The sequence below is a fragment of the Streptomyces sp. PSU-S4-23 genome (genome assembly GCF_055632315.1).
Window position 1 is genome coordinate 7,923,563 of sequence record NZ_JBVMUU010000002.1, and the last position, 113,784, is coordinate 8,037,346.

The following is a 113,784-nucleotide window of genomic DNA, read 5'->3' on the forward strand; positions in this document are numbered from 1 at the left end:
ACCTGGTCGGCGTAGGCGGTCCACAGGCCGCGGAACGGCATCCGGTCCGGCTGGTCGAAGTACGGTGCCATCAGGTTCTGCGGGGAGATGACCCGCAGCACCTTCCCGTCGACGCGGACCACGAGCTGGTCCCAGGGCTGTCCGTCCTCGGCGGCCTGCGCGGTCAGGTCCGAGGCGATCCTGTCCACGGCGCCGCCGGGAAGCGGCGCGACCGTGTGGGTGGCATCACCCTCCAGGGTCAGTCCGATCGGGAGGGCGGTCACCAGGTCGACGTAGCTGATGTTCGCGTACAGCTGGGCGGAGTTGAAGGTGAACTCGCAGAACGACCACGTCTTCGCGTAGTTGGGGTCCGCGGGCGTCGCGAACGCCGGCTCGACGAGGGCCGGGCCCGGGTTCAGGAAGAAGTCGAGGGTGTCGTCGCGCACGAAGTAGATCCGTGCGCCGAACATCTGGGGGAGCGTCAGCACGGTGGGCGCGGAACCCGCGGGCCCGAGCGGGATGGCACAGTCCACGGGCAGCGGGGTCCCCGGCGCCGAGGGCGAGGCCGGCCGGTAGACGCTGCCGTCCGCCCGCAGCAGCATCCAGTCGCCCGTCGACTGCTCGTGCCCGGTGACGTAGGCGCGGACCGTGCCCGGTAATGAGGCGTTGCGCAGTGCGAGTTCGCAGGTGGCGGGTGCCGCGTGGGCGGCATCCGGGCCGAGGGCGCCGGCCCAGGCGGGGGAGGTGGCGGCGACGGCCGCTCCGGTCAGAAACACTCGGCGTGATATCACGAGTCGTCTCCTGGGGGGTGTGGGGGGAGCGCAGGATGCCCCGTGCCCAGGGGCTCCTGCGGTGTTCCACACTGTCTCCAGGGGAGGTTGAGGCGTCAAGGGTTATGACTGAGAGCGCTCTCACCAATTCTCCGCCTTCAAGAAATGACGGCTCCCTCGCGCCTCAGTCCCGCCGCGGGGCGCTCTTGAGCACCGCGAACCGCGCTCCGTAGGGGTCGGCGAGACCGGCGATGCGGCCCACACCGTCGAGGTCCGTCGCGGGCATCCGGACGCTGCCGCCGAGCTCCTGTGCCCGGCTCACCGTGGCGTCGGCGTCCGTGACGTCGAAGTACGGCAGCCAGTGGGCGCCGGACCGCACCCTTGCGGGATCGCCGGTCAGGGGCACCAGGCCGCCGAACATGGAGTCCGCGCCGGCACCCCCGGGGTTGACGCAGGTGTAGGTGCCGCCGGGGAACGGCACGCCCTCGGTCTCCCAGCCGAGCACCCGGTGGTAGAACGCGGCGGCCCGGGCGATGTCCAGGGTGTACAGCTCGACCCAGCACAGCGAGCCGGGGGCGCCGGCCACCTCGATGCCCTTGGTCCGGCCCGGCTGCCAGATGCCGAACGGCACGCCGGCCGGGTCGGCGAGGACGGCCATGTGGCCCTGCCCCATCACGTCCATCGGCTGGACGAGCACGCTGCCGCCGGCCTGCTCGGCCGCCTTCGCGGTGGCCTCCGCGTCGGGGCTCTGGAAGTAGACGGTCCAGGACGGCGGGCCCTGCTCCGGGGTGGTCCGCATGGCGCCGGCGGCGGTCTTCCCGGAGAGCTGGAAGAAGCCGTAGCCGCCCGCCTCGGGGCCCGCCGAGCGGAACTGCCAGCCGAAGAGACCGCCGTAGAAGGAGATGGCGCCGTCGAGGTCGGAGGTGCCGACATCCAGCCAGTTGGGGGCACCGTCGACGAAACGGGTGGTGAGCATGAGTGCACTCCTCGGAGGTTCCCGTTACCTGCACTGCCGAGTCTCGCACCGCCCACCGGCAGGTGCCGCCGGAGCGACACGACCGGCTCGCGTGGCGTTCGGAGCGAGCGGATCCGGCCTTCTTGCGGGCCGCCGCGCGCCGCCGTGCACCGCCCGCTCGGCAGGGGCATCATCAAGAGCCGTCGCTGTCCGACCGCCGTGGGAGCCCGCCGGGCGAGCCGTTGATCCCGCGTTGATCGAACGTTTTTCGCCGCTCGGCACGATCTCGGCCATGCACACAGAAGCAATCACTGCGTCCGACATCGCCTGGCAGGAGCAGGCGCTGTGCGCGCAGACGGGGGCCGATTTCTTCTTTCCCGAGCCGGGCAGCTCGGTGCGCGAGGCCAAGCGCATCTGCGGACTCTGCGAGATCCGTTCCGCGTGTCTCGCCTACGCCCTGGAGAACGACGAACGGTTCGGCGTCTGGGGCGGCCTGTCCGAGAAGGAGCGGATGCACCTGCGGCGCACGGAGGGGGACCGATGAAGGGACACCGTACGAAGGCGGATCGTGGCCGGTCCGTCCGGATGCGCGCCGGGGCCCGCGGGACGATGCTGGAGACATGACCGGACGGGCCCCTGTCATCGTTCATCCGCCGTCGGGTACCGGCGGCCGCCGGGTCACCGCGCGCGGGGAGAGCCTGGGAGTGGCGTTCTCCGACGAGGACGTGATCGAGTTCCTCGGCCGGGCGGGACTGCCCGACGCCGAGGACCTGCTCGACGATCCGGCGTGGGTGAAGTGGCGTGGCGCGGACGCGCACCACTACGAGGCCGCGTAGCGGCTTCCCGGAGTGCCGGAGTGCCGGAGTGCCGGCACCAGCGGCGGACGCGGCGTCCCGCTGCCGTCGGGCGGCGTCCGGGAGCGCCACCCGGCCCGGCGCGCCCGCGCCCGCGGTGCCGGCCAGCAGCGGTACCGGCCCCGGGGGCCGGTACTGACACCGGGGGACCGCCGACGGTGCGACGACGGCGCCCGCGGACTCCCTACGCGCCGGTCCGTGCCGCCATCCGGGCCTTGCGCGCCGCCAGCTTCTCGTCGAACTTCGCGGCCTCCGCGTCCAGCCCGCCCAGGAACAGGCCCAGTTCCTCCTGAGCCCGGCGGCCGTCGGGGCCGAGGCCGTCGATGTCCATGATCTTCAGGAAGCGGAGCACCGGCTGGAGCACCTCGTCGTGGTGGATCCGCAGGTTGTAGACCTCCCCGATCGCCATCTGCGCGGCGGCGCGCTCGAAGCCGGGAATCCCGTGGCCGGGCATGCGGAAGTTCACCACGACGTCCCGGACGGCCTGCATGGTCACGTCGGGTGCGATCTCGAACGCCGCCTTCAGCAGGTTCCGGTAGAACACCATGTGCAGGTTCTCGTCGGTCGCGATGCGGGCCAGCATCCGGTCGCAGACCGGGTCGCCGGACTGGTGCCCGGTGTTGCGGTGCGAGATGCGGGTGGCCAGTTCCTGGAACGAGACGTACGCCATGGAGTGCAGCATCGAGTGCCGGTTGTCCGACTCGAAGCCCGCGCCCATATGGGCCATGCGGAACTGCTCCAGCTTGTCGGGGTCGACCGCGCGCGAGGCGAGCAGATAGTCGCGCATCACGATGCCGTGCCGGCCCTCCTCGGCGGTCCAGCGGTGCACCCATGTGCCCCAGGCGCCGTCACGGCCGAAGAGCGTGGCGATCTCGTGGTGGTAGCTGGGGAGGTTGTCCTCCGTCAGCAGGTTCACCACGAGCGCCGTCCGGCCGATCTCGGTGACCTTGGACTGGCCCTTCTCCCAGACCTCCCCGTCCTCGAAGAAGCCGGGGAAGTTGCGGCCGTCGCTCCAGGGGACGTACTCGTGCGGCATCCAGTCCTTGGCGACCTTCAGATGCCGGTTCAGCTCCTTCTCGACCACTTCTTCCAGCGCGCACAGCAGCCGCGTGTCGGTCCAGACGGAGGGGCTGCCGAGAGGGGGAGAGGTGATCGTCACGGGGTACTCCAGGGAGACGGCGAGGCAAGAGCGGGTGACCGGCGAGCGGTGCCGGAAACCTACGGGATCGTAGGCTACGAATCCGTAGGTTACGAAGCCGTAGGTTAAGTGCGCTGTAAAGGACGCTGATCAGGGGGGTGCCTTCCAGGCACGGGGGCACCGGTTCAGCGGGTCAGGCGTACAACTCCCGCAGACGCACCGAGAGGCACGTTACACAGCCCTCCAGCTTCTCGAACTCGCTGATGTCCACCAGGACCGGCTCATGCCCGAGGTCGGCGAGCAGGTCCGCCGTCTTCGGCGCGCTGGCCGACATGAGCAGCTTGCCGCCGCCCAGCAGCACCACGTGCGAGCCGGACTCCTCCGGCACCGTCAGGAAACGCGGGAACAGCGCGGGCTTGTCCACCAGCGGCACATGGCCGATGACCGTGCCGTCGGGCAGGGCGGTGACCGCCGACTTCAGGTGCAGCACCTTGGTGACGGGCACGGAGACCACCCGGGCGCCCAGCGGTTCGAAGACCGCGCGCAGCTGCTGGACGGCGGCCGGGTTGGTGCGCCCGCTGCGGCCCACGTAGATCGTGTCGTCGATCTTCAGCACGTCGCCGCCGTCGAGCGTGCCCGGCTCCCAGATCCAGTTGACCGAGCAGCCGAGCCGGGCCACGGCCTCCTCGACGCCCGCGGTCTCCTCGCGCCGCGACTCCGCGCCGGGCCGCGCGATCAGGGCGACGTTCTTGTACATCACCACGGTGTCCTCGACGAACACCGAGTCGGGGCAGTCGTCGGCCGGATCCACCTCGATCGTCTCCCAGCCGTGCGTACGCAGGGCCTCCGCGTACGCCCCCCACTGTTCGAGCGCGAGATCGACGTCGACCTTCTCGCGCTCGATGTGCGTCACCAGCCCCTCGGCGAGGCGTGGACTCGGTCGGCGGATGAGAGCCTTCTTGCTGGGCACGTGGGACTCCGTCTCGGCTGATGCTGTCGCCCGCCATCATGCAGGGCCGATGCGCGGGGACAAAGCCCCGGGTTCGGGCTCCTTCCCGGGCGGTCCCGGGCGCGGCTCGCCCCCGGCGCCCCGCGCACCGGGACCGCCCGCCCGGGTGACCCCGGCACGCGACCCGCCGGCCGAAGCGGGCCGTGATACGCCGGTCACCGCGGCCGGTCACCGCGGCCGGTCACCGCGGCCGGTCACCGCGGCCGGTCACCGCGGCCGGTCACCGCGGCCGGTCACCGCGGCCGGTCACCGCGGCCGGTCACCGCCGCCGGTCACCGCCGCCCGGGACCGCCGCGCCGCCCCGCGCCGGTGTGACGAGTGCCGGGCGCCGTGGGCACGGAGCCGGACCGGCGGACCCGGCACCCGGCACCGCCACGGCGAGGGTCTGCGTCACCTGCCCCACTCCCGCGCGGGAAGGCCGTGAAGGTCTCGGTGCGGGGCCGCCCGGCCGCCTGCTGGGCGGGCCCGGCGAAGTCCGGTGCGGTTCGGCAGCGTCCCGAAGGGGCGCGGGGAACTGCGCGATCAGCCACGACGAACCCGCGGCTGGTGTACCGGACTTCCAGCGAAGCGCTCAGGCGGGGCCGCCGAGGACCCCGGGGGTCGTCTCCCTGAGCCCGCCCTCCAGCAGCAGCCAGCGGGTGACTCCGATCGACTCGAGGAAGGGCAGGTCGTGGCCGGCCACGATCAGCGCGCCCTCGTACGACTCCAGGGCCGTGACGAGCTGCCGCACGCTCGCCATGTCGAGGTTGTTCGTCGGCTCGTCGAGCATCAGCAGCTGCGGTGCCGGCTCGGCGAGCATCAGCGCGGCCAGGGTGGCGCGGAAGCGTTCGCCGCCCGACAGGGTTCCGGCCGGCTGGTCGGCGCGCGCGCCACGGAACAGGAAGCGGGCCAGACGCGCCCGGATCCGGTTGTCGGTGGCGCCGGGGGCGAACCGGGCCACGTTCTCCGCGACCGACAGACCGTCGTCGAGAACGTCCAGCCGCTGCGGCAGGAAACGCAGCGGCACGTGCGCCGTGACCTCGCCCGCCACGGGCTCCAGCTCGCCCGCGATCGTGCGCAGCAGCGTGGTCTTCCCCGCGCCGTTGCGTCCGACGAGCGCGATCCGCTCCGGACCGTGCACATCGAGGCCGCCCGCCACCCGGGCACCGTACGCCGGCCGCAGATCCCGCAGCGTCAGCACGGACCGCCCCTGCGGAACCGCCGTGTGGGGCAGGTCGACACGGATCTCGTCGTCGTCCCGCACCGCCTCGACCGCCTCGTCGAGGCGCTCCCTGGCCTCGGCGAGCCTCTCCTCGTGCAGGATGCGGTGCTTGCCGGCGGACTCCTGGGCCGCCCGTTTGCGCGCCCCCATGACGATCTTCGGTTCGCGCTTGCTGTCCCACATCTTCTGGCCGTACCGCTTTCGGCGGGCCAGCTTCATCTGGGCCTCGGCCAGTTCGCGCTTCTGCCTGCGCAGGTCGGACTCGGCGACGCGCACCATGCGCTCGGCCGCCTCCTGCCCGACGGCCAGGGCCTCCTCGTACGCGGAGAAGGTGCCGCCGAACCAGGTGACCTCCCCGGCACGCAGATCCGCGATCTGGTCGACGAGATCGAGGAGTTCACGGTCGTGGCTGACCACGACCATCACTCCCGGCCATGCCTCGACCGCCGAGTACAGCCGCCGGCGGGCGTACAGGTCGAGGTTGTTGGTCGGCTCGTCCAGCAGCAGGACGTCCGGGCGCCGCAGCAGCAGCGCGGCCAGCCGCAGCAGGACGGACTCGCCGCCGGAGACCTCGCCGATCGTGCGGTCCAGACCGATGTGGCCGAGGCCGAGTTCGCCGAGCATCGCCTCGGCGCGCTCCTCCACGTCCCAGTCGTCGCCGACGGTCGCGAAGTGCTCCTCGGCCGCGTCGCCCGCCTCGATGGCGTGCAGTGCGGCGCGTCGCGCCGCGATGCCGAGCGCCTCGTCCACCCGCAGGGCGGTGTCGAGGGTGACGTTCTGCGGCAGGTAGCCGATCTCGCCGTGGACGTGCACGGTGCCGCCGGACGGGGTGAGTTCACCCGCGATCAGTTTCAACAGGGTGGACTTTCCGGCCCCGTTGACGCCGACGAGGCCGGTCCTGCCGGGGCCGAACACGATCTGGAGGCCGTCGAAGACACGGGTGCCGTCGGGCCAGGAGAAGGACAGGGACGTACAGGTCAGGGAAGGGGAGAGTGACATGCGGGCCTCGCGACTGCTCGGGATGGGCGGGGGCGACGCGTGTGAGACACCGCACGGGGGCGACGGCCGTGAACAGAGGAAGAGCCCTGCACCGGGGGACGGCTCGAATGCCGAGGTCGCACGCTACGCACACGGACGCTGACAGCGCCGTGTGACGCGGTGTCTCAAGACCTCAGACGAGCAACGTCCTTCTCCCCTCGACGGCGACAGATCCGCTGTACACCGTAGGAACGGGCCTGAGGGGTGTCAACGCATTAACGTGGTCGGCGGCCGGGCGTGTCCACGGCCGCCCGAGGCGAGCCCGGACCGGCCGTGCCGCCCGACCCCGCAAGGAGACCTCGTGCCCGACGGCTCCCCCTCGCCGGCCGCGCTGCTGTACCTGCTGGCCTGGGACACCACCAGGCTCAGGCTCACGGGCGCGACCCGGCTCGCCTACCTGGTGCGTGCCGGCGCCCTCACCGAACTGGCCCAGCGCGGGCTGCTCGTCGACGTGGACGGCATCGCCACCCCGGCGGACCCCGACGCCCGCACCGGTGACCCCGTCCTCGACGGTCTCCTGGAACTCGTCGAGGAGTCCCGGCCCCGCCGCTGGAAGACCTGGGTCACGCTGCGTGCCGGCGTCACCCTCGACGCCGTCCGCGCCCAGCTCACCGCCGGCGGCTGGCTGCGCGCCGGGAAGAAGCGGATGCTCGGGGTCTTCCCTTCCGTGGAGTACGAGCTGGAGCGGGTGCCGAGGGTGGAGGCGCTGCAGCAGGAGGTGCGGCAGGTGATCGAGGGGCCGGTGCCCGTCGCGGAGGTCTCCGACCGTGACGCCGCCCTCGCGGCCCTGGCCGCGGCGGCCGAACTGGGCACCGTCGTGACCGCCGCGGACCGCAAGCGCCACAAGGAGCGCATCGAGGCGCTGACGGAGCGGAGCGGCGCCGCGGCTCCCGCGCTGCGGAAGGTCGTCCACGAGGTCCGCACGGCCATGGTCGTCGCGGCCACGGCCGGCGGGGCCGGGGCGACGGCCGGCTGAGGCCGGCGGGGCGGACGCAGCGCCGGATGTGCGCCGGCCGGCGCCCGGCGCCCGCCGGCCGGCTCGACCCCATGACCCACGACACCCTGCTGCGCGAGCGGGCCCTGGCCTTACGCGCCCTGCGCCCCGGGCCGTGCCCTCGTCCTCCCCAACGTCTGGGGCGCCCCCGGTGCGCGGCTCGTCGAGGAGGCGGGCGCGGCCTCCGTCACCACCCCCAGCGCCGGGCTCGCCTGGGAACCGGGGGCCGCCGACGGCGAGCGGCTCTCCCGTGACGATGCCCTGGCAGCGCTCGCGCGGATCACGGGACCGTGGCGGTCCCGGCGGGCACGGACATCTGGCCGCCGCCGGCGGGCCTTCAGCAGGCGTCCCGTATCAACTCGGCGAGATCCCGGTCCAGATCCACCTGCAGATGCTCCAGACCGACCGGCACCAGATCCGTGGTCCGCCGCAGGAAGCGGCGGACCTCGTCCGAGTGGACGTGCACCACGGCGGTGCCCTCCGGCGCGTGGAACTCCAGCACGGTGCGGTCGTAGCCGTACGGCCGCACCTGGACGTCGCCGTGGCCCTCAGGGCCCTCCAGGCCCGCCGTGAGCAACTCGCGGGCGAAGGTCCAGCAGACCTCCACACCTTCCAGGGTGGCCGGGGCCGGGAAGGTCATGCGGACCGCGAACGGATCGCGCCGGTCGTAGTGGAGCATGGCCGGAATGCTCGGCATCCGCGGCGCGGCGGCGACGAGACGGGCCTCCACGGGCTGCTCGATGACGGTGGACAACGCCTTGCTCCCTTGTGACGGCTGGACGGGCTGCGTGCGGGTGAGGCCGGGCACTTGACGAGACGATGAATGGAGCCGATCCGTGCACATGAAACGCGAGTGACCTCTGTCACCGAGACCATGCCGACGGGCGATCCGGGGTGACGGGCCGCTCCGTCCCGAGACCACCGGAACACCGGAGAGGACACCGGGGAACGGGCGTACGGTTCCCGGGCGAGGACGTCTGGACGTTCCCCGCTGAGGCCGTCTGGACGGCGCCGGGGGACTGGGCTAGCTTCGCGCGCCATGACGGGCATGGGGAACACGAGACGTACGGTTCGGACGGTGGCCGCGGGCCTGTGCGCGGCGGCGCTCCTCGCGCTGCCGGCGCCCGCGCAGGCCCACGGGCCGCAGCGGCCGGCGCCGCACTGGCAGCTCAAGGCCAGCGGCACGGACGTACGCTTCCGCGGTCTCTCGGCCGTGGGCCGGGACACCGCCTGGCTGGCCGGATCCAAGGGCACCGTGCTGCGCACCACCGACGGCGGCACCCACTGGCGGAACGTCTCCCCGCCGGGCGCCGCGGACCTGGAGCTGCGTGACGTCGAGGCGTTCGACGCACGGCACGCGGTGGTCCTGGCCATCGGCGAGGGTGAGGCCTCCCGGGTACTGCGCACCGACGACGGGGGCGCGACCTGGACCGAGGCGTTCCGCAACACCGACGCCAGGGCCTTCTACGACTGCCTCGCCTTCTTCGACCGGCGCCACGGCCTGGCGGTGAGCGACCCGGTCGACGGCAGGTTCCGCATCCTGTCCACCGGCGACGGCGGCCGCTCCTGGACGGTCCTGCCCGGCGACGGGATGCCCGACGCCCAGGACGGCGAGGCCGGGTTCGCGGCCGGCGGCCAGTGTCTGGTCGCCTCGGGGCCGCACGACGTGTGGCTCGCCACGGGCGGCGGCGCACGCGCGCGTGTGCTGCACTCCGCCGACCGCGGACTGACCTGGACCGCCTCCGACACACCGGTCCCGGCGGGCGATTCCGCGCGGGGCGTGTTCGCCGTCGCCTTCCGCGACCGCACGCACGGCATCGCGGTCGGCGGCGACTACCGCGCGGGCCGGCCGTCGCCCCGGGCCGCGGCGGTCAGCGGGAACGGCGGCCGCACCTGGGCGCCCGCCGTGTCGCCCCCGCCCGCCTACCGCTCGGGGGTCACGTGGCTGCCGCACAGCCGCACCGCCGCGCTCGCCGTGGGCCCCACCGGCACCGATCTGACCACGGACGGCGGCCGCACCTGGAGGACCGTCGACACGGGCTCGTACGACACGGTGGACTGCGCCCCCGACCTCGGGTGCTGGGCCGCCGGGGAGCAGGGACGGGTGGCGCGCCTGGAGCCCTGACGGTGGTCCCGGTGAAAATCGGGTACTCGGTGGTCCCGCACCTGAGAGGAAGTGACCTGTCATGCCACGCGGCTCCAGCCCGAAGCGGGAACGCCAGTACGAGCACATCAAGGAGAGCGCCCGCGACCGCGGGGAGAGCGAGCGGCGCGCCAAGGAGATCGCGGCGCGGACCGTGAACAAGGAGCGCGCCCGTTCCGGCGAGTCCAAGACCGCGAGCCGCACGTCCACGCAGGACATCTCGTCCGGCAGGCGGGGCGGTCTGCGCTCGGGGAAGGGCTCGCAGGGGCCCACCTACGACCAGCTGTACGAGGAGGCGAAGCGGCGCAACATCCGCGGCCGTTCGGACATGAACAAGAGCGAACTGTGGCGCGCGCTGGGCGGTAAGTGACGGCGGCCCGCGGGGACGTACGCTCGGCATCACCATGACGACCGTACGCATCCCCGCGGGCTGGCCCGCGACCGAAGACGAAGCCCGCGCCGTGCAGGACGAGTTGCGCGGCCGGGTCATCCTCGACGAGCCGGGGCCGCCGCCCGGGACCGGCACCGTGACGGGGGTCGACGTCGCCTACGACGACGAGCGCGGGGTGGTCGCGGCGGCGGCCGTCGCCCTGGACGCGGCCACGCTCGACCAGGTCGCCGAGGCCACCGCCGTCGGCGAGGTCTCCTTCCCGTACGTGCCCGGCCTGCTGGCCTTCCGCGAGATACCCACCGTTCTGGCAGCCCTGGCGGCCCTGGACCGCGACCCCGGCCTGGTCGTCTGCGACGGCTACGGTCTCGCCCACCCGCGCCGGTTCGGCCTCGCCTGCCACCTGGGCGTCCTCACCGGGCTGCCCACGATCGGGGTCGCCAAGAACCCCTTCACCTCCACCTACGAGGAGCCCGCTGCTCCGCGCGGCAGCAGCAGCCCCCTGCTCTCGGGCGGCGAGGAGGTCGGCCGGGCTTTGCGCACCCGGGCAGGCGTCAAACCGGTCTTCGTCTCCGTGGGCCACCGGGCCGGCATCGACAACGCGTGCGCGCACACCCTCGCACTCACCCCGAGGTACCGCATCCCCGAAACCACACGGCGCGCCGACGCCCTGTGCAGGCTGGCCCTCCGGAACGCCGTCGGCCGGACGGGTGCGCCGGGCTGACCCCTTACCGGGCACCCGTGGTGGATACCTGTTCTGAGTACCTGTTCTGAGTACCCGTTCTGAGTACCGGCTCTGAGTACCGGCTCTGAGTACCTGTACTGAGTACCTGTACTGAGTATCTGTACGGATGTGGCCGTGCCGTCGTCATCGGCAGGCTGTGCCCATGACGACGCAGCGTCCCTCCAAGGCCATGAGCAACCCCGCCAAGCCCGTCGAGCGTGCCGTGACGACCGTGCTCCTGCTGGGCGTGATCGCCGGGCTCGCCTGGATCGGCGGGATGATCTACACAGTCCTGGGGTGACGGTTCCGGTACCCCTACCGCCGGGCCGCCACCCGGAAGGTGATGCCGGCGGCGCGGAGGCGCTCGATGAGCGCGTTGCCCATCGCTTCCGCCGGGGTGACCTGGCCGGACGTGCGGGGCAGATCGTCGAGGGCGAGGGACAGGGCCGACTCGGCGAACATCTTCGCCGTCTCGTCGTATCCCGGATCGCCGCCCGCGACCTCCGTGAACACCCGCCGCCCGCCGCCCTCGCCCACGAACCGCACCGAGAACCAGCTCTTCGCCCGCTTCTCGGGCCCCGGCCCGTCCCCGGGCCTGAGCCGGTCCGACAGCCACCGCCGGGCGGGCGGCACCTGCGCCGCCGTGAACAGCGTGCCGACGGCCGCGACCCCTGCCACCGCGTACGGCAGGGTCTCGACCGCCGCGTAGTGCCGGTAGCGGAAGTCGGGGCCGTAGCGCTCCAGCACCCGCGCCGAGCGGCGCACCACCTGAGGGTCGATGGTGGGCAGCGGCAGCGCCCAGGCACCGACCTCCGCCGCGTACCGCGGAGCGCCGAACGGCGCCTGCGCCCGCCGCCCCAGCAGCCGGGGTTCGTGGCGGGCGCGGTCGCGGGCCGCGGCCAGCATCTGCGGGCCGCGCGCGAACTGGCCGAGCGCGGAGGCGAGCGTTCCGCCCGAGAACATCGCCTGCGAACGGACGTATCCGTCCACCCTGAGCGGCACCCCTTCGGGAAGCTGCTGCACGGTGAAGTACGCCCCCAGGTCGTGCGGTACCGAGTCGAAGCCGCAGGAGTGCACGAGCCGTGCACCCGTCTCCCGCGCGCGGGCGTCGTGCCGCACGTACATGAGGTCGACGAATTCGGGCTCGCCGGTCAGGTCCAGGTAGTCGGTGCCCGCGTCGGCGCAGGCGGCCACCAGCTCCTCGCCGTACCGCAGATAGGGTCCGACGGTGGTGGCCAGCACACGCGTGCCGCGGGCGAGTTCGGCCAGTGATTCGGGGTCCCGGGCGTCCGCCTGGAGCAGCCCGGGCCGGGCGCCGCCCGCGAGACGTTCCCGCAACCGCTCCAGCTTGCTGCCGCTGCGTCCCGCGATCGCCCAGCGCAGTCCCTCGGGCGCATGCGCGGCGAGGTAGTGCGCGGTCAGCGCGCCCACGAAACCCGTGGCCCCGAAGAGCACGATGTCGTACGCGCGATCCGTTTTCCGCCTGTTCATGACACCTCTCCGCCCCAGCGCCGTTGCCGGGCCCGAGGCTAGCGCGAGGCGGCCGTGGCCGGGCGGCGAGGTCGGCGTGGCGCCACCGGCAACCCCCGCTCACCCCGTTTGCCTGTGGTATGAGACGGTTTGACGGCGGGAATTCGACTAAGCGCTTGCTCGTTGAGGTATTGCCCGCGGGGCGGCCTGTTCATAACATCACCGATGTCACATCAGTTGTGTCACAGAGAGCCTGGAGGCTGGATGACAGGGCCAGGGACGCCGGGACACGGCCCGCTCGCCGGCGTGCGCGTCATCGAGCTGGCGGGCATCGGGCCCGGCCCGTTCGCCGGGATGCTCCTCGCCGACCTGGGCGCCGACGTCGTCCGCGTGGACCGGCCCGAGGGCCCGGGGCTCGCGATCGATCCCGAGTGCGACGTCACCAACCGCAACAAGCGCTCGGTGGTCGTCGACCTGAAGGCACACGACGGCCCGGCCCGCGTCCTGGACCTGGCCGAGCGCGCCGACATCCTCATCGAGGGCTACCGCCCCGGCGTCGCCGAGCGCCTCGGCGTCGGCCCCGAGACCTGCCACGCCCGCAACCCGAGGCTCGTCTACGGCCGTATGACCGGCTGGGGCCAGGAGGGCCCGCTCGCCCCGCGCGCCGGACACGACATCGCCTACATCGCGCCCACCGGCACCCTCGGTCTGATCGGAGACCCGGACGGGCCGCCCGCGATCCCCGCCAACCTGGTCGGCGACTACGCGGGCGGCTCGCTCTACCTGGTCGTCGGCGTCCTCGCGGCCCTCCACCACGCGCGTGAGACGGGCACCGGACAGGTCGTGGACGCGGCCATCGTCGACGGCGCGGCGCACCTGGCCTCGATGATCCACGGCATGCTCGCCGCCGGCGGCTGGCAGGACCGGCGGGGCGCCAACCTCCTCGACGGCGGCTGCCCCTTCTACGGCACCTACGAGACCGCCGACGGCCGGTACATGGCGGTCGGCGCCCTGGAGCGGCAGTTCTTCGAGGAGTTCGTGGACCTGCTGGGCATCGGGCACCTGGCCCCGGCCCACAAGGACGTCGCCCGCTGGGCGGAGCTGCGCGAGGCGGTCGCGGCCCGCTTCAGGACCCGCACGCGGGACGAGTGGACGGCCGTCTTCGAGGGCTCCGACGCGTGCGTCGCGCCCGTCCTCTCGCTCCGCGAGGCCCCGGCACACCCCCACCTCGCCGCCCGCGGCACGTTCGTGGACCACGGCGGCATCATCCAGCCGGCGCCGGCACCGCGTTTCTCGGACACCCGCACGTCGGTACGCGGCGGACCCGCGCAGCCCGGCGCCGACACCGCCGGCGTCGCGCGCGACTGGGATGTGCCCCGGCTCCTCGGGGACGGCGCCTGATGCAGCCGCCGACGACACTCGTCCCCACGGCCGCCGGAGCGGGCGCTTCCAGGGCTCCCGCGGCCCCGGGCCCGGCGGTAGCCCGCACCGAGCGCCCGAAGACCGCCGACGGCCGGACGCACCTCCCGGTCCTGCCCGGGAAGACCCACGAGACGTGGGGCGCGGACCGCGTCAGGGGCACCGCGCACCCGGGCACGGCCCCGGCCACGCCCCGGCGCGCCGTCGGCCCCCCGCCCGCCCCCGGCGTCGGCACCGCCCCCAACGACGGCACCACGCCCGGTGGTGACACCGCCGCCGTCCGCCGCCGTCCCGTTCGCCCGGAGGCCGCCCGGGGCCGCGCCGTGCCGGGCCGGGAGGCCCGCCCGAGAGCGCCCCGTGGCGTGCCGTGCCGTGCGCGCCCCCATGCACCCCGTCAGGCCGGCCGGCCCGGAGCCGGCCCGACTGGTCGAAAGCGTCGAGAACCGGCTCCCAGGAGGGCGAGCGCGACATGAAGCGGCAGATCTTCACCGCCGACCACGAGGCGTTCCGCGAGACCGTGCGCACCTTCCTCGCCAAGGAGGTGCTGCCGCACTACGAGCAGTGGGAGAAGGACGGCATCGTCTCCCGTGACGCCTGGCGGGCGGCAGGAAAGCAGGGCCTGCTCGGACTCGCCGTGCCCGAGGAGTACGGAGGCGGCGGCACCCCCGACTTCCGCTACAGCGCCGTCCTCGTGGAGGAGTTCACCCGCGCGGGAGCCTCCGGGCTCGCGCTCGGGCTGCACAACGACATCATCGGACCGTATCTGACGGGCCTCGCCACCGAGGAGCAGAAGCGGCGCTGGCTGCCCGGCTTCTGCGACGGCTCGATCGTCACCGCCATCGCCATGACGGAGCCCGGCGCGGGCTCCGACCTCCAGGGCATCAGGACCCGCGCCGAGGACAGGGGCGACCACTGGCTGCTCAACGGCTCCAAGACCTTCATCTCCAACGGGATCCTCGCCGACCTGGTGATCGTCGTGGCCCGGACGACCCCCGAGGGCGGGGCGCACGGGCTGTCGCTGCTCGTCGTGGAGCGGGGCACGGAGGGCTTCGAACGCGGCCGCAACCTCGACAAGATCGGCCAGAAGGCACAGGACACGGCCGAGTTGTTCTTCCACGACGTGCGCGTGCCCAAGGAGAACCTGCTGGGCGAGCTCAACGGCGCCTTCGTGCACCTGATGACGAACCTCGCCCAGGAACGGCTGAACATCGCCGTCGCCGGGATCGCCGCCGCCGAGCACCTGCTGGAGATCACCACCGAGTACGTCAAGGAACGCGAGGCGTTCGGACGGCCCCTCGCCAGACTCCAGCACATCCGCTTCGAGATAGCCGAGATGGCGACCGAGTGCGCCGTCACCCGCGCCTTCCTCGACCGCTGCATCACCGACCACACGAACGGCGAACTCGACGCGGTGCACGCCTCCATGGCCAAGTGGTGGGCGACCGAACTGCAGAAGCGGGTCGCGGACCGCTGCCTGCAACTGCACGGCGGTTACGGCTACATGACGGAGCACCGCGTCGCCAGGGCCTTCACCGACGGCCGCATCCAGACCATCTACGGCGGGACCACCGAGATCATGAAGGAGATCATCGGTCGTTCCCTGCTCGGCTGACCCTCCCCGAAAGGCTTACCCGTGAGCACCGAAGCGTACGTGTACGACGCGATCCGCACCCCGCGCGGGCGCGGCAAGGCCAATGGCGCCCTGCACGGCACCAAGCCCATCGACCTCGTGGTCGGACTCATCCACGAGATGCGGCGGCGTTTCCCGGACCTCGACCCGGCCGCGATCGACGACATCGTCCTCGGTGTCGTCGGGCCGGTCGGTGACCAGGGCTCCGACATCGCCCGCATCGCCGCGATCGCCGCCGGCCTGCCCGACACGGTGGCCGGCGTCCAGGAGAACCGCTTCTGCGCGTCCGGTCTGGAGGCGGTCAACCTGGCCGCCGCCAAGGTCCGCTCGGGCTGGGAGGACCTGGTGCTCGCGGGTGGCGTCGAGTCGATGTCGCGGGTCCCCATGGCCTCGGACGGCGGCGCCTGGTTCGCCGACCCGATGACCAACATGGCCACCAACTTCGTGCCGCAGGGCATCGGCGCGGACCTGATCGCCACGATCGAGGGCTTCTCCCGCAGGGATGTCGACGAGTACGCGGCGCTGTCCCAGGAGCGGGCCGCGACCGCCTGGAAGGAAGGCCGCTTCGAGAAGTCCGTGGTTCCCGTGAAGGACCGCAGCGGGCTCGTCGTCCTGGACCACGACGAGCACATGCGGCCCGGCACGACCGCCGACTCGCTCGGCAAGCTCAAGCCGTCCTTCGCGGACATCGGCGACCTGGGCGGCTTCGACGCCGTGGCGCTGCAGAAGTACCACTGGATCGAGCAGATCGACCATGTGCACCACGCGGGCAACTCCTCCGGCATCGTCGACGGCGCGTCGCTCGTCGCCATCGGCTCCAAGGAGGTCGGCGAGCGCTACGGGCTGCGGCCGCGGGCCCGGATCGTGGCGGGCGCGGTGTCCGGCTCCGAGCCGACCATCATGCTGACCGGACCGGCTCCCGCGACGCGCAAGGCGCTCGCCAAGGCCGGGCTGACGATCGACGACATCGACCTGGTCGAGATCAACGAGGCGTTCGCCGCGGTCGTCCTGCGCTTCGCGAAGGACATGGGGCTGTCGCTGGACAAGATCAACGTCAACGGCGGCGCCATCGCCCTGGGACACCCGCTGGGCGCGACCGGCGCGATGATCCTCGGCACCCTGGTGGACGAACTGGAGCGGCAGGACAAGCGGTACGGGCTGGCCACGCTGTGCGTGGGCGGCGGCATGGGCATCGCCACCGTCGTCGAGCGCCTCTGACCTTCCCCAACGGATTCCTACGGAGCACCCCTGATGAGCACTGAGTCCACCACCATCCGCTGGGAGCAGGACGACACCGGCATCGTCACCCTGGTCCTCGACGACCCCAACCAGTCCGCGAACACCATGAACCAGGCGTTCAAGGAGTCCATCGCGGCGATCGCCGAGCGCGCCGAGGCCGAGAAGGACTCCATCCGCGGCGTCATCTACACCTCCGCCAAGAAGACGTTCTTCGCGGGCGGAGACCTGAAGGACATGATGAAGGCGGGCCCCGAGGACGCCCAGCAGGCGTTCGAGACGGGTGTGGCGATCAAGAACTCCCTGCGCCGCATCGAGACGCTCGGCAAGCCGGTCGTCGCCGCCATCAACGGCGCGGCCCTGGGCGGCGGCTACGAGATCGCGCTCGCCTCCCACCACCGCGTCGCCCTCGACGCCCCCGGCTCCAAGATCGGCCTCCCGGAGGTCACGCTCGGCCTGCTCCCGGCGGGCGGCGGCGTCACCCGCACCGTACGCCTGATGGGCATCGCGGACGCCCTGCTGAAGGTGCTGCTCCAGGGCACCCAGTACTCGCCGCGACGCGCCCTGGAGAACGGTCTCGTGCACGAGGTGGCCGCCACCCGCGAGGAGATGCTGGACAAGGCCCGCGCCTTCATCGACGCCAACCCCGTCTCGCAGCAGCCCTGGGACAAGCCGGGCTACAAGATCCCGGGCGGTACGCCGTCCAACCCGAAGTTCGCCGCCAACCTGCCCGCCTTCCCGGCCAACCTGAGGAAGCAGCTGGGCGGCGCCCCCTACCCGGCCCCGCGCAACATCCTCGCGGCGGCCGTGGAGGGCTCCCAGGTCGACTTCGAGACCGCCCTGACCATCGAGGCCCGCTACTTCACCGAGCTGGTCACCGGCCAGACGGCGAAGAACATGATCCAGGCGTTCTTCTTCGACCTCCAGGCCGTCAACTCCGGTGCCAACCGTCCGGGGGCCATCGAGCCGCGCCGGGTCCGCAGGGTCGCCGTCCTCGGCGCCGGGATGATGGGTGCGGGCATCGCCTACTCCTGCGCCCGCGCGGGCATCGACGTCGTCCTCAAGGACGTCTCTCCCGAGGCGGCCGCCAAGGGCAAGGGCTACTCCGAGAAGCTGTGCGCGAAGGCGGTCGCCAGGGGGCGTACGACCCAGGAGAAGGCGGACACGCTGCTCGCCCGCATCACCCCCACCGCCGAGGCCGCCGACCTCGCGGGCTGCGACGCCGTGATCGAGGCCGTCTTCGAGGACCCGGCGCTCAAGCACAAGGTGTTCCAGGAGATCGAGCACATCGTCGAGCCCGACGCGCTGCTGTGCTCCAACACCTCCACCCTGCCGATCAGCGCGCTCGCCGAGGGCGTGGAGCGGCAGGCCGACTTCGTCGGCCTGCACTTCTTCTCGCCCGTCGACAAGATGCCGCTCGTCGAGATCATCAAGGGGGAGCGGACCGGAGACGAGGCCCTGGCGCGCGCCTTCGACCTGGTCCGGCAGATCAACAAGACGCCGATCGTCGTCAACGACTCGCGCGGCTTCTTCACCTCGCGGGTCATCGGCCACTTCATCAACGAGGGTGTCGCGATGGTGGGCGAGGGCATCGAGCCCGCGTCCGTGGAGCAGGCGGCCGCCCAGGCGGGCTACCCCGCCAAGGTGCTCTCCCTCATGGACGAGCTGACCCTCACCCTCCCCCGCAAGATCCGCAACGAGACCAGGCGGGCCGTCGAGGAGGCGGGCGGCACCTGGACCCCGCATCCGGCCGAGGCCGTCATTGACCGCATGGTCGACGAGTTCGGCCGCACCGGACGCAGCGGCGGCGCGGGCTTCTACGAGTACGGCGAGGACGGCAGGCGCGGGCGGCTGTGGCCGGGCCTGCGCGAGCACTTCACCGAGCCGGGCCACGAGATCCCCTTCGAGGACATGCAGGAGCGCATGCTGTTCTCCGAGGCGCTGGACACCGTCCGGCTGCTGGAGGAGGGCGTGCTGACGTCCGTCGCCGACGCCAACATCGGCTCCATCTTCGGGATCGGCTTCCCGGGCTGGACCGGCGGCGTCCTGCAGTACATCAACGGCTACGACGGCGGCCTTCCCGGGTTCACGGCCCGCGCGCGGGAACTGGCCGAGCGGTACGGCGAGCGGTTCACCCCGCCCGCGCTGCTGGTGGAGAAGGCGGAGAAGGGCGAACGGTTCACCGACGCGCGCTGAGGCGTTCCGCGGGTACCCGCAGCGGGCTCTCCCCCGAGCCCCTGCGGGTACCCCCGGGGTCAGGACTACGGTGCTGCGGGCCGCGCGTCCGTCAGCCACTCCCGCAGCTCCTGCTTCAAGGAGCGCTGGAAGGCCGTGAGCAGGGCCTGGACCACCAGCGGATGCATGTGCGCGGACAGGGACTTCACGGCCGTGGCGTCACGTTCCGCCACCGCGTCCCGGAACAGCTGCGACAACTCGCGGGCCGCCGCACGCGAGTGTTCGATGAGGACGCGGCGGGCGGCGAGGATGGACCCCAGGTCGAGGGGCACGTCGAGGAGCTGGACGCCGAGCCGCAGCAGGCCCGGATCCACCCGGAACGCCCCCTCGTGCGGCGCCACCACGTCCATCGCCCCGAGCCGCTCCAGGTCCTCCTCGCGAAGCGGCCGCCCCGCGCGCCGCTCCAGCTCCTCGCGCGTCATGGTCTCCACCGCGTCCGGAGCCCAGGACGCCACGACGGCGCGGTGCAGGGCGAGGTCCCGGGCGCTCAGGTCCGCCGGCAACTGCTGCAGATAGCGCTCGATCGCGGCCAGCGTCATGCCCTGGTGCTGCAGTTCCTCGATGAGCGCCAGCCGGGCCAGGTGCTCGGGCCCGTAGTGGCCCACGCGCCGGGGGCCGATCACGGGCGGCGGGAGCAGACCCCTGCTGCTGTAGAAGCGGACGGTGCGGACCGTGACGCCGGCCCGCGCGGCCAGCTCGTCGACGGTGAGCGTCGGCTCCTCGGTCTCGGTCGTCATGTGCAGCAGTATCGCTGTCTCACCAGTACTGTGAAACCTCAACGGCACGGCTGTCCTCGGCGGCGCGCGCGGCCCGGAGCAGACCATGCGCGGCATCGCCGGGCGGGGCGGGGCGGCCCGGACGGTGGTCGCCGCGGCCGGCGCCGGGCGCGTACCTCCCGGCCGGCGGCGAGCCGACCCGTGTGCCGACCGTGACGCCGCCCGCCCCGGTGGTGGACTCCCACGGGGCGGGCGACGCCTTCGCCGCCGGTTTCCTCTCCGGCCGCCTGCGCGGTGAGCCACCGCTGCGCCGCGCCCTTTACGGCGCCGTGGCCGGGGCGTACGCCTGCACGGTGCCGTCCGCGGAGGCGGACGCGGCCGGCCGCGAGGACCTGCTCGCCCGGGCGGCAGCGACCGGGAGCGTCGCGCGCTGCGGCGCGCGGGCCCGCCCCGGGCCGCACCGTCCCGGAAGGGTCAGCCCCCGTGCACGCCGTTCGTCGCCGCGATCTCCTTCCAGGACTTCGGCTGCGGCACGGCGGCCGACGTCCTTGCGAGGGACACGGTACGGGCCGCGGACACGGCGGGCTTGGACGGCTGGAACAGCCAGGTGCCGAAGAGCGCGTCCAGCGGTTTCCCGGACACCTTCTCGGCGTACGCCCGGAAGTCCGCGACCGAGGCGTTGCCGTACGCGTGCTCCTTCGGCCATCCCTTCAGGATGGCGAAGAACGCATCGTCGCCGACCTCGTTGCGCAGCGCCTGGACGGCGAGCGCACCCCGGTCGTAGACCGCGATGTCGAACTGGTTGTCGGGCCCCGGGTCACCCGGCGCGACCGTCCAGAACGGATCGTCCGCCGGGTGCGAGGCGTACACGTAGTCGGCCAGTTCCTGCGTCGTGCCCTCGCCCTCGTGCTCGGACCACAGCCATTGCGCGTAGCGGGCGAAGCCCTCGTTGATCCAGATGTCCTTCCAGCCCTTGAGCGACACGTCGTCGCCGTACCACTGGTGTGCCAGCTCGTGCACCACGACGGACGTGTTGGAGCCGTTCGCGAACTGCCTGGGGCTGTAGTAGACGCGGGTCTGGGTCTCCAGGGCGTACCCGGTGGTGGTGTCGGGCACGTACCCGCCGGCCGAGCTGAAGGGGTACGGCCCGAAGTAGCCGGTCAGCCAGTCGACGAGTTCCCCGGTCCGCTCCACGCTCGCCCGCGCGGCCCCGTCGTTGTCGCCGAGGTTCCTGCTGTAGGCGTTGACGACCGGCACGCCGCCCTCCGACGTACCGGTCGTGATGTCGAACCTCCCGATCGCGAGCGTGGCGAGATATGTCGCCTGCGGTGCGCGGGACCGCCAGCTGTAGCGGGTCCAGCCGAGCCTGGAAGTCGTGGACTGCAGCGTGCCGTTGGAGATCGCCTGGGTGCCGTCCGGCACGGCCACCGACACGTCGTAGGTGGCCTTGTCGCTCGGGTGGTCGTTGCTCGGGAACCACCACCAGGCCGCCTCGGGCTCGTCCGCCGCGACCGCGCCGTCCGGGGTGCGGTGCCAGGTGGTGAAGCCGTACGCGCTCTTGGTGGAGGGAACCCCCCGGTAGCGGACCACGACGGTGACCGGCGTGCCCTTCCGCAGCGGGGCGGCGGGGGTGATCTCCAGTTCGTGCTGGCCGGACGCGGTGAAGGCCGCCTTCGCGCCGTTCACCCGCACCTCGCTGACGTCCAGCAGGAAGTCCAGGTCGAAGCGGGACAGATCCTGCGTGGTGGTGGCCAGGAGGGTCGCCGTGCCTTCCAGTTCGTCCGTCCGCGGCTGGTACTTCAGCCGCAGGTCGTAGTGCGAGACGTCGTATCCGCCATTGCCGTAGTACGGGTAGTAGGGATCGCCGATACCCGGAGCGCCGGGCTGGTAGGCGGCGGCCGATGCCGGGATCGCCAGCAACAGGGAAGCCGCCGCGAGCGCGCCCGGGGCGATGAGTCTGCGATGCACGAGAACTCCAAGTCGTAGGGGCACGAGGTCCGTTCGGAGCCTATTCAGACCCGGTGACCCCCGGCGTGTCCATGGCCACCGCCGTCCCACGATCGCCATCCGGCCGCCTCGGGAGCGGCCGTCCGGCGGCGCCCGGCGCAGCCGGGGCCACCCGGACCGACGTCGGCATCTCCGCCGAGCACCCGAGCACCCGGCATCTCCGCCGAGCACCCCACCCCGACCGTCGGCCCCGGTGCCGTTCGCCGGAGTGGGACCCCGCGCACCCGTCCGCCGGGATCCCCGATGCGGGCGCCGCTCAGGCGCCCGGGCGTGCCAGCCCGGCCGCCTCGCGCGCGCAGCCCCAGGCCACCGTGACGCCCGCGCCGCCGTGCCCGTAGTTGTGCACCAGCACTCCGCCGCCTGCCAGCGGTTCCCGCTCCAGCCGGACGGCGTCCCGGACCGGCCGCAGCCCCACCCGGTGATCCAGCACCCGGGCGCCGGCTATCTCCGGCCGCACAGCGGCGCACCGCGCCACGATCTCCGCTGCCGTCCGCGGATCGGGTGTCAGGGACCAGGCGTCCTCCTCGGCGGTGCCGCCCAGGATGAGCCCGCCGGGCTGCGGGAAGAAGTACGTGCTCACGTCGGCCGTGTGGTCCACCGACGTCAGCCAGGTGGTGATCCCGGGGTTCTCCACCACGACGAGCTGGCCGCGCACCGGGCGCAGCCGCGGGTCCGGTACCAGTTCGCGGGCGCCCAGGCCCGTGCAGTTGACCACAACGGGCGCCTCCGCGGCCGGTTCCGCCAGGTCCGCGACGGCCCGCTCCTCGACCCGCCCGCCGGCCCGCAGCAGCCGCCCGCGCAGCCACGGCAGATGCCTGCCCATGTCGATGAGGGGCAGCCGGGCCCACAGACCGGTTCCGGCGTACTCGGCGTCCGTCGACGGCCTGAGGCCCCCGACGCCCGAGGCCCACGGTCCGAGGCCGTCCAGTCGCGTCTCCCCGTGTACGCCCTCGACCATGCGTACGCCCGTCTCCTCGGGCCGCAGCGCCAGTTCCTCGTACACGACGAGGGAGTCCAGGGCCCATGCGCCCACCAGGGACTTCGGTTCGATCCGGTAGGGCCACCACACCGCTCCCGCGACCGCCGAGGTCGTCCGCTCGGCGGGCTCACGCGTCCACACCCGCACGCGCCGGCCGCTCTCCGCCAGGACGATCGCCGTCGTCAGCCCGATGACGCCGCCGCCCACCACGATCACATCACCGCTCTGATCTCTGTCCACGCGGGGACGGTAGCGGAATGCGGGCTGCCGTGCTCATATCACTGTCGGTGTGGGGATACTCACAGCATGTCTGCCGCGTACGCGACCTTCGGCCTGGCACCGGCGACGCGTGCCGGTGGCCTCCTCGCCAACGGTGACGTCCAGCTGCACCGGGACTTCGTGGACTTCGTCATCGACGGGCGCCCGCTGCTGTTCCGGCTCTCCGAGCTGGACGCGGTGTCCCCGCTCGCCTCCGACATACCCCCCGCGATCTTCACCGCGCAGGTGCGCGGACTCCTGCTGGAGGCCGACGCCCCGCTGGCGGGCGGCCGCCACATCATCTACGGCTGCCCGGAGTGCCAGGACCTGGCCTGCGGGGCCGTCACCGCGGTCATCGAGCGGGACGGCGACGACGTCGTGTGGCGGGACTTCGCCTGGCAGACCGACGAGCGGGTGGACCTGGAGCTCAACGGCTACCACGGGACGGGGCCGTTCCGCTTCCGCGGCGAGGAGTACCGCCGCGCCCTCGACGCACTGCTCGACGGCGGCCGGGCCGGACGGCGCCGGGTCCTGCTGATCGGCGCGCGCGTCGCCGTCCTCGCCCGGCTCGCCGCCGCACTGCGCACCATCGGCATCGGGGCGGAGATCGCGCAGGAGGCCACGGACGTGCCCGCCGACGAACTGCGCGGCTACGGCGCGGTGGTCTTCGGCCGGGCGGTCGGCGAGCGGGAACGTGCCGCCGTACGGCGGGCCTTCGCGGACGCCGGCGTCGACGCGGCGTATGTCGACGGGCTCGCGCCGATCGTTCCGCTCCTCGTCGCCCAGATCGAGCACGCCCTGGACCGCAGCCCCGGGCAGCAGCGTCGCCTCACCCGCCTGACCGCCGCCGACGGCGCGGCGGACATCGAGGTCGCCGCCGCATGCCGGGTCCGCGTCACCACCTACCGCCGAGGCCGCCTGCACCGCGTCCACGCCCACGAGGTCCTCGACGCGGTGCTGGAGCCTGGCACCCATCGAGTCGCCCTCGGTCCCGGGGCGGCGAAAGGTACCGCCTTCGTGGTGGCCAGGACCTCGGGGAGCGTGCTGGTGGCCGCGGCGGCGGACTGAGCGCCCGGCGGGCCCGTCCCGTCCGCCGGCCCCGCCGACGCGCTCGTTAGGATCGGCGTCTGATGACTGCCACCCTCGTCGCCAAGAACCTCGCCGCCGGGCACGGCGACCGCTCGCTCTTCTCCGGGCTCGACCTCGTCGTCGCGCCCGGTGACGTGATCGGGCTCGTCGGTGCCAATGGAGCCGGCAAGTCCACCCTGCTGCGGATCCTCGCCGGGCTGCTCGCCCCGGAGCAGGGGGAGCTGCTGCTGTCACCGCCCACCGCGACGGTCGGGCACCTGCCGCAGGAGCCGGAACGGCGGCCGGGCGAGACGGTGCGGGAGTTCCTGGCGCGCCGCACGGGCGTGGCGCAGGCCCAGCGCGTGATGGACGAGGCCACGCAGGGGCTCGTCGACGGGAGACCGGGGGCCGACGACGCGTACGCGCTGAGCCTGGAGCGCTGGCTCGGCCTCGGCGGCGCCGACCTCGACGAGCGCGCCGAGGACGTCGCCGGCTCGCTCGGTCTGACCGTCGGTCTGGACCAGCCGATGACATCCCTGTCCGGCGGTCAGGCGGCCCGCGCGGGACTGGCCTCGCTGCTGCTGTCCCGCTACGACGTCTTCCTGCTCGACGAGCCGACCAACGACCTGGACCTGGACGGGCTGGAACGGCTGGAGCGCTTCGTCGGCGGACTGCGGGCCGGGACGGTCGTCGTCAGCCATGACCGCGAGTTCCTCACCCGCACGGTCACCAAGGTCCTCGAACTCGACCTGGCGCAGCGGCAGATCAACCTCTACGGCGGCGGATACGCGGCCTACCTGGAGGAGCGCGAGAGGTCCCGCCGGCACGCCCGCGAGGACTACGAGGAGTACGCCGACAAGAAGGCCGCCCTCCAGGAGCGGGCCCGGACGCAGCGGGCCTGGATGGACAAGGGCGTGCGGAACGCGCGGCGCAAGGCGGGCAGCGACAACGACAAGATCGGCCGCAAGTTCCGCAGCGAGGCCAGCGAGAAGCAGGCCGCGAAGGCCCGGCAGACCCAGCGCATGATCGAGCGCCTGGAGGTCGTCGAGGAACCCCGCAAGGAGTGGGAACTGCGCATGGAGATCGCGGCCGCCCCCCGCTCGGGTGCGGTCGTCGCGAGTCTGCGGGACGCCGAGGTGCGGCGCGGCGGCTTCACCTTCGGGCCGGCGACGCTGCAGATCGACTGGGCGGACCGGGTCGCGGTGACGGGCGCGAACGGAGCCGGCAAGTCGACCCTGCTCGGCGCGCTGCTGGGCCGTGTCCCGCTGGACGCGGGCCACGCCGCCCTCGGCTCGGGCGTCCTGGTCGGCGAGGTGGACCAGGCGCGTGGGCTGTTCCACGGCCCGGAGCCCCTGATGGACGCGTTCCGCGCGGCGGTCCCCGACACGGAACCGGTCGACGTGCGCACGCTGCTCGCGAAGTTCGGCCTGAAGACGGACCACGTCCTGCGCCCGGCGGCGACCCTCTCTCCCGGCGAACGGACGAGGGCCGCCCTGGCACTGCTGCAGGGCAGGGGCGTGAACCTGCTGGTCCTGGACGAGCCGACCAACCACCTCGACCTTCCGGCCATCGAACAGCTGGAGTCGGCCCTGGACTCCTACGAGGGCACGCTGCTCCTGGTCACCCACGACCGCCGGATGCTGGACGCGGTGCGGGTCAGCCGCCGGCTGGAGGTGGCCGACGGCAAGGTGAGCGAAGCCGGGTGACCGGGCGCGGGGGAGCGGGCACGGGCGAGCGGGTGCTCGGCCCGGCTTCCCCGGCGGCACGCTGCGGCCGGACCCGGGCCCGGCCGCAGCGTGCCGCCGGACCCGGACCCCGGTTGCCTCAGCGGCGGCCGGGCTTCTGGCCGAGCAGACCCGCGCGGCGCAGCGCGTCGGCCATCGCGCTGTTGGCCGGCGGGGGCGCCTGACGCGAGCCGCGGTCACCGCCGCGCCCCTGCCGCTGTCCCTGTCCCTGCCGCTGCTGGGGCGGCCGTCCACCGCGCTGGCCCTGTGCGGCGGCCTCGTCGTCCAGCCGCAGCGTCAGCGAGATCCGCTTGCGCGGAATGTCGACGTCCAGCACCTTCACCTTGACGATGTCACCCGGCTTCACCACGTCCCGCGGGTCCTTGACGAACGTCTTCGACATCGCGGACACATGCACCAGGCCGTCCTGGTGGACACCGACGTCCACGAACGCCCCGAAGGCGGCGACATTCGTGACGACGCCCTCCAGGATCATCCCGGACGACAGGTCGGAGATCTTCTCGACACCCTCCTTGAAGGTCGCCGTCCTGAACGCGGGGCGGGGGTCGCGCCCCGGCTTCTCCAGCTCCTTCAGGATGTCGGTCACCGTCGGCAGACCGAACGTCTCGTCCACGAAGTCGGTCGGCCTCAGCGAGCGCAGCACCGACGTGTTGCCGATGAGGGAGGCCACCTCCTGGCCCGTGGTCTTCACCATGCGCCGGACCACCGGGTATGCCTCCGGGTGCACGCTGGAGGCGTCCAGCGGATCGTCGCCGCCCCGGATCCGCAGGAAGCCCGCACACTGCTCGTACGCCTTCGGCCCGAGCCGCGCCACGTTCCTCAGCTCCGCGCGGGACGTGAACGGGCCGTTGGCGTCGCGGTGCGCCACGATGTTCTCCGCGAGCCCCGAGGAGATGCCGGAGACCCGGGCGAGGAGCGGGGCCGACGCCGTGTTGACGTCCACACCCACGCCGTTCACACAGTCCTCGACCACCGCGTCCAGCGAGCGCGACAGCTTCACCTCGGACAGGTCGTGCTGGTACTGGCCGACGCCGATGGACTTCGGGTCGATCTTCACCAGCTCGGCGAGCGGGTCCTGGAGGCGGCGGGCGATGGACACCGCGCCGCGCAGCGACACGTCCATGTCGGGCAGCTCCTGCGAGGCGAACGCCGAGGCCGAGTACACCGACGCGCCCGCCTCCGAGACCATCACCTTGGTGAGCTTCAGCTCCGGGTGCCTCGCGATGAGTTCACCGGCGAGCTTGTCGGTCTCGCGGGACGCCGTGCCGTTGCCGATCGCGACCAGCTCGACCGCGTGCTCCCGGGCGAGGCGCGCCAGCTTGGCGATCGCCTCGTCCCACTTGTTGGCCGGCACGTGCGGGTAGATGACGTCCGTGGCCACCACCTTGCCGGTCGCGTCCACCACGGCCACCTTCACGCCCGTGCGGAAACCGGGGTCCAGGCCCAGCGTCGCGCGGGTGCCGGCCGGGGCGGCGAGCAGCAGGTCCCGCAGGTTCGCCGCGAACACCGCCACCGCCTCGTCCTCGGCGGCCGTCCGCAGACGCAGCCGCAGATCGATGCCGAGGTGCACGAGGATGCGGGTGCGCCAGGCCCAGCGGACGGTGTCCGCCAGCCACTTGTCGGCGGGGCGGCCGCGGTCGGCGATCCCGAAGCGGTGCGCCACGGTCCCCTCGTACGACGACGGGCCGTCCGTGGGCTCCTCCGGCTCCAGGACCAGGTCGAGCACCTCCTCCTTCTCGCCGCGCAGCATGGCGAGGATCCGGTGCGAGGGCAGCTCGGTGAAGGGCTCGGCGAAGTCGAAGTAGTCGGCGAACTTCGCGCCCGCCTCCTCCTTGCCCTCGCGCACCTTGGCGGCGAGACGCCCGCGCACCCACATCCGCTCGCGCAGCTCGCCGATGAGGTCGGCGTCCTCGGAGAACCGCTCCGTCAGGATCGCCCGGGCGCCGTCGAGCGCGGCCTGCGGATCGGCCACCCCCTTGTCCGGGTCGACGAAGGCGGCTGCCGCGGCGAGCGGTTCCACCGTGGGGTCGCCGAGCAGGCCCTCGGCCAGCGGCTGAAGACCGGCCTCGCGCGCGATCTGGGCCTTCGTGCGCCGCTTCGGCTTGAACGGCAGGTAGATGTCCTCCAGGCGCGCCTTGGTCTCGGCGCCCCGGATCTGCGCCTGAAGCTCCTCGGTCAGCTTGCCCTGCTCGCGCACCGACTCCAGGATCGCCGTGCGCCGCTCCTCCAGCTCCCGCAGATAGCGCAGCCGCTCCTCGATCGTGCGCAGCTGCGCGTCGTCGAGCATCTCGGTCGCTTCCTTGCGGTAGCGGGCGATGAAGGGCACCGTCGAACCGCCGTCGAGCAGTTCGACCGCGGACCTCACCTGCCGCTCCCGTACGCCGAGCTCCTCGGCGATCCTGCCTTCGATGGACCCTACGAGGGGTGTCGTCACGATCCCGTACCGCCTTCTCCACTGAGGTTGCGCGGCAATTGTGGCAGGTGGCACCGACAACCGGGGGGCAGGGCGGGCGTCGGGTCGACACGGGGCGGTCGCCGAACCCCGTGGCCGTGCGGGACGGGCCCCTCAGGCCCGGCGGGCGCCACGCCGTGTCGAGGCCGAAGCCCCGCCCAGCAGCCGGGCGACGGCCCGGAAGGGCAGGGTCACGACCGTGGCGACGGCGCCGCCGATCTGGCGCAGCACGTCTGCGATCGCACGGAACACGGGTCTCTCCCTTCGTCCTCCCGGCGCACCGCCGGGACGGCGTCCGGGTACCTCAGCTCTTCCCGATCATGCCGTCGGGGAACGCGCCGGCCGCGAGCGCCCTGGTCAGCAGCTCGCCCGCCAGTTCCGTGAGCCGCTCGACGCCCGCGGCGCCGAGATGCTCGTACGGGGCCCGGTCGAGGAGGTCCGTCTCCTCCTCGATCCGCGCGCGCAGCGCGGCACCCTTCTCGGTCAGCTCGCCCTCCGCGTCGAGCAGGCCCCGCTCGCGCAGCCGTGCGGTCGCCGCGTCCCAGTCCTCACTGCTCCAGCCGCGGGTGGCCAGGGCCCACTTCGGGGCCATGCCCTTGCCGGTCGCGGTGTGGCTCGCCAGCGCCTCCAGCGGGTCGAGCTCCGCGTGCAGCAGCACCGCGAGATGGCCGTCGCCGCGGTGCTCGCGCAGCAGGGTGGCCGCGTGCCAGAACGCCAGGTGCGGCTCGTCGGGCACGGGCAGATCGGCGTGGGCGGCGTACAGGGGGCGCGCGTGCGGAGTGCACGCCTCGGCCGCGCGCAGCGCGAGTTCGGCCGCCTCGGCCATCTCCTTGGAGGCGATGGACTCCTCGCCGAGCAGCCGCCTCAGCGTCGCGTCGACGGCGCGCAGGCGTGCCGCCAGCACCACCTCGGGGGAGGCCGTCTCCCACACGGCGGGCACGTGCCGCGCCACCAGTTCGGGGCGGAAGTTGGAGAACGTCGCCGTCACGACGCCCGCGCCCACCGGGCCCAGGGCGGCCGCCCGCACCGCGAAGTAGGCGGCCCGCTGGTCGGTGACGCCCACGGCGGTCAGTTCCCGTTTCAGGTCCGGGGAGAAGTAGTGCGTCGAGTGCAGCGGATTGATCACGTTGTGGCAGCGCCGGCCGGCGCGCTCGGGCAGAGGAGAGGTCATGCCCGGCAGAGTACCGACTGGTTGGTACGTTGGGAACGGAAGGACGAGGACACCCGATGGCACGGCGCCCGCGTACCTCGTCGGGGAGCCCCGCGCCGGGCGCCCCCTCATCCAGGCGCGGACCAGGTGAACCGCGGGGACCTGCGCTCTAGGAACGCGGCGACGCCCTCCGCGGTGTCGCCGCTGCCGCGCGCCTGCTCGCCCCAGTACGCGTCCCGGTCCGTCCGGCCGTTCGCGAACTCCTTGGCGGCGGCCTGTGTCAGTTGCGAGCGGGTGACCAGTACGCGAGTGAAGTCCGCCACACGCTTGCCCAGTTCCCCCTCCGGCAGCACCTCGTCGACCAGACCCGTCCGCAGCGCCCGCTCCGCGTCGATCAACTCTCCCGAGAACAGCAGGTACTTGGCCGTGCCGGGACCCGCCAGGGCCACCAGCCGGCGGGTGGCGGAGGCGGGGTAGACGATCCCCAGCTTGGCCGGCGTCACCCCGAACAGCGCGCCCTCCTCCGCGAACCGGAGGTCACAGGCCGCGGCGAGCTGCGACCCGCCGCCCACGCAGTGACCGCGGATCGCCGCCAGCGTCGGCTTCGGGAAGGCGGCCAGCGCCTCCTCGGCCTCCACGGCCAGGGCCTGGGCCGTCTCCGGCGACTTCCGCAGTGTGGAGATGTCGGCGCCCGCGCAGAACGTTCCGCCCTCCCCGGTGAGCACCAGCGCCCGGACCGCGGGGTCGGCGGCCAGGCCCGCGAGCAGTGGTGGCAGCGCCCGCCACATGCCGGCCGTCATGGCGTTGCGCCTGGCCGGGTGGTGGATGACGACGGTCGCGACCCCGTCGGTGACGCTGTGCAGCAGCTGCGGATCCATGGGCCGGATGGTATCCGCACCCCCCGCACTCCCGATCAAGAAGGGGCAGGGGAACGGGCGGGGAGAGCCAGGGGCAAACCCGTACAACCCGAAGAGTTCCGAAGTCGGCCGGGCGGCGGTACGGAGTGATCACACAACTGACGGCGTCATACGCCAACGGTCAGATGTCGTCGATACCGGCTGACTTGTGTTCAGTCTTCCGGTACGGACCAGCACATTCCCAACACTCGACATGTGGTGACGATCGAGCGCAAGGGCGGCGAGCGGACGATGGAGAACCGAGGGCGAGGGTACGGCCCGCGCCCTGAGGGCGGCGGGAACGGGGCGGACGGCGGCAGGCCGACGGGACCGCTGCCGTACGAGGGCGTGTGGAGGTTCACCGCCGCCGCCGTGGACGCCTCGGTGCCGCAGGCCCGGCACGCCGTGCGGGACCTGCTCGCCCGCCAGGGCGTGCCCGTCTCGGACGACACCGTGCAGGCCCTGCTGCTGATCGTCTCGGAACTGGTCACCAACGCCGTCCGGCACGCGGCGCTGCTGTCGCCGATGCTGGCGGTGGAGATCGCGGTCGGACCCGAGTGGGTGCGGGTGGCCGTGGAGGACGACCACCCCTACCGTCCGAGCGCCCTGGAGGCCGATCACGGCCGCACCGGCGGCCGCGGTCTGCTCCTGGTCCGCGAGATCACCAGGGAGGCGGGCGGAGTGTGCGACGTGGAGCACACGGCGAGTGGCGGCAAGGTGATCTGGGCGGCCCTGCCGCTCAAGCCCGTGGGGATCGGCTGAGTCCGTCCGGCCGCGCGGACCGGACGGACCCCGGGGTCACCAGCCCGCGGACGGGCCCGTCAGCTCCCTGACCGCCGGCCGCGCCGCGTCCAGGACCGTCGTGAACCACGACGAGAACGTGTCCCTCGCGTGCCGCTCCGCCAGCTCCCCGGCGGTCACGAAGGCCGTCGCCCCGACCTCCTCCGGGTCCGGGCGTACGGCGGACTGCACCAGACCCACGAAGAGATGGTTGTACTCCTGCTCCACCAGACCCGAGTCCGGGTCCGGGTGGTTGTAGCGCACCGTGCCCGCCTCGGCGAGCAGCGACGGGGAGACCCCCAGCTCCTCGTACGTCCGCCGGGCCGCCGCGGCGAACGGCGCCTCGCCCGGGTAGGGGTGGCCGCAGCAGGTGTTCGACCAGACGCCGGGGGAGTGGTACTTGCCCAGGGCCCGCTGCTGGAGCAGCAGCCGGCCGCGGTCGTCGAACAGGAATACCGAGAACGCCCGGTGCAGCTGCCCCGGCGGCTGATGGGCGGCGAGCTTCTCCGCCGTGCCGATCGTGGTGCCGTCCTCGTCGACCAGCTCCAGCAAGATCGCGTCAGCGGTGCCGTTCGACGAACGGTGCGTCGCGGTGGCAGGTGTGATCGGCATACCCATCCTTCGCATCGGTTGTCCAGCCCAAGTCTGCCGTACGAATCCGGCACTCCCGGCACTTCGCGACTCCCCGCATGTCCCCGTCCCGCCGGTCGGGACGGGCCGTACGGCCCTCACGGAACAGTCGCCGGAAGCGGCCGGATACCTGATCGTTTCCCGGCGTCACCGAAGGGGAACCGTCCGCCCGGCAGGGAATGATCAGCGCCGGCGTGTCCGGCCCGGGTCCGGGTCTCGCTTCGGGTCCGGGTCTCGCTTCGGGTCCCGGTCCCGGTCCGGGCCCGGCCCTGGTCCCCGCCCGGCCACCGCGACCGGTCGCCCCGGTCAGCCGGGGTTCGCCCCCGGGTGGTGCAGCCGCCAGCCGCGCCAGGCCGACTCCACCATCTCGCGCACCCCGTGCCGGGCGTGCCAGCCCAGCTCCCGCTCTGCCAGCGCGGACGACGCCACCGCGCGCGGGGCGTCGCCGGGGCGGCGCGGCTCCACGACCGCGGGCGTACGGTCACCGGTCACCTCGCCGATGATCGTGACCAGTTCGCGCACCGAAACGCCTTCACCGCGGCCGATGTTGACGGTCAGATCACCCCTCGCGCCCCCCGCCAGCCGCCGGGCCGCCGCGAGGTGTGCGTCGGCGAGGTCGGCGACATGGATGTAGTCGCGGACGCAGGTCCCGTCCGGTGTCGGATAGTCGTCGCCGAAGATCCGCGGGGCCTCGCCGCGGGTCAGCCGGTCGAAGACCATGGGGACGACGTTGAAGACGCCCGTGTCCGCGAGTTCCGGCCGGGCCGCGCCCGCCACGTTGAAGTAACGCAGGCACACGGTCGCGATGCCGTGCGCCCGGCCCGCGGCGCGCACCAGCCACTCGCCCGCGAGCTTCGTCTCGCCGTACGGGCTCATCGGGACGCAGGGCGTGTCCTCCGTGATGAGGTCCGCGTCGGGGTTGCCGTAGACGGCTGCGGACGAGGAGAACACGAACCGCTCGATCCCGGCACCCGCGACCGCGTCCAGCAGCGTCGCCAAGCCGCCCACGTTGTCCAGGTAGTAGCGCGTCGGCTGGGCCACGGACTCGCCGACCTGCTTGTGCGCGGCGAGGTGCACCACGCCCGTCACCGCGTGCTCGGCGAAGACCCGCTTCAGCAGTTCCCCGTCCAGTGCGGAGCCCTGGACCAGCGGAACACTCTCGGGGAGCCGTCCGGGCACCCCGGCCGAGAGGTCGTCGAGGACCAGGACGCGCTCACCCTCGGCGGCCATCGCCCGTGCCACGTGCGCCCCGATGTACCCGGCCCCGCCGGTGATCAGCCATGTCATGGCACCTCACCCTATGCCCGTCCGGTGACCGCCGGTCGGCGCCGGTCCGTCCTCGCCGCGGCAGGGACGGGGACACGGGCCCCGCCCGGAGCACGGCGGTGGCCTCGATGTCGCGAATGTCCTGGTCTGTGGCCGGTGGTTTGTGGCGTGCCCCTCCGATCCCCGATGATGATCGCGGCAGCGGCCGCCCAGACCGGGTTGATCGTCCCGTGAACGGGTGGTGAACACCGGCTTCCAGGTATCCGATAGCCTCTGCCGACATGCCGTCCGGCCCCTGTCCCGGGCGCCCCAGACCACACACATGACCGGCGCCCGCGCGCGTCGGGACTCAGGGAGTGAGTTCGTCTGTCGACCGCCATCCTCACCGGCCAGCCGGTCCCCGGATCGTCGCTCGAGGGCGATCTGCGGTCCCTCGGCTTCGACGTGCGGGTCGCCACCGACGCCGGTGACGCAGAGACACTCCTCGCCGCGGTGCCGGCGAACCAGCGGGTCGCGATCGTCGACGCCCGGTTCGTGGGCCATCCGCACGCGCTGCGGCTCGGCCTCACCGACCCCCGCTTCCCGGCCGCGGCGCTGCCGGGCGCCCTCACCGCCCAGCCCGCGGCCCGGCAGGCGCTGACGCGGGCCCTCGCCCGCGAGAACTCCGCGGCGACCGGCCACGCGACCGTCGTCACCGGCGACCTCGCCGAGCGCATCGCCGAGGCCCTCGACGCCGACGGCGTCCCCGTGCACCGCCCCGAACTCGGCACGCTGGTCGCCGTCGTCCCCGCCGACCCCCAGGCCCGCAACGAGGCCCGCCAGGCGGTCTCGGCCGTCGACGACGAGGCCGTGCGGCTGCGCAGCGCCGTCAAGGCCCGCGACGGCTTCTTCACCACGTACTTCATCAGCCCGTACTCGCGCTACATCGCCCGCTGGTGCGCCCGCCGCGGACTGACCCCCAACCAGGTCACCACCGCCTCGCTGCTCACCGCCCTGATCGCGGCGGGCTGCGCGGCCACCGGCACCCGCGGCGGCTTCGTCGCCGCGGGCATCCTCCTCATCCTCTCCTTCGTCCTCGACTGCACCGACGGCCAGCTCGCCCGCTACTCCCTGCAGTACTCGACGCTCGGCGCCTGGCTCGACGCCACCTTCGACCGCGCCAAGGAGTACGCCTACTACGCCGGCCTCGCCCTCGGCGCGGCACGCGGCGGAGACGACGTCTGGGCGCTCGCGCTCGGCGCCATGGTGCTGCAGACCTGCCGGCACGTGGTCGACTTCTCCTTCAACGAGGCGAACCACGACGCGACCGCCAACACCAGCCCCACCGCGGCCCTTTCGGACCGCCTCGACTCCGTCGGCTGGACGGTCTGGGTGCGCCGGATGATCGTCCTGCCGATCGGTGAGCGCTGGGCGATGATCGCCGTCCTGACCGCGGCCACCACTCCCCGTATCACCTTCTACGCGCTGCTGATCGGCTGCGCCTTCGCGGCGGCCTACACGACCGCGGGCCGCGTGCTGCGCTCGCTCACCCGCAAGGCGCGGCGGACGGACCGGGCGGCCGCGGCGCTGGCCGACCTCGCGGACAGCGGGCCGCTCACCGAGCTGCTGCTGCGCGCGGTCCGCGGGACCTCGCGTCACGCGGCGCCTTACCTCGCCCTGGTGGGCGGCGCGCTCGTGGTCAGCTCGGCCCTGCTGTGGGGCGCCGGCTGGCAGTCCGTCCTGTGCGCCGTCGGCTACGCCCTGGTCTCCTCCGCCGCCGTCGCGCGCCCGCTCAAGGGCGCCCTCGACTGGCTGGTTCCCCCCTTCTTCCGCGCCGCCGAATACGGCACCGTCCTGGTACTGGCGGCCGAAGCGGACGTGAACAAGGCGCTTCCCGCGGCTTTCGGGCTGGTGGCCGCGGTCGCCTACCATCACTACGACACGGTGTACCGCATCCGCGGCGACGCCGGGGCGCCACCGCGCTGGCTGGTGCGCGCGACCGGGGGACACGAAGGCCGGACACTGCTGGTCACGGTGCTGGCCGCGCTGCTCACCGCAGCACAGTTCACGGTCGCGCTCACGGCCCTCGCCGGGTACGTGGCCCTGACGGTGCTCGCCGAGAGCATCCGCTTCTGGGTGGCCGCTCACCGGGCCGGCGCGCCCGCCGTACACGACGAAGGAGAACCCGCATGATCGGCCTCGTGCTGGCGGCCGGCGCCGGACGGCGTCTGCGCCCCTACACCGACACCCTGCCCAAGGCTCTGGTGCCGGTGGGGCCCGCGGGCATAGAGGACGGCCCGACGGTCCTGGACCTCACGCTCGGCAACTTCGCCGAGATCGGTCTGACCGAGGCCGCGATCATCGTCGGCTACCGCAAGGAGGCCGTGTACGAGCGCAAGGCGGCCCTCGAACAGAAGTACGGTCTCAAGCTCACCCTCATCGACAACGACAAGGCCGAGGAGTGGAACAACGCCTACTCCCTGTGGTGCGGCCGTGACGTCCTCAAGGAGGGCGTGATCCTCGCCAACGGCGACACCGTGCACCCGGTCTCCGTCGAGAAGACGCTGCTCGCCGCCCGCGGCGACGGCAAGAAGATCATCCTCGCCCTCGACACGGTGAAGAACCTCGCCGACGAGGAGATGAAGGTCGTCGTGGACCCCGGCAAGGGCGTCCAGAAGATCACCAAGCTGATGGAGCCGTCCGAGGCGACCGGCGAGTACATCGGCGTCACCCTCATCGAAGGCGACGCCGCCGCCGACCTCGCCGACGCGCTGCGGACGGTCTGGGAGACCGACCCGCAGCAGTTCTACGAGCACGGCTACCAGGAGCTGGTCAACCGCGGCTTCACGATCGACGTGGCGCCCATCGGCGACGTCCCGTGGGTCGAGATCGACAACCACGACGACCTGGCCCGGGGACGGGAGATCGCGTGCCGGTACTGACGAGGCTCATTCCCTCGCCGGTCGTCGTGGACATCCGCCCAGGTGCCCTGGACGACCTGGCCTCCGTGCTCGAGGACGAGCGCATCTCGCACTCGGGCAAGCTCGCGGTCGCGGTCAGCGGCGGCTCCGGGGCCCGGCTGCGCGACCGGCTCGCCCCGGCCCTGCCCGGCGCCAGCTGGTACGAGGTCGGGGGCGGCACCCTCGACGACGCGATCCGGCTGGCCGGCGAGATGAAGGCCGGCCACTACGACGCGGTCGTGGGCCTCGGCGGCGGCAAGATCATCGACTGTGCCAAGTTCGCCGCGGCACGCGTCGGCCTGCCGCTGGTGGCCGTGCCCACGAACCTCGCGCACGACGGTCTGTGCTCGCCGGTCGCGACCCTCGACAACGACGCCGGCCGCGGCTCCTACGGCGTGCCGAACCCCATCGCGGTCGTCATCGACCTGGACGTCGTCCGCGAGGCCCCGGTGCGGTTCGTGCGCGCGGGCATCGGCGACGCCGTGTCCAACATCTCGGCGATCGCGGACTGGGAGCTGGCCAACCGGGTCAAGGGCGAGAAGATCGACGGCCTTGCCGCGGCGATGGCGCGCCAGGCCGGCGAGGCCGTGCTGCGCCACCCCGGCGGCGTCGGCGACAACGGTTTCCTCCAGGTACTGGCCGAGGCGCTGGTCCTCAGCGGCATCGCCATGTCGGTGTCCGGCGACTCCCGCCCGTCCTCCGGCGCGTGCCATGAGATCAACCACGCCTTCGACCTCCTCTTCCCCCGGCGTGCGGCCGCCCACGGCGAGCAGTGCGGCCTGGGCGCCGCCTTCGCGATGTACCTGCGCGGGGCCCACGAGGAGTCCGCGTACATGGCGCAGGTGCTGCGCCGCCACGGGCTGCCCGTGCTGCCGGAGGAGATCGGCTTCACGACGGACGAGTTCGTCCGGGTCGTGGAGTTCGCCCCGCAGACCCGGCCAGGCCGCTACACGATCCTCGAACACCTCGACCTGAAGACCGACCAGATCAAGGACACATACGCCGACTATGTCAAGGCCATCGGTAGCTGAACTGCGTCCCGTCGTCCACCCCGCGGGAGTGAAGGACCGGCGCAGCGGCGAGCACTGGGCGGGACGCCTCTACATGCGGGAGATCTCGCTGCGGGTGGACCGCTACCTGGTCAACACCAGGGTCACGCCCAACCAGCTGACCTACCTGATGACCGTCTTCGGGGTCCTCGCCGCCCCGGCACTGCTGGTGCCGGGCGTGGCGGGCGCCGTGCTCGGTGTGGTGATGGTCCAGCTCTACCTGCTGCTCGACTGCGTCGACGGCGAGATAGCCCGCTGGAAGAAGCAGTTCTCCCTCGGCGGGGTGTACCTCGACCGGGTCGGCGCCTACCTGTGCGACGCCGCGGTGCTCGTCGGCTTCGGCCTGCGCGCCGCCGATGTCTGGGGCCCGGGGCGGATCGACTGGCTGTGGGCCTTCCTCGGTACCCTCGCCGCGGTCGGCGCCGTCCTGATCAAGGCCGAGACCGACCTGGTGGGCGTCGCCCGCCACCAGGGCGGACTGCCGCCGGTCAAGGAGGCGGCGTCCGAGCCGCGCTCGTCCGGCCTGGCGCTGGCCCGCCGGGCGGCCGCGGCGCTGAAGTTCCACCGGCTCGTGCTCGGGATCGAGGCGTCCCTGCTGATCCTGCTGCTGGCGATCCTGGACGCCGTCCGGGGAGACCTGTTCTTCTCCCGGCTCGGTGTCGCGGTGCTCGCCGGCATCGCCCTGCTGCAGACGCTGCTGCACCTCGTGTCCATCCTCGCGTCCAGCAGGCTGAAGTGAGCGGGGCCACCACAGTCGGGGCCGTCATCATCACGATGGGCAACCGGCCCGCCGAGCTGCGCGCCCTCCTCGACTCGGTGGCCAAGCAGGACGGCGACCCCGTCGAGGTCGTCGTGGTCGGCAACGGCTCGCCCGTCCCGGACGTCACGGAGTTCTCACCGGCCGTCCGGACGGTGGAGCTGCCCGAGAACCTCGGCATCCCCGGCGGCCGCAACGCCGGCATCGAAGCCTTCCGCTCCAAGGGCACCGACGGCTACGACGGCTACGACGGCTACGACGTCGATGTTCTGCTGTTCCTGGACGACGACGGCCTCCTCGCCCGCACCGACACCGCCGAGCTGTGCCGCCGGGCCTTCGCCGCCGACCCGGACCTCGGGATCATCAGCTTCCGCATCGCCGACCCCGACACCGGCCGGACCCAGCGCCGGCATGTGCCGCGGCTGCGCGCCTCCGACCCGATGCGCTCGTCCCGGGTCACCACCTTCCTCGGCGGCGCCAACGCCGTCCGTACGGCGGTCTTCGCCGAGGTCGGGGGGCTGCCGGACGAGTTCTTCTACGCCCATGAGGAAACCGACCTGGCCTGGCGGGCGCTGGACGCGGGCTGGATGATCGACTACCGGGCCGACATGGTGCTGTACCACCCGACGACCGCCCCCTCCCGGCACGCGGTCTACCACCGTATGGTCGCCCGCAACCGGGTGTGGCTGGCCCGCCGCAACCTTCCCGCCCTCCTCGTCCCCGTCTACCTGGGCGTCTGGATGCTCCTCACGCTGCTGCGCCGCCCCTCGCGGGCTGCCCTGAAGGCGTGGTTCGGCGGGTTCAAGGAGGGCTGGACGGCCCCGTGCGGCGCCCGGCGTCCCATGAAATGGCGTACGGTGTGGCGGCTGACCCGACTGGGCCGGCCTCCGGTCATCTGACAAGCTCGGTACTCGGAACCACGCGGGCGGGACCCACAACCCGGCTCCCACCCGTGCGCGGGCGGACCGCGCATCCCGAACACGGAGAGTTTGCCAACCTGTGAGTGATACAACGCACGGCGGTGTCGCGGTGAGCGCCCCGTCGCCCGATGACGGACTGACCGCCGCCGAACTGGCCGCGAAGTACGGGCTCTCGGTCAGCGGAGCCCGGCCCGGACTCGTCGAGTACGTCCGCCAGCTGTGGGGACGGCGCCACTTCATCCTCGCCTTCTCCCAGGCGAAGCTCACGGCCCAGTACAGCCAGGCCAGGCTCGGCCAGCTGTGGCAGGTGGCCACGCCGCTGCTGAACGCGTTCGTGTACTACATGATCTTCGGGCTGATCCTGAAGGCCGGACGGGGCATGACGACGGGCACGTACATCCCGTTCCTGGTGACCGGCGTCTTCGTCTTCACCTTCACCCAGAACTCGGTCATGGCCGGTGTGCGGGCGATCTCCGGCAATCTGGGCCTGGTGCGCGCGCTGCACTTCCCACGCGCCTCGCTGCCCGTCTCGTTCGCGCTCCAGCAGCTCCAGCAGCTGCTCTTCTCGATGGTCGTGCTGTTCGTCGTGGCGGTGGGATTCGGCAGCTATCCGAGCCTGTCCTGGCTGCTGATCGTCCCGATCCTGGCGCTGCAGTTCTGCTTCAACACCGGCCTCGCCCTGATCCTGGCGCGCATGGGTGCCAGGACCCCGGACCTCGCCCAGCTGATGCCGTTCATCCTGCGGACCTGGATGTACGCCTCCGGTGTGATGTTCTCCATCCACACCATGCTGGCGGGCCGCCCGGCATGGGTCGTCCACGCCTTGCAGGTGAACCCCGCCGCCGTCTACATGGACCTGATGCGCTTCGCGCTCATCGAGGACTACGTCGCAGAGAACCTCCCGCCGCACGTCTGGGCCGTCGCGCTGTCCTGGGCCGTCGTCGTCCTCGCCGGCGGATTCGTGTACTTCTGGCGGGCCGAGGAGCGGTACGGCCGTGGCTGAGCGGTACACCGGAACCGGGGTGCCCACCGTCATCGCCGACGACCTGCACATCGTCTACCGGGTCAACGGCGCCAAGACCGGCAAGGGAAGCGCGACCGCCGCCCTCAGCCGCATCCTCAGGCGCGGCGAAGAGCGGGGTGTGCGCACGGTGCACGCGGTCCGGGGCGTCTCGTTCGTCGCCTACCGCGGTGAGGCCGTCGGCCTCATCGGCTCGAACGGCTCCGGCAAGTCCACGCTGCTGCGGGCCGTCGCCGGTCTGCTGCCCGCGGAGCGGGGCAGGGTCTACACCGACGGCCAGCCGTCCCTGCTCGGGGTGAACGCGGCGCTGATGAACGACCTGACGGGCGAGCGGAACGTCATTCTGGGCGGCCTCGCGATGGGCATGTCCCGCGAGGAGATCGACGCCCGCTACCAGGAGATCGTCGACTTCTCCGGCATCAACGAGAAGGGCGACTTCATCACCCTGCCCATGCGCACCTACTCCTCCGGCATGTCGGCGCGGCTGCGGTTCTCCATCGCGGCCGCCAAGAACCACGACGTGCTGCTCATCGACGAGGCTCTCGCCACCGGCGACCGCAAGTTCCAGACACGGTCCGAGGAGCGCATCCGGGAGCTGCGCAAGGAGGCCGGCACGGTGTTTCTGGTCAGTCACAGCAACAAGTCGATCAGGGACACCTGCGACCGCGTCCTGTGGCTGGAGCGCGGCGAGCTGCGGATGGACGGCCCGACCGACGAGGTCATCAGGGAGTATGAGAAGTTCACGGGCAAATAGGACGCCGTCACCCGGGCCCCGCCGGAACGCTCCGGCGGGGCCCGGCGTCTGCAAAGGAAACGCCAACTCCCTTTTGACTTAGGAATCTTGAGGCCAATCGGTGTGTTGTTGTGATGCGCCGGACACCCCGACGAAGCGTGCCGCGTTGTACAACGTAAGCTGTACCGGTGCTGATTCGCGGCAAGTGGGGCGATAATGCCCCACACCCTCATACCTGCCGCGCTGTGCGGGCAGCCGGGCGGCGTGTCCGAAATAGGATCTAATGGGCCAGCGGTGTAGAACGGGAGATGTGACGGCAATGGCTACGGAAAGTCTCCAGACCCGCGAGGCATGTGCCGTCTCCGCGCCGGGCGGCGAGCGGTGACCCAAGCCGCGACGGCGAGCGCCGGTGACCCGGAGCGTGTCACCCTCGACAAGGCCGCGGACGAGAACTTCCCCGTGGCACCCTTCTTCCTGCCCAGGAACTGGCGCGCCGACCTGATGGCCGTCTACGGCTTCGCGCGTCTCGTCGACGACATCGGTGACGGCGACCTCGCCCCCGGAGGTGCCGACGCCCGCCTCCTCGGCGTGTCGCCCGACGAGGCCGAGGACCGCCTTGTCCTCCTCGACGCCTTCGAGGCCGACCTGCGCAGGGTCTTCGACGCGACGCCCCGTCACCCCCTGCTGAGGCGCCTCCAGCCCACGGTCCGGCGCGTCGGCCTCACCCCCGAGCCGTTCCTCGGCCTGATCGCGGCCAACCGCCAGGACCAGCTCGTCACGCGCTACGAGACCTACGACGACCTCCTCGCGTACTGCGAACTGTCCGCCAACCCGGTCGGCCGGCTCGTCCTGGCCGTCACCGGTACCGCCACCCCGGAGCGCGTACGGCGCTCCGACGCGATCTGCACGGCGCTGCAGATCGTCGAACACCTTCAGGACGTCGCGGAGGACCTGCGCCGCGACCGTATCTACCTGCCTGCGGAGGACATGAAGCGTTTTCATGTCCAGGAGACGGATCTCGCCACGAAAACAGCAGGCGCATCGGTGCGCGCGCTGGTTGCATACGAAGCGGAACGCGCCCTCGGTCTCCTGAATGAAGGCGCCCCCCTTGTGGGTAGCGTCCACGGCAGGCTGAGGCTGCTGCTCGCGGGGTTCGTGGCGGGGGGACGAGCGGCGATCCACGCGATCGCCGCCGCCGAATACGACGTACTTCCCGGCCCGCCCAGGCCCGGCAAGCTCCGGTTGCTGCGCGAGGCGGGCGTGACTCTGCGAGGAGAGGGGTGATCCGGACCGTGGAGTCTCCACCACACGTGTCCCCACCGGTACTCGCCGCGTACAGCTACTGCGAGGCCGTGACCGGGCAGCAGGCCCGTAACTTCGCGTACGGCATCAGGCTCCTGCCGACGCCGAAGCGCCGCGCGATGTCGGCGCTCTACGCGTTCTCCCGGCGTGTCGACGACATCGGCGACGGCGCGCTTCCGGCGGACGTCAAGACGGCGCGGCTCGAGCGGACCCGGAAGCTGCTCGCCCGGGTCCGCGACGGGGAGGTGGCCGAGGACGACACCGACCCCGTCGCGGTCGCCCTCACCCATGCCGCACGGCACTTCCCGATCCCGCTGGAGGGTCTCGACGAACTCATCGACGGTGTCCTCATGGACGTGCGTGGCGAGACCTACGAGACCTGGGACGATCTGAAGGTCTACTGCCGGTGTGTGGCCGGGGCCATCGGACGGCTCTCGCTCGGCGTGTTCGGTACGACGCGGGGGGCGCGCGGCATCGAGCGCGCGCCGGAGTACGCCGACACGCTCGGGCTCGCGCTGCAACTCACCAACATCCTCCGCGACGTCCGCGAGGACGCCGAGGGCGGGCGGACGTATCTGCCCGCCGACGACCTCGCCAAGTTCGGCTGCTCGGCCGGGTTCCGCGGACCGACCCCACCCGAGGGCTCCGACTTCGCGGGCCTCGTGCACTTCGAAGTGCGTCGGGCCCGCACCCTTTTCGCCGAGGGCTACCGGCTGCTGCCCCTGCTCGACCGGCGCAGCGGCGCCTGCGTCGCCGCGATGGCAGGCATCTACCGCCGGCTCCTCGACCGCATCGAGCGCGATCCGGAGGCCGTGCTGCGCGGCCGTGTCTCGCTGCCCGGACGCGAGAAGGCGTACGTCGCCGCGCGCGGCCTCTCGGGCCTCGACGCCCGGCATGTGACCCGGCGGACGGTCAGGAGGCCCACATGACGGACAATCCGGTCCAAGGCGACTCCAGCGCCGAAAAGCGGCACGCAACCCTCCGCTGCGGCGCGGCGTCCCTGACTGCGACGGCCTGCCGTGCATCGTTCAAGCATCACGGCGGACCGGCAGGGGAGGAAGCGCCATGAGCGACGGCACACAACCGGAGGACCGGGCGTCCGGAGCCCCGGGCCGCCCCGTGGCGCCGTCCGTCTCCGGGACGTCCGCCGTGGTGGTCGGCGCGGGCCTCGCGGGGATCACGGCCGCGCTCGCGCTCGCCGACGCCGGGGTGCGGGTCACCCTGCTGGAGGGCCGGCCGCGGCTGGGCGGTCTCGCCTTCTCCTTCCAGCGCGGCGACCTGACCGTCGACAACGGCCAGCATGTCTATCTGCGCTGCTGCACCGCGTACCGCTGGTTCCTCGACCGCATCGACGGGACCGCGCTCGCACCCCTGCAGGATCGTCTCGACGTGCCCGTTCTCGACGCGAACGGCACCCCCGGACGGCGGCTCGGCAGACTACGGCGCGACGCGCTGCCCGTGCCGCTGCATCTCGGCCGCAGCCTGGCCACCTACCCCCATCTCTCGTTCGCCGAGCGGGCCGCGGTGGGGCGTGCCGCACTGGCGCTCCGAGCGCTCGACCTCGGGGACCCCGCGCTCGACGCGCAGGACTTCGGCAGCTGGCTGGCCGCGCACGGCCAGTCGGCGCGTGCCGTCGAGGCACTGTGGGACCTCGTCGGGGTCGCCACCCTCAACGCGGTGGCCGGCGACGCCTCGCTCGGGCTCGCCGCGATGGTGTTCAAGACGGGTCTGCTGTCCGCCCCGGGCGCGGCCGACATCGGCTGGGCACGCGTCCCCCTGGGTGAACTGCACGACCGGCTGGCCCGCAAGGCGCTCGACTCCGCGGGCGTCCGCACCGAGGTCCGTACACGCGTCACCTCCATCTCCCCCTACGAGAACGGGCGCTGGAGCGTTCAGGTTCCCGGCGACCGCATCGAGACCGACGCCGTGGTCCTCGCCGTGCCGCAGCGCGAGGCCCACGCCCTGCTGCCCGCCGGAGCCCTGAACGCCCCCGACCGCCTGCTCGACATCGGCACCGCGCCGATCCTCAACATCCACGTGGTCTACGACCGCACGGTGCTCACCCGGCCGTTCTTCGCCGCCCTCGGCTCCCCGGTGCAGTGGGTCTTCGACCGCACCGAGGCATCCGGGCTGTCGAGGGGCGGGCCCGAAGGGCCTCCGTACAAGGGCGGTGGTGGGCGACGGGTGGGCCAGTACCTCGCGCTGTCGCAGTCGGCCGCGCAGGACGAGATCGACGAGCCCGTCGCCGCGCTCCGCGAGCGCTATCTCCCGGAACTCCGGCGGCTGCTGCCCGCCACGCGCGACGCCGAGGTGAAGGACTTCTTCGTGACCCGGGAGCGCACCGCGACGTTCGCCCCCGCCCCCGGCGTCGGGCGGCTGCGGCCCGGCGCCCGCACCGAGGCACCCGGCCTCTGCCTGGCCGGAGCGTGGACCGCCACAGGGTGGCCCGCGACCATGGAGAGTGCGGTCCGCAGTGGAGTCGGTGCGGCGGGCGCCGCGCTGAACGCCCTGGGCCGGTCCGGTGCCCACCTCCTCGACCTCTTCGAGGAGGCGGCATGAGCGTCGATCTGCACGGGACAGGCCCCCGCACCCCCGGTACCGCAACAAGAGGAGAGACTGTGCCCACTGTGCCCCCGGCCGAGACGGCTGCCGACGCGGTGGAGGTGTCCGCGCTCCTGGAGCGCGGCCGGACCCTGGCCACCCCGGTGCTGCGGGCGGCCGTCGACCGCCTGGCACCGCCCATGGACACCGTCGCCGCCTACCACTTCGGCTGGATCGACGCCCAGGGCAACCCCGCGGACGGCGACGGCGGCAAGGCCGTGCGCCCCGCGCTGGCCCTGCTCTCCGCCCAGGCCGCGGGCAAGGCCCCCGAGGTGGGCGTGCCCGGCGCGGTCGCGGTCGAGCTGGTGCACAACTTCTCGCTGCTGCACGACGACCTGATGGACGGCGACGAACAGCGCCGCCACCGCGACACCGTCTGGAAGGTGCACGGCCCGGCCCAGGCGATCCTGGTCGGCGACGCCCTGTTCGCCCTGGCGAACGAGATCCTGCTGGAACTCGGCACCGCGGAGTCCGCCCGCGCCGCCCGCCGGCTGACCACCGCCACGCGCGCCCTGATCGACGGTCAGGCGCAGGACATCTCCTACGAGCACCGCGACCGCGTCAGCGTCGCGGAGTGCCAGGAGATGGAGGGCAACAAGACTGGCGCCCTGCTGGCCTGTGCCTCCTCCATCGGTGCGGTCCTCGGCGGCGCCGACGACCGCACCGCCGACATCCTGGAGAAGTACGGCTACCACCTCGGCCTCGCCTTCCAGGCCGTCGACGACCTCCTCGGCATCTGGGGCGACCCGGAGGCCACCGGCAAGCAGACCTGGAGCGATCTGCGCCAGCGCAAGAAGTCCCTGCCCGTGGTGGCGGCGCTGGCGGCGGGCGGGCCCGCCTCCGAGCGGCTCGGCGGGATCCTCGCCGAGGACGCCAAGAGCAGCGACTTCGAGAACTTCTCCGAGGAGGAGTTCGCCGCGCGCGCCGCGCTGATCGAGGAGGCGGGCGGCCGCGACTGGACCGCCCAGGAGGCGCGCCGCCAGCACGCGATCGCCGTCGAGGCCCTGGACGCCGTCCGGATGCCCCCGGAGGTGCGCGCCCGGTTCACGGCACTCGCCGACTTCGTCGTCGTACGGAAGAGATGATCATTATCGGTCGAAGACACCTCGCGTAGTCGCCGGCCGGCGCCTCCCCCGGCTTCCGGTTCCGCTCGGGCCGGGGAACCCCTCGCGGACGCGCGCTGGCCGACGGCGGACCCACAGCAGACGCACCGCTTGCACGACTGCACGAAGGGGAAGCCATGACAGCGACGACCGACGGAAGCACCGGGGCCCTGCCGCCCCGCGCCGCCTCGGCCAGCGAAACCAACGAAGCACTCCCGGAAGTGGCCGGGACCGTCGGAACCCGAGACGCCGCCGTGCGCGCGATGCGGCGTGCGACGGACTTCCTGCTCGCCCGCCAGGACGCCCAGGGCTGGTGGAAGGGCGACCTGGACACGAACGTCACGATGGACGCCGAGGACCTGCTCCTCCGTCAGTTCCTGGGGATCCGCGACGAGAAGACCACCCACGCGGCAGCCCTGTTCATCCGCGGTGAGCAGCGCGAGGACGGCACCTGGGCCACCTTCTACGGCGGGCCCGGCGAACTGTCCACCACCATCGAGGCGTACGTCGCCCTGCGCCTGGCCGGAGACGCGCCGGACGAACCCCACATGGCGAAGGCGTCCGCGTGGATCCGCGAGCAGGGCGGCATCGCCGCCTCCCGGGTCTTCACCCGCATCTGGCTCGCCCTGTTCGGCTGGTGGAAGTGGGAGGACCTGCCCGAACTGCCGCCGGAACTCATCTACTTCCCGAAGTGGATGCCGCTGAACATCTACGACTTCGGATGCTGGGCGCGGCAGACCATCGTGCCCCTCACCATCGTGTCCGCCGAGCGTCCGGTGCGGCCGGCGCCCTTCCCGCTCGACGAGCTGCACACCGACGCGAGCAACCCCAGACCGGTCAGGCCGCCGGCGCCGCTGACGAGTTGGGACGGCGTCTTCCAGCGTCTCGACAAGGGGCTGCACCGGTTCCGCAAGGTCGCGCCGCGCCGGCTGCGCAAGGCGGCCATGAACACCGCGGCCCGCTGGATCGTCGAACGGCAGGAGAACGACGGCTGCTGGGGCGGGATCCAGCCTCCCGCGGTGTACTCGATCATCGCCCTGCACCTGCTCGGCTACGACCTCCAGCACCCCGTCATGCGCGAGGGCATGGCGTCGCTCGACCGCTTCGCCGTGTGGCGCGAGGACGGCGCCCGCATGATCGAGGCCTGCCAGTCCCCGGTGTGGGACACCTGTCTGGCCACCATCGCGCTGGCCGACGCGGGCGTGCCCGCGGACCACCCGCAGCTGGTGAAGGCCGCGGACTGGATGCTCGACGAGCAGATCGACCGGTCCGGCGACTGGGCGGTGCGCAGGCCGGGGCTGCCGCCGGGCGGCTGGGCGTTCGAGTTCCACAACGACAACTACCCCGACATCGATGACACCGCCGAGGTGGTCCTCGCGCTGCGCCGTGTCCGGCACCCCGACTCCGAGCGGGTCGAGAGGGCCGTCGGGCGCGGTGTGCGGTGGAACCTCGGCATGCAGTCGAAGAACGGGGCCTGGGGCGCCTTCGACGTCGACAACACCAGCGTGTTCCCCAACCGGCTGCCCTTCTGCGACTTCGGCGAGGTCATCGACCCGCCGTCCGCCGACGTCACCGCGCACGTCGTCGAGATGCTGGCGGTCGAGGGTCTCTCCCATGACCCGCGCACCCGCCGCGGCATCGAGTGGCTGCTGGCGGAGCAGGAGCCCGACGGCTCCTGGTTCGGGCGCTGGGGCGTCAACTACGTCTACGGCACCGGCTCGGTGGTGCCCGCCCTGATCGCCGCCGGCATCCCGGGGGCGCATCCGGCGATCCGCCGCGCGGTCGCCTGGCTGGAGAACGCGCAGAACGACGACGGCGGCTGGGGCGAGGACCTGCGCTCCTACCGGGACGCCACGGAGTGGAGCGGCCGGGGCACCTCGACCGCCTCGCAGACGGGGTGGGCGCTGCTCGCGCTGCTCGCCGCGGGGGAGAGCGAATCCAAGGCCGTGGAGCGCGGCATCGGGTTCCTCGCCCAGACCCAGAACGAGGACGGCTCCTGGGACGAACCGTACTTCACCGGCACCGGCTTCCCCTGGGACTTCTCCATCAACTACCACCTCTACCGGCAGGTCTTCCCGCTCACCGCGCTCGGCCGCTACGTCCACGGCGAGCCGTTCGCCGAGGCCAAGGGGAGCTGATGAGCCGGCAGCCCGATCCGGCCCCGCTGCTGATCGCCTGCGCGCTCGGCATCGAGCACTTCGCCCTGCGCAGCGGCGACCGGAGCGGCGCCGACGGGCCCGTCACCCTGCTCCGTACGGGCATGGGACCCCGGGCCGCCGAGCGTTCGGTCACCCGGGCGCTCGCCGACCCGGGCCACGCCCGGGCGGCCGTCCTCGCCACGGGTTTCTGCGCGGGACTCGCCCCCGGAATGCACCCCGGCGACCTGGTCGTCGCCGAGGAGGCCCGGGACCCGCGCGGCACCACCCCCTGCGTGGGCACCGACCTGCTCGTCAAGGAGCTGACGCGCACCGTCCCGGGGCGCACCGTGCACACCGGACCGCTCACCGGCTCTGACCACATCGTCCGTGGTCACAGGCGGGCGCACCTGCTGGCGACCGGCGCCATCGCGGCCGACATGGAGTCGGCCGCGACGCTGCACACCGCCGTGCGCACGGCCGAACGCCCGGTTGCGGCCGTCCGGGTGGTCGTGGACGCTCCAGAACATGAACTCGTCCGGATCGGCACCTTGCGCGGTGGAATATCAGCTTTCCGTGTTCTCCGTGCCGTCCTTCCCGCTTTCTTCGAATGGCACCGATCCCTGCTGCTCCCCAGGAGGTGAGCCAGATGGCCATGCCGCTGCGCCAGTCCATCAAGGTGGCGACCTATCTCTTCGAACAGAAGCTGCGCAGGCGGGACAAGTTTCCGCTCATCGTCGAGTTGGAACCCCTCTTCGCCTGCAATCTGAAGTGCGAGGGCTGTGGCAAGATCCAGCATCCGGCCGGGGTCCTGAAGCAGCGCATGCCCGTGGCCCAGGCGGTGGGGGCGGTCCTGGAGTCCGGTGCGCCCATGGTGTCGATCGCCGGCGGCGAACCGCTGATGCATCCGCAGATCGACGAGATCGTGCGGCAGCTGGTCGCCCGCAGGAAGTATGTGTTCCTGTGCACCAACGCCCTGTTGCTGCGCAAGAAGATGGACCTGTTCGAGCCGTCACCGTACTTCGCGTTCGCCGTGCACATCGACGGCCTGCGGGAGCGGCACGACGAGTCGGTGGCGAAGGAGGGCGTGTTCGACGAGGCGGTGGAGGCCATCAAGGAGGCCAAGCGCCGCGGCTTCCGGGTCACCACCAACTCGACCTTCTTCAACACCGACACCCCGCAGACCGTCATCGAGGTGCTCACCTTCCTCAACGACGAGCTGAAGGTCGACGAGATGATGATCTCGCCCGCGTACGCCTACGAGAAGGCACCCGACCAGGAGCACTTCCTGGGCGTGGAACAGACCCGCGAACTGTTCAGGAAGGCGTTCTCCGGCGGCAACCGGCGCCGCTGGCGGCTCAATCACTCGCCACTGTTCCTCGACTTCCTCGAAGGCAAGGTCGACTTCCCCTGCACGGCCTGGGCGATCCCCAACTACTCGCTCTTCGGCTGGCAGCGCCCCTGCTACCTGATGAGCGACGGATACGTGCCGACGTACCGGGAGCTGATCGAGAAGACCGACTGGGACAAGTACGGCCGCGGCAAGGACCCGCGCTGCGCCAACTGCATGGCGCACTGCGGCTACGAGCCCACCGCCGTCCTCGCCACCATGGGCTCCCTGAAGGAGTCCCTGCGGGCCATGCGGGAGACCGTCTCCGGGAACAACGGGTGACGCCATGACCGCCGTCTCCCTGGGCGTCCCCGAGGTACCGGTCCGGCCGATCGCGTCGCGTCGCGTCTCGCGGCGGATCCATGTCGGACCGGTGGCGGTCGGGGGCGGGGCCCCCGTGTCGGTGCAGTCGATGACGACGACCCGTACGTCGGACGTCGGCGCCACGTTGCAGCAGATCGCCGAACTCACCGCGTCCGGCTGCCAGATCGTCCGTGTCGCCTGCCCGACGCAGGACGACGCGGACGCCCTGCCCACCATCGCGCGCAAGTCGCAGATCCCGGTGATCGCGGACATCCACTTCCAGCCGAAGTACGTGTTCGCGGCGATCGAGGCCGGGTGCGCGGCCGTCCGCGTCAACCCGGGCAACATCAAGCAGTTCGACGACAAGGTCAAGGAGATCGCCAGGGCGGCCAAGGACCACGGCACCCCGATCCGGATCGGGGTCAACGCGGGCTCGCTCGACAGGCGGCTGCTGCAGAAGTACGGCAGGGCCACCCCGGAGGCGCTGGTCGAGTCCGCCCTCTGGGAGGCGTCCCTGTTCGAGGAGCACGGCTTCCGGGACATCAAGATCTCGGTCAAGCACAACGACCCCGTCGTGATGGTCAACGCCTACCGCCTGCTGGCCGAGCGGTGCGACTACCCGCTGCACCTGGGCGTGACGGAGGCCGGTCCCGCCTTCCAGGGCACGATCAAGTCGGCCGTCGCCTTCGGCGCGCTGCTCTCCGAGGGCATCGGCGACACCATCCGCGTGTCGCTGTCGGCGCCGCCCGCCGAGGAGGTGAAGGTCGGCATCCAGATCCTTGAGTCCCTGGGGCTTCGGCAGCGGCGTCTGGAGATCGTCTCCTGCCCGTCGTGCGGGCGTGCCCAGGTCGACGTCTACCGGCTGGCCGACGAGGTGACGGCCGGCCTCCAGGGCATGGAGGTGCCGCTGCGGGTCGCCGTCATGGGCTGCGTGGTCAACGGTCCAGGCGAGGCGAGGGAGGCGGACCTGGGAGTGGCCTCCGGCAACGGCAAGGGCCAGATCTTCGTCAAGGGCGAGGTCATCAAGACCGTGCCGGAGTCGAAGATCGTGGAGACCCTGATCGAGGAGGCCATGAAGATCGCCGAGCAGATGGAGCAGGACGGCGCCGGCGCCGGAGAGCCGGCCGTCACCGTGAGCTGAACAGCACGGACCGAGAGGGGGCCGAGCGTGACGATCCTGGAGAACATCCGGCAACCACGAGACCTGAAGGCGCTGTCCGAGGGGCAGCTGAGTCAACTGGCGGGCGAGATCAGGGAGTTCCTGGTCCATGCGGTCGCCAGGACCGGTGGTCATCTGGGGCCCAACCTGGGCGTGGTGGAACTGTCCATCGCGCTTCACCGGGCCTTCGAGTCGCCGGTCGACCGCATCCTGTGGGACACCGGCCACCAGAGCTATGTGCACAAGCTGCTGACGGGGCGCCAGGACTTCTCCAAGCTGCGCGGGAAGGGAGGGCTGTCCGGCTATCCCTCGCGCGAGGAGTCCGAGCACGACATCATCGAGAACAGCCACGCGTCCACCGCGCTCGGCTGGGCCGACGGACTCGCCAAGGCCCGCCATGTGCAGGGGGAGAAGGGCCATGTCGTCGCGGTCATCGGCGACGGCGCGCTGACCGGCGGCATGGCGTGGGAGGCCCTCAACAACATCGCCGCCGCCAAGGACCGCCCGCTGATCATCGTCGTCAACGACAACGAGCGCTCGTACGCGCCGACCATCGGCGGCCTCGCCAACCACCTCGCCGCCCTGCGCACCACCGACGGCTACGAGAAGATGCTCGCCTGGGGCAAGGACGTGCTGCAGCGCACGCCCGTCGTCGGCAACACCCTCTACGAGGCCCTGCACGGCGCGAAGAAGGGCTTCAAGGACGCGTTCGCGCCGCAGGGACTGTTCGAGGACCTGGGCCTGAAGTACGTCGGCCCGATCGACGGACACGACATCCGGGCCGTCGAGTCGGCGCTGCGCCGCGCCAAGCGGTTCCACGGCCCGGTGCTGATCCACTGCCTCACCGAGAAGGGCCGCGGCTACGAGCCCGCGCTCGCCCACGAGGAGGACCACTTCCACACGGTCGGCGTGATGGACCCGCTGACCTGTGAGCCCCTCGCCCCGTCCAGCGGCCCGTCGTGGACCTCGGTGTTCGGCGACGAGATCCTGCGGATCGGCGAGGAGCGCGAGGACGTCGTGGCGATCACGGCTGCCATGCTGCACCCGGTGGGTCTGACCAGGTTCGCCGAGCGGTTCCCCGAGCGGGTGTGGGACGTCGGGATAGCGGAGCAGCACGCGGCGGTGTCCGCCGCCGGACTCGCGACCGGCGGACTGCATCCCGTCGTCGCCGTCTACGCGACCTTCCTCAACCGTGCCTTCGACCAGCTCCTGATGGACGTCGCCCTGCACCGCTGCGGGGTCACGTTCGTCCTGGACCGGGCCGGGGTCACGGGCGTGGACGGACCGTCGCACAACGGCATGTGGGACATGTCGGTCCTGCAGGTCGTACCCGGCCTCAGGATCGCGGCGCCGCGCGATGCCGGCCAGTTGCGGGCGCAGCTGCGGGAGGCGGTCGCGGTCGACGACGCACCGACCCTGATCCGCTTCCCGAAGGAGTCGGTGGGGCCCGCGATCCCGGCGGTGGACCGGGTGGGCGGCCTGGACGTCCTGCACCGCGCCGACCGGTCCCAGGTGCTCCTGGTCGCCGTCGGTGTCATGGCACCCGTCTGCCTCCATGCCGCGGAGCTGCTGGAGGCCCGGGGCATCGGCTGCACGGTCGTGGATCCGCGGTGGGTCAAGCCCGTCGACCCCTCGCTGCCGGGCCTGGCCGCCGAGCACCGGATCGTCGCCGTGGTCGAGGACAACAGCCGGTCCGCCGGCGTCGGCTCCGCCGTCGCGCTGGCGCTCGGGGACGCCGACGTCGACGTGCCGGTGCGGCGGTTCGGTATCCCGGAGCAGTTCCTCGCGCACGCCAAGCGCAGCGAGGTGCTCGCCGACATCGGTCTCACGCCCGTCGAGATCGCCGGGCGGATCAGCGCCTGCCTGGTGCCCCGACAGGCAGCGTCCGCCCCGTCACGACGCCCGGCACGCTCCCCGGAGCTCTTCGGGCAGGGGGCACCCCCACTCGCCGCACCGGCCCAAGGCCCGAGCACGTCGACGCCGCTCCTTGACGGGCGAACGCTGCCTGCCGGGGCACCGGCCGCCCAGGATGAGCCGTCCAAGGAGAAACAGGAATGACCACCCAGTCCGGGAACCGGGAGTTCGACCTCGGCGCGCTCCTGGCCGAGCGCGGGGCCGAGCGCTACGAGCTGCATGCGAAGTACCTCAACCACCAGCTCCCGCGCATGCTGCACACCATCGGCTTCGACAAGGTCTACGAGCGGGCCGAGGGCGCCCACTTCTGGGACGCGGACGGCAACGACTACCTGGACATGCTGGCCGGGTTCGGGGTGATGGGCCTGGGCCGTCACCACCCCGTCGTCCGCCGGGCGCTGCACGACGTGCTGGACGCGCAGCTCGCCGACCTCACCCGCTTCGACTGCCAGCCGCTGCCCGGGCTGCTGGCGGAGCGTCTTCTCGGCCACAGCCCGCACCTGGACCGGGTGTTCTTCGGCAACAGCGGGACGGAGGCGGTGGAGACCGCGCTGAAGTTCGCCCGCTACGCCACCGGCAGGCCGCGGATCCTCTACTGCGCCCACGCCTTCCACGGGCTGACCACCGGTTCCCTGTCCGTGAACGGCGAGTCCGGCTTCCGCGACGGCTTCGCCCCACTGCTGCCCGACACGGCGGTTCCGCTCGGCGACCTCGACGCCCTGTCCCGGGAGCTGGCGAAGGGAGACGTGGCGGCGCTCATCGTCGAGCCGATCCAGGGCAAGGGCGTCCATGAGACGCCGCCCGGGTATCTGACGGCCGCCCAGGAACTGCTGCACCGGCACAAGGCGCTGCTGATCGCGGACGAGGTGCAGACCGGCCTCGGCCGGACGGGTGACTTCTACGCCTATCAGCACGAGAGCGGTGTGGAGCCGGACCTGGTGTGCGTGGCGAAGGCGCTCTCCGGCGGCTATGTGCCGGTCGGCGCCACTCTCGGCAAGGAGTGGATCTTCAAGAAGGTCTACTCGTCGATGGACCGGGTGCTGGTGCACTCGGCGAGCTTCGGCTCCAACGCGCAGGCCATGGCGGCGGGGCTCGCGGTCCTCTCGGTCATGGAGAACGACCAGATCGTGGCGAACGTCCGCGCCGTCGGGGAGCAGCTGAAGTCCCGGCTGGCGGCGCTCGTCGACAAGTACGAGCTGCTCAGCGACGTCCGCGGCCGCGGCCTGATGATCGGCATCGAGTTCGGGCGGCCCAGCTCGCTGCGGCTGCGCAGCCGGTGGACCATGCTGCAGGCCGCCCGCAAGGGCCTGTTCGCCCAGATGGTCGTGGTGCCCCTGCTGCAACGGCACCGGATCCTCACCCAGGTCTCCGGCGACCATCTGGAGGTGATCAAGCTGATCCCGCCGCTGGTCATCGGCGAGAAGGACGTCGACCGGTTCGTGGAGGCGTTCACCGCGGTCATGGACGAGGCCCACGGCGGCGGGCTGATGTGGGACTTCGGGAAGACGCTGATCAAACAGGCGGTGGCGAACCGGTAGCGGCGTCGGCGACGATCTTGCCTCACTGGCAAAAAATTTGCCTGTGAGGCAAGGCTCGGGCTGAATGGAAGGCATGAGCCATTCCGAAGAGGGCGGGCCCGGGCCGGCCGAGGACCTGCCCGTCGTCGCACCGCAACTGCGTGCGCTGCGCCGCCGCGCCTCGCTCACCCTGGAGGCCGCGGCCCGCGCCGCGGGGCTCTCACCCGCGCACCTCTCCCGGCTGGAGACCGGGCAGCGTCAGCCCTCGCTGCCGATGCTACTCGCGCTGGCGCGTGTGTACGGTACGACGGTCTCCGAACTGCTGGGCGAGACCGTCGCCGACCGGGACGCGGTCGTGCGCGCCGCCGAGACGGACTCCACCCGGGCGGGCGGCTGGACGTACTGGCAGGCGGGCGCGCCGGGCCGCGGGATGCAGGCCCTCCGTGTCCACGTCCCCTTCGGCCCCCAGGCCGACATCGTGCGCGTCCACCCCGGCGAGGAATGGCTGTACGTCCTCGCGGGGCGGCTGCGGCTGCGCCTCGGCGACAGCACACACATGCTCGGGCCGGGCGACAGCGCGCACTACGACTCGCTGACCCCGCACCGTCTGGCGGCCGCCGACCAGGACGGGGCCGATCTGCTCTACGTCCACACCCTGCTGCAAAGCCCGAGGACCGCGCTCTGCCTCGGCTTGACCCCTGGAGAGACGCCATGACCGAGCACCCGGAGACCCGCCCCCAGCCGGCTGCGATGGAGGACAAGTTCCCGCGCTCCCTGTGGATCCGTCTGATCATCTACATCGCCGCCGGCCACCTTTTCGCCGCCTTCATCTACTTCCTGTTCGCGGTGGGCGCGAAGTAGGCGGTGTCGTCCACCGGGCGGGAGCGCGGGCGGCTCAGTCCAGCAGCCGCTCGCGCAGCCGCTCCCGCAGCCGGGGCGTGATCCTGAGCCCCTGCTCCAGATAGACCTCCACGCTGCCCCAGGTCTCCTCGACGGTCTCGAACGCCGCCGCCAGATACTCCGCCCGGGCGTCGAACAGCGGGCTGATCAGTTCCATCACCTCGGGCGAGTAGGCGTCGGCCGACGAGCCGTTGCGGTGCACCTTGTAGCGGCGGTGCTTGGCGTTCGACTCCAGGTAGTCCGCGACGATCGCCTCGCGCTCGACCCCCACCGCCAGGAGGGTCACCGCGATCGACAGACCCGCGCGGTCCTTGCCCGCCGCGCAGTGCATCAGGGCGGGCACGCTGTCCTGCGCCAGAGCGTGCAGCACGTGGGAGTGCTCGGCCGTGCGCTCCTTGATGATCCTGCGGTACGAGACGATCATGCGGTTGGCGGCCTTGCCGTCCGCGAGGAGTTCGCGCAACTGATCGAGGTCGCCGTCGCGGATCATCTTCCAGAACTCGGCGCCGTCCGCCGGATCGGACAGCGGGAGGTTGACGTTCCGCACGCCCGGCAGGTCGACGTCCGGTCCCTCCAGCTTCTTGTCCGCCGCGTTGCGGAAGTCGAAGACCGTGTGCAGGCCGAGGGAGGCGAGGAACGCGGCGTCCTTCTCCGTCGCGTGCGCGAGGTGGCCGCTGCGGAAGAGCACCCCCTGCCGTACCCGCCGTCCGTCCAGGGTCGGCAGACCGCCCACGTCACGGAAGTTGCGCACTCCGGCCAGTTCCGGCTCGGTCGACGGCACCTGCTGCGTCACGGGGGCTCCTCCCATCCGTCCGCCGGCGCTGCTCGTCGACGGGCCCTTCGACGATACGACATCGGTTCATCGGGCAATCATCGATGACCGGCGCCGCGGTGAACCTGGGCCGAAGCGTTGCCGACGGGCCACCCCACCCCCGATGATGTTGAGACCTGATCGCACCTGTTCGGATATGTGGGGGCTTGAATGTTGGAGATCGGCGCGGACGGCCGTACCTGGCTGCTGTCGGGGCCCACGAGCAGTTACGGCCTCCGGCTCACGGGAGGCGGCGAACTGCTGCACCTGCACTGGGGCCCGCGGATCGCCCTCGCTGACGCCGAGGCCCTGGCCGCACTGCCCGCACCGCCGTACCGGCCCTTCGAGTCCCCGCTCGACGGCCGCGAGGAGTACCCGGTCGAGGGTGGTCCCCGCTTCGCCCGTCCCGCCCTGTCCGTCCGCACCGGGGAGCGCCGGGGCACCGAGTGGGTCTTCGAGGCGTACGAGGCCGACGGCGAGGAACTGCGCCTGCGGTTCACCGACGACGGGCTCGCGATCACCCTCCATTACCGGATGCGCGGGGATGTGGTCGAACGCTGGGCGACCCTCGCCAACACGGGTCCCGGCCCCGTCGAACTCCTGCGGGCCGACTCCGCGACCTGGACCCTGCCCGAGCGCGAGGGCTGGCGGCTGTCGCAGTTGCACGGACGCTGGGCGGCCGAGTCCCGGCTCGTACGCTCCCCCCTCACCTACGGTGAGAAGGTCATCGGCAGCCGGCGCGGCCACACCGGGCACCAGCACCTGCCCTGGGTCGCGCTCGACGCCGACGCGACCGAGGAGCACGGCGAGGTCTACGGCTGTGCGCTCGCCTGGTCCGGCACCTGGCGGATCGCGGTGGCCCAACTCCCCGACGCACGCGTGCAGATCACCGGTGGTGCCGGGTACGACGACTCCGGACTGCTGCGGCTGGCCGCGGGGGAGACGTTCGTCGCTCCGGTCTTCGCGGGACTGTGGAGCGACGGCGGTCACGGCGGCGCGAGCCGCGCCTGGCACGCGTACCAGCGGGCGCACGTCATCCCGGACGCGGACCGTGACCGGCCGGTGCTCTACAACTCCTGGGAGGCCACCGGGTTCGACGTCTCCGAGGAGCAGCAGGGGGCGCTCGCGCGACGGGCGGCGGAGATCGGTGTCGAGTTGTTCGTGGTCGACGACGGCTGGTTCGGCGCCCGCACCAGCGACCGTGCGGGACTCGGCGACTGGAGCCCCAACCCCGACCGCTTTCCGTCGGGCCTCAAGCCCCTCGCCGACCAGGTGCACGCCCTCGGGATGCAGTTCGGCATCTGGGTGGAGCCCGAGATGGTCAACCCGGACAGCGACCTCTACCGCGCGCACCCCGACTGGGTACAGCACCAAAAGGGGCGAAAGCGGACCGAATTCCGCAATCAGCTCGTACTGGACCTCGCCCGCGACGACGTCCGCGAGTATCTGTGGCGGCAGCTCGACGGGCTGCTCTCCAGTGCCCCGATCGACTATGTGAAGTGGGACTTCAACCGCTGCTTCACCGATGCCGGCCGGCCCGGCGAACCCTATCCGCAGCGCCTGTGGGTCGACCATGTGCGCGCCCTGTACGCACTGGTGGACCGTTTGCGCGCGGCGCACCCCACGGTCGCCTTCGAGTCCTGCTCGGGCGGCGGCGGACGCGTGGACCTCGGGGTCATGAGCCGTACGGACCAGGTGTGGACCTCCGACAACACCGACCCGCTCGACCGGCTCGCCATCCAGCACGGCTTCAGCCAGATCCATCCGGCCCGGGTCATGGCCGCCTGGGTCACCGACAGCCCGAACACACAGCTCAACGGGCGTGTAAGCGCGCTGCGCTTCCGGTTCGTGAGTGCCATGGCCGGGGTGCTCGGTGTCGGCGGCGACCTCATGAAGTGGAGTGAGGCGGAGCTGGCCGAGGCCCGGGACTGGGTCGGTCTCTACAAGGAGATCCGCCCCGTGGTCCAGCGCGGCGAGCTGTACCGGCTGCGCCCCCCGGCGGGCGGGCTGAGTGCGGTCCAGTACGTGCTCGACGAGCGGGCGGTCGTTCTCGCCTGGCTCCAGGCGCAGCACTACGGTGAGCCGGTCGCTCCGCTGCGGTTGCGCGGACTCGACCCGGCAGCCAGGTATGAATGCCGCGAAACGGGCGAAGTGCATCGGGGTGCGGTGCTGCTGCACCACGGACTGCGGACCGCCCTGCAGGGCGACTTCGATGCGACGGTTATCCGGCTGCGTCGTATCTGAGAGTGTTGTCCGAATTGATGCCTTCATTCCAACTCCGCCTGGAATAAGGCCAGTAAAATCGCGACACGTGAGCAGCGTCATATTTGTGACGGTCCGTTGTCGCCATGTTCACGTAATTGTGGCTTCTTTTCTGGGCGATTGAGAATGTCTTCGCATCTCGTATCGACACAGGGTCACCGGTAATTTCCGCAAGGATCAAGAGAAATGGGCGCATGGGGGAAACCGAATGTTGTCCCCATGCGTCCGGGTCGCTTACGTTCCCCTCGATCCGGGTGGAACGCCGAATCCTGCCGCCGCCCGGTGCCCGCACTCTCACCCTTGCCCGGCAGGAGCGGGGGACCCACAGGCAAGACGCCCTGTTCCGGTCTCCGGAACGGCTAGGGGTAAAGCCGCGCACCGTCGCGGCCGGACATCTCCAGTCCGCACCCGACAGCTCACCTCGCAGGCGCCGGAGAGGAATTCGACATGCCTGCAAAAGGTAAGCACCGCCGTCCCAAGCCCCGTCGCCTCATGCGCTCCATGGCCGTCGTAGGAACCGGCGGCGCCGCGCTCGCACTGCCGCTGCTGGGCGCGACCGACGCGCATGCCGCCGCCCCCGCGGTATCCGTCTCCGCGGCTCCGGTCGCCGTCGAGAAGGCCGCCGTGAAGGTCGCCGCCGTCAGCACCTACACGGTGAAGCCCGGCGACTGCCTGTCGCGGATCGCCGCGGACCAGCACGTCACCGGTGGCTGGAAGAAGCTCTACCAGGACAACCGCGCGGTCATCGGCTCCGACCCGTCGCTGATCCACCCCGGCCAGAAGCTGACGCTCGGCGGCACCGCCGCCGCGGCCGCTCCCTCCGCCGCGACGTCCCAGACCTCCGCGGCCACGAAGACGACGGCACCCAAGGCCGCGACCGCCGCCACCGGCTACAGCCTGCCGGTCCAGGGCGTCGCCATCGGCACCAGGTACCGCGTCGCGGGCAGCATGTGGTCGAGCGGCTACCACACCGGCATCGACTTCGCCATCCCGACCGGCACCAGCCTCAAGGCCGTGGGCGCCGGCACCGTCGCCTCCGCGGGCTGGGGCGGCGCGTACGGCAACCAGGTCGTCGTCAGGCTCGCCGACGGCTACTACGCGCAGTACGCCCACCTGTCGAAGCTGTCCGTCTCCGCCGGCCAGACCGTGACCGGCGGTCAGCAGGTGGGCCTCTCCGGCGCCACCGGCAACGTCACCGGACCGCACCTGCACTTCGAGATCCGCACCACCCCGAACTACGGCTCGGACGTGGACCCGGTCGCCTACCTGCGCTCGCACGGCGTGTCCATCGGCTGACCCGCACGGCCCGCCGGACCTCCGAAGGCCGGACCCCCGAAGGCCGGACCCCCTCGTTCCCGGGGTCCGGCCTTCAGCCGTGCACCCGGTGCGCAGGACGGCCCTCCGCCCGGCGTCCCGCCCGACAGCCCTGCCCAGGGAATTGTTCCCGACGCGCCCGCCCACGCCCCGTGGTCCTCCTCACCGCCCGTCAACCCTTTCCTACGGTCGCGTAGCTCACATCGGAAGGTGAATCATGGGCCGACGTGGCAGACGATTCGAAGAATGACAACAGATCAGTGATCGGGTCGTACGTGGCGGTGGGGGACAGCTTCACCGAGGGCGTCGGCGACCCCGGCCCCGACGGGCAGTTCGTCGGCTGGGCCGACCGGTTCGCGGTCCTTCTCGCCGACCGGCGGCCGGAAGGCGACTTCAAATACACGAACCTCGCGGTGCGCGGCAAGCTGCTCGACCAGATCGTCGCTGACCAGGTCCCGAAGGCACTCGAACTCGCCCCGGACCTGGTCTCCTTCTGCGCCGGAGGCAACGACATCATCCGGCCCGGCACCGACCCCGACGACGTCGCCGAGCGCTTCGAGCGCGCCGTCGCCGACCTCACCTCCGCCGTCGGAACCGTCATGGTGACCACCGGCTTCGACACGCGCGGCGTGCCCGTGTTCAAGCATCTGCGCGGCAAGATCGCCACCTACAACGGGCACGTCCGGGCGATCGCGGACCGGTACGGCTGCCCGGTCCTCGACCTGTGGTCGCTCAAGACGGTCCAGGACCGGCGTGCCTGGGACGAGGACCGGCTCCATCTCTCGGCCGAGGGGCACACCCGGGTCGCCCTGCGGGCGGGCCAGGTCCTCGGCATCGAGGTCTCCGCCGACCCCGACCAGCCATGGCCGCCGCTGCCGCCGCGCGGCACGCTCGAGGTGCGGCGCGACGACATCCAGTGGGCGCGTGAGCACCTCGTCCCCTGGATCGGGCGCCGGCTGCGCGGGGAGTCCTCCGGCGACCGCGTCATGGCGAAGGGCACCCTGTCCCCGGACGACATCAAGACGAGGATCGCGCAGGCCGTCTGACCCCGGCGACCGCGACCGGCACGGCCCGGGCCACGCGCCCGGGCCGTGCCGGCGTACCACCGAGGGGAGCGACCCCGGCGGTCGCTCTGCGGCACTTCCGACCCGGTGCTGTCAGAGGCGCCGCCCATAATGGGATGCCCGACTCGACTCCAACTGGAGGCGCCGTGACCGGTTTCCGTTTCCTGAGCTCCGGGCTCCGCTCGCTGCGGCCCGTCGCGTTCGGCGCGGACCCGAGCGGGGAACGCATGGAGCGCATCCGCAGATCGCCGCATTTCGCGAACGGCGCCTTCGTGAACCCGGAGGGCACCCGGATCCGGCCGTCCGGCAACTCCGCGGTGGAGCTGGCGAAGGTCTACTTCCGCAAGGAGGACCGCGTCCGCCGCGCCCCGGCCGGCACGGTTCCCGTGCACCCGACCACGTACGCCGACCTGGCCCGTCCCCCGGCGAGCGGGCTGCGGCTGACATGGATGGGGCACGCCGGCGTGCTCGCCGAGATCGACGGACACCGGGTGCTCTTCGACCCGGTGTGGGGCGACCGCTGTTCCCCCTTCGGCTTCGTCGGCCCCAAGCGGCTGCACCCGGTGCCCCTGCCGTTGGCCGCGCTCGGTCCCGTCGACGTGGTCGTCATCTCCCACGACCACTACGACCACCTCGACCTGCCCACCATCAAGGCCCTGGCGGCCACGGACACCGTGTTCGCGATACCGCTCGGCGTCGGCGCCCACCTGGAGCACTGGGGCGTGTCCGAGGACCGTCTGCGTGAGCTGGACTGGCACGAGTCGACGAAGGTCGGCGGCATCACCCTGACCGCCACGCCCGCCCGCCACTTCTGCGGCCGGGGTCTGCGCAACGGACAGCACACGCTGTGGGCGTCGTGGTCCGTGGCGGGCGAGGAGCACCGCATCTATCACAGCGGTGACACCGGCTACTTCGACGGCTTCAAGGACATCGGCGCCGCACACGGGCCGTTCGACGCCACGATGATCCAGATCGGGGCGTACTCGGACTTCTGGCCGGACATCCACATGACTCCCGAGGAGGGTACGCGCGCCCACCTCGACCTCCAGGGCGGGCAGCCGCACGGCGCGATGCTGCCGATCCACTGGGCCACCTTCAACCTGGCGCCGCACCCCTGGGCCGAGCCCGGCGAATGGACGCTGGCCGCGGCCGGCGCGGTCGGACAGGCAGTCGCCGTCCCTGTCCCGGGGCAGCCCTTCGAGCCCGCCGGCGACCTCCCCACGCACCCCTGGTGGCGGGATGTGTCCCTGCCGCTGAACCGCACATGGCCGGTTCCGCAGATCACCCCGGAGGCGCCTCGCGACGACCTCGACCTCGTGGGGGAGGGCTGACCGAGGACGCGCTGAAGCGGGTGAACGGGTGAATGGCGCGTAGCGCCGGGACAGAGGGGATTGCGCTGGGCCGGCCTGCGCCGCAGCGATCGACCGCACCGTCTCCTGGAAGTCGGAGTCCGGGTCGGCCGTGTTGCCGTACATTGTCTTACGGGCTGGACGGGGTCCCGACTTTTTCACCGAAGAGACCAGGGCGTTGGCGACCAGAGATCCAACCCACGGGGGAGGGGCGGGCCATGCCGATCGATGCGCCGCGGAGATCCATGAGCCTTGCCGACCGTCAAGGGTATCGGTCGCGGTTACGACGAGCGGCCGATCACCTCGAGGAACGTGGAATGGCCAGGCTGACGCTGCCCGATGCGGCGCAGGATGTGTTATCGGCGAATGTGCGCCAAGGGATTCTGGCCCTCCAGGAGCTCGGTGCTTTCAACTCTGACCACCACCGTCCCGGCGACGAACACGGTCTCGCGTCCGGCTTTCATTACTTCCCTACGAACGACCCCGCCGGCCGGCCGACCACAGGGGACGGTGAGGTCCGTGGTCTCCAGTTCTCACGGACGTGGGACCTGCGCGGAAATTCGAACCCCGATTGGCCCGCGTTGACGCGGCCGCAGTCCATGCTGGCAGCGGTGCGCGATCTCTTCCTCGGCTTGGCACGCGATCTCGCCACTGAACTTCTCACGCAGCACGGCACGGCTGAACGGGAGTACATGGCCGCCCGGCTCATCGATGCGGCACATGACGGGACACTGCTGCGTACCATCATGTCCCCCGGTGCCGTGACCGCGGAGGTTCCCCGGGAGAAGAGGACCCGGCACATCTGGCACACGGACGCGACGCTCTTCACGATCCTCTCCTTGCGCGACTATGCGTACGCTGAGCCGGCCGTCTCCCAGTACGACCGTCTGGTCATGGAGACGGCAGAGGGCGGGATCGAGGCGATACAGCCGGCGCCGAAAGACGTGCTCGTATTCGCTGGGCGACATCTTTCCGCGGTGCTGGACACACGGACCGTCAAACCGCTGCGGCACGCGGTGGTGAGCGAAGGTCTGGCACCTCGGATCGTCACGATGCTGAGAATCGGCTTCAATCCGCAGTCCTTATCCTTGCGGTGCTCCAGCGGACGGCCTCTGGTGACGCGGGAAGGAGTGGACGTGTCGAGCGGGCAAGCCTTTTATGGGCACCTCGCGGCGCGTCAGGGCTCACCGTTGCTCTTGAATGAGGGGCCGCTCAGGCGCATTGTTGTTCACCGAGGAATAGTTGAGGGATACACGTGAGCAAGGCAGACGTGGAAGGCATCGACAACCGGTTGACGCGGATCGGTCTCGGGGCCTGGGCGATGGGTGGCCCGTATGAGTTCGGCTGGGGTCCGGTCGACGATGACACATCCGTCGCAACCATTCACGCGGCACAGGAGGCCGGGATCGGCTGGGTCGACACTGCGCCGGCATACGGTCTCGGACACTCCGAGGAGGTTGTGGGAGAGGCCCTCCGGAAGAGTTCGGGAAACGGGCCCTTCGACGTCTTCACGAAATGTGGCCGCGTATGGGATCCGGCCGAACCCGGAAAGGTCCGCACCGACCTGCGACCAGAAAGCATCAAGGCCGAGTGCGTCGCCAGTCTGCGGCGGCTCGGGCTCGACCACATCTCTGGCTATCAGATCCATCGCCCTGATCCGAAGTCAGAGATTCCTCTCGAAGAGTCTTGGATGACCCTTGCCGGCCTCGCCGACGAAGGGAAGGTCCGATGGATCGGGCTCTGCAACGTGTCGCTGAGCCAGTACCGAGCCTGTTCCGCCGTGCGGCCCGTGGACACGCTGCAGGTCGGGCTGAATCTGTTCCGCCCGGCGGACGGGTCCCTGCTCGGTGCCTGCCGGGCGAACGGCACGAAGGTCCTCGCCTTCTCGCCCCTGGCCTCCGGTCTGCTCTCCGGGCATTTCGACAGCGCCAGGCTGGCGGAGGACGACTGGCGGGCAAGGTCGCCCAAGTTCGCCGGTGAGGCGCTCGCGGTGAAGCTCGCCAGGGTGGACGAGATGGCCGCCCTGGCCGAGGAGCAGGGTTGCTCGGTCGCAGAGCTCGCCGTCGCCTGGGTCCTTCACCGGAAATCCGTCGATGCCGCGATCGTCGGCGCTCGTCGGCCGGAGCAGCTCGATGACTGGATCAACGCGCCGGCCAGGGAAGTCGGCTCGGACGTCCTGGATGCCATCGATCGGTTGAGGCTTGACTAGGCATGGCGACCGGGTATGTGCGTAGGTGACGCCGTCGGAACGGACAACGCGCCGAGAGCGTCCCGCGGGTCGGAGCGAGGCAGTGGTCATGTACACGAGGGATCGTCCTTATGAAGCGCTCGTGGTGGCGACGATTCTTCGGAGCAGTGCTCGACGGGTCTCGTGATGACGGTCCGGCGCCGGTCGTCGAGGGCGGAGCCGACGCACAGCTCCCAGGACGCGATGTCCGCGTGTCGGGTCGGGAAGGCATCGGCGCCGGCGGGAACGTGACGGGCAATGCGATCGGCGCGGGCAGCCTCGCCGTGAAGGCCGACAACTTCGTCCTCAACGCCGGCGCCCTCAATCCACCCATCGGCTTCGGCGCCCTTCCGCCCGCACCGCCCACCGGGTCCACGCCCCGTACCGAAGTGTGTGCGAGGATCGTCGACTTGCTGGTGTCGGAGGGCTCCGACCGCGTCGTCGTCTTGGAGGGCGGGGCCGGATCGGGCAAGACAACGCTGGCCGCCCAGGCATGTCAGGACGACCGGCTCAAGCTGCGTGTCTCATCCCGTGTCCTCTGGCTGACCCTCGGTCAATCACGTACTGGGGCCAGCCTCGCGGAGTACATCGGCGATGTCTGCGACGCACTCGGCGGACGCCGACCCGCTACGTCCGATCCCCTGATAGCGGGCGCGGTCCTCGGGGAGTTGCTGGCCGAGACCGGTCAGTCGGTCCTCGTGGTGGACGACGTCTGGGACCGGGACCAAGTCATCCCCTTTCTCCGGGGTGCGGAGGGCTCGCCGCGTCTGTTCACCACGAGGAATCGCGGTGTTGTTCCGACCGGCGAGTCGATAGAGGTCGGCCCCATGCTGGAACACGAGGCGGTTGCCGCGCTCTGGGCCGGGCTGAGTCCGCAGGACTCCGCCGACGCGGCGGCGCTGCTGCGATTCGCCGCCGGATGGCCGCTCGTCATCGGACTGATCAACGCGACCATGCGGATCTTCGTTCAGGCCGGCGGAGGCATCGACGAGGTGACCTCGTGGACCCTTCGGACGCTCAGGGACGGAGGAACCGGCTCCATAGCCCATGAACAGCTGGGCAGTCTGGAGCGCGCCATCGAGACCAGTCTGTCACTGCTGGAGCCGCTGCAGCGCGAACGGTATCTGGAGCTGGGCATCTTCCGCGACGATGCGGTGGTCCCCACCTCGGTCGCCATGCGGCTGTGGACACAGTCCGCCGGCATTTCACCGGCGGAAGCGGGCGCCCTGATCACAAAGGTCGCAGATCTTCGGCTGATCGAACTTTCCTGGCAGGACGGTGAGCCGTGCTTCAACCTTCACGATGTGTTGCGCAACCACCTTCGAGAATGCCTGGGCCCTTCCGGACTGGTGCGGGTCAACCGAGCGCTGGTCGAGGCCTGGCGCAGGGGGCTGCCGAAGGAGCGCGCCACGACGTCGTGGTGGATGCTGGGCACAGACTCCTCCTTCGTGATCGAGCACCTGCCGGTCCACCTGCTCGGCGCCAAGCTCCAGGCTGAGTATGACGCTCTCGTCGTCGAACTCCGTTGGATCGAGCTGCAGGTCCAGGCTCTCGGATCGGCTCTGCCTGCCGTGGCGGCGCTGGAGGCGTCGCGGGCGAAGGTCGCGCAGACCCTGCGCCGGTCGCTCGTGGACAGCCTCCACGTTCTCGTGCCTGAGGATCCGCAGGCACTTACCGCCACACTGATCAGCCGCATATGTGACGAGCCTGAGCTGGAAGAACTCGTCAGAAGAAGGATGCGTGCCGCCACCTTCCCGATGCTGACACCGCATTGGAAACTGCCCGACAAGAACTTTCTCCAACGCAAGGAGCACACCGGGCCGATCGGTGACATCGCGGCGTCTGACGACGGGTCGCACCTGGCCACGGCATCCGACGACGGCCTGGTACTCGTGTGGGACGCTTCCACGCTGCGGCCGCTGCGTGCCTTGAGAGGCCACCGCCGCAGGGCGCGGTCCTGCAGCTTCTCGCCGGATTCGCGGCACCTGGTGTCGACGGGGATGGACGGCACCGTGCGTCTGTGGCGCGTCGAGGACGGTTCACTGGTGCGGGCGATGGGGGACCGCAGGAGCCGTGTGCTGGGCGCCTGCTGGTCCCATGACGGAACCACGGTTGCTTCCGTCGACACCCTGGGCCGTGTGATCATCTGGGACCCCTGGGAGGGTCAGGTACGGCGCAGCTACGCGAGCAGCAGCGGTTTCGAGTGGGGTTGTACGTTCGCCCAGGACGGTTCCTATGTGGTGAGCTGCGGAGAGGACGGCCGCCTCAGGTTCTGGGGGGCCGACGGGCAAGGCATCCTGCAGACGCTCACTCTGCAGCCGAGCCGCATCCGGTGCTGCGTCTTCAATCGCCGGGGAACGCAGATCGCCGCTGCCGGCAACGACGGTTACGTCGCGATCATCGATGTGTCGACCGGTCTGGTTGTTCACCGCTTGGAGGGACATCACGGTCGAGTCAGGTGGTGCGCCTTCTCCGCGTGCGGCCGTTTCCTGGTGTCCGCGGGAGAGGACCGCACCGCACGGCTGTGGGATGTGCGAACCGGCGAGGAACGGCATCTGCTGGCGGGTCACTCCGACTGGGTGGGCGGCTGCACTTTCGACCCGTCGGGCGCCTTCGTCTACACCTGCGGCGGAGACGGCACCGTACGCAGGTGGTCCACGACGACCGGCGAACTGGAACTTGGCCATGCGGGAGAGACCAGCCCTGCGGAGTGCTGCTCGGTAACGGCGGACCAGCAGAACATCCTGGCTGGACACGCCGACGGAACAGTGGCCCTGATGCGTGTGGCCGACGGTGTCACCGTCGCATCGTGGCCGGCGCACGACGGAAGAGTCTTCGGGGTCCAGGACACCGGTGAGGGCTATCTGTCCGTCGGAGGCGACGGCAAGGTGCGCCACTGGTCCGGACTCGGCCGTACAATGCGGAGTTTGGCCGAACCGGGCGGCCGGCTTTGGGCGTGCGCCTGCGGGGGCAGTCGCTATGCATCGGTCAGTGAAAGCGGCACAGCCGCAGTCCACGAGGCTCTCACGGGTGAGCTCAGACAAATAGCGGGCGCGCATGCCGGCTCGGCCCTCGGCTGTCAGCTGTCGCCGAACGGAGATGTGCTCGCCACCGCCGGAGACGATGGTGCGGTACGCCTGTGGGCCGCGGAGTCGCTCGACGCGGTGGGTCGGCTCACCGCCGATGAAGACGTCGCCTTCTGGGCATGTGACTTCTCGCCGGACGGCGAGTATGTCGTCGCAGCCGGTGAGCCGGATGGCTTGATGTGCGTTTGGCGGCTCGCCGATGAGGAGCGACTCTATACCGTTCACGCCGGGCGCGGGCGAGTCAGTGGTTGCGCAATCGCGCCTTTCGGCTCGGTGATCGCCACCTGTGGCGAGGACGGATACCTGGGCTTGTGGAGATTGCGTGACGGGAGCGCGATCACCGGCGTGCGCGTGGCTGCCCCGCTCAGACGGTTGTCGTGGGTCTCGCACGGAGCGGCGTGGCTGCTCACCGCGGCCGGCTCTGCCGGGATCTACGTCTTCAGGCTGAGGGAGGCGGAAACGGACGCCCCATGAGCGCGGATCTCAGTGCCTGATGACCAGCGTGCGAACCGATCTCGTGTGGTGGCTGGTCCAGTTCGACCGCTGCGAGTTGTCCGGCTCGCGCGAGCTTCTGGTGCAGCGCGGCAAATCCGGAACGCACGCCGACCGGTAGATGCTGGAAGTCCTCCCGGTGGAATCCCGACACGCCGTAATCCGAGTGGGTCAGTTGCCGCTTCCGACTGTGATCGCCGCGAACGAACTCCGTGATCCTGCCGCCCTCTACTGACGCTGTGGGTTCGGCCGCCCCGGAAGTGACGCGGTAGACCGTCAGCATTCCCTGCAGACCGCTCGCCTGCCACGCATCGACGGCGGACCGGAGATCCATCTCCGGAAGAGTGTCGCCGTACAGGGTGAGGAAGGGATCCCCGAGGGTCCCGGCCTCGATCGCCAGCCGCACGGCGCCTGCGGTGCCCAGCGCCTGCGATCGCTCGTCCGACACCCGGAAATCCATGACGTCCCGCCAGGGGGAATTTCTCAGATGGGCCACCACGAGATGGGCGAGATGACCAAGGCAGAATACGACCCGCGTGACTCCCTGACGGTGAAGCCAACTCAGTTGGTGATCGAGGAATGCGGCACCGCATATGGGCAGCAGGATCTTGGGTTGATCTTCGGTGAGTGGTCGCATTCGTGTACCGCGACCCCCCGCCAGTATGACACAAGTAAGCACCGTCCCATGCTACCTGACGTCCCATCCATTCCCGGAGGTTTCTGTCGCACGCGATGGCTGCGGCACGTTCCGGCCTGGACACGATCTGCCTGCCGAGTTACGCTGATAAATCAACTGACGCGAACGATGGGGGTCGATCGTGCCGCAGCCTCTGGAGATTATCGCGGGTGACCTCGCGCAGGAGTTTCTGCTTCCTCATCTGCAGAAGACTCAATCATTGTTCCTGGAGGCACTGCGTACCCTCGACCCACTCGCCGATTGTCAGGTAGTTCCCGCCGCCGACCTGGGAATCCCTTATGACGTCGTGCGTCTCGGTGGTGGCTTCGCGACGGGATGTTTCGTCGAGTGGAAATGCCGCACGCCGGTTGTTCCTGTCGACACGACGATGAACATCGACACGTCGTCGATATTTTGGCTGGACGGCCGTCCGGGCGACGCATTCAGTCGGGAAGCCGTCGAGGATCTGCGGCAGCGGATCGACGCGGACAGCAGCTACGAGTGGAACTTCCACCGGGGAAATCATTTCATACTGAGTTGCCGCCACGGCGTTGATGGCCGTTACGCCCTGGTGCTGCACAGCAACGAGAAGGAATTCAAAGACCAGTTCAACGGCTTATGCCCTGCTCCCGGCAACTGGTATGAGGATTCGATCCGCGTCTTCGGTGAGGGGCGGCGTATCCGGCTGATCATCGGTGAACGGGCGGTGCTCTTCGCGCAGATGGCGCAAATGCTTCAACAGTTCAACATCGTGCGCCACCGCTTCATCGCCACCATGCTCATGAACGATCGGGTTCGCATCACTGATGAATACCACAAGCATCACTACTTCATGCCGACCTCGACTTCCGCGGCCATCGGCTGCTACCTGTGTGAGCCAGGTGAGGAAGTCCCCGTCTTCAGCTCGGTCGGTCAGCCGATCACCTTCTTCCGCCCCGCGGACGGCGGACTGAACAAAGTGCACCTGCTGGGCGGCGGGACGCAACTCGTCGTACCCCACGGCTGGGGTATGACGGCCTCACGCACGCTGCATCTCACGCAGTCCGAAGACCACCTGGACCTGAACGGGCAGAGTTACGGTCTCAAGCAGGGCGTCTCCTTGCTGGACCACGACGACATCATTCCCCGGGTGTTCGATGGTGGAATGCGGGAGTTCCTCCACCTCATCCGGCCTCACACGCCGGGAGAGCCGGTCGCGGAGCTGATCCAGCTCGCTTCGTATTCCCGGCACGGGTTTCTGCGGCATGACGGCCGCGCCGTGCTCCGATAGAGCCACTCACCGTTCGCTTCCCTCGCCCAGAGCGCTGTCGGTGATGTCCCCGAGGGCCACGATCCCGCCCCGCCCGGTCCGCACATCGTCACCGTCGCGCGGCACCGCGGTACCACCGGTTGCGGTCGAGTGAGGGCCGGTCACCTTCGAGTCCTTCCCGATCGCGGAGCCCGTGATGTTGCCGAGCGCCACCACCGAGTCCCGCCCGCCGCGCACACGCCGCCCCGGCCCGGCACCCATGCCTCCGCTCCCGCCGCTGAACAAGGTGATGAGCGACACCAGCAGCGCGGCCAGCGCGACCACCGCGCCCACCACGCTCGCCGTCTGGCCCGCGGTGTCCAGGTCCGCCAGGACCGCAACCAGAATCAGCGCCACGGTGACCAGGCCTGTCACCACAGCCGCCACCCACACCCAGACCCGTGCCGCCCCTGTCAACGCCACAACAACACCGACTTCCCGTCACCGCGCCCGAGACGCACAGGTTCTCATCTGCCGGCCCGGATCCGATAGCCTGTCAGTCCCCTCGCCGCACCCTCGCAGGTCTCGATGTCCAGGCTGTCTTCGAGCAGCCGGATACCGTCGTACCGCGCGATGGCCGCCGCCCGCTCGCGAGCCATCTCGTGGTCGCCGTCCACCAGCTCCAACCTGGCGTCCAACGCGCGGATGCGGTCAAGCTTGGCCACGGTCGCCCAGCGGGATGCCACGACGGTCACGTCGAGCCCCCGGCCGCGACCTGACCAAGCGAGGGCCTGGCCGAGGTTGCCGGAGCTGGCGCACACCACCGCCCGGGAACCGTCGTCGGCGAGCAGGCTCGCGACCACCTCGGTGCCGCGGGCCTTGAAGCTGCGGACCGGATTCGCGGTTTCGAGCTTGATGCTCACCGTGCACCCGAGGCCGGGCTCCAGCGCCTCGCAGCGGTACAGCGGAGTGTCGAGAAAAATCGGGTCGATCACCCGGCGAGCCGCCCGGATCCGAGCGGTGTCGAGGCGCGTCTCCTGCACGGCACAGCAGCGTAGCGCCACCGGCGGGAGCAATCGTCAATTCCGTTGACATCGGCCTGGCCAGGATGACGGGCTCAGGCCCGGGCGGCGTCATCGCCCCCTCGGCGCGGCCGCCCGACGGCCGTTGCCGCGTGCGCGGGGTCGTCGGGCGGCAGGTGTGAGGGCGGGCGTGCCGTTCGCCGGCCCGGCCGTCAGAACTCGAGTTCGTGCTCGATGGCGGCCAGTTCCTCGGGAGTGCCCTGGACCTTCGGGCCGGTGAACCACTTGCGGGCCGAGAGCAGCCACCAGACGCCGGCGAAGCCGAGGACCAGGAGGACGGCGATCGGGGTGTAGTTGAAGTTCTTCGCCGTGACGGGGCTGGCCGTCGGCAGCATGAACAGCACGGTGATGAACAGGGTCCAGACGACGGCGACGGCGCCGATCGGCCTGCTCCAGCGGCCCAGGTGCCAGGGGCCGCGTTCGAAGCGGTCGCCCTGCACCAGACGCAGGAACACGGGCATCACATAGGCGATGTACAGGCCGATGACCGCGATCGAGGTGACGGCCGCGTACGCGGTGGCGTTCCACAGATAGGGAAGGCCCAGCAGGAAGGCCCCGCCCGTCGCCAGCCAGACCGCGTTGGTCGGGGTCTTGGTGCGCTTGTTGATGCGGTGCCAGACCTCGGAGCCGGGCAGCGCGCCGTCCCGGGAGAAGGCGTAGACCATGCGGGAGTTGGCGGTGACCGAGGACATGCCGCAGAAGAACTGGGCGCCGATCGCGATGAGCAGCAGCAGTTTGCCGCCCGTCGCGCCCACCGCGTCGATGAAGATCTGTGCCGGGGGCACGCCCGTCGAACTGCCCAGCTCGCCGTCGTAGTCCTGGATCGCGAAGGTGATGCCGATCAGCAGGACCCAGCCGGCGACCAGGGACACGAGGATCGACATCACGATGCCGCGCGGTCCCGATCTGGCCGCGTCGTGCGTCTCCTCGGTCATGTGCGCCGAGGCGTCGTAGCCGGTGAAGGTGTACTGGGCCAGGAGCAGGCCGAGCAGCCCGACATACAGACCGGAGTGCCAGCCGGTCCCGTTCACGAAGTGGGTGAACACGAAGTCCGCGGACTGGTGCTTGGAGGGTACGACGACGAGGGTGCCCACGATGATCAGTACGCCCAGGACGTGCCACCACACGCTGACGTTGCCGAGGAGGGAGACCAGCTTCACCCCGAAGGTGTTCAGCAGGCCGTGCGCCGCGAGCACCAGCCCGAACAGCATGATGGTGTGCCCGGGAGTCGCCGTGAACCCGAACTGCAGGTCCAGCAGCGCGTTGAGGAAGAACGCCGCGCCGAAGTCGATGCCCGCGGTCACCGCCACCTGGCCGAGGAAGTTGAACCAGCCGGTGAACCAGGACCAGGCCGGTCCGTGGGACGGGGCGAGTTTGGCGGCCCAGTAGTACAGGCCGCCCGCCGTGGGGTAGCTGGAACAGACCTCGGCCATGGCCAGGCCCACGAACAGGGTCATGGCGCCGACCAGCGGCCAGCCCCAGGTGATCAGTGCCGGTCCGCCGGTGGTCATGCCGAAGCCGTACAGCGTCAGGCAACCGGACAGTACCGAGATGATGGTGAACGAGATGGCGAAGTTGGAGAACGCCGACATCGAGCGGGCCAGCTCCTGGGCGTAGCCGAGTTCGTGCAGGCGTTGCTCGTCGCCGGACAGCGGACTGTCCGTTTCGCTCCTGGTCGCGGACTTGTCGGTGGACATATGCGCCTCCTCCGGCTCGGGCAGTCGCCGCGGTGGGGACGCGGGGCGGACCGCTCGATGCCTGGAACCAAAGGTTTGAGGCGATACCTTTTCCCTCAATGGCGTCGCGCGCAAGAGGCAGGGCGTTAAACACCGGTAACCAATCGGCCTCGGCGCCGGTTCCGGGGCGAGCGCGGAGGTGCCGGGCGCCTGGTCCCCGGGTGCCGCCCCGGCTCCGCGCCCGGCCCTGGTCGCGGGGCTTTCATGTGCCCAATGGTCTGTGAGGTCACCTTATGGTCGTCTGGGGTCGGCGGTAGCAGCAGCCGTGACGCCGTGGGGTGGCGTGGGGTGGCGGGAAACCGGCGGGCGGTCGGCTCCAGCGGCCGCGGACGTCGACACGGCGGGTGACCGTGCCGGGGTGGCACGGGTGCGGCCCGGGGAGGCGAGGCGGGTCTCCGCGGGCCGGTGCCCCGGTCGGCGTGCCGTCGGGACGAGGTCGGGGGAGCGCATGACTCCTTGGCCCTCGCCTTCTGTTCATGACCGCTTCTGACCAGCCCTGATCGGTTCAATGGCACACAGGGGCGCATCCCCCGGCGCGGTCATCGGTCTGTCGTACGAAGCCTCATACCAGAGCGGGACGCTCCCCGGAGGACTTTGTCAACAGCCCACCGCACATGCCCGGATGACGACTACTCTGAGTGGCCGCCGGGCGACACGGGGCCGAATTCCTCGGCTCTGCCGACCGGCGCCGCGATGGCGCACGCCCGTGTACGACGACAGGCGCACGCCCGAGTCGCGCAGACCCGCGGGAGCCCCCCACGCCCCCGACGCACCCCAGCACAAGGACGCCGATGTCTCACCTTCGCGCACCGGCCACACGCGCAGACCGCCGTGAGGGCGGGCGGCCCGGGCGGCCCGTCGCCCCTACGGCCCCCTCGCTGCCCGAGACCCGCATACGGCCCCAGCTGCTGCGTCTGGCGATCCTGCCGCCCGTCGCGGTGGCCCTGAGCGCGTGTGCCGCCGTGCTCTTCACGGTCCGCTCCACCGGCGCGCACCCCACCCCCATGCTCTGGGGTGTGCTGGCGGGCGCCCTCACGGTGGCCCTCGTCGGCATCGTGCTCGCCGCCGTGGCCGCCGACCGCGCCGCCCGCACCGTGCGCGAAGGCGTCGACGCGCTGCGCCGCACCCGCGCCCGTGGCGAGGCCGAGCTGCGCGCCCTCGTCGAGGCGCTGCGCCGCGGTGAGGAGCCGCCGGTGCGCCCGCCCTCCCGTGAACCGGCCGCCGACGCGGGGGAGTTCGAGCTGCTCGGCGCCGAGCTGGCCCGCGCCCACGACGGCGCCGTCGCCGCGGTCGTGCAGGCCGCGCAGCTCTCCAGCCACGCGGGCGACGAACGGAAACTCGAGGTGTTCGTCAACCTCGCGCGGCGCCTTCAGTCGCTCGTGCACCGGGAGATCTCGATCCTCGACGACCTGGAGAACGAGATCGAGGACCCCGATCTGCTCAAGAGCCTCTTCCATGTGGACCACCTCGCCACCCGGGTCCGGCGCCACGCGGAGAACCTCGCGGTCCTCGGCGGAGCCGTCTCACGCCGCCAGTGGAGCAACCCCGTTCCCCTGACCGAGGTGCTGCGTTCCGCGATCGCCGAGGTCGAGCAGTACTCCCGGGTCAAGCTGGTGCCGCCGATCGACGGCACCCTGCGCGGACACGCCGTCGCCGACGTCATCCACCTGCTGGCCGAACTGGTCGAGAACGCCACGGTGTTCTCCGCGCCGCAGACCCAGGTGCTGCTGCGCGCCAACCTCGTCACCTCGGGCCTCGCCGTCGAGGTCGAGGACCGCGGGCTCGGCATGCCCCCGGCCGAACAGCACCGGATGAACGCCCTCCTCGCCGACCCGGACCAGGTCGACATCGCGAGCCTGCTGGCGGACGGCCGCATCGGCCTGTTCGTGGTCTCCCAGCTCGCCCGCCGGCACGGCATCCACGTCCGGCTGCAGACCAACATCTACGGCGGTGTGCAGGCGGTGCTCGTCCTGTCGCAGGGGCTGCTCGGCACGGCGGCCGCCGCATCCGGGACCCTGACCCCGGCGGGCCCGCAGGCCACGGCCGGCCCCGCGGCGGCGGACCTCGGCGCCCCCGCCCCGGCGAAGGCGCACGCGGCGTCCGTCGCGGGTCCTCACCCCCTGCCCCTGCCAGGGCAGGGCACCCCGGCCGCGGTGCCGCCACCCGCCGGATCCGATCTCACCGCCCCTCCCGCCCACGCCCGGCCCGGCCGGACACGGCACGACCAGGCCCTGGCCGCCCGCGACCGGTCCCCGCTGCCCGTGCGCGGCGCCGAGCCCGCACGCCCCACCCCGGCCGAGGCCCGCCCCGGCATCCGGCGCGGCGACCGGCAGGACCCCGCGGAGAACGTGCGCGGCCTGCCCACACCGCTGGTCGGCCCGGTGCGCGGCACCATGGGCAAACCCCGGCTGCCCCGCCGGCGCGCCCAGGAGCACATCGCACCCCAGCTGCGCGGTGGCCCGACACCGCCGCTGCGCCAGGACGGCGACGAGCACATCGGCCACGACCCCGGCCTGATGGCCGCGTTCCAGCGGGGCATCGGCCTTGCGGAGGCACGGGAGCAGCCGGAGCCCGGCACCGGCACCGGCGCCCGGACGGGGCCGGGCACCCGGGCGGCCCCTGCCACGGCGCTGCACGCCGCCGTCCCCGTCGGCACCCCGCACGCGGCCGACCACGAGTCGACCGGCCGCCACGAAGCGACTGGCCGCCACGAAGCGACCGGCCGCCACGAAGCGACCGCCCGGCACGGCGGCGGCGCACCCGCCGGATGACCACCCCCACCCCCACCCCACCCGCTCCCGCAGACCCGCTTACCCCAAGGAGTCGATCCACCATGGCGAGCGAAGCGCCGACCTCCCATGCCTCCGACCTCGACTGGCTGATGAGCGGCCTTGTGCAGCGCGTACCGCACACCACGAGCGCGGTGCTCCTGTCCTGCGACGGGCTCGTGAAGTCCGTCCACGGCCTCGACGCGGACAGCGCCGACCACATGGCGGCGCTGGCCTCCGGCCTGTACTCCCTCGGCCGCAGCGCGGGCGTCCGCTTCGGGGACGGCGGCGACGTGCGTCAGGTCGTCGTCGAACTCGACTCGACCCTGTTGTTCGTGACGACCGCGGGCTCCGGCACCTGCCTCGCCGTCCTCGCCGGCCGTGAGGCCGATGCCGCGGTCCTCGGCTACGAGATGGCGATGCTCGTCAAGAGCGTGCGGCCGTACCTGGTGACCGCCCCCCGCCGGCCCGCCGCCGAGCCCACGGCGACGAGGTCCTGAGCGTGGCCGCGGCCGGTGACGGCCCCTGGCTCGACGACGCGGCGGGACGGCTGGTCCGCCCCTACACGGTCAGCGACGGGCGCACCCGGCCGACCACCGCGCTCGACCTCCTGTCGCAGGTGATGGTCACGGGCACCACCCCCCTCGGATACCTCGGCCCCGAGCACACCCAGGCGCTCGACCTGTGCCGCGCGCCCGTCTCGGTCGCCGAGGTCGCGGCCCACCTGAGGCTGCCGGCGGTGGTCACCAAGGTGCTGCTGTCGGACCTCGTCGACTGCGGGGCGCTCACCACCAAGCCTCCCGCCTTCCACCACAACCCCACTGACCGGTCCCTCCTGGAGGCAGTGCTCGATGGACTACGACGACAGCTCTGACCCCTTCCCCACCGCGCTCAAGATCCTGGTGGCGGGAGGATTCGGAGCAGGCAAGACGACCTTCGTGGGCGCGGTGAGCGAGATCGCCCCGCTGAGCACGGAGGAACTGCTCACCACGGCCGGCGCCGCGACCGACAGCCTGGAGGGGATCGAGAACAAGGTCGAGACGACCGTGGCCATGGACTTCGGCCGCATCACCCTCGATCCCCAGCATGTGCTGTACCTGTTCGGCACGCCCGGGCAGGAACGGTTCTGGTTCATGTGGGACGAGTTGTCCGAGGGCGCGCTCGGCGCGGTGGTGCTCGCCGACACCCGCCGTCTCGAGGACTGTTTCGCCGCTGTCGACTTCTTCGAGCAGCGCGGTCTCGCGTTCATCGTGGCCGTCAACGAGTTCGACGGCGCCTGCCGCTACCACCCCGACGAGGTGCGCGCCGCCATCGACCTCGCCCCCGAGATCCCCGTCGTGCGCTGCGACGCCCGGATCTCCAGCTCGGGGGTGCAGACGCTGCTCACGCTGGTGCGCCACCTCCTGGCGTACGCACCGGCACCGGCCCCCGGTCAAGGAGCCCGCACATGACCCGGAGCCGACTGCTGCTGACCCCGGAGGACGGGGACGCCGCGGAGCGGGTCGGCAGGCTGCGCCGGCTCGGCCTCGGCGAGCGCCCTGAACCGGAGTTCGACGCCTTCGCGGACCGGCTCGCCGCGCTCGCCGCGGTGCCGTACGCGATGGTCAACTTCATCGACGCACACCGGCAGTTCTTCGCGGGACTCCACCAGCCCGACAGCCGTCCGCTCACCGCGTCCGCCGGCCCGGGCGGGGCACCGGTCCGCCACCTGGGCCGCGAGTACGGCTTCTGCCCGCACGTCGTCGTCCGGCGCAGGGCACTCGTCCTGGAGGACGTCCGGGACTATCCGCGCTTCGCGGGCAACGCGGTCGTCGACGAACGCGGCGTCCGCTCCTACCTCGGTGCCCCGCTCGTCGACCGTACGGGCATCGCCCTCGGCACGGTCTGCGCCCTCGACGTCGAGCCGCGCCCCTGGGGGCGGGCGGGTCTGGAGACCATCAAGGCGCTGGCGGCGGAGCTGGTCGCGCGGATCGGACAGAGGGAGGACGGCGGGATCTGAGGCGAGGGCGACGGCGGGGCGTGAAGGAAAGCTGCGGCAGCGCTTAAGAAAACCTCGATGGACCAGGGGCGCCTGATGCGGCAGATTCCTGAGGGACTTCGCACCCCTCTCCCCGGTACGGGCCTGTTCGGCATGCCTTGTCCCGGGACCTCACCCACAGGAGCCGTAGCGTTGAAGGCGCTGGTCAAGGAGAAGGCGGAACCGGGGCTTCGGCTCGTCGACGTCCCGGAGCCGCAGATCGGCCCGGGTGACGTGCTGATCAAGGTCCTCAGAACCGGGATCTGCGGCACCGACCTGCACATCCGGGCCTGGGACGGCTGGGCGCAGCAGGCCGTACGGGCGCCGCTCGTGGTCGGGCACGAGTTCGTCGGCGAGGTCGTCACGACCGGCCGGGACGTCCTGGACATCAAGACCGGCGACCGGGTCGGCGGCGAGGGCCACCTGGTGTGCGGCAGGTGCCGCAACTGTCTGGCCGGGCGCCGTCATCTGTGCCGGGCGACGATCGGGCTCGGCGTCGGACGCGACGGCGCGTTCGCCGAGTACGTGGCGCTGCCCGCCACGAACGTGTGGGTGCACCGGGTCCCGGTCGACCTCGACGTCGCCGCCGTCTTCGATCCGTTCGGCAACGCCGTCCACACCGCGCTGTCCTTCCCGCTGGTCGGTGAGGACGTGCTGATCACCGGCGCCGGCCCGATCGGGCTGATGGCCGCCGCCGTGGCCCGGCACGCCGGCGCCCGCAACGTCGTCATCACCGACGTCAGCGAGGAGCGCCTGGACCTGGCCCGCAAGATCGGCGTCAGCCTCGCACTGAACGTCTCCACCGCCGCGATCGCCGACGGCCAGCGGGAGCTGGGGCTGCGCGAGGGCTTCGACATCGGCCTGGAGATGTCCGGCCGCCCCGAGGCGCTGCGCGACATGCTCGCCAACATGACCCATGGCGGCCGGATCGCCATGCTCGGACTGCCCTCCCAGGAGTTCCCCGTCGACTGGGCCCGGATCGTGACCTCCATGATCACTATCAAGGGCATCTACGGCCGTGAGATGTTCGAGACGTGGTACGCCATGTCGGTCCTGCTGGAGGGCGGGCTCGACCTCGCCCCCGTGATCACCGGCAGGTACGGCTACCGGGACCACGAGGAGGCGTTCGCCGACGCGGCGAGCGGCAAGGGCGGCAAGGTCATCCTGGACTGGACCGCGTAGCTCCGGGCCTCGTACCTCAGGAACGCCGTAACCCCCCTTCCAGCGCAAGCACTTCGAGGAGCTTTCCGATGTTCGACCCCGTGCGCGACGATCTGCGCGCCACCCTCGACGAGATCCGCGCCGCCGGGCTGCACAAGCCGGAGCGCGTCATCGGCACCCCGCAGTCCGCGACCGTGAACGTCACCGCGGGCGGCCGCCCCGGCGAGGTGCTCAACTTCTGTGCCAACAACTACCTCGGCCTCGCCGACCACCCCGAGGTGATCGCCGCCGCCCACGAGGCACTGGACCGCTGGGGCTACGGCATGGCGTCCGTGCGCTTCATCTGCGGCACACAGGAGGTGCACAAGGAACTGGAGGCGCGGCTTTCCGTGTTCCTCGGCCAGGAGGACGCGATCCTGTACTCCTCCTGCTTCGACGCCAACGGAGGTGTCTTCGAGACCCTCCTCGGCCCCGAGGACGCCGTCATCTCCGACGCCCTCAACCATGCCTCGATCATCGACGGCATCCGCCTGTCCAAGGCCCGCCGCTTCCGCTACGCCAACCGTGACACCGCCGATCTGGAGCGGCAGTTGAAGGAGGCCGCGGGCGCCCGCCGCAAGCTGATCGTCACCGACGGCGTCTTCTCCATGGACGGTTACGTGGCCCCGCTGCGTGAGATCTGCGACCTCGCCGACCGTCATGGCGCCATGGTCATGGTCGACGACTCGCACGCCGTCGGTTTCGTCGGCCCCGGCGGTCGCGGCACCCCCGAACTGCACGGCGTCATGGACCGCGTCGACATCATCACCGGCACCCTCGGCAAGGCACTCGGCGGCGCCTCCGGCGGCTACGTGGCGGCCCGCGCCGAGATCGTCGCGCTGCTGCGCCAGCGCTCGCGGCCCTACCTCTTCTCGAACACCCTTGCCCCGGTGATCGCGGCCGCCTCGCTCAAGGTGCTCGACCTGCTGGAGTCGGCGGGCGACCTGCGCGAGCGGCTGCGCGAGAACACCGCTCTCTTCCGCCGCCGTATGACCGGAGAGGGCTTCGACGTCCTGCCCGGCGACCACGCCATCGCCCCGGTCATGATCGGTGACGCCGCGAAGGCCGGACGCATGGCCGAACTGCTGCTGGAGCGCGGCGTCTACGTCATCGGCTTCTCGTACCCGGTGGTCCCGCAGGGCCAGGCCCGCATCCGGGTGCAGCTGTCCGCCGCGCACTCGACGGACGACGTGGACCGCGCCGTGGACGCGTTCGTGGCGGCACGGGCGGAACTGGACGGCTGACCTCGCTCCGCGGCTTGCGATAATCGTTCGCATGATCGAAGCGCGGCGGCTCCACATCCTCCGTGCGGTGGCCGACCACCGCACGGTCACGGCGGCCGCCGCCGCGCTCTACCTCACTCCCTCCGCCGTGTCCCAGCAGCTCGCCGCGCTGGAGCAGGAGACCGGTCACCGGCTCGTCGAGCGGAGCGCCAAAGGGGTGCGGCTGACCCCGGCCGGCGAGATCCTGCTCGCCCACACCCACCTGGTCCTCGCCCAGCTGGAGCGCGCCGAGGCGGAGCTGGCGGCCTACGGCGCGGGTTCGGCGGGCACGGTGACCCTCGCCTCCTTCGCCACGGGCATCGGCCTGGTCGTGGCCCCCGCGCTGGCCCGGCTCGCACGCAGCGCACCCGGCATCCGGGTCCGCGTCCAGGACGCCGAGGGCGACGCGAGCCTGCCGATGGTCCTGGACCGGCAGGTCGACGTCGCGGTCGCCGTCGAGTACCGGGGCGCGCCCGGCGCGGACGATCCCCGGCTGACGCACATCCCGCTGTACGCGGAGCCCTTCGACGCGGTCGTGCCCGTCACCCACCGCCTCGCGGGCGCGGTCGAGGTCCCCCTGGCCGAACTGGCCAAGGACCCCTGGATCGGCCCCTACCCCGGCAACCCCTGCCACGACGTGGTCGTGCTGGCCTGCGAGCACGCCGGATTCCAGCCACGCCTCGAACACTCCTCCGACGACTTCCGCGCGGTCGTCGCGCTCGCCTCGGCCGGCGCGGGAGTGGCCCTGGTGCCGCGCTCGGCCCTGCGCGGCATGGATCTCACGGGCGTCGTCGTCCGCCCCGTGGACGGGGTCGCCCCCACGCGCCGCGTCTTCGCCGCCGTACGCCGCGGTGCCGAGGAGCACCCGCTGATGCGCCCGGTCCTGGATGCGCTGGCGGATGCGGCGACGGCCGACTGAGACGAGCCGCACGCACCACTCGCTCCCGAATCCGGGATAGCATCCCGGATATGGGAAGCAGCGGGAGTGCGGGAAGGCCGGCAGGTTCGGGAGGAAGCCCGGGAGCCCGGGGAGTCCCGGGAGTCCCCGGACTCCCGGGAGGCGATGCTCTGGATCCCGTCGACGCCCGGCTGGCGGCACGCCTGGCCGGGCTGCGGGCCGAGCGCGGCTGGTCGCTGGGCGAGCTGGCGGAGCGCAGCGGGGTGAGCCGTTCGACCCTGTCCCGGGCCGAGCGTGCCGAGATCAGCCCCACGGCCGCGATGCTGAACCGGCTGTGCGGCGTGTACGGCCGCACGATGTCCCGGTTGCTGAGCGAGGTCGAGGGAGAGCCCGCAGCGCTGATGCGCGCCGCCGACCAGACGGTGTGGGAGGACCCGGTCTCCGGCTTCGTGCGGCGTTCGGTCTCCCCTCCCCACCCGGGACTGCGCGGCGAACTCGTCGAGGGGCGGCTCGCGCCGGGCGCCGACATCGCGTACGACCGGCCGCCCGTGGCCGGACTCGAACAGCACATCTGGGTGCTCGACGGGGCACTGGAGGTGACCGCGCAGGAGGTCGAGCACCGGCTTGTGGCCGGTGACTGCCTGCGGCTGCGGGTGTGGGGGCCCACGCGGTTCCACTGCCCGGGGCCCGACGAGGTGCGGTACGCGCTGGTGGTGGTGCTCCCATGACCGTGATCACCCCGCTGACCGGCCCCGACGTGCTCGTCCACGCCGAGGGGCTGGCGGATCTGCTGACCGACACCGTGCACGGCGGGGCCTCGATCGGCTTCCTGGCACCGCTCGACCGGGCGGAGGCCGTCGCCTGGTGGAAGGAGCGTGCGGCCGCGGTCGGCACCGGCGCTCTGGCGGTGTGGGTGGCGCGGGCCGGGAACCGGGTGACGGGCACGGTCGGTCTCGCCTTCCCCGGCAGACCGAACGGCCGCCACCGCGCCGAGCTGGTCAAACTCATGGTGCATCGGGACGTTCGCGGCCAGGGGCTGGGCCGCAGGCTGCTGAGCACCGCCGAGCGGGCGGCCGCCGAGGCCGGGATCACCCTGCTCCACCTGGACACGGAGACCGGCAGCCCGGCCGAGTCCCTGTACACCGCGGCGGGCTGGACCCGGATCGGGGCGATACCGGACTACGCGGTGACGCCGTCGGGCGCCCTGCACCCCACGACCATCTTCTACAAGCACGTGGGAGCCCTCGCCCGCCGAGCGGCGGAGTGATTGTCAGTGGCCTTCGCTACGGTGCGGAACATGCCGGATGCCGAAGACGTACGCCGTATCGCCCTCTCCCTGCCCGACACGACGGAGAAGATCGCCTGGGGCATGCCCACGTTCCGGGTCGCGGGGAAGATGTTCGCCACGCTCCCCGAGGACGAGACGTCCATGGCGGTGCGCTGCCCGAAGGAGGAGCGGGACGAACTGGTGCTGGCGGAGCCCGAGAAGTTCTGGATCGCTGGTCATGAGGCGCAGTTCGCCTGGGTCCGCGTACGCCTCGCGGCCCTGGAGGACGAGACCGAGCTGCGGGACGTACTCGCCGACTCCTGGCGCCAGGCGGCCCCGCCCGGGCTCCTCGATCACCACCCGGGTGTGGGCCTGCCGGCCGGCGACTGACCCGGGCGGCGCGGGGCGCCGCACCCCGGGGGGACCGGCGCATCAACGGGTGCGCGACCAGGGCCCCGAGTGCGGTATGGTTTCTGTGCGCGTTCGGCCAGGGGAAACCCCAGGTCAGGCGGGCAACGGGACGTGGCGCAGCTTGGTAGCGCACTTGACTGGGGGTCAAGGGGTCGCAGGTTCAAATCCTGTCGTCCCGACAGTGATGTCGGATGTTTTTCCAGGTCAGGGGCTCTTTTCTGAGGGCCCCTGAGTCATGTGCGCACCCGTCGCGGAGAGCGGACCGGCATCCCTGAGGTCTCTCGGGGTCATCCCCGCTTCCCCGGTCGCCGGTGCCGGCCCGCTGAGCCCGCCAGCACACTGAGTCCAAGTCAGGCGACCTCTCCACGGCAGACGGTGGCGTCGGCGTCGGCGTGGGGCCTGAGCGGGCAGCGGCCGGCGAATCCCGCGGCGAGGCCATGATTAGATGGAACTGTTGCGCACATTGTTGCCAATATTTGCCATGTGTGAGTGACCAGGGGTGAGACAGTGCCGACAGGGTGGGCACGGGACAGCCGGCCGGCGGAGCCGGGCGAGAACGACACGGGAACGCCGGAGGGCCCGGTTGCCGCCGGGATCCGGCGGGCGATCCTCAGCGGCGAGTTCGTACCGAACCAGCGGCTGGTGGAGGCGGACCTCTCCGAGCAGTTCTCCGCCAGCAGGGCCAGCGTCCGTGCCGCGCTGCTCTCCCTCGCCAACGAGGGGCTGATCGAACGCGTCCAGAACCGCGGCGCCCGGGTGCGGGCGGTCTCGCTGGAGGAGGCGATCGAGATCTCCGAGGTCCGGATGGTGATCGAGGGGCTGTGCGCCGCCCGGGCGGCGGAACGGATCACCGAAGAGGACTCCGAGGAGCTGCGGAGCATCGGCGAGAGCATGACCGCGGCCGTCGAGTCCGGCGACGTGCTCGGCTATTCGGAGCTGAACGAGCGGCTGCACCGCCGCATCAGGGAGATCAGCGGCCAGCGCACCGCCTCGCAGGCCCTGGAACGCCTCAACGCGCAGAACGTCCGCCATCAGTTCCGGCTGGCGGTGCACCCCGGCAGGCCCAAGGTGTCGCTCCCGGAGCACCTGGCCATCATCGAGGCGATCCGCGCCCATGACGCCGACGCCGCCGAGGAGGCCGCCCGCGCGCACCTGCGCAGCGTGCTGCGCATCCTCCCCGAGGTCGACCGGACCAGGTCGTCCTCCGGCGGCTGACCGCGCGGAGCGCGCTCAACCGCTCGTGACGGCGGGGGCGCCGGCCGGGCCACGACGCGTCCGGCGCGCCCACCGGCGAGCGGGAGCCGCCGACGCGGAGGACGCCGGGTCGCCGGTCGTCGCGGAGGGCGGCAGGCGTCCGGCCCGCGGAGGGTGCGCCGGACGCCTCGTGGCCGGCTCACCGGCTCCTCGCTGCCGGGCTCCCCACCGGAAGCCCGGCAGCCGACCGGTGCCCGCCGGGCTCAGGCTCCCGTCTCGGTGCGGTCGGCCGTGCCCCAGAGCGTGTGGAAGCTGCCCTCGCGGTCGACGCGCCGGTAGGTGTGGGCGCCGAAGTAGTCGCGCTGGCCCTGGGTCAGCGCGGCCGGCAGGCGGTCCGCGCGCAGCGAGTCGTAGTACGACAGCGCGGCCGAGAACGCGGGCACGGGCACACCGCGACGGGCCGCGGTGGCGATCACCTCGCGCCAGGGCACCTGCGCCTGCGCGATCTCCGCGGCGAAACCGGCGTCGGCCAGCAGACTGACCAGACCCGGATCGGCGGCGTAGGCGGCACGGATGCGGTCCAGGAAGGCCGCGCGGATGATGCAGCCGCCGCGCCAGATCCTCGCTACCGCGCCGAGGTCGATGTTCCAGCCGAACTCGTCGGCGGCGTCCAGGATCATCTTCCAGCCCTGGTCGTAGGCGATCACCTTCGAGGCGTACAGGGCCTGCTCCACCTGCGCGGTGAAGCGCTCGGCCTCGTAGGGCGTCAGGTCCGCGCCCGTGCCGCCGGGCAGCCCCCGGTAGGCGGCGCGCAGTGCGGACTGCCCGGAGGCCGCGCGGGCGAAGGTGGCCTGGGCGATGGCGGTCACCGGGGAGCCCAGCTCCAGCGCGGTCTGCACGGTCCAGCGCCCCGTGCCCTTCTGGCCGGCGGCGTCGGCGACGACGTCCACGAACGGCCTGCCGGTCGCCGCGTCCACATGGGACAGCACCTCGGCCGTGATCTCGATCAGATACGAGTCCAGGCGTCCCTTGTTCCACTCGCGGAAGATCTCGGCGATCGCCGCGGGGGAGAACCCGGCCACTTGGCGCAGCAGGTCGTACGCCTCGCCGATCAGCTGCATGTCCGCGTACTCGATGCCGTTGTGCACCATCTTCACGAAGTGCCCGGCGCCGTCGGTGCCCACATGGGTCGCGCACGGCTCGCCGTCCACCTTCGCGCTGATCTTCTCGAACATCGGGCCGAGCGCGGCATACGACTCCGCCGAGCCGCCCGGCATGATGCTCGGCCCGTGCAGCGCGCCCTCCTCGCCGCCCGAGACGCCCGCGCCGACGAAGTGGATGCCGCGCTCGCGCAGCGACCGCTCGCGGCGGCGGGTGTCGGCGAAGTGGGCGTTGCCGCCGTCGATGATCATGTCGCCGGGCTCCAGGAGCGGGGCGAACTCCTCGATCACGGCGTCGGTCGCCGCGCCCGCCTGCACCATGATCATGAGGCGGCGGGGACGCTCCAGCGCCGCCACGAACTCCTCGGCGTTCCCGGCGGCCACGAACGCGCCCTCGTGCCCGAACTCCTCGACCAGCGCCTTGGTCCTGGCCGGGGTGCGGTTGTGCACGGCGACGGTGTACCCGTGTCGCGCGAAGTTCCGGGCCAGGTTGCGGCCCATCACCGCGAGCCCGGTGACGCCGATCTGCGCGGTCGCCTGCATGCTGTGCTCCTTGGGTCCGGATCCGGCGCGCCCGCGCGTGCGGCGGACGGTGCGGATGTCGCTCGGTACGGCTCGTGCCGCTGTACCGATCGAGTACGGACGGCGGGGCGGATGTTGCTCACCGCGCCGGGCGGCACCCGGTCCGCGGGACCGGCGGCCCCGCCCGCTCCCGTCCCGGCGCCGGGGAGCGCGGCACCCGCCGTCCGCCGTCACACCCCTGTCCGCAGCCGCCACCCGTGGTCCACCGGTCCGATCCCGGATCCCAGGGCAAACCCCGCCGCGATCGCCGCCGTGACGTACTCCTTGGCATGTCGCACCGCTTCGGGCACCGCGAGGCCCTGTGCGAGCCCGACCGCGACGGCGGAGGCGAGGGTGCAGCCCGTGCCGTGGGTGTGTCGGTTGTCGTGGCGCGGAGCGCGCAGCCAGTGCTCCTCGCGGCCGTCGGTGAGCAGGTCCACGGCCTCGCCCGGCAGATGCCCGCCCTTCACCAGCACCCACCGGGGCCCGTACGACAGCAGCCGCGCGGCCGCGCGGCGCAGACCCGGCTCGTCGGTCACGGTGACACCGGTCAGCTCCGCCACTTCGTCCAGATTCGGAGTGGCCACCGTGGCCAGCGGCAGCAACCGGGTCCGTACGGCGTCCAGCGCGTCGTCGGCGAGCAGCCGGTCGCCGTGCTTGGAGACGCTCACCGGGTCCACGACGACCGGGGCCGCCCCGTCCGCGAGCAGTTCGGCCACCGCCGTGACCAGCGCGGGCGAGGCGAGCATCCCCGTCTTGACCGCCTGGACGCCGATGTCGTCGACGACGCTGCGGTACTGCGCGCGTACCGCCTCCACGGGCAGTTCCCAAGCGCCCTGCACACCGCGGGAGTTCTGGGCCGTGACCGCGGTGACCACGCTCATCCCGTGGGCGCCGAGCGCCAGCATGGTCTTCAGATCGGCCTGGATCCCGGCACCGCCGCCCGAGTCGGACCCGGCGATGGTCAGGACACGGGACGGGGCGCTCATACGAGGGCCTCGCGCCGGCGGGGCCGCAACCGCTGCGGGGCGCAGAGCGCGAGGACCACCGGGAACGCCGCGCGGTGCGCGAGGCGGGCGCCGTGCGGTGTATGGGCGGCCGGGCGCTGCCCGAAGACGGCCCCTGGGCCGTCGGCGGCCAGACCGCCGGAAACATGCGCCGATGGCATGGAAGACATCCCTCCGCCAGTACGAACTGGTTCAGGTTCAACGGGTGTGATCTCAGCCCGCAGGGGCACCCCGTGTCCGGTACGGCGCACAGACTAACCCGGGGCCGGGGACCTGCCGCACGGGAGGGCCGCCGCGGCAGGTCGCAGTGGTCGCCGGGGTCCGCCCGAACCGGCCGCCGAGCTGGAAAACCGGAGCTGCGGGTCCAGCCGGACATCGCGCGGGTCCAGCCGGACATCGCGCGGGTCCAGCCTGACGCCAAGCGGGGCCAGCCGGATGCCAAGCGGGTCCTGCCGGGTGTCGCGTGGGTCCAGCCGGACGCCACGCGGGTCCTGCCGGGTGTCGCGTGGGTCCAGCCGGATGCCAAGCGGGTCCTGCCGGGTGTCGCGTGGGTCCAGCCGGATGCCAAGCGGGTCCTGCCGGGTGTCGCGTGGGTCCAGCCGGACGCCACGCGGGTCCTGCCGGATGTCGCGCGGGTCCAGCCGGACGTCGCGCAAGTGCAGCCGGACGGCGCGGTGAACGGGTCGTGGCCCGGAGAGCACCAGCCCGTCGGGGGTGACGAACGCGGCGTGCTCGGGCCGAGCCGCCCGCCGGTCGCCGTCCTGCCCGGCCCGCGGGGCGTGGGGGCGCTGCAGATGCCCCCGGGGCGGGGCCCGGACCCCGCTCTCGGGGTCCCGTGCCGCACTGCGTGACGCGCTTCAGGCGGCGTGCTCCAGCACGTCCTCCGCCAGCTTCCGGTCCAGTGCCGCACGCACCAAGGCGGCGGCCAGCACGGCGGGTTCGGTGTCCCCGGCGAGCTCCAGCAGCCTCTCCGGGTCTTCGGGCAGCCCGAGCCGCCCCGCCCCCGACAGGGCCTTGGCATCCAGGTAGGGGGCCACCTCCGGCCAGACCCGCTGCGCCTCGCGCAGGAAGATGTCCGCACCGGCCGGCCCCATCCCCGGTATCTCCTGGAGCAGCCGGCGCAGGACCGCGACGTCCCCGCCGGCCTCCTTCCGCAGGCGCCGCAGGTCGCCGCCCCAGCGCTGCTGCAGCAGTTCGGCGCCGTTGCCGAGCTGGGTCGCCGTCCGTTCGTCGTAGCGCCGGTAGCCGCCCCGCCCCAGGACGTCGACGCGCTCCTGCCAACCGGACCCGGCCATGCGGCGCGGATCGCTGAGGTTCGCGTCGTGCAGCGCGCGTGCCGTGGCGAGGGCGACCGACGCGCGGATGCGGGCGCTCAGCAGCAGGGCCATCAGCAGCAGCCGGTAGAGCGGCTGCGGCGTGTCCTTGAGCCGGATGCCCGCCTCCTCGGCGTAGGTGCGTCCGTGCTCGGCGACGAGTTCCCGGACGACGCCGGCCATGTCGTTCGTGCGGGTCACGACGGCCTCACCGCGGCGGCTTGAGCGGGTCGTGGCCGAGCGTCATCAGACGGTGGCGCCGCCGGTCCTCGTCGGCCTCGGGCTCGTTCTCCGTGTCCCGCTCGGCGGTCACGCTCTCCACGACGTCCCGCATGACGCGGAGGTCGTCGTCCGTGAGATCCGTGCGCCGCTTCTGCAGGATCGCGAGGACATGCCGCCCGGTCGGGGTGCCCGCCCGTTCGGGCAGCGGTTCGGTCTCCTCGTCGGCGTCCCGGACCCGCAGCCAGGCCGCCGGCTCCGGGGAGGTCATGTTCACCACGCGGTGGAACTCGTCCCACAGCGCGTCCAGTTCCAGGGCGTCGGTCATGGCGTACTCCTTCTCCGTGCTCGGCGGGCGTGCCCAGCGGCGGCGGTTCAGCCCTCGGGCGGCCAGTGCCCGGCCGGCCGTCCAGCGCTGCTTCTCTCCCTCGGCGGTGAGGCCGGTCAGCAGGGCCCGGACGACCGGATCCGGTCTCCCGGCGGCCTCGATACGTCCGCGCAGCCGCCCGGTCGCGGCACGCGGGGACTTGGCCGGCAGCCCCACCACCCCGGCGTCCCGCAGCGGTCCCGCCGTCACGCCCGGCGGGCGGATGGCGGACGCGACGGTCTCCGGACGGCCGTCCGGCGGCATCGCGGTCGCGGTCGCCCGCGCGGCCGGCGCCACCGTCATCGTGCGCTTCTCCGTGCCGCTCGGCTTCTCATGGTCCGCAGCAGATCGGCGCGTTCCGCCTCGCCGGTGCCACCCCACACGCCCGCCGTCTGCCCGCTGCTCAGCGCCCAGGCCAGGCACCGGGCGATCACGGGGCAGCGGCGGCAGACGCGTTTGGCGGCGGCGATGTCGCCGAGGGCCGGCCCCGTCGTCCCGACGGGGAAGAACAGCTCGGGGTCCTCGCCCCTGCATGCCGCATGCCGCAACCACTCCATGCGCGCCCGGGTCCCCAGGACGGATCGGGCGAAACAAGGCCGAGGGCGGCGAAGCCGGGTCCGGGATCTTCCCAGCCGCCCGGCGGCGGTCTATAGTCCAAAACTAGCAGCGCTAATTAAGTCTCGTCGTCCGACCAGGAGTCCCGTCGTGCGTACCGTCCACTTCGCGGCAGCCCGTCGCACCCCCATCGGAAAGCTGCGCGGCGCCCTGGCCTCCGTACGGCCCGACGACCTGGCCGCGACGGTGATCCGCGGCCTGATCGCCGACGTGCCGGCCCTCGACCCGGCCCGCATCGACGACGTCTACTGGGGAGCCGCCAACCAGGCCGGTGAGGACAACCGCAACGTCGCCCGGATGGCCGTGCTGCTCGCCGGCCTGCCCGAGTCCGTGCCGGGTGCCACGGTCAACCGGCTGTGCGCCTCCGGCCTGGAGGCGGTGACGACCGCCGCCCGCGCCATCGCGGCGGGCGAGGCCGACATCGTGGTGGCGGGTGGCTCCGAGTCCATGAGCCGCGCCCCCTTCGTGCTGCCCAGGCCCGACGAGGCCCTGCCGCACCGGATCGAGACCGCGGACACCCGCCTGGGCTGGCGCCTGGTCAACCCGGCGATGAAGGACCTCCACGGCCTGCTGGCCATGGGGGAGACCGCCGAGGAGGTGGCCGAGCGGTACGGCGTGCCGCGCGAACGCCAGGACGAGTTCGCGCTGCGCAGCCACCGGCAGGCCGCGGACGCCCGCAAGAACGGTTGCTTCGACGACGAACTCCTGCCCGTGACCCGCCCCGACGGTGTCGTGGTGACCGCCGACGAAAGCGTGCGCGAGGACACCTCGTACGAGAAACTGGCCCGCCTGAAGCCGGTGTTCCGCGACGGCGGCACGGTCACGGCGGGCAACGCCTCGCCCATGAACGACGGCGCGGCCGGACTCCTCCTCGTCAGCGAGGAGGCGCTGAACGAGCTCGGGCTCGAATCCCTGGGCCGCTACGTCGCCGGTGCCTCGGCCGGCGTCCACCCGGACGTCATGGGCATCGGCCCCGTGCCAGCCACCCAGAAGGCCCTCGCGCGCGTCGGCTGGAGCATCGGCGACATCCAGGAGGCCGAGCTCAACGAGGCGTTCGCCGCCCAGTCCCTCGCCTGTGTCGACCGCCTCGGCCTCGACCCCGAGCTGGTCAACCCGACCGGCGGCGCCATCGCACTCGGCCATCCGCTCGGCTGCTCCGGCGCACGCATCCTGACGACCCTGCTGCACCGCATGCGCCGCACCGGCTCCCGCCGCGGACTCGCGACCATGTGCGTGGGGGTCGGGCAGGGCAGCACGGTGCTGGTCGAACGGCGCTAGAGGGCCTCCGGGAGGCCGAGGCGATCCCGGCCGGGGCCGGGCCGTCGCGGGGCCACGTGGCGAGACACTCCTTACGCGGCCAGATGCATGGACATAGCATCGGTCCCCGCATGAACACGATGACGCTCTGGGACATATCCCTGTGGGGGTTCGCCGCGCTGGCCGCCGCGGCGATGCTCGTCGGCTTCTCCAAGACCGCGGTGAGCGGCGCCAACACGGTCAGCCTGGCGATCTTCGCGGCCGTGCTGCCCGCCCGCGCCTCGACCGGTGTCCTGCTGCCCGTGCTGATCGTCGGCGACGTCCTCGCCGTCCTCACCTACCGGCGGCACGCCCACTGGCCCACCCTGTGGCGTCTGTTCCCGGCGGTCGCCGGGGGTGTCGTGCTCGGCACGCTGTTCCTGGTGTGGGCCGACGACGCCGTCGTACGGACGTCGATCGGCGCGATCCTGCTGCTGATGGCGGCGGTCACGGTCTGGCGCCGCCGCAGCGCCGGCCAGGAGGACGAACCCGACTCGGTGACCACACGCGCCGGGCGGCTCAAGGCCCGCTCCTACGGCGTCCTCGGCGGCTTCACCACGATGGTCGCGAACGCGGGCGGTCCCGTGATGTCGATGTACCTCCTGTCCGCGGGCTTCCGCAAACTGGGCTTCCTCGGCACCTCCGCCTTCTTCTTCCTGATCGTCAACGTCTCCAAAGTGCCCTTCAGCGCCGGCCTCGGCCTGATCGACGGTCGCTCACTGCTGCTGGACGCGGCGCTCGCGGTGTTCGTGGTGCCGGGCGCGGTCATCGGCAGGTGGGCGGTGAACCGGATCAACCAGCGACTCTTCGAGCACCTGGTGATCGCGGCCACGGTGCTCGGCGCGATTCAGCTGCTGCTGCGCTGAACGCGGCCGGGCGGGCGCCGGAGCAGCGCGGGGAGGTCCGCGAAGGAGTCGAGGACGTGGTGGGGCTCGCCGCTCGCGTCCCGGTGGGTCTGCGGCAGGTACTTGCCGGTCTTCACGAGGACCCCGGTGATCCCGGCGCGCTGGGCCGCGAGGACGTCGGACTCGATGTCGTCGCCGACCATCAGCGTCCGGCCGGCGTCCGCCCCGAGGTGGGCCAGCGCCGCCTCGAAGAACGCGGGCGACGGCTTTCCGGTGACCTCGGCCTCCGTGCGCGCGGCCTTCTCCAGCCCGAGCAGGAACGCCCCCGAGTCCAGTTGCAGCCCTCGCTCGGTGCGCCAGTAGAGGTTGCGGTGCATGGCGACCAGCCGCGCCCCTTGCTGGAGATGGCCGAAGGCGCGGTCGAGCGCCTCGTAGCCGAACTCGGGACCGGCGCCGCCGACGATCACGACGTCGGGGACGGCGCCGGAGCCGTCGACGAGGTCGACACCGACGAGATCCTCCCGGATGTCACCGCTGTTGAGCAGCCAGCACCGCGCGCCCGGACAGTGCTCGGCGAGGTGGGCGGCGGTGACCGCGGGCGCGGTGAGGATGTCCTCGGCGGTCACGGGGAAACCGGCCGCGGAGAGGGCCCCGGCGATCGACGCGCGGGTGCGGGAGGTCGTGTTGGTGAGCAGCGCGACGGCGAGACCGGAGTCGCGGATCTCCCGCAGTGCCTCGACCGTGCCCGGCAGGGGCTGCCATGAAACGGTGAGAACACCGTCGATGTCGATGAGCACCGCACGCACGGAATCCATGCCAGGACGATAACGAGCGCCGTGCCGGGGCGCCGAGACCTCCTCGGCCCCGCGCGTCCGCCGGGCCTCCGCGAGGGCGGGTGCGGACGCCCCGTAGCCTCGACGTCATGCCCCCGCACATCCTGGTCCTCGGCGGCACCACCGAGGCCCGCGAACTCGCCGCGTCGCTCATGTCCCGCCCCGGCGTGCGGGTGACCACCTCCCTGGCCGGACGGGTGAGCCGGCCGGGAACGCTCGACGGCGACGTGCGCGTCGGGGGCTTCGGCGGCGCGGAGGGGCTGGCCGCCTGGCTGCGCGACCACCGCGTCGACGCGATGGTGGACGCCACGCATCCGTTCGCCGCCGGCATCACGGCGAACGCGGCGCGGGCCGCGGCGGCCACCGGCGTCCCCGCCGTGGTACTGCGCAGGCCCGGCTGGAGCCCCGGGCCCGGCGACCGCTGGCAGGAGGCGGCCTCGCTCGCCGAGGCCGCGACCCTGCTCCCGCCGCTCGGCCCGCGTGTCTTCCTCACCACCGGCCGGCTGGGGCTCGCCGCCTTCGCGCACCTGACGGAGCTGCACTTCGTGGTGCGGTCGGTGGAGCCGCCCGGGCCGCCCCTGCCGCCGGGCGCGGAAGTGCTGCTGGCCCGCGGGCCTTTCACGGTCGACGGCGAGGCCGCGCTGCTGCGCGAGCACCGCATCGACGTGCTCGTGACCAAGGACAGCGGGGGAGCGGCGACGGCGGCCAAGCTCACGGCCGCCCGGAGCCTCGGGCTCCCCGTGGTCGTCGTGCGCCGCCCGCCCCTGCCCGAGGGGGTGACGGCGGTGCCGGACGTGTCCGCGGCGCTGTCCCTGCTGGGGTTCGGCCCCCGGTGACAGCCGCGCCGGATCCGGCACCGGCCGACGGTGTGGGACATCGGGCGGCGCCGGGTGCCGGCGTACCGCCGTGCCGGGCGACCGCCGGGGTCCGGGCGTCGGCGGTGCGCGCGGGCGGTGCCGCTACGCGGCGGGGCCGCCCGGGTCCCGCGGATGTCTGCGCAGCAGATACGTGTCCATGATCCAGCCCTTGCGCTCGCGGGCCTCCGCGCGCAGCCGCCCGATCCGCTCGGCCGCCTCCGCCAGGGGGCCGGAGACGAGTATCTCGTCCGGTGTGCCGATGTACGCGCCCCAGTAGATGTCGATGTCCTGGTCCGCGTACTGCCGGAAGGTCTGGTGGGCGTCGAGCATCACGACGACGTCGTCGGCGCCCTCGGGGAAGCCGTCCGCGAGCCTGCGGCCCGTGGTGATCTGGACGGGCCGGCCCACTCGGTTGAGCCCGGTGCGGTGCCTGGCGGCGAGGGCCGAGACGCTGCTGATACCGGGCACGACCTCGTACGAGAACGTCACCGTGCCCCGGTCCAGGATCTCCTCGAGGATGCCGAGCGTGCTGTCGTACAGCGCGGGGTCGCCCCACACCAGGAACGCACCGCTCTCGTCCTCGCCCAGCTCCCGTGCGATCAACCGCTCGTAGACGTCGGCGCGCGCCGAGCGCCAGTCGCCGACGGCGGGGGAGTAGGCGGTGCCGCCCGCGGCCCGGTCGCGCTCGGGGTCGCGGGCCTCGACCAGGCGGTACGTCCCCTTGGGCAGGTGCGTGTCGAGGATGTCACGGCGGAGCCCCACGAGGTCCGACTTCACCTCGCCCTTGTCGAGGATGAAGAACACATCCGTGCTCTTCAGCGCCCTGACCGCCTGCAGGGTGAGCTGGTCGGGGTCGCCCGCCCCGATGCCGATGACATGAATCCTTCGCACACCGAGAGTCTGCCGTACGCCACCGACAGCCCGCGCACGCCCCTGCCTCTGCCCGCCCTAGGGCCGCTTCCCGCGCAGCCGGGGCGCCCACGCCCGCGCGTCGACACCGGCCGCGTCCCGCTCCAGGACCGCGGCCAGTTCCCTTGCCCAGGCCACCAGTTCCCCCACCTCGATGTCGTAGGGACTGGACCGGTCCGCCCCGGCCGCCCACTCCTCGACGGCCCCCGCGCCGCGCCGCAGCAGCCGGGCGCCGCCGGTCGCGTTGCCGCGGGCCGCGTGCGTGAGACCGACCGCCAGCTGGGCGAGCCCGCGCCACAGGGCGCGGTCCTCGTCGGTCCCCGACTTCCAGGCGTCCTCGAAGACCTCGTGCGCATGGAACGGCAGCCCGGCGTCGAGCAGGGCCTGGGCTTCGGCGACGGTGTCCTCGGGGCTGCGCGCGACGCCCTCCGGCTGCCGCGCCACACCCTGGGAACCGTACGGCAGGGGCCGGCCCAGGCCGTCCCGGGGCCGTGCGTTGCGGGCCCGTCCCTCCGCGTCCCGGTCGCGGTCCGGGCCCGACCCGACATCCGATGCGTCGCTCATACCCCCGATTGTCCCGCGTCCCCCGCCCTTTTCGAGGCAGCCCGCGTCGTGGGGTAAAGTGCTGTTGCGCGATCACGCGGAACACCGCGGGAAGCGCAACGGGACGTGGCGCAGCTTGGTAGCGCACTTGACTGGGGGTCAAGGGGTCGCAGGTTCAAATCCTGTCGTCCCGACGTAGAGATCGATGAATCTCGCAGCTGAGGGGCGCTCTTCGGAGCGCCCCTCACGCGTCGGCGGGCCAGGCGGCCGGTGCCGCGCGTTCGGCGGTGAGGTGGCGGGGCGTCACCTTTCCGTTCGCCCCACGTCGATGCCGAGTGCCGCCCACAGCTCCCGCTCGACGCGGCTCGGCGGGGTGGTGCAGTACCGCTCCGGGTGCCCGGCCGGCGGGCCCTGCGGAGCGAGGTCCGGGCCGGGGTAGGGGTAGTGGACGCCGGGCAGCGGCCCGACGGTGAAGGCGCCGATGCCGCCGAGCTGGAGGAACAGCTTCAGTGCGACGGCGTTGGCCCTGCCGAGCCAGAGCCTCACCCTCATCCCGCCCCCTCCTCTTCCGTTCGGGGCCAGCCCCGAGGCCGTCCCCGGGCGCCCCCCCGGTCGGCACCCATGGTCACCGCTCGCCCTGAAGCGCCGCTAAAAGGCGGGTTGTGGCACGGCCCAACGGCACGGCATGAAAATTTCATATCCCGAGGCAACAAATTTCCCGGCCGAAATCATGATCGGCTAAGTGTCGTCACGGGCGGCAACGTGCCAATGTTCCGGCAGGCGGAAGGAGCAGTGGCATGGAGATCGGCGTTCTCGGGCCGCTCGTGGTACGCATCGACGGCACCTCCGTGGTGCCGAGCGCGGCCAAGCCGCGCCAGATGCTTGCGCTGCTGGCGGTCAATGCGGGCTGGGACGTGAATGTGACGACCCTGACCGAGGAGCTGTGGGACGCGAGCCCCCCCAGCGGGCCCGCGGGTGTGGTGCAGACCTATGTCAAGCAGCTCCGCCGGGCCATCGCCCTCGCCCTGGGACCGGAGCGCGAGTGCACCGCGAAAGAGGTGCTGAGCCGCGGCTACACCGGGTACGCGCTGAATCTGCCCGCGCCCGTCATGGAGGCCGACGTCTTCCAGCAGCTGACCGGCCGCGGGTTGCGCGCTCTGGCCGGCGGTGACGACGAGACCGCTGCGAAGCTGCTGGGGCAGGCGCTCGCCATGTGGCGCGGGCCGGTGCTGGCCGACGTACGCATCGGACCCGCGCTGCGCGTGGAGCTCCTGCGGCTGGAGGAGACACGGCGCTCCGCGCTGGAGGGGCGGATCACCGCGGACCTGCGGCTCGGCCGGCACGCCGAGGTGATCGGCGAACTCCTCGCGCTCACCGAGCAGTTCCCGCTGCAGGAGAGCCTGCACGCCCTGCTGATGCTGGCGCTCTACCGGTGTGGACGCTCGTGGCAGGCGCTCGAAATTTTTCGCAAGCTACGCGCGTCGACCGTCGAAGAGCTAGGGATAGAGCCCTCCTTGCGCGTCCAGCAGCTGCACCGCGCGATCCTGGCCGCCGATCCCCAGCTCGACGTCACCGTGCCGAGTTTGGCGGCCTTTTAGCGGTCCCGCGCACTATGGGGGCCGCGCCGGCCGGCCGGCGCCCGGGCACCGACGTACCGCGGACCCGGCCGGACCGCTCATCCCCTGGACGGAACCGAGACGGAGCACCATGACGCGATACCTGTCCTGGAGGCGCCCGGACCACGAACCGGGCCCCGCGACACGGCTGTTCTGCTTTCCGTACGCGGGGGGCGGAGCCTCGGCGTACCGGCGGTGGCAGCGTGGCCTCGACGCCCATGACGCCGGAGTACGGGTGATGCCCGTGCAGCTGCCCGGCCGCGAGGGACGGATCAACGAACCCAGGTTCACCGATCTGGACGCCCTCATCGACGACCTGGACGCTCAGCTCGACGACGAGCTGGGCGAGCCCCACATCCTCTACGGGCACAGCATGGGGGCGCTCATCGCGTACTCGCTCGCCCGGCGGCGGCAGCGGCGCGGCGCGGCCCTGCCCCGGGCGCTCGTGCTGAGCGCCTACCGCGCCCCGCACCTGCCGGCCCCGCCGATCGCCGACCCGGACGCCGCGGACGAGGAACTCGTCGCCGCCCTGGTGGAACTCGGCGGCATCCCGCAGGCGCTGCTCGACCATCCGGAGTTCCTCTCCGTGCTGCTCCCGGTGGCCCGCGACGACCTCCGGCTGTGCCTCGGCAGCGTCGCCGCGCACACCGAGCCGCTGCAGGTACCGCTGCACCTGTTCGCGGGACGCGGGGACCGGCTGGTCACCGTGCCCGAGATGCTCTCCTGGCGGCGGCACGCGGGGCGCGGATGCGAAGTGCGTACGATGTCCGGCGGGCACTTCTTCGTCAAGTCGGACGAAGACGCCTTCCTGCGTGAACTGGCATCCCTGACACGCCGGTACGCCACCGAGCGGGTCGGGGTCTGAAGGCCGGCACGGCGGCCGGGGCGTGAGAATCTCACGTTTCGGCCCTTCCCGGGTCATGCCGGGCCCCTGCCGGCACCCCCGCGGCGGCGTCGGCCGCCCCCGGCCGGGTGCCGCCCCGAACTGTGTGCGGATCCACCGCGAAAGGAGCACGTCCCGTGACACACGACGCCGCGGAGGGCGCCGTCCGGAGCTCGGCCTCACGGCCGGCCCGGGTCGCCTGGGGGCTGCTGTCCGCCCTCCTGCTGATCTGGGTCGTGCTCGAGGCGGTGAAGCACGGCGGATGGGTGATCGTCGCGGCGGTCACCGGTGTCGTCGCACCCGACCTGTCGTTCCTCGTCGGTGCCTCCGGCCCGCACGGGCACGGCCAACTGCCCCGGAAGACCGTTCCGGTCTACAACCTCGTGCACCGGCCCGCAGTGGCCCTCGCCGTCATGCTCACCTGCCTGGTGCCCGACTCCCCGGGCGTCGCCGTCCCCCTGTTCACCTTCGGCCTGGCCTGGATGCAGCACATCGCCTCCGACCGGGCCTTCGGGTTCGGCCTGCGCACCGCTGAAGGCTGGCAGCGCTGACCCACGGCAACGACGGCACGACGACGGCCCACCGTCCCCCGGAAGGGACGTGGGCCGTTCCGCGTCCGCGGCGCTTTGGTCCCGCGCAAGCCCGTGCTGCGAGGCTCGTCCGGGTCCCCCGACAGCGACTCTCGCCGCGCGTCGGACACCCGGACCGCCGCATACAAGTACCCGCTGAGCACCGGTTGCCGGAGGAAACGCATGGAAACGACGGACACAACGGATACGACGGAGACGACGCACGACGGGCCGGAGACCGTCCGGCCCATACTGGACTACCCGTTCCACCGCCCTTCCGCCGTCGAAGTGCCCCCCGTCTACGAAGAGTTGAGGGCCAAGTGCCCCGTCGCCCACGTTCGGCTGCCCAGCGGCGACGAGGGCTACGTGGTGACCCGCTACGACGATGTGCGCACCGTTCTCGCGGACGCCAGGTTCAGCCGGGCCGCCACCATCGCCCCCGGCGCGCCGCAGCTCACCGCCACACCTCCCGTTCCGGGCAGCCTGTTCACCACGGACGCGCCCGAGCACACCCGGCTGCGCAGGCTCGTCTCCCGCGTGTTCACCGCCCGCCGCGTGCAGAACATGCGTCCCCGGATCCAGGAGCTGACCGACGGTCTTCTGGACGCCATGGAGAAGCTCGACGGGCCGGTCGACCTCAACACGGCCCTGGCCTTCCCGCTGCCGGTGATGGTGATCTGCGAGCTGCTCGGTGTGCCCTTCGAGGACCGCGACCGGTTCCGCGAGTGGTCGGACGCCTTCGTCTCGCTGACCGCGCACACCCCGGAGGAGACCGCCGCTCAGCGCCAGCAGATGATCGAGTACCTGGCGGCACTGGTCAAGCGCAAGCGGGAGGAGCCGACGGACGACCTGATGGGGGCGCTCGTCGCCGCCCACGACGAGGAGGGCAGCCTCAACGAGTACGAGCTGATCGTCATGGCGGCGACCATCCTCGTCGCCGGCCACGAGACCACCGTCAGCATGATCGGCAAGATGGTCCTGACCCTGCTGCGCCATCCGGAGCACATGGCCACGCTGCGCGCGCACCCCGAGATGATCGACCACGCCATCGAGGAGCTGCTGCGCGTCAACCCGATCGGTGACGGAGGCCCGCTGCGGATCACCCTGGAGGACGTCGAGGTCGGCGGCACCGTCATCCCCGAGGGCAGCGCCGTCCTGGCCGCGGTCTGCTCCGCCAATCAGGACCCCGCGCGCTTCGCCGGTGCGTCGGCGGACGAGTTCGACCCCACCCGGCCCGACGCCGTCCACCACCTCGCGTTCGGCCACGGCCCGCACTTCTGCCTGGGCGCCGCGCTGGCCAGGGCGGAGCTGCAGATCGTCATCTCGTCGCTGCTGAACCGCTTCCCGGGCCTGCGGCTCGCGGAGGAGGTCGATGCCCTGGAGCTGACGACCGGGATGATGGTGCACGGCCTGACCCGGCTGCCCGTCACCTGGTGACGGACCCGGCAGAGCGCCGCCCGGCCGTCACCTGATGACGGCCGGGCGGCGGCACGACAGGCCCGTCCGGGACGGCCCCCGCCCTCTCCCGCCCGGTACGGCGGCCGGGGAAGGGCCCACCCCGGCGGGGCGGCCGGCCCCGGGGGCGGGCACGACGAAGACCACGGCCCGTACGCTTCGTGCGGGCCGTGGCCGTGCGCGGTGCGCCCGGCCCCCTCAGCGGTCTCCGGGCAGACCGGTCACACGCGGGTGGCGGGCGACTGCGCCTCCACGGCGTGCGGCCCGGGCTTCTGCAGCTGGAAGTACGCGCCTCCCAGCACCTTCTCCTTCAGCTTCTGGCTCTGATCGACCACCCGGTACAGCGAGCGGCGGAAGACACCGCCTGCGCCGTGCAGGGCGAACAGCCGCTCCTGCCGCAGCTGCAGACCGCGCGACTTGTCGACGGACGCCTCCCGCGACCGCTGGAACGCCTCGCTCGCCCGCAGCAGCGCGGCCTCGCTCCCGCCCTGGTCGAACGCGTCGCGCACCAGCGGGGCCAGTGTCACCGCGTCGATGATCGCGTGATTGACGCCCTGTCCGAGGATCGGCGTCAGTGTGTGCGCGGCGTCGCCGATCAGGACCAGGCCCGGCATGGACCAGCGCGGCACCAGCGCGGTGAAGATGTCCAGCAGTGTGGTGTCGGACCAGGAGCGGATCTCGCTGCGCACCGACCCGGACAGCTCGGGAGCGAGCCGGTCCAGCCGCTCGTACAGCGCGGGCAGGCCCTGGGCGCGCAGTTCCTTCAGCCCGCCCTTGGGGATGTTGAAGCCGACGCGCACACTGTCCGGGCGGGTCGGGATGAACAGCCCGTGCTGATCGCCGTTGATCCGGATGCGATACGTACGGTCGTCCCACTCGGGCGGGAACGGCAGCTTCAGCCACACCACGTCACGGTCCAGCGGCAGCTTCGTGTACGTCAGGCCCGACATCTCGCGGACCTTGCTGAACCGGCTGTCCGCACCCACCGTGAGGGCCGCCCGCACCGTGATCTCGCCCTCCGGGGTGCGCGCCGTCACCCCCTTGACCGGACCGCTGTCACCCCCGGCACGCACCAGGCGGTTCACCGTCGCCCGGCGCACCAGGGTGAAGTGGTCCGAGTACTCCTCCTGACCGAGCCCGGCCAGGGCCGACAGCAGAGCGGGCTGGGGCATCTCCACCGGATACGGGTGCGGGTACGGGAAGCGCCGGAAGTCGGCGCGCAGCACCGTGCTGCCGGAGTCGACGATCTCCATGCGGTGCATCTGCTGGTAGGCGCCCTCGAGCCGGTCGAGCACGCCCAGCCGGTCGAGCAGCCACACCGAGTCGGGGGAGACCGACTCGCCCCGGAACGACCGGTCGAAGTGGCCGCTCTGCTCCAGGACCACGACGGACACCGAACGCTTGGCGAGTTCCACGGCCAGCGTGAGCCCCGCCGGGCCTCCCCCGACCACGCATACCTCTGCGGTCAGCTCAGTTGTCATCGTCACTGCTGCCTTTCGGGACGAGGTCATGGTCCGCCGATGGTCCGCACCTCGCCTAAAGCACCTCTTGCGGGGCACCGCGTGCCACCGGGGACGGGCCCCGGGCGCAAGCCCGTCTTTAGGGCCGGGGCCGAAGCTCCGGACAGCCCGCCCGCTCCGGCAGAGAGGCGAACAGACCGTGAGCACAGCAGTGAAGACGTCCGGCCCGGGGCACACCGCGCCCGCCGGCCCCCTGGACCGGCTGCGCGCGTTGCACGGCGAGAAGAGGCTCGCCGACGAGTACCCGTCGGTGTCCGGACTCCTCGCTGAACTCGCCCAGTCCGACGACGCGTTCAGCCTGCTCGCGCGCGCGGGCCGACTGCTCGCCAAGGTCGCCCCCGAGGACGTCGCACAGCGGCATCCCACCGTGGTGCCCGCCACCGTCGCCGTCACCGGACACGGCACGCTCGACGGGCTGACGGCACCGCTCACCGCCGAACTGGCCCGCCATGGCATCCCGTCGCGTGTCAAGACCGGCGACTACGACTCCTGGCAGCGCGATCTGCGGGACACCGGCAGCGACGTCTACGCGCCCGGCACCGAACTCACCCTCTGCCTCCTCGACGCCCAGATCGTCTTCGACGAACTGCCCCTGCCCTGGGGCCCGGAGGACGTCGCCAGGACCGCCGCCGCCAAACTGGAGCTCCTCGACCGGCTCGCCGCCCACTACGACGAGCACGGCACCGGCACCCTGGTGCTCAACACCCTGCCGCTGCTGCGCACCCACACCCACCAACTGGTCGACCATCGCTCCCGCACCGAACTGTCCGCCGTCTGGCGCGAGTTCAACGCCGGGCTGCTGCGGCTCGCGGCCGCGCACCCGCGGCTGCACATCGTCGACCTGGAGCCGCTGGTGGCCGAGGGCGGACCGGTCCGCGACCCCCGGCTCGCCGCCTACGCCAAGGCGCACCTCGGCGAGGAGGTGCTCGCGCGGTACGCGCGCGAGGCGGGCCATCTGCTGCGGGCGCTGCGCGGCAGGGCCAAGAAGCTCCTCGTCCTGGACCTCGACAACACCCTCTGGGACGGCATCCTCGGCGACGACGGGCCCGACGGCATCGCAGCCGCCACCACCTACCGGGGTGAGGCCTTCGGCCGGTTCCAGCGGGTGGTCAAGCAGATCGGCGGCCAGGGCGTGCTGCTCGCGGTGTGCAGCAAGAACGACCGCGAGCCGGTGCTCGACGTGCTCCGCGACCACCCCGACATGACCCTGCGCGAGGCCGACTTCGTCCGGATCAGCGCCGACTGGGAACCCAAGGACGGCAACATCCGGGACATCGCCGCCCGGCTCAACCTCGGTACCGACAGCTTCGTCTTCGCCGACGACTCGCCCTTCGAACGGGGCCTGGTGGCGTCCTCGCTCCCCGAGATCGCCGTGATCGGTCTCGACGAGGAACCGGCGCTGCACATCGACCGGCTGCTCGCCGACGGCTGGTTCGACGTAAGGGAACTGACGACCGAGGACCGGGGCCGCGCCGTGCAGTACCGCCAGGAGGCGGAACGGCAGGACCTCCAGCAGACCACCGGCTCGATGGAGGAGTACCTGCGCGCCCTCGGCGTCGAGGTCGAGATCGCCCCGGTACGCGACCACGAAGTGGCCAGGGTCGCCCAGATCACCCTGCGCACCAACCAGTTCAACCTCACCACCCGCCGGCTCCAGCCGTCCGACGTCCGTGAGCGGCTCGACTCGCCGGGCCACCTGGTGCTGGCCGTGCGCTCCCGCGACCGCTTCGGTGACAACGGGGTCGTCGGCGCCCTCTTCGCACACCGGCAGGACGAGGCCCTGCGCATCGACAACATGCTGCTCAGCTGCCGGGTCTTCGCCCGCGGCATCGAGCAGGCCACGATCGCCGCGCTGCTGGAGCACGCCGTGGACTCGGGTGCGGCCGAAGTACGCGCGAGCTACCGGCCCACCGCCAAGAACCACAAGGTGCGCGACTTCTACCCGTCGCTCGGCTTCGAGCGGGTCGCCGAATCGGCGGACGGCACGGTCGAGTTCCGGCACCCGCTCACCCGGCTGCCCGACGTGCCCGGGCACGTGGCCCTCGACGCGGGCTTCGGGAACGCCGCGAGATGACCCGGGCCCCGGCCCGCACCGGGCTGCCAGGAGCCGACCGCCCGCCGGCCGGCACGGGGCTGCCAGGAGCCGGCCGCCCGCCGGCCGGCACGGGGCTGCCAGGAGCCGGCCGCCCGCCGGCCGGCACGGGGCTGCCCGGGGCCGACCGCCCGCCGGCCCGCACGGGGCTGCCCGGGGCCGGCAGCCCGCCGGTCACCGGGATGCCGCCCGCCGCACGCCCGGCCGACCCCACGCCCGGCCGCGCGGGCCCCGCACCACCCCACCGTGTACCGGGAACGCACAAGCGTCTCCTTAGCGCCCCGGACGACGATCGTGATGTCAGAGCAACCCGTGCCGGCGCCACGCCAGCGGATCTCGGAGAGGTCGGGGAAAGACGTTGACGAACTTCCGAACCTTCACAGAACTGGTTCTGGAGCGCACCGAAGCCCGCGGCGCCGCGGATGCCTTCATCTTCCTGCCGGACGACGCCCATGGCTCGGTGCCGCAGCACCTCACGTCCGCCGGGCTCCACCAGGAGGCGCGCCGGATCGCGTCCTGGCTCCAGGAGCGCGGAGCCACAAACCGTCAGGTCCTCCTGCTGTACCCGTCGGGCCTGGACTTCATCAAGGCGTTCACCGCCTGCCTGTACGCCGGTGCCGTGGCCGTGCCCGGACCGCTGCCCGCCGAGCAGGGCCAGCACTTCGCCCGGGTCTCCGGCATCCTGCGCGACGCCGAGGCGTGCGCCGTGCTCACCGACTCGGCCAACGCCCCCCAGATCTCCGCCTGGCTGGCCGAGGAGGGCTTCACCGACGTGCCGTGCCTGGCCACCGACGATCCGGCGCAGGGCGATGCGGATGCCTGGCACGCGCCCTCCCTCACTCCTGACAGCCTGGCCTTCCTGCAGTACACCTCCGGCTCGACCAGCGAGCCCAAGGGGGTCGCGGTCTCGCAGCGCAACCTGCTCGCCAACCAGGCGGCGATCCAGCGGTCGATGGGCACCGGCCCGGAGACCGTGTGCGGCGGCTGGCTGCCCTTCTACCACGACATGGGCCTGATCGGGCACATCCTCCACCCGCTCTACCTGGGCACCCCCGCCACCCTGATGGCCCCCTTCACCTTCCTCAAGCGCCCCTACAGCTGGCTGAAGATGATCGGCGACTACGGAGTCACCACCGGCGGCGGTCCCAACTTCGCGTACGACCTGTGCGTGCGCAGGGTCACCGACGCGCAGCTGGAGACACTCGACCTGTCCACCTGGACAGGCGCCAACAACGGCGCCGAACCGGTCAGGGCCGAGACGATCCGTGCCTTCACCGAGCGTTTCGCCCCGGCGGGATTCCGCCCCGAGGCCATGTTCCCCTGCTACGGCATGGCCGAGACGACCCTGCTGGTCTCCGGCACCCCGCGCACCGTCGCCCCCCGCGTTCTCGACGTCGACGCCGAGGCCCTGGAGCGCGGCGAACTGGCCGACCCGGGCGAGGACGGCCCCACCCGCTCCCTCGTCAGCAGCGGGATCGCGCGGGACTTCGACATCAGCATCGTCGACCCGGAGACCCACGTCGAGAAGCCCCAGGGGCACGTCGGCGAGATCTGGCTCAAGGGCGACAGCGTCGCCTCCGGCTACTGGAAGCGGCCGCAGACCAACAAGGAGATCTTCGACGCGGCGATCTCCGACGGCATGGGCGGACACGACGGCGGCGGCTGGCTGCGCACCGGTGACATGGGCGTCCTGAAGGACGGCGAACTCTACGTCACCGGCCGGCTCAAGGAGATGGTCATCCTGGCGGGCCGCAACCTCTATCCGCAGGACGTGGAACGCGCCGTCCAGCTGACGGACAAGGTGTTCCGCATCGGCGGGGGCGCCGTCTTCGCCGTCGACACCGACCGTGAACACCTGGTGGTCGTCCAGGAGATCCGGCCCGGCAGCCTCTCCACCGACCTGCAGACCATCGCCTCCGGCGTCCAGAGGTTCATCAGCAAGGAGTTCAGCGTTCCGGCCGGCAACGTCCTGCTGGTCCGCCCCGGAACCATCCGCAAGACCACCAGCGGCAAGATCCAGCGGACCCTGATGCGCAAGCTGTTCCTCGAGGGCCGGATCCCCGCGCTGCACGAGGTCCTGGAGCCGGCCGTCCGCGAACTGATCGCATCCGCCGAGGCAGGCGACCCCGCCGGCGCCGGTGCCCAGTCCCTGGAAACGGTGGTCTGACATGGAACACCCGCCCTACCGGCTCGCGGAGGAACTCGACCGCTTCCTCGGAGACCCCGACGATGCCGGGGAGGTCTTCTCCTACGCGCGCTGCGTGGAACTCGACGACAACGAGGAGTTCCCCGCCGACATCGTCCGCCGCTTCCAGGAGTGGGGCCTGTCCGACCACTACGTACCGGTCGAGTACGGCGGCAGGCTGCGCGACTACGAGCAGGTGCTCCAGCTCGTCCGGACCGTCGCCCGCCGCGACATGACCTGCGCCATCGGCCACGCCAAGACCTACCTCGGCGGGGTGTGCGTATGGGTGGCGGGCTCCGCGGAGCAGGGCGCCGCGCTCGGCGCCGACATCATGGCCGGGGTCCCGGTCTCCCTCGGCCTCACCGAACGCGAGCACGGCAGCGACCTGCTGGCCACTGAGGTGCGTACGGACGAGAAGGCGCCCGACACCGCGGACCACTGGCTGGTCAGCGGCGAGAAGTGGCTGATCAACAACGCCACCCGGGGGTCGGTGCTGTCGGTGCTGACCCGCACGCATCCGGACGGGGGCCCGCGCGGTCTCAGCGTCCTCCTCGTGGACAAGCGCGAACTCGACGAGGGCACCTTCCGCCATCTCCCGAAGATCCGCACCCACGGCATCCGCGGCGCCGACATCTCCGGCATCGCCCTCGACGGCGCCCGGGTGCCGCGCAGCGCCCTCGTCGGTGCCGAGGGCGCCGGCCTGGAGATCGTGCTGAAGGCGCTCCAGATCACCCGCGCCATGGTCTCGGCACTGTCGCTCGGCGCCGGCGACCACGGGCTGCGGCTCGCGCTGGACTTCGCCGAGGAGCGCGAGCTGTACGGCCGGCGGCTGATCGACCTCCCGCAGGCCCGGCAGGTGCTGGCCGGCGCCGCCGCGGACGTACTGATGCACGAGGCGGTCAGCATGGTCGCCGCCCGTGCCGTACAGGCCCAGACGGCGGAACTCAGCGTCACCTCGGCCGTCACCAAGTACCTGCTGCCCACCTCCACCGACCAGGTCCTCGCCGATCTGAAGGGGCTGCTCGGCGCCCGCGCCTTCCTCAAGGGCGTCTACGCCGACGGCCGGTTCCAGAAGCTCGAGCGCGACCACCGCCTCGTCGGGCTCTTCGACGGCAACACCCTGGTCAACCTCAACTCCCTGGTCAACCAGTTCCGTTCACTGGTCCGCGGCTTCGGGCGAGGCACCGGCGACACGGCGGGCAGCGACATCGCCTGCGACCTCGGCGCACCGCTGCCGCCTCTGGACCCCTCGAAGCTGTCACTGGTCGCCCGGCAGGGCAGCGGAGTCATGGCGGGGCTCGCCGCCTCCGTCGACGAGATCAACCGGCGCGCGGCACTGAATCCCGCACTCGCCCCGGTGGCCGAGGCCGCGCAGCGACTGCTCGCCGTCACCACCGCGGTGCACGCCGAGATGGAGGAGTACAAGAGCGTCCTCACCGAGGTCCCGCCCGCCGCCTTCGAGGTCGCGTGCCGCTACGCCCTGTGCTGGGCGGGGGCGGCCTGCCTCGGCCTGTGGACGCACAGCAGCGACCACGTCCGCGACGACCCCGGCACCGGGGCGCTGTGGCGCGAAGGCCTGTGGCTGCACACCGCTCTCGACCGGCTGCTTGTCCGCCTCGGCGAACCGGCGGTGGCCGGACAGGAGACGTACGAAGAACTGCTCGGCGCCCTGCGGGCGGCCCGCTCCTCGGGCCGGCTGTTCTCGCTGCTGCCGCAGCGGCGCCCCGAGCGGCAGCCCGCGACGCCCGAGGTGGCCGCCAACGAGACTGAGAGGACGTCATGATCGGCACAGAGCCCCAGGGCGCGCACCCGGCGACCGCCGTCATACGGGACGGTCAGGGGATGCCCGGCCAGGAGGCGCGGGCAGCGGCACGCGTAGCCGAACTGGACCGACGGCTGGGCGACCCCACAGACGAGAGCAACCAGCTGTCCTACACCCGGCTGCTCGAGGCGGACGAGGCCGGTGTGCTCTCCGAGGCCGGCGAGCGCGCCCTCGACGAATTCGGGCTCGGCGCCGAGTTCGTGCCGCCCGCCGAGGGCGGCCGCCTGGAGCGGCTGGACACCCTGATCCGCGTCATGCGGCAGGTGTTCCGCCGCGACGTCGCCCTCGGCCTCGGTTACGGCATGACCTCCTTCATGGCCGCCGTGAACGTCTGGGCCGCCGGGGACGCCGCGCAGCGTGAACGCGTCGCGCGGATCCTCACCGGCGGCGGCAAGATCTCGGTCGCCTACCACGAACTCGCGCACGGCAACGACTTCGTGCGCAACGAGTTCGAGGCCCGCCCCGCGCAGGGAGGCGGATATCTGCTGAACGGCACCAAGCAGGTCATCAACAACGTCCACCGCGCGGACGCCTGGGTCCTGTTCAGCCGCACCGACGCCGCACCGGGCAGCCGCAGCCACTCCGTGCTCCTCGTCGAGCCCGAAGGGCTCGACACGGACACCTGGCAGGTACTGTCCCGGTACGACACCGTCGGCGTGCGAGGCTGCCGCCTGGCCGGGCTCCGGTTCGACGACACACCCGTGCCCGCCTCGGCCCTCGTCGGTGAGAGAGGCAAGGGAGTCGAGACCGCCCTGCGCGCCTTCCAGGTCACCAGGGCCGCGCTGCCCGGCATGGCGGTCGGCACCACCGACACGGCCCTGCGGACCGTCGTGCGCTTCGCACTGGGCCGGCGCCTGTACCGCAAGACCGTCATGGAGATCCCGCACGCCAGGGCCACCCTGTCCGGGGCCTTCACCGACCTGTTGACCTGCGACAGCCTCTCCCTGGCCGCGACCCGGGCGGTGCACCTGCTCCCCGAGCAGACCAGCGTCTTCGCCGCCGCCACCAAGTACCTCGTCCCGCGGCTGCTCACCGACACCATGCACGAACTCTCCATCGTGCTCGGGGCCCGCTTCTACATCCGCGACGGCGAGTACGGCATCTTCCAGAAGCACCTGCGCGACCTGCCGGTGCTCAGCCTCGGCCACGCCGGCTCCGCGGCCTGCCAGGCCACGATCATCCCCCAGCTGTCCCGGCTCGCCCGGCGCTCCTGGTTCACCGACGAACCGGCACCCGGGGAACTCTTCCGGCCGCGCGCGGAGCTCCCGGACATCCCCTTCGAGCGGCTCACCCTGGCGAGCGGACGGGACGGGCTCAGCGCCACACTGGTGGCCGCCGTGGACGGGCTGCCCGGCGCGGCACCCGAGGAGCGGGCCGTCCAGGGGCTCGCGCTGACGCTGGTGGACGAGCTGCGGCAGGTCCAGGAGGCGAGCCGCGCGCTCGCACCCGAGGACCGTACGGCGCTCGCCGGCCCCGCCGCCTTCGCCCTCGCCGACCGCTACGCCCACCTGCTCGCCGCCGCGTCGGCGATCGGTGTCTGGCAGCAGGCGTCCCGCGACGGCGGCGACGCGTTCCTCGCCGACCCCGCCTGGCTCGCGGCCGCACTGCACCGGCTCGCCCAGCGGCTCGGCCGCCGGCCCGCCGCGCTCCCCGTGTCCGTCGAAGCCCGGATGCACGAGGAAGTACTGCGCAGGTTCCATGCGCGCAGCAGCTACGACCTGTACGACACCCCGCTCACCGGCTGACCGACACCAGCCGGTCCCCGAGGGACCCCCCGGCCGGCCCGCAACGGCCGGCGCGCCCCAGCACAGCAAGCGAATCCGCTCACCCCGCCGAGGAGTGCACCATGCCCGTTCCGACCACCGGACACACCACCGAGTCTCTGACCATGTGGTTGGCCGAGCGCATCGCCCTCTACCTCAAGCGGCAGCCCGCCGAGATCGACCCGGACGTGCCCCTCGCGGAGTACGGCCTCGACTCCGTCGCCGCCCTCAGCCTGTGCGGAGACATCGAGGACGACTTCGACCTCGTGATGGAGCCCACGGCCGCCTGGGACTACCCGACCGTCCACGCGCTCGCCGGCCACCTCATGGAGGAGTTCGCCGCGGCCGCCCCGAAGGACGGCGGCGCTTGATGGATCCCATAGCCATAGTCGGCATCGACTGCAGATTCCCGGGGGCGCCCGACACCGGCGCCTACTGGGACCTCCTGATGCGGGGCGCGGACGGGGTGGGGGAGGTGCCCCGGCAGCGGTGGGATGCCAAGGAGTTCTACTCCCAGGCCGGGGAGGAAGGACACACCAACACCACCGAGGGCGGCTTCATCGCCGACCCGGACGCCTTCGACAACGAGTTCTTCACCATCTCGCCGCGCGAAGCAGCCGCCATGGACCCCCAGCAGCGGCTGCTGCTGCAGTCCGCGTGGCGGGCGGTCGAGGACGCGGGCATCCCTCCGCGGAGCCTCGCCGGCACCCCGACCGGGGTCTTCGTCGGCATCATGGGCAACGAGTGGGCGCAACTGCACCTCACCGACTACGCCAACGTCACCGCCCAGGTCGGCTCCGGCAACGGCTACTGCATGACCGCCAACCGGATCTCGTACCACCTCGACCTGAAGGGCCCCAGCCTCGCCGTCGACACCGCCTGCTCCTCCTCGCTGGTCGCCGCGCACCTCGCGGTGAACGCCCTGCTGTCCGGGGAGTGCGACCACGCCCTCGTCGGCGGTGTCAACGTGGCCCTCACCCCGGCTCTGTCGATCTTCTACACCCAGGCCGGGCTCTCCGCTCCCGACGGGCGCTGCAAGCCCTTCAGCGCCGAGGCCGACGGCATCGGCCGCGGCGAGGGCGTCGGTGTGGTCGTGCTGCGCAGACTGCGGGACGCGCTCGCCGACGGGCAACGCGTGTACGCCGTCATCCGCGGCATCGCCGTCAACCAGGACGGCCGCAGCAACGGGCTGACCGCGCCCAACCGCTGGGCCCAGCAGGACGTACTCGCCGCCGCCTACCGCAGGGCGGGGGTCGAGCCCTCCGACGTGGCCTTCACCGAGGCACACGGCACCGGCACCAGCCTCGGCGACATGATGGAGATCAAGGCGCTCGGCCACCACCACGCGGGCCGCGCCGGCAAACCCATGGCGCTCGGCTCGGTCAAGGGCAACCTCGGCCACACCGAGGGCGCCGCCGGCATCGCGGGACTGATCAAGGTCGCCCTGTCCCTGCACCACCGGGTGGTCCCCGCCAGCCGCTTCGCCGCCAAGGAGAGCAAGCGGCTCAACCTGCGCGACCACGGGCTGCGGCTCCTCAAGGCACCGCTGCGGCTGCCCGCCGGCCCCGCCGTCGCCGGACTCAGCAGCTTCGGCATGGGCGGCACCAACGCCCACGCCGTCCTGGAGTCCGCGCCCCCCGAGGCCGCCCGCCCCCGGCCCGAGGACGACGCCCCCGTGGGCGGCATCGGCGCCGCCGTGTTCACCCTCACCGCGCCGAACGCCGACGCGCTGCGCCGCAACCTGCTGGCCCAGGCCGACGCGGCGGCGGCCCGCCGCGTACCGCTGGGCCCGCTGGCCCGGTCCAGCAACCGCGTCAAGGCCGGCCACCGCCACCGCTTCGCGGCCGCCGCCGGCGACACCGGTGAACTCGTCGCCAGGCTGCGCGAGGCCGCCACCGACCCCGGGCTGCTGGCCCGGTTCTCCGGCAGCCCCGACGGCCGGCCCCGCGTCGCGTTCCTGTTCACCGGGCAGGGCTCGCAGTACCCCCGGATGACCGCCGCACTGTACGAACGGTCGCCGCTGTACCGGCACTTCCTCGACGAGGCCGACGCCGCGCTGCTGCCGCACACGGGACGGTCCGTGCGCGACCTGGTCCTCGCCGGTGACGAGGCGGTCCACAGCACACGGTGGACGCAGCCCGCCCTGTTCGCCGTCGGCTACGCCCTCGGCCGGACCCTGGAGGCACTCGGCGTGCACCCCGGGATGCTCCTCGGCCACAGCGTGGGCGAGTTCGCCGCCGCCGTCCTGGCCCGGGCGCTCCCGCTGGACGGCGCCGCCCGGCTGGTCGCCGCCCGCGGCGCTCTGATGCAGGAACTCCCCGCGGGCGGGGGCATGCTGGCCGTCAGGGCCGCCAGGGAGGACCTCGAGGAGCGGATCGCACCGGAACCGCTGATCGGTGTGGCCGCGGTCAACGGCCCGACCTCCACCGTGCTCTCCGGGGACCTGGAGGCGCTGGAACGGATCGGCGCCGAGATCGAGGCCCAGGGGCTCAGCACCCGCAGGCTCCAGGTCTCCCACGCCTTCCACTCACCGCTGATGCGGCCCATGCTGGCCCGATTCGCGGCGATCGCCACCGAGGTCGGCGGGGGAGTACCCGAGATCCCGGTCTACTCGACCGTTCGCGGCCGGGTGCTCGACGGAGAGGCGATGGACGCCCCGTACTGGGTGGAACACATCGGCGCCACCGTCCTGTTCGGGGACGCGGCCGCCGCGCTGCTCGCCGGAGGACCGACCCACCTCGTGGAGATCGGCCCTCAGCCGGTGCTCTCCGGGATGGTGCGCCGCCTCGGCCACCCCGCCCCGGGGACGGGCCCGGCACACGTCCTGCCGGTACGCGGCCCCGAATCCGCCGGCCGGGACCTCGCCGAGGCCCTCGCCGAACTGTACCGGGGCGGCGTCGAACCCGACTGGGACGCCGCGTACACACCCGGGGAACGGGTCGCCCACCCGCTGCCGCCGTACGCCTTCTCGACGGAACACCGCTATTGGGCGAGGAACCCGGTACGGGGTCCGGGAACGGTCGCCGTCCCGGCGGCCGAGCCGGCGGCCGCCGCGCTCGCACCGCACCGGGAGGCGGAGACCGCCACCGCGTCCGTCCTCACCCTGGACCTGCCCGCCGGCCCGGCGGACCCGGTCGCGGAAGCCGTCCTCGGCGCCGTCCGGCTGGTCGGCGGCTACACCGACGCCGACGTCGTCCTCCACGACCGGCTCTACGAGGACCTCGGCTTCGACTCCGTCATGATCATGGAACTCAAGAACCGGCTGGAGGCCCGGCTCGCGGGCATCGGCACCCTGACGGTCCAGGACCTGCTGCCCCGGCTCTCCTCCGTCGGCGACCTCATCACCTTCCTGCGCGAACTCGGTGCGGCGGTGCCCGTTCCCGCGAGCTTCGGCGACGCGGAGGAGAACCGGACGCTCATGGAAGAAGAGAGGACGGCATGACCACTCCGACCACCCATCTGGCCTCCATCGGCACCGCTCTGCCCGGTGACCCGGTGGACAACGCCACCCTGGCGAAGGTGCTCGGCATCAACGAGGACTGGATCGAGGTCTTCATCGGCACCCGGACGCGGTACTTCGCCCGGGACCTCGGCACCGGAGTGGTGCGCTGGTCGCTCGCCGACCTGTGCGCACAGGCCGCCGAGAAGGCCCTCGCCGCCCCCGGCGTCGACCCGTCCGAGATCGAGTTCGTCGTCCTCGGCACGGCCACTCCCGACACCCTGATGCCCGCCACGGTCAACCATGTCGCCGACCAGCTCGGCCTGGACCAGGTGCCCACCTTCCAGCTCCAGTCCGGCTGCGCCGGCGCCGTACAGGCCCTGGGCGTCGCCCAGTCGATGATCGCCTCCGGCCAGTACCGCACCGGTCTCGTCATCGGCGGCGACGTGTGCAGCAAGCACCTCGACCTCCAGCGTGACGTGTCCGGCGCCGCCTCCAGCGACCTCGTCAACTACGTCCTGTTCGGCGACGGCGCGGGCGCGGCCGTGCTCACCGACGAGCCGCGCGGACAGCGCGTCGCGCTGCGCCACGTCCTCAACCGTTTCACCGGGCTGGGCCGCAAGCCGGGTCAGGTCATCGAGTGGTTCGGGCTCGCCGACCGGTACGACGACCGGCAGGCCGTCACCGAGGACTACAAGGCCATCGAGGAGTCCGTGCCCGTCATGGCCGTGGAGATCCTGTGGGAGATCCTCGGCGAACTCGACTGGGAGGCGGACCGGCTGGACTACCTGCTGCCGCCCCAGCTCTCGGGCCGGATGACCCGCCGCATCACCGAGGAACTCGACATGCCGACCGCGGCCGAGGTCTCGTGCGTGGCGGACACCGGCAACAACGGGAACGCCCTGCCCTTCCTGCAGATCGAGAAGTTGCTGGAGCGCATGTCCGACGGCGAGCGGGCCCTCGCGGTCGCCGTCGAGTCCAGCAAGTGGATCAAGGCCGGCTTCGCCCTGGAGAAGGTATGAGCATGGACAGCACCGCCCCCGCGATCGTTCCCGCCCACGGCGGCTTCACCCTCGACGACTATGTGCGTCTGGTCAACGACGAGATCGGCATGCCGCTCGAACCCGAGCAGGTGGCCTGTGACTTCGACGAACTCCCCGACTGGGACTCGCTGTACCTCCTCAAGCTCGTCACCGCACTGGAGCTCGCCACCAGCCGCAAGGTCCCGGTCGGCCGGATCTTCGAGGCCCGCAGCCTCAAGGAGATCTACGACCTGGCGGTGACCGGGTGAGGCCCACCGTCATCGCGGAACGGCGCCGCCGCCACACCCTGTACTTCCTGGAGTGGGCGGCGGCCCAGCGGCCCGTGCACCTGGACACCGACGTCGACATGACCCGTGTCCAGGCACACCGCGCCGCCGCCCGCGACAGCGGCCGCCGCTACTCGGTCGTCAGCTATCTGCTGTACGCCGCCGGGCGGGTCCTCGACCGCCACCCCGAGGCCAACGCCGTCATGGCCCCCGGCTGGCCCGGACCGTTCCGGCGCCCGAGGATCGTCCGCTTCGACGGCGTCACCGCCAAACTCGCCCTGGACCGGCCCGTCGAGGGGGAGCGGACCGTGCTCTCGGCCCTCGTTCCCGGCCTGGAGGCGGCGAGCCTGCGCGAGATCCAGGAACGCGTCGACCGCTACCGGGGCGAACAGGCCGCGGATCTGCCCGAGTTCAAGGGTGTACGGATGCTGGGCCGACTTCCCGTCCCGCTCGGCAGAGCCGCCTTCGCCGCGGCGCTGCGCGATCCCCGCCGGCGTCCCGCAGTCTTCGGCACCGTCTCGGTCAGCTCGCTCGGCCACCGGACCGTCGACGGCTTCCACTCGGCCGGCGGCACCGCCGTGACCCTCTGCGCGGGCCGCGTCGTGGACCGCGCGGTGGTCCGCGACGGCGTCGTGGTGCCCGCGCCGGTGATGCGACTGGGCCTCACCTTCGACCACCGGGTGATCGACGGCGCGGCCGCGGCCGATGTGCTGTCCGATCTCCACGACACGTTGGAGAGTTTCGATGACGGCACCCGGGCGCAGGGCCCCGGGCCGGACCCTCGGGGAGCCGATCGCGATCTGCGGCCCCTCGGCGGACTGGAGCAGAGTACGCGCTGACCTCGACCGGCACGGGGCGGCCGTCCTCTGGGCCCGTCAGGGCGACTGGCGGCCGGAACGGGCGGGCGTGCCGCGGCTGCGCGTGCTCCTGGGGCACGACTGGGAGCGCTACCTGGAGCTGACGCACCCTGGGGTCCGCACCCGGTTCGCGTCCTCCCGCGTTCTGCTCAAGTTCGCCGCCGCCGCCGCGCTCGGCGCACCGCCCCAATCCGTCGAACTCGGCTACGGCCTCACCGGGCGCCCCTTCCTGCGCGGCTACGACGGCGTGCACATCAGCCTCAGCCACACCGACGACCTGCTCCTGGTCGGCCTGGCCGCCGGCGGCGTCATCGGCGTCGACGCCGAGCCCGGCGACCGCGTCCTGTACGGTCCCGGGCTGGGCCGGCACGTGTGCACCCCGTACGAGGTGGAGCGGATCGAGGCCATGCCGGCCGCGGAGCGCAACCCCGCCGTGCTCCGCCTGTGGACCCTGAAGGAGGCCTACACCAAGGCCATGGGCCTCGGCATGCTGTTCCGCTTCACCGACTTCGGCTTCAGCCCGGACCGAGCC

101 protein-coding genes, 2 tRNA genes, 3 pseudogenes and 2 riboswitches (2 of these 108 only partly in view) are annotated in these 113,784 nt (G+C 72.0%); of the genes and pseudogenes, 75 read left to right on the plus strand and 31 right to left on the minus strand.

Annotated features, from left to right (window positions below; translation table 11 throughout):
- Nucleotides 1–770, minus strand: the 5' portion of a protein-coding gene (locus ACZ79I_RS35805; RefSeq protein WP_471503304.1) for a glycoside hydrolase family 64 protein. Its footprint begins 448 nt before the window's first position; 770 of the gene's 1,218 nt are visible here — the first part of the coding sequence; the start codon lies at nt 768–770; its stop codon lies off the left edge, out of view.
- A gap of 163 nt (nt 771–933) precedes the next feature.
- Entirely contained in the window at nt 934–1,725 is a 792-nt protein-coding gene (locus tag ACZ79I_RS35810; RefSeq protein ID WP_471503306.1) for a VOC family protein, read from the minus strand.
- A gap of 271 nt (nt 1,726–1,996) precedes the next feature.
- Between ACZ79I_RS35810 and ACZ79I_RS35815 the strand changes: the two genes are divergently transcribed.
- Nucleotides 1,997–2,248, plus strand: coding sequence for a WhiB family transcriptional regulator (locus ACZ79I_RS35815; protein ID WP_471503308.1), 252 nt, complete (start codon nt 1,997–1,999; stop codon nt 2,246–2,248).
- Between the two features lie 76 nt (nt 2,249–2,324).
- Nucleotides 2,325–2,540, plus strand: coding sequence for a hypothetical protein (locus ACZ79I_RS35820; RefSeq protein WP_388373106.1), 216 nt, complete (start codon nt 2,325–2,327; stop codon nt 2,538–2,540).
- Between the two features lie 202 nt (nt 2,541–2,742).
- On the opposite strand, the gene ACZ79I_RS35825 is transcribed toward ACZ79I_RS35820, so the two are convergent.
- The 3 genes from ACZ79I_RS35825 to ACZ79I_RS35835 all read right to left on the minus strand — a co-directional run bounded on the left by ACZ79I_RS35825 (nt 2,743) and on the right by ACZ79I_RS35835 (nt 6,905).
- A complete protein-coding gene (locus ACZ79I_RS35825) occupies nt 2,743–3,717 on the minus strand; it encodes an acyl-ACP desaturase (protein WP_471503310.1) in 975 nt (324 codons plus the stop codon).
- Between the two features lie 172 nt (nt 3,718–3,889).
- On the minus strand, nt 3,890–4,666 hold the full coding sequence (ddaH, locus tag ACZ79I_RS35830; protein ID WP_471503312.1) for a dimethylargininase: 777 nt from the start codon (nt 4,664–4,666) through the stop codon (nt 3,890–3,892).
- 610 nt (nt 4,667–5,276) lie between these two features.
- Nucleotides 5,277–6,905 carry an ABC-F family ATP-binding cassette domain-containing protein gene (locus ACZ79I_RS35835; protein ID WP_471503314.1) on the minus strand — a complete coding sequence of 543 codons (1,629 nt, stop codon included), beginning with the start codon at nt 6,903–6,905 and terminating at the stop codon, nt 5,277–5,279.
- A 340-nt stretch (nt 6,906–7,245) separates the two neighbouring features.
- Here ACZ79I_RS35835 and ACZ79I_RS35840 point away from each other — a divergent pair, with 340 nt between their 5' ends.
- Nucleotides 7,246–7,920 carry a GOLPH3/VPS74 family protein gene (locus ACZ79I_RS35840; protein WP_471503316.1) on the plus strand — a complete coding sequence of 225 codons (675 nt, stop codon included), beginning with the start codon at nt 7,246–7,248 and terminating at the stop codon, nt 7,918–7,920.
- A 186-nt stretch (nt 7,921–8,106) separates the two neighbouring features.
- Nucleotides 8,107–8,163 (plus strand): annotated as a pseudogene (locus tag ACZ79I_RS35845) (hypothetical protein); the annotation flags it as partial.
- A gap of 112 nt (nt 8,164–8,275) precedes the next feature.
- Here the strand turns inward: ACZ79I_RS35845 and ssgD are convergent.
- The gene (gene ssgD / locus ACZ79I_RS35850; protein ID WP_471503318.1) at nt 8,276–8,692 is read right to left on the minus strand and encodes a spore wall synthesis regulator SsgD; all 417 of its coding nucleotides are present in this window, start codon (nt 8,690–8,692) and stop codon (nt 8,276–8,278) included.
- Between the two features lie 294 nt (nt 8,693–8,986).
- Here ssgD and ACZ79I_RS35855 point away from each other — a divergent pair, with 294 nt between their 5' ends.
- The 4 genes from ACZ79I_RS35855 to mmpA all read left to right on the plus strand — a co-directional run bounded on the left by ACZ79I_RS35855 (nt 8,987) and on the right by mmpA (nt 11,494).
- A complete protein-coding gene (locus tag ACZ79I_RS35855; protein WP_471503320.1) occupies nt 8,987–10,063 on the plus strand; it encodes a WD40/YVTN/BNR-like repeat-containing protein in 1,077 nt (358 codons plus the stop codon).
- Between the two features lie 61 nt (nt 10,064–10,124).
- Complete coding sequence (locus tag ACZ79I_RS35860; protein ID WP_471503322.1) at nt 10,125–10,451, plus strand: plasmid stabilization protein; 327 nt, start codon at nt 10,125–10,127, stop codon at nt 10,449–10,451.
- 34 nt (nt 10,452–10,485) lie between these two features.
- Nucleotides 10,486–11,193, plus strand: a complete 708-nt coding sequence (locus ACZ79I_RS35865) for an endonuclease V (RefSeq protein ID WP_471503324.1) — start codon at nt 10,486–10,488, stop codon at nt 11,191–11,193.
- Nucleotides 11,194–11,356: 163 nt separating this feature from the next.
- A complete protein-coding gene (gene mmpA, locus ACZ79I_RS35870; RefSeq protein WP_471503326.1) occupies nt 11,357–11,494 on the plus strand; it encodes a morphogenic membrane protein MmpA in 138 nt (45 codons plus the stop codon).
- A gap of 14 nt (nt 11,495–11,508) precedes the next feature.
- Here the strand turns inward: mmpA and ACZ79I_RS35875 are convergent, their stop codons facing one another.
- Complete coding sequence (locus ACZ79I_RS35875; RefSeq protein ID WP_471503328.1) at nt 11,509–12,684, minus strand: saccharopine dehydrogenase family protein; 1,176 nt, start codon at nt 12,682–12,684, stop codon at nt 11,509–11,511.
- A 243-nt stretch (nt 12,685–12,927) separates the two neighbouring features.
- On the opposite strand from ACZ79I_RS35875, the gene ACZ79I_RS35880 reads away from it, so the two are divergent.
- From ACZ79I_RS35880 to ACZ79I_RS35895, 4 genes are all read left to right on the plus strand, one after another.
- On the plus strand, nt 12,928–14,064 hold the full coding sequence (locus ACZ79I_RS35880) for a CaiB/BaiF CoA transferase family protein (protein ID WP_471503330.1): 1,137 nt from the start codon (nt 12,928–12,930) through the stop codon (nt 14,062–14,064).
- A gap of 487 nt (nt 14,065–14,551) precedes the next feature.
- Nucleotides 14,552–15,694 (plus strand): acyl-CoA dehydrogenase family protein, encoded by a 1,143-nt coding sequence (locus tag ACZ79I_RS35885; RefSeq protein ID WP_471503332.1) that lies wholly within the window; start codon nt 14,552–14,554, stop codon nt 15,692–15,694.
- A gap of 21 nt (nt 15,695–15,715) precedes the next feature.
- A complete protein-coding gene (locus ACZ79I_RS35890) occupies nt 15,716–16,930 on the plus strand; it encodes an acetyl-CoA C-acetyltransferase (RefSeq protein WP_471503334.1) in 1,215 nt (404 codons plus the stop codon).
- A 33-nt stretch (nt 16,931–16,963) separates the two neighbouring features.
- Entirely contained in the window at nt 16,964–19,144 is a 2,181-nt protein-coding gene (locus tag ACZ79I_RS35895) for a 3-hydroxyacyl-CoA dehydrogenase NAD-binding domain-containing protein (protein ID WP_471503336.1), read from the plus strand.
- 65 nt (nt 19,145–19,209) lie between these two features.
- Here the strand turns inward: ACZ79I_RS35895 and ACZ79I_RS35900 are convergent, their stop codons facing one another.
- Nucleotides 19,210–19,920 (minus strand): MerR family transcriptional regulator, encoded by a 711-nt coding sequence (locus ACZ79I_RS35900; protein WP_471503338.1) that lies wholly within the window; start codon nt 19,918–19,920, stop codon nt 19,210–19,212.
- Nucleotides 19,921–19,993: 73 nt separating this feature from the next.
- Between ACZ79I_RS35900 and ACZ79I_RS35905 the strand changes: the two are divergent.
- Nucleotides 19,994–20,309: pseudogene (locus tag ACZ79I_RS35905) on the plus strand (PfkB family carbohydrate kinase); the annotation flags it as partial.
- A 64-nt stretch (nt 20,310–20,373) separates the two neighbouring features.
- On the opposite strand, the gene ACZ79I_RS35910 reads toward ACZ79I_RS35905, so the two are convergent.
- Nucleotides 20,374–21,867 (minus strand): M1 family metallopeptidase, encoded by a 1,494-nt coding sequence (locus ACZ79I_RS35910; protein WP_471503340.1) that lies wholly within the window; start codon nt 21,865–21,867, stop codon nt 20,374–20,376.
- 295 nt (nt 21,868–22,162) lie between these two features.
- The gene (locus tag ACZ79I_RS35915) at nt 22,163–23,125 is read right to left on the minus strand and encodes an FAD-dependent oxidoreductase (protein WP_471503342.1); all 963 of its coding nucleotides are present in this window, start codon (nt 23,123–23,125) and stop codon (nt 22,163–22,165) included.
- Nucleotides 23,126–23,191: 66 nt separating this feature from the next.
- Here ACZ79I_RS35915 and ACZ79I_RS35920 point away from each other — a divergent pair, with 66 nt between their 5' ends.
- Complete coding sequence (locus ACZ79I_RS35920) at nt 23,192–24,211, plus strand: oxidoreductase (protein WP_471503344.1); 1,020 nt, start codon at nt 23,192–23,194, stop codon at nt 24,209–24,211.
- A gap of 62 nt (nt 24,212–24,273) precedes the next feature.
- Nucleotides 24,274–25,917, plus strand: a complete 1,644-nt coding sequence (locus ACZ79I_RS35925; RefSeq protein WP_471503346.1) for an ABC-F family ATP-binding cassette domain-containing protein — start codon at nt 24,274–24,276, stop codon at nt 25,915–25,917.
- A gap of 118 nt (nt 25,918–26,035) precedes the next feature.
- Here the strand turns inward: ACZ79I_RS35925 and ACZ79I_RS35930 are convergent, their stop codons facing one another.
- From ACZ79I_RS35930 to ACZ79I_RS35945, 4 genes are all read right to left on the minus strand, one after another.
- Nucleotides 26,036–28,390 (minus strand): Tex family protein, encoded by a 2,355-nt coding sequence (locus tag ACZ79I_RS35930; protein ID WP_471503348.1) that lies wholly within the window; start codon nt 28,388–28,390, stop codon nt 26,036–26,038.
- A 132-nt stretch (nt 28,391–28,522) separates the two neighbouring features.
- Nucleotides 28,523–28,660: an LPFR motif small protein gene (locus ACZ79I_RS35935; RefSeq protein WP_471503350.1), complete on the minus strand. Its 138-nt coding sequence runs from the start codon at nt 28,658–28,660 to the stop codon at nt 28,523–28,525.
- A gap of 52 nt (nt 28,661–28,712) precedes the next feature.
- Nucleotides 28,713–29,579, minus strand: coding sequence for an SCO6745 family protein (locus ACZ79I_RS35940; protein WP_471503352.1), 867 nt, complete (start codon nt 29,577–29,579; stop codon nt 28,713–28,715).
- A 107-nt stretch (nt 29,580–29,686) separates the two neighbouring features.
- Nucleotides 29,687–30,436: an enoyl-CoA hydratase/isomerase family protein gene (locus tag ACZ79I_RS35945; RefSeq protein WP_471503354.1), complete on the minus strand. Its 750-nt coding sequence runs from the start codon at nt 30,434–30,436 to the stop codon at nt 29,687–29,689.
- A gap of 270 nt (nt 30,437–30,706) precedes the next feature.
- Here ACZ79I_RS35945 and ACZ79I_RS35950 point away from each other — a divergent pair, with 270 nt between their 5' ends.
- On the plus strand, nt 30,707–31,216 hold the full coding sequence (locus tag ACZ79I_RS35950) for an ATP-binding protein (protein WP_471505425.1): 510 nt from the start codon (nt 30,707–30,709) through the stop codon (nt 31,214–31,216).
- A gap of 36 nt (nt 31,217–31,252) precedes the next feature.
- On the opposite strand, the gene idi is transcribed toward ACZ79I_RS35950, so the two are convergent.
- Both idi and galE read right to left on the minus strand, forming a co-directional pair.
- On the minus strand, nt 31,253–31,846 hold the full coding sequence (idi, locus tag ACZ79I_RS35955; RefSeq protein ID WP_471503356.1) for an isopentenyl-diphosphate Delta-isomerase: 594 nt from the start codon (nt 31,844–31,846) through the stop codon (nt 31,253–31,255).
- 324 nt (nt 31,847–32,170) lie between these two features.
- Entirely contained in the window at nt 32,171–33,151 is a 981-nt protein-coding gene (gene galE / locus ACZ79I_RS35960; RefSeq protein WP_471503358.1) for a UDP-glucose 4-epimerase GalE, read from the minus strand.
- A gap of 345 nt (nt 33,152–33,496) precedes the next feature.
- Between galE and ACZ79I_RS35965 the strand changes: the two genes are divergently transcribed.
- The 20 genes from ACZ79I_RS35965 to ACZ79I_RS36060 all read left to right on the plus strand — a co-directional run bounded on the left by ACZ79I_RS35965 (nt 33,497) and on the right by ACZ79I_RS36060 (nt 54,834).
- Nucleotides 33,497–35,302, plus strand: coding sequence for a DUF5941 domain-containing protein (locus ACZ79I_RS35965; protein WP_471505427.1), 1,806 nt, complete (start codon nt 33,497–33,499; stop codon nt 35,300–35,302).
- Nucleotides 35,299–36,051, plus strand: coding sequence for a phosphocholine cytidylyltransferase family protein (locus ACZ79I_RS35970; RefSeq protein WP_471503360.1), 753 nt, complete (start codon nt 35,299–35,301; stop codon nt 36,049–36,051). Before ACZ79I_RS35965 ends, ACZ79I_RS35970 begins: the two co-directional genes overlap by 4 nt.
- Nucleotides 36,039–37,100 carry an iron-containing alcohol dehydrogenase family protein gene (locus tag ACZ79I_RS35975; protein ID WP_381080202.1) on the plus strand — a complete coding sequence of 354 codons (1,062 nt, stop codon included), beginning with the start codon at nt 36,039–36,041 and terminating at the stop codon, nt 37,098–37,100. The genes ACZ79I_RS35970 and ACZ79I_RS35975 overlap by 13 nt, the downstream gene beginning before the upstream one ends.
- Nucleotides 37,078–37,857, plus strand: a complete 780-nt coding sequence (locus ACZ79I_RS35980; RefSeq protein WP_471503363.1) for a CDP-alcohol phosphatidyltransferase family protein — start codon at nt 37,078–37,080, stop codon at nt 37,855–37,857. The genes ACZ79I_RS35975 and ACZ79I_RS35980 overlap by 23 nt, the downstream gene beginning before the upstream one ends.
- Before the next feature lie 35 nt (nt 37,858–37,892).
- A complete protein-coding gene (locus ACZ79I_RS35985) occupies nt 37,893–38,774 on the plus strand; it encodes a glycosyltransferase family 2 protein (protein WP_471505429.1) in 882 nt (293 codons plus the stop codon).
- Between the two features lie 100 nt (nt 38,775–38,874).
- Nucleotides 38,875–39,798, plus strand: coding sequence for an ABC transporter permease (locus tag ACZ79I_RS35990; protein ID WP_471503365.1), 924 nt, complete (start codon nt 38,875–38,877; stop codon nt 39,796–39,798).
- Entirely contained in the window at nt 39,791–40,570 is a 780-nt protein-coding gene (locus ACZ79I_RS35995) for an ABC transporter ATP-binding protein (RefSeq protein ID WP_471503367.1), read from the plus strand. The genes ACZ79I_RS35990 and ACZ79I_RS35995 overlap by 8 nt, the downstream gene beginning before the upstream one ends.
- 330 nt (nt 40,571–40,900) lie before the next feature.
- Nucleotides 40,901–41,833 (plus strand): squalene synthase HpnC, encoded by a 933-nt coding sequence (gene hpnC / locus ACZ79I_RS36000; protein ID WP_471503369.1) that lies wholly within the window; start codon nt 40,901–40,903, stop codon nt 41,831–41,833.
- Entirely contained in the window at nt 41,830–42,780 is a 951-nt protein-coding gene (gene hpnD, locus ACZ79I_RS36005) for a presqualene diphosphate synthase HpnD (RefSeq protein WP_471503371.1), read from the plus strand. The genes hpnC and hpnD overlap by 4 nt, the downstream gene beginning before the upstream one ends.
- Complete coding sequence (locus ACZ79I_RS36010; protein WP_471503373.1) at nt 42,777–42,920, plus strand: DUF6380 family protein; 144 nt, start codon at nt 42,777–42,779, stop codon at nt 42,918–42,920. The genes hpnD and ACZ79I_RS36010 overlap by 4 nt, the downstream gene beginning before the upstream one ends.
- Nucleotides 42,917–44,410 (plus strand): hydroxysqualene dehydroxylase HpnE, encoded by a 1,494-nt coding sequence (gene hpnE / locus ACZ79I_RS36015; protein WP_471503375.1) that lies wholly within the window; start codon nt 42,917–42,919, stop codon nt 44,408–44,410. Before ACZ79I_RS36010 ends, hpnE begins: the two co-directional genes overlap by 4 nt.
- A complete protein-coding gene (locus ACZ79I_RS36020; protein WP_471503377.1) occupies nt 44,407–45,537 on the plus strand; it encodes a polyprenyl synthetase family protein in 1,131 nt (376 codons plus the stop codon). Before hpnE ends, ACZ79I_RS36020 begins: the two co-directional genes overlap by 4 nt.
- A 155-nt stretch (nt 45,538–45,692) precedes the next feature.
- The gene (gene shc, locus ACZ79I_RS36025; protein WP_471503379.1) at nt 45,693–47,693 is read left to right on the plus strand and encodes a squalene--hopene cyclase; all 2,001 of its coding nucleotides are present in this window, start codon (nt 45,693–45,695) and stop codon (nt 47,691–47,693) included.
- A complete protein-coding gene (locus ACZ79I_RS36030) occupies nt 47,693–48,334 on the plus strand; it encodes a phosphorylase family protein (RefSeq protein WP_471503381.1) in 642 nt (213 codons plus the stop codon). Before shc ends, ACZ79I_RS36030 begins: the two co-directional genes overlap by 1 nt.
- Before the next feature lie 5 nt (nt 48,335–48,339).
- Nucleotides 48,340–49,362: an adenosyl-hopene transferase HpnH gene (hpnH, locus tag ACZ79I_RS36035; protein ID WP_471503383.1), complete on the plus strand. Its 1,023-nt coding sequence runs from the start codon at nt 48,340–48,342 to the stop codon at nt 49,360–49,362.
- A gap of 4 nt (nt 49,363–49,366) precedes the next feature.
- On the plus strand, nt 49,367–50,524 hold the full coding sequence (ispG, locus tag ACZ79I_RS36040) for a flavodoxin-dependent (E)-4-hydroxy-3-methylbut-2-enyl-diphosphate synthase (protein WP_471503385.1): 1,158 nt from the start codon (nt 49,367–49,369) through the stop codon (nt 50,522–50,524).
- A gap of 27 nt (nt 50,525–50,551) precedes the next feature.
- Nucleotides 50,552–52,600, plus strand: a complete 2,049-nt coding sequence (gene dxs, locus ACZ79I_RS36045) for a 1-deoxy-D-xylulose-5-phosphate synthase (RefSeq protein ID WP_471503387.1) — start codon at nt 50,552–50,554, stop codon at nt 52,598–52,600.
- Nucleotides 52,597–53,994: an aspartate aminotransferase family protein gene (locus ACZ79I_RS36050; RefSeq protein ID WP_471503389.1), complete on the plus strand. Its 1,398-nt coding sequence runs from the start codon at nt 52,597–52,599 to the stop codon at nt 53,992–53,994. The genes dxs and ACZ79I_RS36050 overlap by 4 nt, the downstream gene beginning before the upstream one ends.
- A 73-nt stretch (nt 53,995–54,067) precedes the next feature.
- Nucleotides 54,068–54,688, plus strand: coding sequence for a helix-turn-helix domain-containing protein (locus ACZ79I_RS36055; RefSeq protein ID WP_471503391.1), 621 nt, complete (start codon nt 54,068–54,070; stop codon nt 54,686–54,688).
- Nucleotides 54,689–54,723: 35 nt separating this feature from the next.
- Nucleotides 54,724–54,834, plus strand: coding sequence for a DUF6126 family protein (locus tag ACZ79I_RS36060; RefSeq protein ID WP_471505431.1), 111 nt, complete (start codon nt 54,724–54,726; stop codon nt 54,832–54,834).
- A gap of 34 nt (nt 54,835–54,868) precedes the next feature.
- Here the strand turns inward: ACZ79I_RS36060 and ACZ79I_RS36065 are convergent, their stop codons facing one another.
- The gene (locus ACZ79I_RS36065) at nt 54,869–55,666 is read right to left on the minus strand and encodes a tyrosine-protein phosphatase (protein WP_471503393.1); all 798 of its coding nucleotides are present in this window, start codon (nt 55,664–55,666) and stop codon (nt 54,869–54,871) included.
- A 189-nt stretch (nt 55,667–55,855) separates the two neighbouring features.
- On the opposite strand from ACZ79I_RS36065, the gene ACZ79I_RS36070 reads away from it, so the two are divergent.
- The 7 genes from ACZ79I_RS36070 (at nt 55,856) to ACZ79I_RS36100 (ending at nt 67,460) form a co-directional block, all read left to right on the plus strand.
- Nucleotides 55,856–57,928: an alpha-galactosidase gene (locus tag ACZ79I_RS36070; RefSeq protein WP_471503395.1), complete on the plus strand. Its 2,073-nt coding sequence runs from the start codon at nt 55,856–55,858 to the stop codon at nt 57,926–57,928.
- A gap of 303 nt (nt 57,929–58,231) precedes the next feature.
- Nucleotides 58,232–58,389: riboswitch (cyclic di-AMP (ydaO/yuaA leader) on the plus strand.
- Nucleotides 58,390–58,393: 4 nt separating this feature from the next.
- On the plus strand, nt 58,394–59,242 hold the full coding sequence (locus tag ACZ79I_RS36075) for a M23 family metallopeptidase (RefSeq protein WP_471503397.1): 849 nt from the start codon (nt 58,394–58,396) through the stop codon (nt 59,240–59,242).
- 278 nt (nt 59,243–59,520) lie between these two features.
- Nucleotides 59,521–60,306 (plus strand): SGNH/GDSL hydrolase family protein, encoded by a 786-nt coding sequence (locus ACZ79I_RS36080; RefSeq protein ID WP_471505433.1) that lies wholly within the window; start codon nt 59,521–59,523, stop codon nt 60,304–60,306.
- Between the two features lie 164 nt (nt 60,307–60,470).
- On the plus strand, nt 60,471–61,655 hold the full coding sequence (locus ACZ79I_RS36085; protein WP_471503399.1) for an MBL fold metallo-hydrolase: 1,185 nt from the start codon (nt 60,471–60,473) through the stop codon (nt 61,653–61,655).
- Between the two features lie 335 nt (nt 61,656–61,990).
- Entirely contained in the window at nt 61,991–62,932 is a 942-nt protein-coding gene (locus ACZ79I_RS36090; RefSeq protein WP_471503401.1) for a hypothetical protein, read from the plus strand.
- Nucleotides 62,929–63,882, plus strand: coding sequence for an aldo/keto reductase (locus tag ACZ79I_RS36095; protein WP_471503403.1), 954 nt, complete (start codon nt 62,929–62,931; stop codon nt 63,880–63,882). The genes ACZ79I_RS36090 and ACZ79I_RS36095 overlap by 4 nt, the downstream gene beginning before the upstream one ends.
- 110 nt (nt 63,883–63,992) lie before the next feature.
- The gene (locus tag ACZ79I_RS36100) at nt 63,993–67,460 is read left to right on the plus strand and encodes an NB-ARC domain-containing protein (RefSeq protein ID WP_471503405.1); all 3,468 of its coding nucleotides are present in this window, start codon (nt 63,993–63,995) and stop codon (nt 67,458–67,460) included.
- On the opposite strand, the gene ACZ79I_RS36105 is transcribed toward ACZ79I_RS36100, so the two are convergent.
- Nucleotides 67,426–68,157 (minus strand): sugar phosphate nucleotidyltransferase, encoded by a 732-nt coding sequence (locus ACZ79I_RS36105; protein WP_471503407.1) that lies wholly within the window; start codon nt 68,155–68,157, stop codon nt 67,426–67,428. The two genes, ACZ79I_RS36100 and ACZ79I_RS36105, sit on opposite strands and share 35 nt — an antisense overlap.
- A 139-nt stretch (nt 68,158–68,296) precedes the next feature.
- Here ACZ79I_RS36105 and ACZ79I_RS36110 point away from each other — a divergent pair, with 139 nt between their 5' ends.
- Nucleotides 68,297–69,424, plus strand: a complete 1,128-nt coding sequence (locus ACZ79I_RS36110) for a hypothetical protein (protein WP_471503409.1) — start codon at nt 68,297–68,299, stop codon at nt 69,422–69,424.
- A gap of 6 nt (nt 69,425–69,430) precedes the next feature.
- On the opposite strand, the gene ACZ79I_RS36115 is transcribed toward ACZ79I_RS36110, so the two are convergent.
- The 3 genes and pseudogenes from ACZ79I_RS36115 to ACZ79I_RS36125 form a co-directional block, all read right to left on the minus strand.
- On the minus strand, nt 69,431–69,820 hold the full coding sequence (locus ACZ79I_RS36115; protein WP_471503411.1) for a hypothetical protein: 390 nt from the start codon (nt 69,818–69,820) through the stop codon (nt 69,431–69,433).
- A gap of 128 nt (nt 69,821–69,948) precedes the next feature.
- Nucleotides 69,949–70,425, minus strand: a pseudogene (locus tag ACZ79I_RS36120) (pyridoxal-phosphate dependent enzyme); the annotation flags it as partial.
- 191 nt (nt 70,426–70,616) lie between these two features.
- On the minus strand, nt 70,617–72,161 hold the full coding sequence (locus ACZ79I_RS36125) for an amino acid permease (RefSeq protein WP_471503413.1): 1,545 nt from the start codon (nt 72,159–72,161) through the stop codon (nt 70,617–70,619).
- A gap of 830 nt (nt 72,162–72,991) precedes the next feature.
- On the opposite strand from ACZ79I_RS36125, the gene ACZ79I_RS36130 reads away from it, so the two are divergent.
- The 13 genes from ACZ79I_RS36130 (at nt 72,992) to ACZ79I_RS36190 (ending at nt 83,238) form a co-directional block, all read left to right on the plus strand.
- Entirely contained in the window at nt 72,992–74,971 is a 1,980-nt protein-coding gene (locus ACZ79I_RS36130; protein ID WP_471503415.1) for a sensor histidine kinase, read from the plus strand.
- Between the two features lie 62 nt (nt 74,972–75,033).
- On the plus strand, nt 75,034–75,468 hold the full coding sequence (locus tag ACZ79I_RS36135; protein WP_471503417.1) for a roadblock/LC7 domain-containing protein: 435 nt from the start codon (nt 75,034–75,036) through the stop codon (nt 75,466–75,468).
- Nucleotides 75,469–75,470: 2 nt separating this feature from the next.
- Nucleotides 75,471–75,842: a DUF742 domain-containing protein gene (locus ACZ79I_RS36140; RefSeq protein ID WP_471503419.1), complete on the plus strand. Its 372-nt coding sequence runs from the start codon at nt 75,471–75,473 to the stop codon at nt 75,840–75,842.
- Nucleotides 75,820–76,419, plus strand: a complete 600-nt coding sequence (locus tag ACZ79I_RS36145) for a GTP-binding protein (RefSeq protein WP_471503421.1) — start codon at nt 75,820–75,822, stop codon at nt 76,417–76,419. The genes ACZ79I_RS36140 and ACZ79I_RS36145 overlap by 23 nt, the downstream gene beginning before the upstream one ends.
- Nucleotides 76,416–76,967 (plus strand): GAF domain-containing protein, encoded by a 552-nt coding sequence (locus tag ACZ79I_RS36150; RefSeq protein ID WP_471503423.1) that lies wholly within the window; start codon nt 76,416–76,418, stop codon nt 76,965–76,967. Before ACZ79I_RS36145 ends, ACZ79I_RS36150 begins: the two co-directional genes overlap by 4 nt.
- Nucleotides 76,968–77,138: 171 nt before the next feature.
- Nucleotides 77,139–78,167, plus strand: a complete 1,029-nt coding sequence (gene tdh, locus ACZ79I_RS36155; RefSeq protein ID WP_471503425.1) for an L-threonine 3-dehydrogenase — start codon at nt 77,139–77,141, stop codon at nt 78,165–78,167.
- A gap of 68 nt (nt 78,168–78,235) precedes the next feature.
- The gene (locus tag ACZ79I_RS36160) at nt 78,236–79,429 is read left to right on the plus strand and encodes a glycine C-acetyltransferase (protein WP_471503427.1); all 1,194 of its coding nucleotides are present in this window, start codon (nt 78,236–78,238) and stop codon (nt 79,427–79,429) included.
- Between the two features lie 31 nt (nt 79,430–79,460).
- Nucleotides 79,461–80,366 carry a LysR family transcriptional regulator gene (locus ACZ79I_RS36165; RefSeq protein ID WP_471503428.1) on the plus strand — a complete coding sequence of 302 codons (906 nt, stop codon included), beginning with the start codon at nt 79,461–79,463 and terminating at the stop codon, nt 80,364–80,366.
- A 50-nt stretch (nt 80,367–80,416) separates the two neighbouring features.
- Nucleotides 80,417–81,073 carry a helix-turn-helix domain-containing protein gene (locus ACZ79I_RS36170; RefSeq protein WP_471503429.1) on the plus strand — a complete coding sequence of 219 codons (657 nt, stop codon included), beginning with the start codon at nt 80,417–80,419 and terminating at the stop codon, nt 81,071–81,073.
- A complete protein-coding gene (locus ACZ79I_RS36175; protein ID WP_471503430.1) occupies nt 81,070–81,612 on the plus strand; it encodes a GNAT family N-acetyltransferase in 543 nt (180 codons plus the stop codon). The genes ACZ79I_RS36170 and ACZ79I_RS36175 overlap by 4 nt, the downstream gene beginning before the upstream one ends.
- Before the next feature lie 30 nt (nt 81,613–81,642).
- Nucleotides 81,643–82,002, plus strand: coding sequence for an MmcQ/YjbR family DNA-binding protein (locus ACZ79I_RS36180; protein WP_471503431.1), 360 nt, complete (start codon nt 81,643–81,645; stop codon nt 82,000–82,002).
- Nucleotides 82,003–82,128: 126 nt separating this feature from the next.
- Nucleotides 82,129–82,202 (plus strand) — tRNA-Pro (locus tag ACZ79I_RS36185).
- A gap of 415 nt (nt 82,203–82,617) precedes the next feature.
- On the plus strand, nt 82,618–83,238 hold the full coding sequence (locus ACZ79I_RS36190; protein ID WP_471505435.1) for a GntR family transcriptional regulator: 621 nt from the start codon (nt 82,618–82,620) through the stop codon (nt 83,236–83,238).
- Between the two features lie 242 nt (nt 83,239–83,480).
- Here the strand turns inward: ACZ79I_RS36190 and gndA are convergent, their stop codons facing one another.
- The 5 genes from gndA to ACZ79I_RS36215 form a co-directional block, all read right to left on the minus strand.
- On the minus strand, nt 83,481–84,920 hold the full coding sequence (gndA, locus tag ACZ79I_RS36195; RefSeq protein ID WP_471503432.1) for an NADP-dependent phosphogluconate dehydrogenase: 1,440 nt from the start codon (nt 84,918–84,920) through the stop codon (nt 83,481–83,483).
- A 209-nt stretch (nt 84,921–85,129) separates the two neighbouring features.
- Nucleotides 85,130–85,927 (minus strand): bifunctional hydroxymethylpyrimidine kinase/phosphomethylpyrimidine kinase, encoded by a 798-nt coding sequence (thiD, locus tag ACZ79I_RS36200; RefSeq protein WP_471503433.1) that lies wholly within the window; start codon nt 85,925–85,927, stop codon nt 85,130–85,132.
- 170 nt (nt 85,928–86,097) lie between these two features.
- A riboswitch (TPP riboswitch) is annotated at nt 86,098–86,189 on the minus strand.
- 613 nt (nt 86,190–86,802) lie between these two features.
- Nucleotides 86,803–87,441, minus strand: coding sequence for an endonuclease (locus ACZ79I_RS36205; RefSeq protein WP_471505438.1), 639 nt, complete (start codon nt 87,439–87,441; stop codon nt 86,803–86,805).
- A 25-nt stretch (nt 87,442–87,466) separates the two neighbouring features.
- Nucleotides 87,467–87,805: a DUF3140 domain-containing protein gene (locus ACZ79I_RS36210; protein ID WP_471505441.1), complete on the minus strand. Its 339-nt coding sequence runs from the start codon at nt 87,803–87,805 to the stop codon at nt 87,467–87,469.
- A gap of 338 nt (nt 87,806–88,143) precedes the next feature.
- On the minus strand, nt 88,144–88,401 hold the full coding sequence (locus ACZ79I_RS36215) for a WhiB family transcriptional regulator (RefSeq protein WP_471503435.1): 258 nt from the start codon (nt 88,399–88,401) through the stop codon (nt 88,144–88,146).
- 148 nt (nt 88,402–88,549) lie between these two features.
- Here ACZ79I_RS36215 and ACZ79I_RS36220 point away from each other — a divergent pair, with 148 nt between their 5' ends.
- Complete coding sequence (locus ACZ79I_RS36220) at nt 88,550–89,737, plus strand: thiolase family protein (protein ID WP_471503437.1); 1,188 nt, start codon at nt 88,550–88,552, stop codon at nt 89,735–89,737.
- A 110-nt stretch (nt 89,738–89,847) separates the two neighbouring features.
- Nucleotides 89,848–90,621 carry a sulfite exporter TauE/SafE family protein gene (locus ACZ79I_RS36225; protein ID WP_471503439.1) on the plus strand — a complete coding sequence of 258 codons (774 nt, stop codon included), beginning with the start codon at nt 89,848–89,850 and terminating at the stop codon, nt 90,619–90,621.
- Here the strand turns inward: ACZ79I_RS36225 and ACZ79I_RS36230 are convergent.
- Nucleotides 90,603–91,415: an HAD-IIA family hydrolase gene (locus tag ACZ79I_RS36230; RefSeq protein WP_471503441.1), complete on the minus strand. Its 813-nt coding sequence runs from the start codon at nt 91,413–91,415 to the stop codon at nt 90,603–90,605. The genes ACZ79I_RS36225 and ACZ79I_RS36230 overlap by 19 nt on opposite strands.
- 107 nt (nt 91,416–91,522) lie before the next feature.
- Between ACZ79I_RS36230 and ACZ79I_RS36235 the strand changes: the two genes are divergently transcribed.
- The gene (locus ACZ79I_RS36235) at nt 91,523–92,269 is read left to right on the plus strand and encodes a cobalt-precorrin-6A reductase (RefSeq protein ID WP_471503443.1); all 747 of its coding nucleotides are present in this window, start codon (nt 91,523–91,525) and stop codon (nt 92,267–92,269) included.
- 123 nt (nt 92,270–92,392) lie between these two features.
- Here ACZ79I_RS36235 and cobF read toward each other — a convergent pair whose 3' ends face one another.
- A complete protein-coding gene (gene cobF / locus ACZ79I_RS36240) occupies nt 92,393–93,181 on the minus strand; it encodes a precorrin-6A synthase (deacetylating) (RefSeq protein ID WP_471503445.1) in 789 nt (262 codons plus the stop codon).
- A 57-nt stretch (nt 93,182–93,238) separates the two neighbouring features.
- Nucleotides 93,239–93,763 (minus strand): DUF309 domain-containing protein, encoded by a 525-nt coding sequence (locus ACZ79I_RS36245; protein WP_471503447.1) that lies wholly within the window; start codon nt 93,761–93,763, stop codon nt 93,239–93,241.
- A 99-nt stretch (nt 93,764–93,862) separates the two neighbouring features.
- Here ACZ79I_RS36245 and ACZ79I_RS36250 point away from each other — a divergent pair.
- A tRNA-Pro gene (locus ACZ79I_RS36250) sits at nt 93,863–93,936 on the plus strand.
- A 109-nt stretch (nt 93,937–94,045) separates the two neighbouring features.
- On the opposite strand, the gene ACZ79I_RS36255 is transcribed toward ACZ79I_RS36250, so the two are convergent.
- Nucleotides 94,046–94,294 carry a DUF6059 family protein gene (locus ACZ79I_RS36255; RefSeq protein WP_471503449.1) on the minus strand — a complete coding sequence of 83 codons (249 nt, stop codon included), beginning with the start codon at nt 94,292–94,294 and terminating at the stop codon, nt 94,046–94,048.
- Between the two features lie 245 nt (nt 94,295–94,539).
- Between ACZ79I_RS36255 and ACZ79I_RS36260 the strand changes: the two genes are divergently transcribed.
- The 4 genes from ACZ79I_RS36260 to ACZ79I_RS36275 all read left to right on the plus strand — a co-directional run bounded on the left by ACZ79I_RS36260 (nt 94,540) and on the right by ACZ79I_RS36275 (nt 98,247).
- The gene (locus ACZ79I_RS36260) at nt 94,540–95,340 is read left to right on the plus strand and encodes an AfsR/SARP family transcriptional regulator (RefSeq protein WP_471503451.1); all 801 of its coding nucleotides are present in this window, start codon (nt 94,540–94,542) and stop codon (nt 95,338–95,340) included.
- 109 nt (nt 95,341–95,449) lie between these two features.
- The gene (locus ACZ79I_RS36265) at nt 95,450–96,223 is read left to right on the plus strand and encodes a thioesterase II family protein (RefSeq protein ID WP_471503453.1); all 774 of its coding nucleotides are present in this window, start codon (nt 95,450–95,452) and stop codon (nt 96,221–96,223) included.
- Nucleotides 96,224–96,378: 155 nt separating this feature from the next.
- A complete protein-coding gene (locus tag ACZ79I_RS36270; RefSeq protein WP_471503455.1) occupies nt 96,379–96,792 on the plus strand; it encodes a DUF4260 family protein in 414 nt (137 codons plus the stop codon).
- A 201-nt stretch (nt 96,793–96,993) separates the two neighbouring features.
- Nucleotides 96,994–98,247 (plus strand): cytochrome P450, encoded by a 1,254-nt coding sequence (locus tag ACZ79I_RS36275; RefSeq protein ID WP_471503457.1) that lies wholly within the window; start codon nt 96,994–96,996, stop codon nt 98,245–98,247.
- 239 nt (nt 98,248–98,486) lie between these two features.
- Here ACZ79I_RS36275 and ACZ79I_RS36280 read toward each other — a convergent pair whose 3' ends face one another.
- The gene (locus tag ACZ79I_RS36280; RefSeq protein WP_471503459.1) at nt 98,487–99,746 is read right to left on the minus strand and encodes an FAD-dependent oxidoreductase; all 1,260 of its coding nucleotides are present in this window, start codon (nt 99,744–99,746) and stop codon (nt 98,487–98,489) included.
- Between the two features lie 178 nt (nt 99,747–99,924).
- Between ACZ79I_RS36280 and ACZ79I_RS36285 the strand changes: the two genes are divergently transcribed.
- From ACZ79I_RS36285 to ACZ79I_RS36330, 10 genes are all read left to right on the plus strand, one after another.
- Nucleotides 99,925–101,859, plus strand: coding sequence for an HAD-IIIC family phosphatase (locus ACZ79I_RS36285; protein ID WP_471503461.1), 1,935 nt, complete (start codon nt 99,925–99,927; stop codon nt 101,857–101,859).
- A 376-nt stretch (nt 101,860–102,235) separates the two neighbouring features.
- Nucleotides 102,236–104,044: a fatty acyl-AMP ligase gene (locus ACZ79I_RS36290; RefSeq protein ID WP_471503463.1), complete on the plus strand. Its 1,809-nt coding sequence runs from the start codon at nt 102,236–102,238 to the stop codon at nt 104,042–104,044.
- A 1-nt stretch (nt 104,045) separates the two neighbouring features.
- Complete coding sequence (locus tag ACZ79I_RS36295; RefSeq protein WP_471503465.1) at nt 104,046–105,845, plus strand: acyl-CoA dehydrogenase family protein; 1,800 nt, start codon at nt 104,046–104,048, stop codon at nt 105,843–105,845.
- Complete coding sequence (locus ACZ79I_RS36300; protein WP_471503467.1) at nt 105,842–107,629, plus strand: acyl-CoA dehydrogenase; 1,788 nt, start codon at nt 105,842–105,844, stop codon at nt 107,627–107,629. Before ACZ79I_RS36295 ends, ACZ79I_RS36300 begins: the two co-directional genes overlap by 4 nt.
- Before the next feature lie 101 nt (nt 107,630–107,730).
- Nucleotides 107,731–108,018, plus strand: a complete 288-nt coding sequence (locus ACZ79I_RS36305) for an acyl carrier protein (protein ID WP_381080313.1) — start codon at nt 107,731–107,733, stop codon at nt 108,016–108,018.
- A complete protein-coding gene (locus tag ACZ79I_RS36310) occupies nt 108,018–111,089 on the plus strand; it encodes a type I polyketide synthase (RefSeq protein WP_471503469.1) in 3,072 nt (1,023 codons plus the stop codon). Before ACZ79I_RS36305 ends, ACZ79I_RS36310 begins: the two co-directional genes overlap by 1 nt.
- Entirely contained in the window at nt 111,086–112,108 is a 1,023-nt protein-coding gene (locus ACZ79I_RS36315; protein WP_471503471.1) for a 3-oxoacyl-ACP synthase III family protein, read from the plus strand. The genes ACZ79I_RS36310 and ACZ79I_RS36315 overlap by 4 nt, the downstream gene beginning before the upstream one ends.
- Nucleotides 112,109–112,110: 2 nt before the next feature.
- Nucleotides 112,111–112,377, plus strand: a complete 267-nt coding sequence (locus ACZ79I_RS36320) for an acyl carrier protein (protein WP_471503473.1) — start codon at nt 112,111–112,113, stop codon at nt 112,375–112,377.
- Nucleotides 112,374–113,234 (plus strand): 2-oxo acid dehydrogenase subunit E2, encoded by an 861-nt coding sequence (locus tag ACZ79I_RS36325; RefSeq protein ID WP_471503475.1) that lies wholly within the window; start codon nt 112,374–112,376, stop codon nt 113,232–113,234. The genes ACZ79I_RS36320 and ACZ79I_RS36325 overlap by 4 nt, the downstream gene beginning before the upstream one ends.
- On the plus strand, nt 113,140–113,784 hold the 5' portion of the coding sequence (locus tag ACZ79I_RS36330; RefSeq protein WP_471503477.1) for a 4'-phosphopantetheinyl transferase family protein. 231 nt of this gene lie beyond the right edge of the window; 645 of the gene's 876 nt are visible here — the first part of the coding sequence; it begins with the start codon at nt 113,140–113,142; its stop codon lies off the right edge, out of view. The genes ACZ79I_RS36325 and ACZ79I_RS36330 overlap by 95 nt, the downstream gene beginning before the upstream one ends.

What these genes read in the sequence shown, in the direction of transcription:
- ACZ79I_RS35810 (WP_471503306.1), bottom strand. Translation starts at nt 1,725, where the DNA reads ATGCTCACCACCCGTTTCGTCGACGGTGCCCCCAACTGGCTGGATGTC.
- ACZ79I_RS35815 (WP_471503308.1), top strand. Translation starts at nt 1,997, where the DNA reads ATGCACACAGAAGCAATCACTGCGTCCGACATCGCCTGGCAGGAGCAG.
- ACZ79I_RS35820 (WP_388373106.1), top strand. Translation starts at nt 2,325, where the DNA reads ATGACCGGACGGGCCCCTGTCATCGTTCATCCGCCGTCGGGTACCGGC.
- ACZ79I_RS35835 (WP_471503314.1), bottom strand. Translation starts at nt 6,905, where the DNA reads ATGTCACTCTCCCCTTCCCTGACCTGTACGTCCCTGTCCTTCTCCTGG.
- ACZ79I_RS35855 (WP_471503320.1), top strand. Translation starts at nt 8,987, where the DNA reads ATGGGGAACACGAGACGTACGGTTCGGACGGTGGCCGCGGGCCTGTGC.
- ACZ79I_RS35860 (WP_471503322.1), top strand. Translation starts at nt 10,125, where the DNA reads ATGCCACGCGGCTCCAGCCCGAAGCGGGAACGCCAGTACGAGCACATC.
- ACZ79I_RS35865 (WP_471503324.1), top strand. Translation starts at nt 10,486, where the DNA reads ATGACGACCGTACGCATCCCCGCGGGCTGGCCCGCGACCGAAGACGAA.
- mmpA (WP_471503326.1), top strand. Translation starts at nt 11,357, where the DNA reads ATGACGACGCAGCGTCCCTCCAAGGCCATGAGCAACCCCGCCAAGCCC.
- ACZ79I_RS35875 (WP_471503328.1), bottom strand. Translation starts at nt 12,684, where the DNA reads ATGAACAGGCGGAAAACGGATCGCGCGTACGACATCGTGCTCTTCGGG.
- ACZ79I_RS35880 (WP_471503330.1), top strand. Translation starts at nt 12,928, where the DNA reads ATGACAGGGCCAGGGACGCCGGGACACGGCCCGCTCGCCGGCGTGCGC.
- ACZ79I_RS35885 (WP_471503332.1), top strand. Translation starts at nt 14,552, where the DNA reads ATGAAGCGGCAGATCTTCACCGCCGACCACGAGGCGTTCCGCGAGACC.
- ACZ79I_RS35895 (WP_471503336.1), top strand. Translation starts at nt 16,964, where the DNA reads ATGAGCACTGAGTCCACCACCATCCGCTGGGAGCAGGACGACACCGGC.
- ACZ79I_RS35900 (WP_471503338.1), bottom strand. Translation starts at nt 19,920, where the DNA reads ATGACGACCGAGACCGAGGAGCCGACGCTCACCGTCGACGAGCTGGCC.
- ACZ79I_RS35920 (WP_471503344.1), top strand. Translation starts at nt 23,192, where the DNA reads ATGTCTGCCGCGTACGCGACCTTCGGCCTGGCACCGGCGACGCGTGCC.
- ACZ79I_RS35925 (WP_471503346.1), top strand. Translation starts at nt 24,274, where the DNA reads ATGACTGCCACCCTCGTCGCCAAGAACCTCGCCGCCGGGCACGGCGAC.
- ACZ79I_RS35940 (WP_471503352.1), bottom strand. Translation starts at nt 29,579, where the DNA reads ATGACCTCTCCTCTGCCCGAGCGCGCCGGCCGGCGCTGCCACAACGTG.
- ACZ79I_RS35945 (WP_471503354.1), bottom strand. Translation starts at nt 30,436, where the DNA reads ATGGATCCGCAGCTGCTGCACAGCGTCACCGACGGGGTCGCGACCGTC.
- ACZ79I_RS35950 (WP_471505425.1), top strand. Translation starts at nt 30,707, where the DNA reads ATGGAGAACCGAGGGCGAGGGTACGGCCCGCGCCCTGAGGGCGGCGGG.
- idi (WP_471503356.1), bottom strand. Translation starts at nt 31,846, where the DNA reads ATGCCGATCACACCTGCCACCGCGACGCACCGTTCGTCGAACGGCACC.
- galE (WP_471503358.1), bottom strand. Translation starts at nt 33,151, where the DNA reads ATGACATGGCTGATCACCGGCGGGGCCGGGTACATCGGGGCGCACGTG.
- ACZ79I_RS35970 (WP_471503360.1), top strand. Translation starts at nt 35,299, where the DNA reads ATGATCGGCCTCGTGCTGGCGGCCGGCGCCGGACGGCGTCTGCGCCCC.
- ACZ79I_RS35980 (WP_471503363.1), top strand. Translation starts at nt 37,078, where the DNA reads ATGTCAAGGCCATCGGTAGCTGAACTGCGTCCCGTCGTCCACCCCGCG.
- ACZ79I_RS35985 (WP_471505429.1), top strand. Translation starts at nt 37,893, where the DNA reads ATGGGCAACCGGCCCGCCGAGCTGCGCGCCCTCCTCGACTCGGTGGCC.
- hpnC (WP_471503369.1), top strand. Translation starts at nt 40,901, where the DNA reads ATGTGCCGTCTCCGCGCCGGGCGGCGAGCGGTGACCCAAGCCGCGACG.
- ACZ79I_RS36010 (WP_471503373.1), top strand. Translation starts at nt 42,777, where the DNA reads ATGACGGACAATCCGGTCCAAGGCGACTCCAGCGCCGAAAAGCGGCAC.
- hpnE (WP_471503375.1), top strand. Translation starts at nt 42,917, where the DNA reads ATGAGCGACGGCACACAACCGGAGGACCGGGCGTCCGGAGCCCCGGGC.
- ACZ79I_RS36020 (WP_471503377.1), top strand. Translation starts at nt 44,407, where the DNA reads ATGAGCGTCGATCTGCACGGGACAGGCCCCCGCACCCCCGGTACCGCA.
- shc (WP_471503379.1), top strand. Translation starts at nt 45,693, where the DNA reads ATGACAGCGACGACCGACGGAAGCACCGGGGCCCTGCCGCCCCGCGCC.
- ACZ79I_RS36030 (WP_471503381.1), top strand. Translation starts at nt 47,693, where the DNA reads ATGAGCCGGCAGCCCGATCCGGCCCCGCTGCTGATCGCCTGCGCGCTC.
- hpnH (WP_471503383.1), top strand. Translation starts at nt 48,340, where the DNA reads ATGGCCATGCCGCTGCGCCAGTCCATCAAGGTGGCGACCTATCTCTTC.
- ispG (WP_471503385.1), top strand. Translation starts at nt 49,367, where the DNA reads ATGACCGCCGTCTCCCTGGGCGTCCCCGAGGTACCGGTCCGGCCGATC.
- ACZ79I_RS36050 (WP_471503389.1), top strand. Translation starts at nt 52,597, where the DNA reads ATGACCACCCAGTCCGGGAACCGGGAGTTCGACCTCGGCGCGCTCCTG.
- ACZ79I_RS36055 (WP_471503391.1), top strand. Translation starts at nt 54,068, where the DNA reads ATGAGCCATTCCGAAGAGGGCGGGCCCGGGCCGGCCGAGGACCTGCCC.
- ACZ79I_RS36060 (WP_471505431.1), top strand. Translation starts at nt 54,724, where the DNA reads ATGGAGGACAAGTTCCCGCGCTCCCTGTGGATCCGTCTGATCATCTAC.
- ACZ79I_RS36070 (WP_471503395.1), top strand. Translation starts at nt 55,856, where the DNA reads ATGTTGGAGATCGGCGCGGACGGCCGTACCTGGCTGCTGTCGGGGCCC.
- ACZ79I_RS36075 (WP_471503397.1), top strand. Translation starts at nt 58,394, where the DNA reads ATGCCTGCAAAAGGTAAGCACCGCCGTCCCAAGCCCCGTCGCCTCATG.
- ACZ79I_RS36090 (WP_471503401.1), top strand. Translation starts at nt 61,991, where the DNA reads ATGGCCAGGCTGACGCTGCCCGATGCGGCGCAGGATGTGTTATCGGCG.
- ACZ79I_RS36100 (WP_471503405.1), top strand. Translation starts at nt 63,993, where the DNA reads ATGAAGCGCTCGTGGTGGCGACGATTCTTCGGAGCAGTGCTCGACGGG.
- ACZ79I_RS36125 (WP_471503413.1), bottom strand. Translation starts at nt 72,161, where the DNA reads ATGTCCACCGACAAGTCCGCGACCAGGAGCGAAACGGACAGTCCGCTG.
- ACZ79I_RS36130 (WP_471503415.1), top strand. Translation starts at nt 72,992, where the DNA reads ATGTCTCACCTTCGCGCACCGGCCACACGCGCAGACCGCCGTGAGGGC.
- ACZ79I_RS36135 (WP_471503417.1), top strand. Translation starts at nt 75,034, where the DNA reads ATGGCGAGCGAAGCGCCGACCTCCCATGCCTCCGACCTCGACTGGCTG.
- ACZ79I_RS36145 (WP_471503421.1), top strand. Translation starts at nt 75,820, where the DNA reads ATGGACTACGACGACAGCTCTGACCCCTTCCCCACCGCGCTCAAGATC.
- ACZ79I_RS36150 (WP_471503423.1), top strand. Translation starts at nt 76,416, where the DNA reads ATGACCCGGAGCCGACTGCTGCTGACCCCGGAGGACGGGGACGCCGCG.
- ACZ79I_RS36160 (WP_471503427.1), top strand. Translation starts at nt 78,236, where the DNA reads ATGTTCGACCCCGTGCGCGACGATCTGCGCGCCACCCTCGACGAGATC.
- ACZ79I_RS36165 (WP_471503428.1), top strand. Translation starts at nt 79,461, where the DNA reads ATGATCGAAGCGCGGCGGCTCCACATCCTCCGTGCGGTGGCCGACCAC.
- ACZ79I_RS36170 (WP_471503429.1), top strand. Translation starts at nt 80,417, where the DNA reads ATGGGAAGCAGCGGGAGTGCGGGAAGGCCGGCAGGTTCGGGAGGAAGC.
- ACZ79I_RS36175 (WP_471503430.1), top strand. Translation starts at nt 81,070, where the DNA reads ATGACCGTGATCACCCCGCTGACCGGCCCCGACGTGCTCGTCCACGCC.
- ACZ79I_RS36180 (WP_471503431.1), top strand. Translation starts at nt 81,643, where the DNA reads ATGCCGGATGCCGAAGACGTACGCCGTATCGCCCTCTCCCTGCCCGAC.
- gndA (WP_471503432.1), bottom strand. Translation starts at nt 84,920, where the DNA reads ATGCAGGCGACCGCGCAGATCGGCGTCACCGGGCTCGCGGTGATGGGC.
- thiD (WP_471503433.1), bottom strand. Translation starts at nt 85,927, where the DNA reads ATGAGCGCCCCGTCCCGTGTCCTGACCATCGCCGGGTCCGACTCGGGC.
- ACZ79I_RS36205 (WP_471505438.1), bottom strand. Translation starts at nt 87,441, where the DNA reads ATGGCCGGCGTCGTCCGGGAACTCGTCGCCGAGCACGGACGCACCTAC.
- ACZ79I_RS36210 (WP_471505441.1), bottom strand. Translation starts at nt 87,805, where the DNA reads ATGACCGACGCCCTGGAACTGGACGCGCTGTGGGACGAGTTCCACCGC.
- ACZ79I_RS36215 (WP_471503435.1), bottom strand. Translation starts at nt 88,401, where the DNA reads ATGGAGTGGTTGCGGCATGCGGCATGCAGGGGCGAGGACCCCGAGCTG.
- ACZ79I_RS36225 (WP_471503439.1), top strand. Translation starts at nt 89,848, where the DNA reads ATGAACACGATGACGCTCTGGGACATATCCCTGTGGGGGTTCGCCGCG.
- ACZ79I_RS36230 (WP_471503441.1), bottom strand. Translation starts at nt 91,415, where the DNA reads ATGGATTCCGTGCGTGCGGTGCTCATCGACATCGACGGTGTTCTCACC.
- ACZ79I_RS36235 (WP_471503443.1), top strand. Translation starts at nt 91,523, where the DNA reads ATGCCCCCGCACATCCTGGTCCTCGGCGGCACCACCGAGGCCCGCGAA.
- ACZ79I_RS36245 (WP_471503447.1), bottom strand. Translation starts at nt 93,763, where the DNA reads ATGAGCGACGCATCGGATGTCGGGTCGGGCCCGGACCGCGACCGGGAC.
- ACZ79I_RS36255 (WP_471503449.1), bottom strand. Translation starts at nt 94,294, where the DNA reads ATGAGGGTGAGGCTCTGGCTCGGCAGGGCCAACGCCGTCGCACTGAAG.
- ACZ79I_RS36260 (WP_471503451.1), top strand. Translation starts at nt 94,540, where the DNA reads ATGGAGATCGGCGTTCTCGGGCCGCTCGTGGTACGCATCGACGGCACC.
- ACZ79I_RS36265 (WP_471503453.1), top strand. Translation starts at nt 95,450, where the DNA reads ATGACGCGATACCTGTCCTGGAGGCGCCCGGACCACGAACCGGGCCCC.
- ACZ79I_RS36275 (WP_471503457.1), top strand. Translation starts at nt 96,994, where the DNA reads ATGGAAACGACGGACACAACGGATACGACGGAGACGACGCACGACGGG.
- ACZ79I_RS36280 (WP_471503459.1), bottom strand. Translation starts at nt 99,746, where the DNA reads ATGACAACTGAGCTGACCGCAGAGGTATGCGTGGTCGGGGGAGGCCCG.
- ACZ79I_RS36295 (WP_471503465.1), top strand. Translation starts at nt 104,046, where the DNA reads ATGGAACACCCGCCCTACCGGCTCGCGGAGGAACTCGACCGCTTCCTC.
- ACZ79I_RS36300 (WP_471503467.1), top strand. Translation starts at nt 105,842, where the DNA reads ATGATCGGCACAGAGCCCCAGGGCGCGCACCCGGCGACCGCCGTCATA.
- ACZ79I_RS36305 (WP_381080313.1), top strand. Translation starts at nt 107,731, where the DNA reads ATGCCCGTTCCGACCACCGGACACACCACCGAGTCTCTGACCATGTGG.
- ACZ79I_RS36310 (WP_471503469.1), top strand. Translation starts at nt 108,018, where the DNA reads ATGGATCCCATAGCCATAGTCGGCATCGACTGCAGATTCCCGGGGGCG.
- ACZ79I_RS36315 (WP_471503471.1), top strand. Translation starts at nt 111,086, where the DNA reads ATGACCACTCCGACCACCCATCTGGCCTCCATCGGCACCGCTCTGCCC.
- ACZ79I_RS36320 (WP_471503473.1), top strand. Translation starts at nt 112,111, where the DNA reads ATGGACAGCACCGCCCCCGCGATCGTTCCCGCCCACGGCGGCTTCACC.